Raw genomic sequence first — 114,790 nt, 5'->3', positions numbered from 1 at the left:
CGTGGTCGGCTGGACCCTCGACTTCATGCGCCGCTCCGACGACTCGATGCCCGGCATCATGGAGTTCCTCATCGCCTCCGCGGCGCTGCGCGTCAAGGAGGAGGGCGCCGAGTTCCTCTCGCTCTCGGGCGCACCGCTCGCCACCGCACCGGTCGAGGAGGGGGAGGAGCCTCCGGAGCCGACGGTCCTCTCGCGCCTGCTCGAGTTCCTCTCGCGGACGCTCGAGCCGGCCTACGGCTTCACGTCGCTGTTCCGCTTCAAGGCCAAGTTCCACCCGCGCTACGCGGGCCTCTGGATGACCTACCCCGACGCGCTGCAGCTGCCCCGGATCGGAGCCGCGCTGGGTCGCGCCTATCTGCCCGACCTCTCCGCCGCGCAGGCGCTGGCGTTCGCGCGGGTGGTCGGGGCGAAGCCGGAGGAGAAGCCGTCCGAGGCGTCCGCGGCGAAGCCGGATGCTCCGGCCGCCAGGGCAGGCGCTCCTGCGGCGAAGGCGGGTGCTCCGACTGCCGAGCCGGACGGTCCTGGGGTGAAGGCGGGTGGTCCTGCGGTGAAGGCGGGTGCTCCGGCTGCGAGGGCGGATGCCCGGGAAGCGGAGCCCGATTCCGCGACAGGGGAGCCGGGTGCTCCGGCCGCGGAGCCGGCCGCTCCCGTCGTGCGGCCCGATGCTCCCGCGGAGTCCGCTGCCCGACGGACCGGCCCCGGCTCCTCCGACTGATCGTTCCGCCCCTCCGCCCCGTGAGGAGGTGGGCGCAGCGGAACGCCGCGGCACGGACGGTCTCCCGTCTCCTGCCGCGGCGTCCGAGCGAGCCGGGTCAGAGCGGGATGTTGCCGTGCTTCTTCGCGGGCAGGTTGGCGCGCTTGGTGCGCAGCGCACGCAGCGCCTTGATGACGGAGACACGCGTCGCCGAGGGCTCGATCACGCCGTCGAGCTCGCCGCGCTCGGCCGCGAGGAACGGGCTCGCGACGTTGTAGGTGTACTCGTTCGCCAGGCGCGTCCGGACAGCTGCGACGTCCTCGCCGGCCTCCTCCGCCTTGCGGATCTCGTTGCGGTAGAGGATGTTCACCGCGCCCTGGCCGCCCATGACGGCGATCTCGGCGGTCGGCCACGCGAGGTTGATGTCGGCTCCCAGCTGCTTGGACCCCATCACGATGTACGCGCCGCCGTACGCCTTGCGCAGGATGACCGTGACCAGCGGCACGGTCGCCTCGGCGTAGGCGTAGAGCAGCTTCGCGCCGCGGCGGATGACGCCGGTCCACTCCTGGTCGGTGCCGGGCAGGTAGCCCGGGACGTCGACCAGGGTCAGGATCGGCAGCGAGAACGCGTCGCAGAAGCGGACGAAGCGGGACGCCTTCTCGCCCGCCTCGATGTTCAGCGTGCCCGCCATGGCGCTCGGCTGGTTCGCGATGATGCCGACGGAGCGGCCCTCGACGCGGCCGAAGCCGATCACGATGTTCGGCGCGAACAGCGGCTGCACCTCGAGGAAGTCGCCCTCGTCGACGATGTGCTCGATGACGGCGCGCATGTCGTACGGCTGGTTCGGGCTGTCCGGGATGACCGTGTCGAGGAAGCGGTCCGCGTCGGTCGTCTCGAGGTCGACCTCGGTCTCGAAGACGGGGACAGGCGACAGGTTGTTGTCCGGGAGGAAGGAGAGGAGCGTCCGCGCGTAGTCGAGCGCGTCGTTCTCGTCGCTCGCGAGGTAGTGCGAGACGCCCGAGATCTTGTTGTGGGTCAGCGCGCCGCCGAGCTCCTCCATGCCGACGTCCTCGCCGGTGACGGTCTTGATCACGTCGGGCCCGGTGACGAACATCTGGCTGGTCTTGTCGACCATGATCACGAAGTCGGTCAGGGCGGGGGAGTAGACCGCGCCTCCCGCGGCAGGGCCGCAGATGATCGAGATCTGGGGGATCACGCCGCTCGCCGCGGTGTTGCGGCGGAAGATCTCGCCGTACTTGCCGAGGGCGACCACGCCCTCCTGGATCCGTGCTCCGCCGGAGTCGAGGATGCCGATGATCGGGACGCCGGTCTTCAGGGCGAGGTCCATCACCTTGATGATCTTCTCGCCGGCCACCTCGCCGAGCGAGCCGCCGAAGATCGTGAAGTCCTGCGAGTACACGGCGACCTGGCGGCCGTGGATGGTGCCGGTCCCGGTGACGACGGCGTCGCCGTAGGGGCGCTTCTTCTCCATGCCGAAGGCGTGGGTGCGGTGGCGCACGAACTCGTCCAGCTCGACGAACGAGCCCGGGTCGAGGAGGGTGTCGATCCGCTCCCGTGCGGTCATCTTGCCCTTGGCGTGCTGCTTCTCGATCGCCGCCTCGCCACTGGCCGTGACGGCCTCGTGGTAGCGGTTCCTGAGGTCCGCGATCTTCCCCGCGGTCGTGTACAGATCGGGCGCGGGACGTTCGGTGTTCGCGGTCACCCGCTCACCCTACCGGCGGGGCGGACGCCTCCTCTTGTCGCACTCGCACAGGGAGGGCCGCTCCCGACGGGAGGATCCGGACAAGGGCGGGCCGTCGCGCGCGGCGCTCGGAGCGGCCTCGCGGGAGCCGCCGCTACCGTGGCGGCATGCTCCTCCCGCTCTCCTCCGCCGTCTCCCCCCGCGTCCTCGCGCTCGAGTCGGCGGGGTCGACGAACGACGAGCTCCGCGAGCGGGCGGCCGCCGACCCCGCCGCGTGGCCGCACCTCTCCGTCGTCGCCACCGGCGACCAGCGAGCCGGGCGCGGCCGGCTGGGGCGCGTCTGGCAGGCGCCCGCGGGCCGCACGCTCGCGGCCTCGACTCTGGTCGACGCCTCCGCCCTCGGCGCCGAGGCCTCCGGCTGGCTGCCGCTCGTGGCCGGCGCCGCTCTCGCCCGGGCCCTCGCACCCCTCGTCGACGGGGACGTCGCCGTCAAGTGGCCCAACGACGTCCTGATCGACGGCCGGAAGGTCGCGGGGATCCTCGCCGAGCGACTGCCGGACGGACGGGTCGTCGTCGGCACCGGCGTGAACCTGCTGCTGACGGAGGCGGAGCTGCCGGTCCCGACCGCCACCTCGCTCGCCCTCGCCGGAGCGCGGACGACGAGCGCCGACGAGGTGCTCGCCGCGTTCCTGACCGGGTTCCAGGGCCTGCTGGCTCCGCTGCTCGCCCAGGGCGACCCCGAGGCCTCCGGAGCGGCCGCCGCCGTCCGCGCCTCCTGCGGCACCCTCGGAACGCGCGTCCGGCTCGAGCTGCCCGACGGCACGCAGGAGGAGGGGACCGCCGCCGCACTCGCCCCGGACGGCTCGCTCCTGCTCGAGCAGGGCGGTGCGCTGCGCTCGTTCCCGGCCGGCGACGTCACGCACCTGCGCTCCTGATGGCCAGGACCGACCCCGCCGACCGCGAGCTGGCGCGGCTGACCCCGCGCGCCCGCCGGGCGGTCGCACCGGTCGTCGGCCTCCTCCTGCTCACCTGGACGGGCTTCTACTTCGCCGCGCAGTTCGAGCTCGCCCTGCAGCGCTGGATCATCGGGCTCGGCACCGCACTTCTGGTGCTTCTCCTCTGCGCTCCCGGGATCGCGGGCTGGGCGAGCGTGCGTTACCGCGTCACCGCCTCCGGCCTCAGCGCGCGCCGGGGCGTGGCGTCGATCCGGCGGGCCGAGGTGGTCTTCGATCGGAGGATGGAGGTCGCGGTCGAGCGCTCCCTCGGCCAGCGCCTCGCCCGGTGCGGCGACGTCCGGATCCTGCAGGCGGGAGCCGAGGTGTTCGTGCTGCGGGACCTGCCGGATCCGGAGCTCACGGCCGACCTGCTGCGGGAGGCGATCGGCGCGGCTCCCGCTCTCGAGCAGGAGTGGCCGCCGCCCGCGTGAGCGCGCCGGGCCTCGGTAGCATGGAGCCGCCCCGCGCCAGCGGGCGGAGACGGAGGAGCGCCATGCGCGTCGGCGTGATCGGGGGCGGCCAGCTCGCTCGGATGATGATCCCCGCGGCGGTGGAGCTCGGCATCGAGATCGCCGTGCTCGCCGAGAGCGAGGGCGCCCCGGCGGGGCTCGCCGCGACACGGGTCGGCGACCACCGCGACGAGGCCACCGTGCTCGCCTTCGCCGAGACCGTGGACGTGGTGACGTTCGACCACGAGCACGTTCCCCAGCCGATCCTCCGCGAGCTCGTCGCCCGCGGCGTCGCCGTGCACCCCGGCCCCGACGCCCTGCTGTTCGCCCAGGACAAGCTGATGATGCGGCGCCGCCTGACCGAGCTCGGCGTGCCCGTGCCCGAGTGGGCCGAGGTCTCCTCCGCCGAGGAGCTGGGGGCGTTCCTGGCCGAGCACGGCGGCAGCGCCGTGGTGAAGACCGCGCGCGGCGGCTACGACGGCAAGGGCGTTCGCGTGGTGCGCGGCGCCCACGAGGCGGACGACTGGTTCACCGCCCTCGCCGAGGACGGCCGGGGCGGCTCGCTCCTGGTCGAGGAGCTGGTGGGCTTCCGCCGCGAGCTCGCGCAGCTCGTCGCCCGGCGTCCCTCCGGCGAGAGCATCCTCTGGCCGGTGGTGGAGTCGGTGCAGCGCGACGGCGTCTGCGCCGAGGTGATCGCTCCGGCCCCCGCGTCCGCCGGCCGGCTCGCATCAGCCGCGGCCGAGATCGCGCAGACGATCGCCGACAGCCTCGGGGTCACCGGCGTCCTGGCCGTCGAGCTGTTCGAGACGACGGACGACCGGATCCTGGTCAACGAGCTGGCCATGCGCCCGCACAACAGCGGCCACTGGACGATGGACGGATCGACCACGTCGCAGTTCGAGCAGCACCTGCGCGCGGTCCTCGACCTGCCGCTCGGCGCGACGGGCTGCCGCGATCCGTGGACCGTGATGGTCAACGTGCTCGGCGGCCCGGTGGGGGAGTCGCTGACCGACCGCTATCCGCGGGTGCTCGCCGATCACCCGGGTGTGAAGGTGCACAACTACGGCAAGGAGCCGCGACCGGGCCGCAAGGTCGGGCACGTGAACGCCACCGGCGACGACCTCGACCTCGTGGTCTACGAGGCTCGCGCGGCGGCGGCCGTTCTCACGGACTGACCCGTACGATGGTCGCCGTGACGAGCCTGCCGACCTCCCCGACCCCTGCCGGAGCCCTCTCGTGAGCGCGGACGCGCTCGTGAACGGGCCCGCGCCGCTCGTCGGCGTCGTGATGGGGTCGGACTCGGACTGGTCCGTCATGCAGGCGGCGTCCACCGTCCTCGCCGAGTTCGGCGTGGCGCACGAGGTCCGGGTCGTCTCCGCGCACCGCACCCCGGAGGCGATGATCGCGTACGGCCGCGAGGCCCGCGGCCGCGGCCTGAAGGTCGTCATCGCCGGGGCGGGCGGAGCCGCCCACCTCCCCGGCATGCTCGCCGCCGTGACCTCGCTCCCCGTCGTCGGAGTGCCGGTCCCGCTCGCCCGACTCGACGGGCTCGACTCCCTCCTCTCGATCGTGCAGATGCCCGCGGGCGTCCCCGTCGCCACCGTCTCCATCGGCGGAGCGCGGAACGCCGGACTGCTCGCGGTGAAGATCCTCGCGACCGCGGACGACGCCCTCTCCGCAGCGCTCGACGCCTTCGCCGCCGACCTCGAGGTGCAGGTCGCCGCGAAGAACGACGCCCTGGTGGCGGGTCTGTGACGGCCGTCGCCCTGCCGCTGCGGCACCCGGACGTCGCCTCCCGCGCCTTCATGACGCGGCGGGCGTGGTGGCTGCTGATCGTCAACCTCCTGGTGCCCGGGTCCGCTCAGGTCCTGGCGGGCAACCGCCGGCTCGGGCGCCTGGGGCTCGGCTTCACCCTCGGGCTCTGGGTCGCCCTCCTGGTCGCGGTGCTCCTCTACTTCGTCTTCCCGACCGGCCTCTACACGCTCGCGACCTTCGACCTCTCGATGCTCGCGCTCCAGGCCGCGCTCGTCGTCTACGGGGTGGTCTGGGCCGTGCTGACGCTCGACACCCTCCGCCTGATCCGCGTCGTCCGGGTGCGCCCGCGGATGCGCGGCGTGCTCGCTTTCGCGACGATCGCGCTGATGGCGGTCTCGGTCGGCACCACCGCCTACGGCACCTACCTGCTCGGCGTGACCCGGGGGACGCTGTCGTCGATCTTCGGCGGCGGAGCGATCGAGCAGCCGATCGACGGCCGCTACAACGTGATGCTCCTCGGCGGCGACGCGGGGGAGGACCGCGACGGTCTGCGCCCCGACAGCATCTCGGTGGTCAGCATCGACGCGTCGAGCGGCAAGGCCTCGATCATCGGCGTCTCGCGCGAGTTCGTCGACTTCCCGTTCCCCGAGACCAGCCCGATGCACGAGCTCTACCCCGACGGCTACGACACCGACAACTGCGCCGTCGACGTCTGCAAGCTCAACTCGGTCTACACCGAGGTCGAGCTGAAGCACCCGGAGCTCTACCCCGACGCCGTCGACCACGGCAGCGAGCCCGGCATCGAGGCGATGCGCGACGCGGTCGAGGGCATCCTCGACCTGAGGATCCAGTACTACGCGCTGATCGACATGGAGGGCTTCGCCCAGCTGATCGACGCGCTCGGCGGCATCGACATCGACTACGTGGCCGACGAGCCGCTGCCCCTGGGCGGGCTGCCCGACTCCGACGGCGTGATGCAGGGCGTGAACCAGTGGATCGATCCCGGGCACTGGCACTTCAACGGCGAGCAGGCGCTCGCCTACGCCCGCTCGCGCTACACCACGAGCGACTACGACCGGATGGCGCGCCAGCGGCAGGTGCAGGAGGCGCTGCTCGCCCAGTTCGAGCCGGGCAACATCCTCGCCAAGTTCCAGGACGTCGCGTCCGCCGGGTCCCAGGTCATCAAGACGGACGTCCCGCAGGGGATGCTCGGCTACTTCGTGCAGCTGGGGCTCAAGACGAAGTCGCAGCCAGTGGATCCGATCGAGCTGGTCCCGCCGGCCGTCGACCCGGAGGACCCGGACTACGACGTCGTGCACTCGCTGGTGAGTGCCGGACTGTCGGGCGACTCCGCGCCGTAGACGGCCGGGTGCCGCACGCCTCAGAGGTCGGAGTGCAGCGCCCAGACGCGCTCCGCGGAGTCGCGCCAGCTGAAGGCGCGGGAGCGGTCGCGGCCGGCCACCGACATCCGCTCGCGCAGACCGGTGTCGGCGAGCACGCTGCTCATGGCGAGGGCGAGGCGGTCCGGGTAGTCCTTCGCGTCGACGCGCTCGACGGCGACGCCGGCGTCCGCGGCGACCTCCATCAGCGCGGGGTCGTCGGAGTGCACCACCGGCACTCCGAAGTGCATCGCCTCGAGCACGGGCAGGCCGAAGCCCTCGGCGATGCTCGGGTAGACGAAGAGGGTGGCCCGGGAGAGGACGACGGCGAGGTCGGCGTCGCTGAGGACTCCCAGGGCGCGCACGCGCGTCTCGTCGAGGCCCTGCTCGTCGGCGACGGAGGCCACGTCCAGGTCGCCCCAGCCGGTCGGGCCGACCAGGAGCAGCGGGATCGCCGGCGCGGACGCTCCTCCGAAGGCCGCGATCAGCGAGACCAGGCCCTTGCGCGGCTCCAGCGTGCCGACGCTCAGCACGTACTCCGGGGGGAGGCCCAGCGCCGTGGCGCGCTCGTCGGCGTCCTCCGGGACGACCAGGCCGGAGCCGACGGCTCCGCCGATCACGCGCAGTCGATCGCCGAAGTCCATCAGCTGGGAGAGCTGGTGGGCGACGGCGTGGGTGGGGACGACGACGGCGTCCGCGTGCTTGCGGGCGCGCTTCGCCATCGCCCGGTGCCACTTCGCGCCGTGCGGGGTGAGGGTCTCGGGATGCGTCCACGGCACCGTGTCGTGGATCGTGACGGCGATCTGCTCGCCCTCGCTCCCGTCGTGGCTGCGCAGCGGGGCGAAGAGGCTCGGGGCGTGGATCATGCCGCCGCCGGCCGGGATGGCGATCCCGTACTGCCAGGCGCGCGAGAGCTCGCGGCGCCCGAGCGGCAGCCGGTGGATGCGCGCGAGGCCGGGCAGGCGCAGGCGCAGCTCCTCCTCCTTCTCGGGCGGGTGGGCGGAGACGACGGCCTCCACCTCGCAGTCGCGGGGAGCCGTCGCGATCAGCTCGCGGGTGAGCTCCTCGGTGTAGCGGCCGATGCCGCCGGGCACGCGGGCGAGCATCTGGTCGACGACGACGCGGAGAGTGGTGGTCACGGGGTCACCGCCTCGAGGGGTGCGGCGGCGAGCGCGTCCTGCCAGGAGCGCAGCGGCGGCAGGCCCGCCCGGCTCCAGCCGTCGTGTCCGAGGACCGAGTAGGCCGGACGCGGAGCGGGGCGGACGAACGAGCCGCTGTCGGTCGGGCGCAGGCGCTCGGGATCCAGGCCCGCCTTGGCGAAGACGGCACGGGCGAAGCCGAGCCAGGTCGTCTCGCCGGAGCTGGTGCCGTGGTAGACGCCGGCCGGGGCCTCCGCGTCGACCAGCTCGATCAGGCGCGCGGCGAGGTCGGCGGTCCAGGTGGGCTGGCCGTGCTGGTCGTCGACCACGGTCAGCGTCTCGTGCGCGCCCGCCAGTCGCACCATCGTCTTAGCGAAGTTGCCGCCGTGCTCGCCGTAGAGCCAGGCCGTGCGGACGACGTACCCGCGCTCCGGGTTGGCCTCGAGCACCAGGCGCTCGCCCTCGGCCTTCGTGCGGCCGTAGGCCGAGATCGGATTCCGGGGGTGGTCCTCCGAGTACGGGGTCGTCGCGGAGCCGTCGAAGACGTAGTCGGTGGAGACCTGCACGAGTGCGGCTCCCGTCTCTGCGGTGGCGAGGGCGAGGTTGCGCGCTCCGACGGCGTTGACGCGGGACGCCTCCTCCTCGTCGGTCTCGGCGTCGTCGACGCGGGTGTACGCGGCGCAGTTCACCACGGCGTCGTGTCCCGCGACGGCGGCGCGCACGGCGTCGAGGTCGGTCACGTCGAGGTCGGAGCGGCCGAGGGCGGTGCTGGGGCGGGAGCCGAGGGCCGCGCGCAGGTCGGTGCCGAGCATGCCGGAGGCGCCCGTGAGGAGGAAGGTCACCTCCTCATCATGCCCGAGCGGTCCGTCGGCCGACGGTCGGCGCTCCGGTACGCCGCCGGGTGGCGCAGAGAGGCGTCGCGGGCCCGTGACACGCCGTCGTTACACTGGCGACCGTGCAGATCCGAGAGCTCGACATCCCCGACGTCTACGAAGTGACTCCGCGCCAGTTCCCCGACGATCGCGGGGTCTTCTACGAGTTCTACCGCTTCGACCGCCTGGCCGAGAAGGTCGGGCACCCGCTCTCGCTCCGGCAGGGCAACACCTCCGTCTCACGGCGCGGCACCGTCCGCGGCATCCACTTCGCGCAGATCCCGCCGTCGCAGGCCAAGTACGTCTCGTGCTTCTCCGGCGCGGTCCTCGACTACGTGATCGACGTGCGCGTCGGGTCGCCGACCTTCGGGCGCTGGGAGTCGATCCTGCTCGACGACGTCGACCGCCGCTCCGTCTACATCGCCGAGGGGGTCGCGCACGCCTTCGTGGCGCTGACCGAGGGCGCCGTGGTCTCGTACCTCGTGAACGCCACCTTCGACCCGGTGCGGGAGAAGGGGATCGACCCGCTCGACGAGCAGATCGGCCTGCGCTTCCCGGAGGAGGCCGGCGAGCTGCTCCTCTCGCCGAAGGACACCGACGCACCGACGCTGGCCGAGGCCGAGGCGCAGGGCCTGCTGCCGACCTGGGACGAGGCGCGGGCCTTCTACACGGAGCTCGACTCCGCGTCCTGACCGCCGATCCGGTGGGCGGGCCGCCCGGCGCCGGCCAGGCGGCCCGCCCGATCGGAGCGGATCAGCTCTTCGAGCGCAGGCGCATCAGCGCGACCCGGGCGCCCAGCCCGGCGCGGACCGCCGCGCGGATCGGCGCCTGATACCAGGCCCCGTACTTCTGCGCGAGGTAGAGGTAGGCGCTGCGGTGGTGGACCGCGAGCATCCGCGCCGAGGCCAGGCGGGTGGAGTGCCCGCCGAGGTGGGAGACGACCGCGTCGGCGAGGTAGACGTTGGTCCAGCCGCGCTGTCCGAGCGAGTCGCCCAGCTGGACGTCCTCGAAGTACATGAAGTAGCGGTCGTCGAACCCGCCGATCTCCTCGAAGGCCGTGCGGCGCACCATCACGCAGGCGCCGGAGAGCCAGCCCGCCTCCATCCGGCCGTGGCGGAGGGTCTCGACCGCGCGCGAGCGCCGGTAGGTCGCCGACCACGGGTTGCCGGGCCAGACGTGGGCGAAGACGGCGTGCCCGACGCCCGTGCCGAGCGAGGGCAGAGCGCGGGCGGAGGGGTAGATCGTGCCGTCGGAGTCGAGGATCCGCGGCCCGATCGAGCCGATCCGGTCGTCCGCCGTCGCGGCGGCGTAGAGGGCGTCGATCGAGCCGGGGAGGAAGACCGTGTCCGGGTTGGTCACCAGGATCCACTCGACCTCGGGCCCGAGGCGGTCGACCGCGTAGTTGACGGCCCGGCCGTAGCCGAGGTTCTGCCCGGTCTCGTGGAACTCGACCTGCGGCAGGCGCTCGACGACGCTGCGGACGGAGTCGTCCGTGGTCAGGTTGTCGACCACCAGGATGCGCACGTCGTGCTCCGTCGCCTCCGGCACGGACTCGAGGCACGCGCGGAGGACCTCACCCGAGAAGTGGGTGACGACGACGACCGCGATGGGCAACGTCGAGCGGGCGATGGGAGCCTCCGGGTGGTGCGGCGTCGACGGGAGGAGTGCCCCGTCGGAAGAACTCGACGAGGCTAGCACGCGGCTCGAGCGGGGCCCGGGAGCCTGCGGCCCTCAGCGGACGATGTCGACGGGCTCGGTGCTGACGGCCACGGCGGCGGGGGAGACCGTCTCGATCGCGGGCAGCGCATCGTGCGCCGGACGGCGGAAGACGACGAACTTGTACATGCAGAAGTTCCACACCAGTCCCACGAGGACGGCGACGGCCTTGGCGATGTTGATCGCGAGGAAGGCGTTCTCGCCGGAGCTGGGGAGGAAGAGCAGCGAGTTGCCGAAGCGGGTGTCGAAGAAGACCTCGAAGCCGTAGATGATCGCCGACTGCAGGACCAGCGAGCTGAACCCGGTGACGAGGAAGAACTTCGCGAACGTGGCGACCGAGACCCTGCCCGGGTGGCGGAAGACGAAGAAGTGGTTCAGCGCGTACGAGATCGTGATGCCGACCAGGACGGAGAAGACGTTGGCGACGAGGGTCGGCAGACCGAGCAGGAGCACGAGCGTGTTGAGGATGAGGAAGTCGATCGCCGTGTTGGTGCAGCCCGCGATGAGGAAGCGGACCTTCTGCGATTCGAGGAGTCTCTTCATCTGCGGCGCTCTTTCCCGTCCCCCTCTGGCGTCGATGCCCGACCGTCGGGCTCCGACGGGCGTCCATCGGGGCAGGCGAACAAGGGGTGAACCGCCGTGCACTGTCGTCCATCGTAACCGCGGACCCCTGCCGGGCGGTCGAACAGCCGGTGCCATGTTCCTGAGAGAGTGCGCGGACGGGGCGGCGGGCCGCGGGCGCGCTCGGAGGCTCGCGAGCACCGCCTCGTTATACTCGCAGGGCTCTCACCGGTCAGCCGGTGCACCGGAAGAACGGATCCTCCCCGCCTCATGCGCTCCCTCGCCGTCGTCGTCCCCACCTACAACGAAGTCGCGAACATCGCGACGGCGCTGCCGCGGGTCGCGCTCGCGGCGTCCCGCAACCCCGACTTCCACGTGACCGTCGCCGTCATCGACGACAGCTCCCCCGACGGCACCGCGGACCGCGCGCGCGAGCTCGCGGCCGAGCTCGGGTCCGACACCTTCGAGGTCCTCGTGCTCTCGCGCGAGAAGAAGGAGGGGCTCGGCGCGGCGTACATCTGGGCCTTCCAGCACCTCCTCGCGGCCGAGCGCCGCTACGACTACCTGCTGCAGATGGACGCCGACCTCTCGCACGACCCGGACTACATCGACGCCTTCCTCCGCGAGGTTCGCGCGGGCGCCGACTTCGTGGTCGCCTCCCGCTACATCGCGGGCGGGGGCACTCCCGACTGGACGCTCGATCGCAAGCTGCTGAGCGGTGGCGGCAACCTCTACACGCGCCTCTTCCTCGGCTCGAAGATCACCGACTGGACCGGCGGCTTCAACCTCTTCAGCGCGGACCTCCTGCGCACCCTCCACCTCGAGACGATCCGCGCAGCCGGCTACGGCTTCCAGATCGTGCTCAAGTACCGGGCGCTGCGCCGGGCCCGCGGAGTGAAGGAGATCCCGATCGTCTTCCTCGACCGCACGGTCGGCAACTCCAAGATCCCGAGCGACACCCTCCTGAAGAACCTCCTGCTCGTCCTGGCCATCCGGTTCGGCGGGAAGCACCGGTGACGGCGGGTCCGACGGGATCCCCTCGGACCCGGAGGGCCCTCCTCGAGCTCGCCGCCCTCGCCGTCGTCGTCAGCGGGACCCTGCTCGTGCTCGGATTCATGGTCGGCACGCCGTGGCGGCCGCTGCTCTTCCGCGACGGCGACTCGCTGGCGCTGCCGCTGATCCTGCAGTCCTTCGCCGAGGGCCGCCCGGCGGCGTGGGTGATGACGAGCCAGCTCTTCCTCTTCCCCGAGCTCCCCGTCTTCGGCGTCGCGTGGCTGCTGACCGGTGGCGATCCCGCGGCGGCGCTCGCGGTCAACGCCGTGCTCAACGTCGTCCTCCTCTACGGCGTGCTCCGGATACTCGCGCGACGGCTCGTCGCGGACCGGCACCGCCGGCTGCGGCCCGCGGCCGCGCTCGCCGGCATCGCCGTGCTGCTGGTGCTCTGCCTGACGGAGGGCCGCGCGCTCAACAACGAGGGGGCCCTGGCGACCACCTTCCTCCTCACGACCTACTACTACGGCGCGGTGCTCACAGGCCTCGCCGGGCTCGCCGTCGCTCTGGGCGCACTGCGCGAGCGCCGTCCGGCCGCGCGTCCGCTGCTCCTGGTCGGGGCGGCCGTCGCCGCGACGACCCTCTCCGATCCGCTCCTCCTGGTGCAGTTCGTCGGCCCCCTGCTGGTGGTCCTCGTCGTGCTGCTGGTGCTCGCTCTCGCTGCTCCCCGAGCGGTGCTGATCGTCGCGGGCACGGTCCTCGGGGCCGCCGCGCTCGGAGCCGCGCTGCGGGTCCCGCTCGGCTTCCTGATCGGGACCGACGCCGGCGGGTACCTCCGGCTGCCGCTCGCCGGGACGGCCCTGGACGACCTGATCGTGCAGTTCCTGGTGCTGAAGGCGCCGCTGATCGGCAAGCTCGAGGTGGCGCTGCTGGGTCTGCTGCTGCTGGCGGCCCTCGCCGTCGTCGTGGCCGGTGCCGCCCGACTGGCGCGGGGAGCCGCCCTCGACGAGGCGGCCCGTGCGCGCTTCGCGGTGTGCGCGTTCCTGCCGGCGCAGACGGCGGTGCTCCTGGTGGTGCAGGTCTTCACCGGCAGCTCGGTCAGCCGCTACCTGATGCCGATCCCGGTGACCGCGACCGTGGTCGTGATCGCCCTGATCGGCGCCGCGGCGGCGCACCGGCGTGCTGCGGGCGCGCGGCTGGCGCCGGTCGTCCGCGTCGTCGCTCCGCTGGCCGCCGCAGGCCTCGTCGTGGCCGCCGTGCCGGCCACAACGGCGGTCGCCTCGGCGGCGGCCGAGGCGCGATCGGACCCGGACGCCGACTGCCTGGAGCGCTGGATCGACGGCCGCGAGCTCGCGGGCGTCGGCTCGTTCTGGTCCACGCGGCCGCTGGACCTCTACGGGCCGGCCTCGCTGCACGTCCAGCAGGTCAACTTCGACTTCACGGTGCAGCTGTGGATGAACAACCTGAGCGACTACCGCGACCGGCAGTACAGCTTCGTCCTGGCCGACCGCTCGCCCGACTGGGCGGGGCTCGCGCGCGGGACGCTCGGCGCTCCCTCCGATATCGTCGCCTGCGGGGGGTTCGACATCTACGACTACGCGGGCACCGACGGCGAGACCGAGCTGAACCGGATCGTCCAGACCAGCGTGGAGGAGCAGCGCCGTGAGCGCGGCTACTGACGTGCGCGGCCCGCGGACGGCGAGTCGGCGGCGCCGGACGCTCGTCGAGCTCGGATGGGCCCTCGTCGCCGCCCTCGTCTCGGTCGTTGCCGCCGTGCTCGCGCTCGGGATCGGGCCGCAGGACCTGACAGCCCGCTGGACCGTGGGCGGCGACGACCAGATCCTGCACTACACGCTCTTCACCAGCGCCACGCAGGCGTTCCCGTTCGACGGCAACGCGGCGCTCGGCTTCCCCGACGGGTTCAACGCCTTCTTCAGCGCGCAGTTCGACGTCGCCTCCGCCCTCGCCGTGTCGGTCCTGGCCCTCTTGGTGCGCGACGGGACGACGCTCCTGAACGTCTTCTACCTGGGCACGTTCGCGACGGTCGCCGTCACCGGCTACGTGTTCTTCCGCGCTCTCCGCACGCGGCCCTGGGTCGCGGCGTTCTCCGCGGTCCTGCTGTCGCTGCTGCCGTACCACTTCCTCCGGATCGGATTCGGCCACGCGTTCCTCGCCAACTACTGGGCGATCCCGCTCCTGGGCGTGATGGTGCTGATGGTCGCCGGACCGCGCACCGATCCTCTCCGAGCCTGGTCCGAGCGGGGCGCGACGCGGAGGAGCCGCGTACTGCGCTCCGTCGTCCCGGGAGTCGTGCTCGGGCTCCTGGTGGCGAGCACGGGCGGCTACTACTACGTCTTCGCGGTCCTGGTCCTCGGAGCGACCTGGGCGGTGAGCACGGCCGCCGGGCTCCTCTCCCGCGAGCGGCTGCGCGTGCTCGCGGTCTCGTCGGTGCCGATCCTCGCGCTCGGCGTGTTCGTCGGGCTCTCGCTGCTGCTGCTCTCGCTCGACTTCGGGGAGCGCTACAGCCCGTACTTCACGTCGCGGACCGTGGGGGAGTCGGAGGCCTACGCCGGCAAGCTGGTGCTGCTGGGCCTGCCCTGGTCGGGGACCGGGCTGCCGCAGGGGTACGGCCTGCTGAACACCTACGCGGGCCAGTCCGGCGTGGCGCCGACGACGGAGCCGCCCGGGTTCTCGATCCTCGCCAGCGTCGCGCTCCTGATCACGCTCGTTGCGCTCCCGATCACCGCGCTCGGCGGCGGACGGGCGCTCCGTGCGACCGCGGTCGGCCGGTTCTTCTCGGACGCCCGCGTGCGCGTCCTCGCCGTGGCGACGCTGGCCGCGCTCCTCTTCTACACGGTGACGGGCCTGGGCGTCGTGGTCTCGCTGGTGGCGGGGCCGACGATCCGCGCGTGGGCGCGGATGTCGATCGTCATCGCGGTCCTCGTCCTCGGCGTGCTCGCGCTTCTGCTCGATCGGGTCACGGCCCGTGGCGGTGTCCGGATCCTCGTGGCGGCGCTCCTCGCCGCCGTCGCCGTGGTCGATCAGCTGGCCGGAGTATCGGCCGCGGTGCCGATCGCTCCCACCGACGACTCCGAGATGCGCTCGTTCGTGTCGGAGGCCGACGCGCAGCTGGACGACGGCTGCGGTGTGGTGGAGCTCCCCCTGAAGAGCTTCCCCGACAGCGGGCGGATCGGAGCGCTCTCCGACTACGACGAGGCGCTGCCCTACCTCGCGACCGAGGAGGGACGCCTCCGCTGGAGCTACGGGGCGGTGGAGGGCACCTACGGCTGGGACGTCTGGGGCGACGTCGACGACTCCGCGGAGTTCGCCGACGCCGTGGCGGGCAGCGGCGCCTGCGCCGTCTACGTGGACACCGCCGGCTACACCGACGACCCCGACGGCTGGCGGGCCTACGTCGAGGCGGCGACGGGGGACGTCGAGCCCGAGGTCGCCTCCGCCTCCGGGCGCTGGCTGCTGTTCACGACCCGGCGCTGATCAGCGGTCGTCGAAGGCCAGCTCGAGCAGGCGCCGGGCGGTGCGGTCCCACCCCGGGATGGGCTCCGGTGCGAGTCGCCGGGGACGGCGCAGCGCCTCTCCGATCGCGGCCGACCACCCGGTGCGGTCCGCCGGGTCGATGAAGACGGCGGCGGACTCCCGCCCGGCGAGCGCGTCGCGGAGGCCGGGGATGTCTGCCGCGAGCACCGGAGTGCCGCAGGCGACGGCCTCGAGGGCGGGCAGGCCGAAGCCCTCGTGCCAGGAGGGCATGGCGACGGCGTCGGCGCCCGTGAGCAGGGCCGGCAGATCCTCGTCGGCGACGTAGGAGGAGGCGAAGCGCACGTCGGCTCCTGCGGCGACCGCGCGGGCGACGGCGGAGTGGACGTCCTCGTTGTCCCAGCCGTCCCCGCCGACCAGGAGCAGGGTGTGGTTCTCCGGCCGCTCGGCCTGCCGGTACGCGTTCACCAGGGTGACGAGGTTCTTGCGGCGCTCGATCGATCCGACGAAGAGCAGGTAGGACCCGAGCCCGTGCTCCGCGCGGACCCGCGCCACCTCCTCCTCGCCGCGGGCATGGAAGAGGTCGGCGTCGATCGTGGTCGGCAGCACGCGGACGCGCGCCGGATCGACGCCCAGAGCGCTCTCGACCTCGGCCGCGGAGGACGGGGTGCCGGTCAGGACCAGGTCGCTGCGCCGGATCCACCGGGGCACGGACCGCGACAGCAGCTCTCGGCGCTCGCGCGGAACGAGCTCGGGCATCACAGCGAAGCAGACGTCGTGCACGAAGGTGATCGAGCGGGAGCGGGCGAGCGGCCAGCTCCGGAAGTTCGGGAAGAAGTAGGCGCCGCGGCCGAGCAGGAGGTCGATCCCCGGCGCGGGCACTCGGGTCAGTGCGCTCCACACCGGCCGGGGCAGCGGCACCGGTCGGACGCGCAGCGTACGGAAGCCGAAGCGCCCGAGCGAGCCCGCCTCACTCGCCGGGACGACGAGGAGCACCTCGACCTCTGCGGCGGTCGCGTCGGTGTCCAGCGCGTGCAGCAGGCCGAGCAGGACGCGGCCGACCCCGGTCAGGCGCGGCGCCGCGAGGGCGGTCGCGTCGACCAGGAGGCGGCGGCGCCGCGCGGTCACGGCCTGCTGAGGCGGACGGTGGAGTCGATGTCGACGACGCCGTCGTGCACGGAGGCCCGCTCGACCGTGAAGGTCGCGGCGACCGGGATCCGCATGGTCTCGCCCTGCGAGAAGGTGGCCGAGGAGGCGTGCACGGCGTAGTTGCCGGCGCCGAGGTGCAGGTCGGGGAGGGTGAACGTGACCGTCATCTCTCCGTCGACCGCGCTCAGCGGCGTGCCGATGCGCTCGGTGTTCGTCCCGAAGACGCGCTGGCCGAGGGGGGTGTCGATGCCCATGCCGATGTTCCAGTCGTCGACCGGGCGGCTGGTGCGCACCGTGACGTCGAACTCGAGGGTCTCGCCGCTGCGGACGACCGTGCCGCCGTGCTCGATCGATCCGCCGCGCAGTCGGCAGCCCAGGATCTCGATGAGCTGGGGGGCGGGCTCGTCCGCGGCCTCGGCGGCCTCGGCCTCGCGCTCCTGGCGGGCGGCCCGACGGTCCTCGAAGCTCTCGCGGAGGACCTGGAGTCCCTCGGAGGTCTCGCCGTCGAAGACGACGGTGCCCTTCTCGAGGACGATGGTGCGGTCGCAGAGCTCGCCGACCTGCTCGAGCGAGTGGGTGACCAGCACGATGGTCTTCCCCGCGCGCTGGAAGGCGCGGATGCGGTCCATGCACTTGCGCTGGAACGGCTCGTCGCCGACGGCGAGCACCTCGTCGACCAGCAGCAGGTCGGGATCGGTGTGGATCGCGATAGCGAAGGCGAGCCGCACGTACATGCCCGACGAGTAGAACTTGACCTGGGTGTCGATGAACTCGGCGATCTCGGAGAAGTCGACGATCGAGTCGAACTTGCTGTCCAGCTCGCTGCGCGAGAGTCCGAGGATCGCGCCGTTGAGGTAGACGTTCTCGCGCCCGGTGAGGTCGGGGTGGAAGCCCGCTCCGAGCTCGAGGAGCGCGGCGAGGCGTCCGCGGCGCTCCACGGTGCCGGTCGTCGGCTGGACAATGCCGCCGATGAGCTTGAGGAGCGTGCTCTTGCCCGATCCGTTCGCGCCGATGAGGCCGACGGTCGAGCCCAGTGGGATCTCGAGGTCGACGTCGCGGAGTGCCCAGAACTCGTCGCGGTGCTTGCGCCCGCGGCCGAAGTTGACGATCCGCTCCTTGAACGACTTGTCCTTGCGGATGACGAAGCGCTTGGAGGCGTTGCGCACCCGGACGACGGTCGGGGTGCCGGAGGAGGCGGGCACGGACTCCTGCTTGCTGGTGAGGGTCACGATCAGATCTCCTGGGCGAAGTTGCCCTCGAGGCGGCGGAAGATCCGGTGGCCGATCCACACGAACACCAGCCCGACGACGAGGACGATGAGAAGGCGCAGCTCCATGTCCGGCGGCCACACCTGGGGGGCGATCTCGTTGCCGTCGATGATGCTGACGCGCGAGCCGTCTCCCCAGATCGCGCGCTGGAAGGCGAGGATCGCGTTCGAGATCGGGTTGATCAGGTAGAGCTGCTCGGCCCAGCCGTGGCCCGCTCCGGTGGAGGCGGCGACGACGAAGTTCCACGCGTAGACGATGGGGGAGAGCCAGAAGAAGATCTGCAGCCCGACCTCGACGAGGAACTGGACGTCGCGGAGGTAGACGTTGAGGGCCGAGAGGGCCAGGGCCAGCGCGAGGCCGTACACGAGCACGATCGCCAGCGCGGGCACGATGTAGAGGAGCTGGACGCCGAAGATCAGCGAGCCCGTGAGGACGGCTCCCGCGATCAGGACGACGAACTGCACACCGAAGTTGAAGAGGGCCGAGCCGATGGCCGCCACCGGGAAGATCTCCCGCGGCAGGTACACCTTCTTGATCAGTCCGCCGTTGCCGAGGATCGACGTGGTGCCCGCGGTCACGATCTCGCTGAACAGGCCCCAGAGGGTGAGCCCCGAGAAGACGAAGATCGCGAAGTTCGGGACGCCGCGAGAGGCCCCGAGGATCTGGCCGATCGCCACGTAGTAGATGAGGAGCATGATCAGCGGCCGGACGAGGCTCCAGACGAAGCCCAGGCTGCTGTCCTTGTAGCGCGACTTCAGCTCGCGCCCCACGAGCAGGCGGAGCAGCTCGCGGTGCCGCAGGATCTCGGCGAGGGAGGCGACGAAGCCGCCCGAGCCGCCGCCGACGGCCGACGTGGTGCCGGCGATCTGGAACGGCTCGTCGGCGATCGCGCGCGCGCGATCCACAGCTTTGCTGGGCATGGAACTCCAAGCTCTCGGCCTCCGCCGGGCGACGGACCGCATCATTATACGTGCGGCCCACCCTGGAGCCCCCTGGCTGGCGTGCCGGTGCGCGGCGCATGGCGGGTAGTCTTGCTCCCGCTCGCCGACTGAACGACACGAACGAGGTGTTCGCCATGCCCACGCAGCCTTCCGACGTCCCCCTGGACCCGGCGCCGCAGAGCGCTGGGGACCCCGCCCCCGTCCTCGGCGGCACGGGCGAGGACGCTCCTCCCGCTCCCGACCCGAGCCTCGAATCGGCCGTCGGCGACGCCGCTCCCGCCGCCGTCCCGGCCGAGCCCGCCCGCACGTTCGGGGCTCCCATCGAGCCCCGTCTCGCCGAGCCCGAGTCCCCGGACGAGGAGCTCGCCCGCCTGCGCGCGCAGGTCGACTCCCTCCTCAACGACCCCTTCGACGAGTGGGTCGAGCGGATCCAGGTGGGCGGAGTGACCGCCTCCGGCTTCGAACGCACCCTCTCCTGGCGGGTGACGAAGCCGCTCCGCCTGGTGCGCACCTTCCAGATCCGCGTCGAGCAGCTCGGGCTGTCGGGCGCCGTCGGCCACAGCGCGCGCTTCGTGAAGCGCCGCCTGTCCGGTCGGGCGCGATGAGCGACCGGTCGCAGGTCTCGGCCGCCGGCGCGGCCGCCGCGCGCGCCCACCGCACGGAGGCGATGCTGCAACGCCTGGAGCAGATCGGCGCGCTCCTCTTCGACGAGGAGCGCCGCGCCTCGCTGCGCACCCGCGGGCCCGGCCCGTACCTCGACGAGGTGGCCCGCGAGATCCGCTCGCGCCAGGACGACGAGCTGACCTGGGTCGCGCTGGTGTCGTTCACGGCCGCGTACCCGACGAGCGAGCTGTTCGACTGGTTCCGCCGCGCCCTCGAGCTCGCCCCCGAGGAGGCGGCGCTGCGCATCTTCCTCGAGGCGGGCTCCCGCACCGCGACCGGGTTCGCCGATCTGGACGCCCGTGTCGAGGTCGTCACCGGGGCCGTCCTGATCGACGTCGACTTCCCCGCCCGCCACGGTCACAACACCGGCGTCCAGCGGGTCGTGCGCCAGACCGTGTCCCGCTGGGATGCCGAGCACGAGATCGTCCCGGTCGCCTGGGTCCACGGATCGATGTCCTTCCGGCGCCTGAGCGCGATCGAGCACGAGCGCGTCGTCGACTGGTCCTCCGCCGGGCGGCGCGACTGGGAGCATGGCGATCCGGAGCGCATCGAGTTCGTCGTGCCCTACCGCAGCGTCGTCGTCATCCCCTCGGTGCCCGACTACAACCAGTGCGGGCCGCTCGCGGCCCTCGCCGAGTACTCCGGCAACGAGGTCGTCGTCCTCGGCCACGACGCCATCCCCGTCGTCAGCGCCGACACGGTGCCGCCGGAGGAGACGGTGCGCTTCGTCAACTTCCTCTCCGTGGTCAAGCACGCCGAGCGCGTCGCCACGGTGAGCGCCGCGGCCGCGCTGGAGTTCGAGGGCTTCGTGCGAGCGCTCCCCGCTCAGGGCCTCACCGGCCCGACCGTCGTCCCGGTCCCGCTGCCCGTGGAGCTCCCGGACGGCCTGCGCTCCGAGGGCCGGAGCGCGTCCGGCCTGCCGCTCGTGCTCTGCGTCGGCAGCCAGGAGCCCCGCAAGAACCATCTCGCGGTGCTGCACGCCGCCGAGGTCCTCTGGCGCGAGGGCCTGCGGTTCCGCGTCCGCTTCATCGGCGGGGCCAACCCGTGGGCGCACCAGGTCTTCGATCCCCGCGTGCGCGAGCTGGTCGCCGCCGGGCGCCCGGTCGAGGTGCTCCGCGGAGCCGACGACGACGTCCTGATCGCGAGCTACCGGGAGGCGCTGTTCCTGGCGTTCCCGTCGCTGCACGAGGGGTACGGCCTGCCGGTCGCCGAGGCGCTGTCGATCGGGCTGCCCGTGCTGACCTCGCGCTACGGCAGCACGGCGCAGATCGCCGAGCACGGCGGATGCGTCCTGATCGACCCGGAGTCCGACGAGGAGATCACCGACGGCATGCGCCGCCTGCTGACGTCGCCGGAGCTCGTCGACGAGCTCCGCCTCGAGGCGGCAGAGCGGCCCGAGCGCACCTGGGACGACTACGCCCGGGAGCTGTGGGCCGCCCTGATCGGCCCCTCGGCCCTCATCGAGCACGAGGAGGCGCCCCGTGCGCTCTAAGCAGTACCTGGTCGACCGTCTCGCCACCCTGGTGCGCACCCTGGCCCCCACTGTGGAGCCGCTGGGCAGCGTCGACGCCCTTACCGGACAGCTGAGCGTTCTGCTGCCCGCCCCCACCGACCGCGAGGTCTGGCTGGTGCTCGCCGTCCTCCGCGGCACGCTCCCGCGCCGGGAGGACGTCGTCGACGGCCGCCGCCGGGCCCGGCTGGACGGCACCGCCGGTCTGCTCACCCACGCCGCGTCCACTATCGCCTCGAACCGGGTCTTCGCCCGCTTCCACCACCCCGAGGTCGAGGTGGTCGTCGGCGCGGTCGTCGTCGACGTGCACCACACCGCGCGCACGGGGCTGGCCACGGGCATCCAGCGCGTGGTGCGCCAGAGCCTCGTCCGTTGGACGCGCGACCACGAGATCCTGCTCGCCGGCTGGGACTCGACCCACGAGTCGCTCGTCATGCTCACCCCGGAGCAGAGCCGGAACGCCGTCTCGGGCGACGTGCCCGACGCCGCCGAGGACCGCTCCCGCGTGATCGTCCCGTGGCAGGGCACCTACCTCCTGCCCGAGCTCGCCGTGGAGGACGAGCGGACGTCGCGCGTCTCCGCCCTCGCCGAGTTCAGCGGCAACCGCACGGGCACCATCGGCTTCGACTGCGTGCCGGTCACCACCGCCGAGACGGCGAGCACGGGCATCAGCGCCGCGTTCTCGCGCACGCTCGTCGCTGTGTCGCACATGGACCGCATCGCGACCATCTCCGAGGCGGCCGCGACCGAGTACTCCGGCTGGCGCCACATGCTCGGCAGCGTCGGGATGCAGGGGCCGGACATCCGCCCGATCCTGCTGCCCTCGCAGCCGGAGAGCGTCTCGGACGAGGAGCTGGCCACCGCCGCGCGCTCGCTGGTGACCGGTGACCTCCCGCTCGTCGTCTGCGTCGGCAGCCACGAGCCGCGGAAGAACCACCTGGCGGTGCTCCAGGCCGCCGAGCTGCTCTGGCGCCGGGGCGTTCGCTTCAGCCTGGTCTTCATCGGCGGCAACGCCTGGAGCAGCGCCGAGTTCGAGTACCGACTCGAGGTCCTCGAGGGCCAGGGCCGTCCGGTCCGCTCGCTCTCCAAGATCACCGACGCGCTGCTCTGGAGCGCCTACCGCCTGGCCCGGTGCACCGTGTTCCCCTCGATCAACGAGGGCTACGGTCTCCCGATCGTGGAGTCGATCTCGGTCGGCACCCCGGTCGTGACCTCCGGATTCGGCAGCATGCACGAGGTCTCCGCCTCGGGCGGCGCGCTGTTCGTCGATCCGCACGACGACCACGACATCGCCGCGGCCCTCGAGCGGCTGCTGACCGACGACGAGCTGCACGCGCGGCTCTCGGCGGAGGCGCTCGCGATCGACGGCGGCACCTGGGACGAGTACGCCGCCCGCGTCTGGTCTTACCTCGTCGAGGGAGACGGCGTCGACGAGCGGGCCCGGGCCGAGCAGTCGGACGCGACCGCCTAGGCGTCCTCGACCCACCGCGTGCAGAAGGCCCCCGCTCCAGGAGCGGGGGCCTTCTGCACGCGGTGGGCGCGGCTCAGTCGGAGCGGCGCGCCAGCTCGAGGTCGTTCTCGACCATGCGGGCGACGATCTCCTCGAAGCCGACGGTCGGCGCCCAGCCGAGCACTTCGCGGGCCCGGGAGGCGTCCCCGCGCATCTCGGGGGCGTCCACGGGGCGCGCGAACCGCGGGTCGATCGTGACCCGCTGCTCCCAGTCGTCGATGCCGGCCGCGGTGAAGGCGGCACGGACGAAGTCGCGGACCGAGTGCGCGACTCCGGTCGCCACGACGTAGTCGCTCGCCTCCTCGGCGCGCGAGGCGCGCACGAGGGCGTCCACGTAGTCGGGAGCCCAGCCCCAGTCGCGGCGCGCGTCGAGATTGCCGAGCGAGAGCTCCGACTCGGCGCCCGTCGCGATCGCCGCGACTCCGGCGGTGATCTTGCGGGTGACGAAGCCGAGCGGCCGACGCGGCGACTCGTGGTTGTAGAGGATGCCGGACGAGGCGTGGAGCCCTCGGCCGCGGTAGACCGCGACGAGGTGGTGCGCGAACGCCTTCGCGGCTCCGTAAGGCGAGACCGGGCGGATCGGGGTCCGCTCGGTCTGCGGGTTCTCGGTCGCGGCCCCGAAGATCTCGGAGGAGGAGGCCTGGACGAAGCGGACCTCCCGGCCCGCCGACTCCTGGAGCGCCAGCGAGGCCTCCAGGAGCGCGGCGACCGCGGTGCCGGTCACCTCGGCCGTGAGCACGGGCTCCTTCCACGAGAGCGCGACGGAGGAGAGGCCGGCGAGGTGGAAGACCGTGTCCGGCTGCGCCTCCGCGACGATACGGCCGAGGCCGGAGGCGTCGCGGAGATCGCCCTCGAAGGCGCGGACGGCGGCGGGAAGAGCGGCGTCGTCGGTCCCGCGCACGAGCGCGGAGACCTCCCAGCCGTCGGCGAGCAGGCGCTCGACGAGGTAGCCCCCGTCCTGACCGCTCGCTCCGGTGACGAGAGCGGCAGGCATGACTACTTGATCAGCGCGGACTGCTCGGCGAGGTCGTTCTCGACCATCATCGCCACGAGCTCGGGGAACGAGACCTTCGGCTCCCAGCCGAGGACGTCGCGCGCCTTCGCCGGGTCGCCGATCAGCAGGTCCACCTCGGCGGGACGCATGAACGCGGGGTTCTGGGTCACGTACGGGGTCCAGTCCTCGATGCCGACGTGGTTGAAGGCGATGTCGAGGTACTCGCGGATCTCGTGGGTCTCGCCGGTCGCGACCACGTAGTCGTCGCCCTCGGGCTGCTGCAGCATGCGCCACATCGCGTCGACGTAGTCGCCGGCGAAGCCCCAGTCGCGCTTCGCGTCGAGGTTGCCGAGCTCCAGCGTCTCCTGGAGGCCGAGCTTGATGCGGGCGACCGCGAGGCTGATCTTGCGGGTGACGAACTCCGGGCCGCGGCGGGGCGACTCGTGGTTGAAGAGGATGCCGGAGGAGGCGTGCATGCCGTACGACTCGCGGTAGTTGATGGTCATGTAGTGGCCGAAGACCTTGGCCACTCCGTAGGGCGAGCGCGGCCAGAGCAGCGTCTCCTCGCTCTGCGGGACCTGCTGGACCTTGCCGAACATCTCGGAGGAGGAGGCCTGGTAGAACTTCACGCGCGACATGTCGGAGCCGGCGTAGAGGCGGGTCGCCTCGAGGATGTTGAGCACGCCCTTGCCGGTCACATCGGTGGTGAGCGACGCGTTCTCCCACGAGTAGGCGACGAACGAGATCGCACCGAGGTTGTAGACCTCGTCGGGCTGGGCGGCGGCGAGCACGCGCACCAGGCTCGACACGTCGGTCAGGTCGCCGGTGAGCAGGGTCACCTCGGGCACGGTGCGGCGGACCAGCTCGTACTTGGGGTTGTTCTGCCCGCGGACGAGCCCGAAGACCTCGTAGCCCTTCGAGAGGAGGAGCTCGGCGAGGTAGAGGCCGTCCTGGCCGGTGATTCCGGTGATCAAAGCGCGGGGCACGTGGTGGTCCAATTCGTCGGGGTCGATGACAGCGGGACACATACTACCCACGGGCACGGCCGGGCGCCGGGAGCGGTGCGGCCCGCCGGTATCCTGGCCGGGCTTCGGACCGATTGGACGCCATGCCGGAACTCCGCCCCGTCACGCTCGCCGTGCTCACCGTCGACCCGGGCGGGATGGGCGGCGGCGAGACCTACGCGCGCGCGCTCACGCGCCTCCTTGCGCCGCGGCCGGGGGAGGAGGGGCCCGCCGTGCAGGTGCTCGTCCCCGAGAACGCGCGCGGCTTCAGCGAGGGCGTGCCCGAGGTCGTGGCCGAGGGGGTCGTCAGCGGGGCGGGCCACCGCCGCCGGGCCGTGGGGATGCTCCAGGCGCTCCTGCGCACGCCGCAGCTGCGTCGGCGCCTCGGCCGGGACGCAGTGCTCTACTTCCCGTTCACGGTCCCGCTCCCGTGGCCGTCGCGGCGGCAGGGGCACGTGCAGATGCTGTTCGATCTGCAGCACCGCGACCTCCCGCACCTCTTCCCCCGCGTCGAGCGCGTCTTCCGCCGGCTCGCCTACGAGGCGACCGCTCGCCGCGCCGACGCGGTCATCACCATCAGCGCCTTCACCAAGGGGCGGATCGTCGAGCTGCTGGGCATCCCGGAGGAGCGGATCCACGTGTCGCATCTCGGCGTGGACACCCGGCGCTTCGTCGCGAATCTGAGCACACGCGAGGACTTCGTCTTCTACCCGGCGCGCGCCTGGCCGCACAAGAACCACGCCCGCCTGTTCGAGGCGGTGCGCCTGCTGCGGGAGGAGGGGCACGCCCTCCGCCTCGTGCTGACGGGAGGGGATCTGGACCGCCTCGGCCCGCTGCCGGACTTCGTCGAGTGGCGCGGCCACGTCACTCCGGAGGAGCTCGCCGACCTCTACCGCCGAGCCGCGGTGCTGGCGTTCCCGAGCCTCTACGAGGGCTTCGGCCTCCCTCCCATCGAGGCGATGGCGTCGGGATGCCCGGTCGCCGCGTCCGACGCGGGCTCGCTCCCGGAGATCTGCGGGGACGCCGCGGTCTACGTCGATCCGCTCGAGCCGCGCTCGATCGCGGACGGGATCCTCGAGGCGATCGAGCGGACAGGCGAGCTCGGCCCGCTCGGCGTCGAGCGCGCCCGGTCCTTCAGCTGGGAGCGCTGCCGGGAGGAGCACCTCGCCGTGCTCCGCCAGGTGGCGCGGCGGCGCGGGCGCTGAGGAGTCCGGTCAGTCCCGCGGGTGCAGGAGCCGGCGCCAGCTCAGTCCCTGGGCCGCGCGCATCGCGCAGAGCACCACGAGCAGCCAGCCGGCGTCGAGCAGGATCGAGCTCTCGGCCAGCGCGGTGACCATCAGCACGGCCAGCACCAGCACCGGCCAGACGTGCACGACCGCCTTGCGCTCGGAGGCGATCAGCCAGGAGCGCCAGAGCGCGAGGCCGATCAGCACGACGAAGAGGACCACCCCGACCGCGCCGACCTGCAGGGCCACGTCGAAGAGCGCGTTGAGGCTCGACGAGTGCGGGCGGCCCGAGAGGTAGTCGATGGCGGTGAAGGGGTAGAGGTCGGGCCGCCAGTAGCCCACCCAGCCCCAGCCGACGATCGGAGCGAGGTCCGTGAAGCGCCAGACCTGCTGCCAGAGCCGCAGCCGGAACTCGAACTCGCTGCCCGCGTTCAGCAGCTCGATCACCCGGTAGCGCAGGAGCCACACGGTGAGGGAGGCCGCGGCGGCGACGCCGAGCACCGCGAACTGCCGCCGACGGCGGTGGGTGCCGTCGCCGTGGCGCACCCAGCGCAGAGCGAGGGCGACGACGACGGCCACGGCGAGCACGCCCGCGCTCACGGCGGAGCGCGTGAAGAGGAGGGTGACCGCCGCGAGGGCGATCGAGGCGACGGCCGGCCCGCGGGCGACGGAGCGGGTCATCAGCTCCACCGAGAACGTCACGATCGCCAGCAGGCAGACCAGCCCGAGCTGGTTGCGCGTGCCGACGAGTCCCTGGATCGGCCCGCCGACCGCGAGCAGGCCCTCCACGCCGAGGAAGCGCAGCGGCTGGTCGATCAGCACCCCCGAGAGCACCTCCACGGCCAGCGAGGCGATCAGCACGACCCGCAGCACGTCGCCGACTGAGCGGATGATCTGGATGATGTCGCGCGTGAGGCCGATCGCGATCGCCAGGAACGCCAGGGCGAACTGGTAGACGACGCTCGAGACCGTGGCCCAGGTGTAGTCGCTCCACAGCACGCTGAGCGCGATCCAGCCGAGGAACACCAGGATGCTCGTGGGCAGCAGGCCCTCCCAGTCGAGCCGCCCGCGCCGCAGGACGAGCATGACCGCGGCGAGGGCGGTGAGCGTGGCGACGGCGGCGATGTAGCCGGGCCAGCCGATGAGCCCGCGGACCGCCGGGGCGCAGAGGACGGTGACGAGAGTGGTCTGCGCGAGGGCCGCCGCGAACTGCGGGGACGCCGTCGCGTCGGCGACGGAGGCGGGGAGCGAGGGGCGGCGGCGCCTCATCGCCTCGGGGAGGCGTCGGCGAGGGGGAGCGGGGTCGCGGCGAGGACCTCGGGCGTCTCGGTCGCCGGTCGCTTGGTCTGCACCGCGAAGAGGACGAGGAGCAGCCAGCCTCCCTCGATCAGGATCCGGCTCTCGAACAGCGACTGCGCCAGGAGGGCGACCACGATCAGCAGCGGAGCGAGGCTGACGGCCGTGTAGGGGAGGGTCGAGGTCGCGTCGCGCCGCGGGCGGTCGACCGCGCGGAACCAGGAGCGCCACAGCGTCGAGACGGCGAGCGCCGCGAAGAGGACGAGGCCGACCGCTCCCAGCTGGAGGGCGACGTCGAGCCAGGCGTCGTGGGCCTGCAGGTAGAGCACGCCCTTGCGCTCGGCGAGGGTGTCGAACGGGGCGGCCCAGGGAGCCCAGTAGCTGACCCAGCCCCAGCCGAGGACCGGACGCTGCAGCGTGAGCGCGATCACCGAGTCCCAGATGTCGAGGCGGCCCGTGGCGTCCTCGCTCTTGCCGAGCAGGCCGAGGAGGGCGCCCCAGCCCGCGGCGCCTCCGGCGACGGCCGCCACCGCCAGCCCCGCGGCGGTCAGGTAGACGGGACGCCGGCGGGACTCGCCCCTCCGGCGAGCCCAGAGCGCGAACGCGGCCGCGAGGACGACGGCGACGAGGCAGAGGAGAACGGTCGCCGAGCGGGTGAGCAGGAGGGTCGCGACGAACAGGGCGACCCAGACCGCTCCCCACCGGCGCCGGATCGAGTGGGCCGCCAGCTCGATCGCGATCACGATCAGGCCGAGTAGGGCGAGGAAGCCGAGGAGGTTGCGGTTGCCGACGATCCCCTGGACGGGCTCGCCGGTGAAGAGGGCTGCCTGCGACCAGTAGAAGGCGTCGGGCGTCGGTCCGTCGGCGGGAGGCTCGACGCCGAACGGCAGGACGGGCTGCCGCACGACGACCGCGATCACGAGCTCGAAGAGGAGCGACAGGCCGACGGAGAGGCGCAGGGCCCGTCCGAGAGCCGTGAGCAGCTCCCGGCTGCTCAGCGTGACGGCGAGGACGACGCCGCCGAGCGTCGTCGCGAGCTGCGCCGTGACTCCGATCGCGCTCGCTCCCGGATAGGCGGACCACAGCAGCGAGAGCACCGCGAGCCCGAGGAAGAGGACCAGCGACTTCGGCGTGCGGGCCCAGCGCAGGCGGGGGCGGGCGCGGACGAGCACGGCGATCGAGGCGCCCAGGAGCACCGCGACGACGACGCCCCAGCCCCACCATCCGGCGAGGTTCCGCAGCGACTGGCCGGCCAGCAGCACGGCCAGCACCGCCACCGCGAGCGCTCGGGGAGCGGCGGGGGCGGCGCGTCGGATCATGGCGACCAGTCTAGGGAGCGGGGGCGGCGCGGCGGCGTGCCGGGCGCGCCGCCGCTCGCTCCCCGGCCTGGCCGCCCCCTCGGGGAAGACGGCTTGGACGGGAGGCTCAGACGAACGCAGCGGTGCCGGTGATCGAGCGGCCGACGATCAGCGTGTTCATCTCGCGGGTGCCCTCGTAGGAGTAGAGGGCCTCCGCGTCGGCGAAGAAGCGGGCGACGCCGTAGTCGAGGACGATACCGTTGCCGCCCATCACCTCGCGGCACCAGGCGACGGTCTCGCGCATCCGGGCCGTCGCGAAGGCCTTCGCGAGGGCGGAGTGCTCGTCGCGCTGCTCGCCGGCGTCGAGCATCTCGGACACGCGGGTCGCCAGGGCGATGCTGGCCGTGATGTTGCCGATGCTCTTGACCAGGAGGTCCTGCACCAGCTGGTGCCCGACGAGCGGCTTGCCGAACTGCACGCGCTCCTTCGCGTAGCGCAGCGCCGCGTCGTAGGCGCCGATCGCGACGCCGATGGCCTGCCAGGCGACCTCGGCGCGGGTGAGCCGGAGCACCTTCGCGGTGTCGCGGAACGAGTTCGCGCGCTGCAGGCGCAGCGACTCCGGGACGCGGACGCCCTCGAGCACGATGTCGGCGTTCTGCACCGTGCGCAGGCTCTGCTTGCGCGCGATGGCGGTGGCGCGGTAGCCCGGCGTCGAGGTGGGGACGAGGAAGCCCTTCACCTGGCCGTCCTCCGCGTCCTTCGCCCAGATCACGGTCACGTCGCTGAAGGTCGCGTTGCCGATCCAGCGCTTCTCGCCGTCGAGGATCCAGTCGTCGCCGTCCCGGCGGGCGGTGGTGCGCAGGCCCTGGGCGGAGTCGGAGCCGGAGTGCGGCTCGGTGAGCCCGAAGGCGCCGATGACCTCGCCCGAGGCGAGCTTCGGCAGCCACTCGGCGCGCTGCTCCTCGGAGCCGGCGACGCCGACCGTTCCCATCACCAGGCCGTTCTGCACGCCCACGTAGGTCGCGATGCCCGCGTCCACCCGGCCCAGCTCGAGCGCCACCCAGCCGCGGAACACGGCGGAGTTCTCGATCGCGCGGGTCTCGGGCCAGGAGAGGCCGATGACGCCGGTGGCGTGGATCGCGGGGATCAGCTGCCGCGGGAACTCCGCGCGCTCCCAGTACTCGTCGGCGATCGGCCGCACCTGCTCCTCGAGGAACGCGCGGACGCCGACCAGCAGCTCCTTCTCGGCGGGCGTGAGCGCCGCCTCGAACCCGTAGAAGTCGGCCCCCAGGGTCTCGAAGGTCGTGCTGTCCATGCTCTGTGCTCCCTCGCTCGTCGGATGCGGCACGGCGACCGCTCCGACGGCGACAGTGCTGCGACTCCCAGCGTACGAAGCGCGCCTGCGAGTGCCGCGTCCTCTGGCGGAGAGCACCAACAGGCGGGCCCTCCTCCCGGGCCCGCGTTGTGGATCCTGCTAGCGTCGCAGCGGAGCGGCCCCGGCGCGTCCGGCTGAGCGGCTCGGACCCACCCCTCGGACGGAAGGCCAGCGCTCCCGTGTTCATCCCGATCGGCAACACCCCCCGCGACTACGCCTGGGGCTCGCTCACCGGCATCTCGGAGGCCCTCGGCACCGCGCCCTCCGGCGCCCCCGAGGCCGAGCTCTGGCTCGGCGCGCACCCGGGCTCGCCCGCGCGCATCCTCGACCCCGCCTCGGTCGGCGCCGGCACGCTCGCCGAGTGGATCGGCGAGCACGCCGAGGCGGCGCTCGCCGGAGTGGAGGGGGCGGTCGATCCGGTCTCGGGCGCTCCCCGTCTGCCGTTCCTGCTCAAGATCCTCGCCGCGGGCGGGCCGCTGTCGCTCCAGGCCCACCCCTCGTCCGAGCGGGCCCGGCGCCGGTTCGTCGAGGAGGAGGAGGCCGGCATCCCGCGGGACGCCGCCGATCGCAACTACAAGGACCCGTTCCACAAGCCCGAGCTGATCTACGCGCTCAGCGAGAGCTTCGACGCGCTCTGCGGCTTCCGCGAGCCGGCGGACGCCCGGGCGCTGCTCGCCGAGCTGGCCGGGCGCGCCCCGGCGGAGGAGGCGGCCGCGATCGCGCGGTTCGCCCGGACGCTCGAGGGCGAGCCCTCGGAGGTCCTCCGCGGCGCCCTGTCGTGGCTGCTCGCCGACGGCGACCGCGCCGAGGTCGCCGCGCTGGTGTCCGCGGTCGTCGCGGCGTCCGCGGGCGACGACCGCCTCGAGACGACCACGGTCCGGGACCTGGACGAGAGCTACCCGGGCGACCCCGGCATCGTGCTCTCGCTCCTGCTCAACCGCGTCCGCCTCGCCCGCGGCGAGGTGCTCTACCTGCCCGCAGGCAACATCCACGCCTACCTCGCGGGCACGGGCGTGGAGCTGATGGCCGCCTCCGACAACGTGCTGCGCGGGGGCCTCACGCCCAAGCACATCGACGTGCCCGAGCTGGTGAGCGTGCTCGAGTTCTCGCCGCTGCCCGTGCCCTACCTCCCGGCCGAGCAGGCCGGACCGGGCGTGCGCGTCTACCGTCCGGACGTCCCCGACTTCGTGCTCGCCGTCGTGGAGCCGGAGTCGGAGACGCCGGCCCGCGTCGCCCTGCACGGACCCGCCATCGCGATCGCGACCGAGGGCTCGTTCTCGCTCGAGGGCGCCGAGGGCTCGGTCCGCGTCGAGCGCGGCGGCAGCGTGTTCGTGACCCCGTCGGAGGGCGCTCTCGCCGTCACCGGACGGGGCAGGCTCTTCGTCGCGACGGTCTGATCCCTCCAGCGATCCCGGTGCCGGCCGCTCAGGCGGCGAACGTGCGGCGGTAGGCCGCCGGCGTGGTCCGCAGGACGCGCGTGAAGTGGTGGCGCATCACCGCGGCCGTGCCGAAGCCGACCCGCGCGGCGACCGCCTCGAGGGTCAGCTCCGTCTCCTCCAGCAGCACCTGCGCCCGGAGGAGGCGCTGGCGGGTGAGCCAGGCGAGCGGAGTCGTGCCGAGGTCGGCCCGGAAGCGGCGCGCGAAGGTGCGGGGGGCCATCAGGGCCCGACGGGCCAGCGCCTCGATCGAGAGGTCCTCGTCGAGGTGCTCCAGCATCCACTCGGTGACCTCGGCCAGCGAGTCCGCGCGCGCCTCGGGAACGGGGGTCCGCAGGTACTGCGCCTGCCCGCCGTGGCGCTGCGGGGGCACGACCATCCGCCGGGCGACGACGCTCGCCGCCGTCGCGCCCAGCTCCTCGCGCACCACGTGCAGCGCCGCGTCGATGCCGGCCGCGGTGCCCGCGCTCGTCACGATGCGCCCCTCCTGCACGTAGAGGACCTCCGGGTCCACCGTGACGGAGGGGAAGCGCCGGGCGAGCTCCGCGGCGTGCATCCAGTGGGTGGTCGCGCGCCGGCCGTCGAGCAGGCCCGCCTGCGCCAGGGTGAAGGCCCCGCTGCAGACGCTGAGGATCCACGCGCCGCGCTCGTGAGCCTCGCGGAGGAGGTCGAGGACCCGCTCGTCGGCGGGCCCGCGGCCGTGGGCGGGGACGGCGATCAGGTCCGCGTCCCGGGCCGCGTCGAGACCATCGGCGATCAGCAGGTCGAATCCGAGGCTCGTCCGGACGCGGCCCGGATCGGGAGTGGCGATCCGGAAGTCGAGGGCGGGCCCTCCGTCGACGCCGCGGTCGATCCCGAACACCTCGCAGACGACCCCGAACTCGAACGGCGCGAGGCCGGGCAGGGCGAGGAGGGCGACGGAGCGGAGCACGACGGCAGGATATCGCCACCCGGCGTCATCCGGCCGATCCGCGCCGTCGATCCCCGCCGCTAGGGTGTCTTCCGGCGCGCGGAGTCGCGGGCCCGCACCGAGGAGGATCCACATGGCATGGCTGGTCACCGGGGGAGCCGGGTACATCGGGGCGCACGTGGTGCGCGCGTTCTCGGAGCAGGGCATCGACCCCGTCGTCCTCGACGACCTCTCCTCGGGGCACGCGTCGTTCGTGCCCGAGGGCGTCCCGTTCCACCAGGGCTCGATCCTCGACGAGGCCCTGCTCGACCGCGTGCTCGCCGAGCACGACATCGAGGGCGTCGTCCACGTCGCCGGGTTCAAGTACGCCGGAGTCTCGGTGCAGCGCCCCCTGCACACCTACGAGCAGAACGTCACCGGCACCATGCGCGTGCTGGCGGCGATGGAGCGCGCCGGGGTCTCCTCGATCGTCTTCTCCTCGAGCGCTGCCGTCTACGGCGCAGTCGACGTCGAGATCGTCACCGAGGACACCCCCAAGAGCCCGGAATCGCCCTACGGCGAGTCGAAGCTGATCGGCGAGTGGCTGCTCGCGGACGCGGGGCGGGCGCACGGCGTCCGGCACGCCTCCCTGCGCTACTTCAACGTCGTCGGATCCGGCTACCCGGACGTCTACGACACCAGCCCCCACAACCTCTTCCCCCTCGTCTTCGAGGCGCTGCTGGACGGCCGCACGCCCCGGATCAACGGCGACGACTACCCGACGCCGGACGGCACCTGCGTCCGCGACTACATCCACGTCGCCGACCTGGCGCTCGCGCACGTCGCCGCGGCGCGCCGCCTGGCCGCCGGCGAGCCGATCGACCCGGTCTACAACCTGGGCAGCGGATCCGGGGCCTCCGTCGGCGAGATCATGCGCGCGATCGCCGACAGCACCGGCATCGCCTTCACGCCCGAGGTCGCCCCACGGCGGCCGGGCGATCCGCCCCGCATCGTCGCCTCCGGCGCGACAGCGGCCCGCGACCTGGGCTGGGAGATGCGGCACACGGTCGCCGAGATGGTGGAGAGCGCCTGGCGCGCACGGAGCGCCGCGACCGCCTGATCGGATCTCACGTTCGCGACACGCCGGTGTGTCGTGAACCCTCCACGGCGGGTTGAGGGTTTATGGTCCGCGACTTGACCTGAGCGAATGACACCGCTGTAATTACCTAGGCAGCGGCTCCGGGAGGAGTGGCCGCCGATCATCGGTTCGCAGGCGGGGTAGGAGACGGCATGACGCTTCCGGAACAGCACTCCGGAGTCCCCGAGGACTGGTTCGTCGATCCGGTCCGTCTGGGCGTGCCCGGGGTCCGACCCGGGATCGACACCGCGACCGAGGCGCCGGGGGGCGCGCTCTCCTGGCAGGTCGACTCGCTGTGCGCGCAGACCGATCCCGAGGCCTTCTTCCCCGAGAAGGGCGGCTCGACCCGCGACGCCAAGAAGATCTGCACCTCGTGCGAGGTCCGGGCCCAGTGCCTCGAGTACGCGCTCGAGAACGACGAGCGCTTCGGCATCTGGGGCGGCCTCTCCGAGCGCGAGCGCCGGAAGCTGCGCCGCCGGGCCTAGTCCCCTCCTCGCCGCGACCCGACCGACGGGGCGGCGAGCCGCAGGCTGGCGGCGCGGCGGCATCGCTTAGGGTGGTCCGCGATGTATCCACGAGTCACCGCCGTCCTCGTCGCGCGCAACGGCGCGGCCTATCTGGAACGAACCCTCGCGGCCCTGCGGGCGCAGACCCGTCAGCCCGACGCGACGGTGTTCGTCGACGGAGGCTCGAAGGACACGACCGACGAGCTCCTCGCGTCCTGGGGTCCGACGCAGCTCGTGCAGGTCGCCGAGCACCTCCCCTTCGGCCAGGCCGTGGCCCGCGCTGTCCGCGTGATGCAGCCGCCGGCCGGAGAGGACGAGTGGCTGTGGCTGCTCGCGCAGGACTCCGCCCCCGAGCCCGGCGCCCTCGCGGCGCTGCTGGGAGCCGTCGAGGTCGCCCCCTCCGTCGCCGTCGCCGGTCCCAAGATCATGGACTGGACGCGCTCCGGCTACATCCGCAGCTACGGCGAGTCGATCACCAAGCACGGCACGACCGTCCACCTCGTCGAGGACGAGCTCGACCAGGGCCAGCACGACTCCACGCCCGACGTCCTGGCCGTCGCCGCCGGCGGCATGCTCGTGCGCCACTCCCTCTGGGAGGAGCTCGGCGGCTTCGACCCCGGCCTGCCGGTCGTCGACGACGCGCTCGACTTCTCGATCCGCACCCGGCTCGCCGGGCACCGGGTCAGCCGCGTGCCGGACGCCCGCGTCACCACCGCCCGCATCGGGCTGCAGCGCCCCGACGGCCGCCGCATCGACAGCGGCGAACGGCGCCGGGCGCGTCAGCACCGCACCGCGCAGCTGCACCGCCGGCTCGCCTACGCGCCCGTCGCGCTCCTCCTCCTGCACTGGCTCTCGCTCGTCCCGCTGGCGATCGGCCGCGCGGTCGTGCGCCTGCTGCGCAAGCAGCCCGGGCTGGTCGGAGGGGAGCTGCTGGCGGCCCTCGTCGTCGCCTTCGGGGGGACGAAGGTGCTGCGGGCCCGCACCGTTCTCCGCTCGTCGAAGAACGTGGGCTGGAAGGCCGTTGCGCCGCTGCGCATCCCGCTGGACGTGGTGCGGCAGCTGCGCTCGGTGCGCCACGACGCCGTGCGCGTGCAGGCCGGGCGGGACCGCCATCCGCTGCACTTCTTCCAGGGCGGGGGAGTGTGGGTCGTCCTCATCGCCGCGCTCGCCGGCCTGGTGGTCTACACGCCGCTCCTCGCTGCTCCCGCGCTCAGCGGCGGCGGTCTGCTGACGCTCTCGCCGACCGTCGGCGAGCTGTGGCGCAACGCGGCCTACGGCTGGCGCGACCTCGGCTCGGGGTTCATCGGCGCGGCAGACCCGTTCGCCGCTGTCCTCGCCGTGCTCGGCTCGCTGACCTTCTGGTCGCCCAGCTACTCGATGGTGCTGCTCTACCTCGTCGCGCTCCCCGCTGCCGCCCTCGGTGCCTGGCTGATGATCGCGCGGCTCACCCCGCGCGCGACCGCCCGCGCCGCCGGAGCCCTCGTCTACATCCTCGCTCCCGCCTTCTTCGCCGCGCAGGCCGACGGGCGCCCCGCCCCGCTGCTGGTGCACGTGCTGCTTCCCTGGCTCTTCTTCGCCGGGTTCGGCGCGTACCGCTCCTGGTCCGCCTCCGCGAGCGCCTCGATCCTGGCTGCGGCCGTCGTCGCGTGCGCGCCGGTGCTGGCCGTGCCGCTCCTGGTGATCTGGCTCGTCGTCGTCGCCACCTCGGGGCGGCGGATCGGCCGCTTCATCGGCCTGCCGATCCCCGCGGCCGTCCTCCTCTTCCCGCTGGTGGTCGCCCGCGCACCGCGGGGCGACTGGCTCGGCGTCCTCGCGGATCCGGGCGTCCCGCTGCCCTCCGCGCAGTCGGACCTCGTCGCGCTGCTCGCCGGCTTCCCGGCCGGTCTGCCCGACGGATGGCTCGCGTTCCTCGGCGGTCTGGGGATCGGCACCTCCGCCGCCCCGCTGGTCACGGCCGTGCTCGTCGTGCCGCTGATCGTCGCGGCGCTGGCCGCCCTCCTCCTCCCGAACAACCTCTCGGCCCTCGGCGGCGTCGGCGTCTCGGCGGCGGGTCTCGTGACCGCCTCGCTCGCCCAGGGCGTGCAGGTCGCGACCACCGGCTCCGAGGCGGTCTCCGTCTGGAGCGGCACCGGTCTCAGCCTCTACTGGCTCGGCCTGGTGATCGGCGCGTCGCTCTCGCTCGCCGCCGTGCGCTCGGTGCGCGTGGTGCCGGCGCTCGTCGTCACGGCCGCGGCGGCAGCACTGGTCGGTCCGCTCGCGGTGGCCTTCCCGACCGGCGCCGGCACGTCCGTGTCGACCACGTCGGACCGCTCGCTCCCCGCCTACGTGGCGGCCGAGGCCCGGAACGACCCGCGGGTGGGCACGATCGTGCTCGTCCCGCAGGCGGACGGCGGCGTCCTCGCCCGGCTGGAGCGCGGAGCGGGCGCGACCCTCGACCAGCAGTCGACCCTCGCGAACACCGGCGCCGAGAGCACGGACGCGATCGACGAGCTGGCGGGCAACCTCGTCTCGCGGACGGGCTACGACGTCCCCTCCGCGCTCGAGAGCCTCGGCGTGCGCTTCGTCGTGCTGACCGTGCCGGCCGGCACCCAGGTCGGCGACGCGGCCGCCGCCGTGCGCGCGCGGGCGGCCGTCTCCCTCGACGGCAACGCGGCGTTCTCGGCCGTCGGCGACACCCGCTACGGGCTCCTCTGGACGGCCGTCGACACCGAGGGGACCCGCACCGAGGCCGCTCCGTCCGGCGTGGTCGGGCCCTTCGGGATCGCCTACACGATCGCCCTCCTCCTCGTCTTCGTCGTCGCCCTCCTGCTGGCGGTGCCCACCGGGCTCTCGCTCGAGCGGGGCCGCTCCAGCGGCGCGGTCGCCGGGATCGACGACGAGCCGGGCGAGGCCACCGGCCAGTTCGACGACGGGAACGACGATGTCTGACCCCGCCGACCAGGAGAAGCAGATGCCCGAGTCCTCCGCCCGCCGCTCCCGCGCGGAGCGCCGCGCCGATCGCGCCGCGGCCTCGACGCCCGATCGCGCACCCTCGGCCGCCCGTCGGCGCCGGACGGCCCTGCGCGGTGCGGTGGGCGCGGCCGGAGTCGTGATCGCCGCGGCCGCCGTGGTCGTGCCCCAGCTCCTCCCGTCCCCCCTGGTCTCGAGCGCCGCGGAGGGCGTCGTCGTGACGCCCGTCGCGGCCGACAGTTCGCTGGTCTGCGGCGGCGATCTGATCGACGCCGGAGAGCCGGAGCAGCTGCGCGCCCTCGACGGCGCGGCGACCGCGGTCCGGCCCGAGGGCTCCACCTCGGACCCCACGGTCCTCGACGAGGACGATGTCGCCGCACCGGGCACCGGCATCACCGGTCTGAGCGTGCCCGCGGGCTCCGACCCCGCTCCCGGTGGAGCCACCGTCCAGGCCATCGGCACGGACACCCTCTCCGGACTGTCCGCCCGCGCCTGCGCCGAGCCCTCGGCCGACAGCTGGCTCGTGGCCGGCTCGACCGACGTCGGGCGCACCTCCGTGCTGATCCTGGCGAACCCGAGCGAGGTCGCCTCCACCGTCGACCTCACGCTCTTCTCCGAGACCGGCACCGTCCAGGCCACCGGCGCCACGGGCATCGTCGTTCCGGCCGGAGCGGTCCGCGCGCTCCCGCTCGCGGGGCTCGCCCCCGGGGTCGTCCAGCCCGTCGTGCATGTGACCGCTCGCGGCGGCGAGGTCGCCGCGAGCATGCAGAGCAGCGCCATCTCCGGGCTCACCCCGGAGGGCGTCGAGACCACCGGCCCCTCCGCCGGCCCGGACACGCTCGCCGTGATCGCCGGCTTCACCGTCACGTCGCCTCCGGCCGAGACCGCGAGCGACGACGGCAGCGGCGGCGCGGGCAGCCCCGTGCTGCGCATCCTCACCCCCGGCGACGCCGACAGCACGGTCTCGGTCGAGGTCACCAACGAGGACCCGAGCGGGTCGGGCACCTCCACCCAGGTCGTCGTCCCCGCCGGCCTCGTCGGCGAGGTCCCGCTCACGGGCCTGGCGGACGGCTCCTACCGCATCGTCCTGCGGGCCGATCAGCCGATCGTCGCGGCGGGGCGGACGACCTCGACCGGCTCGGCCGGCACGGACTTCGCCTGGTTCGCCTCCGGCACCGCGACCACGACGCCCTTCGGCGTCGCCGGCACGGGCGAGGGCGACGCGCGGCTGCACCTGGTCAACGGCAGCGACTCGACCGCCTCGGTCGAGATCGAGGCCCCGGGCGGCACCCGCACGCTCGAGCTCGGCCCGTTCGCGGCTCTCGCGACCCCGCTGGACGGCGACGGCGTGGTCGTCAGCAGCACCCAGCCGGTGCAGGCCTCGGTCTCGATCGCGCGCGACGGGCGGATCGCCTCGTACACGATCGTCCCGCCGGGACCGCTCTCCTCGCCGATCACGGTCTACTCGCACTGAGACGCGGGGCGGCGGCGCCTCGGCGGTGCCGGCGCCTCAGAGCTGCCGGCGCCTCAGGGGTGCCGGTAGCGGTCCGGGGAGATGTCCCACGGGTCGCGGCCGAGCAGCTCCGCGACGGCGCGGAACACGTAGCTCTCGATCAGCATGCGCTGGTGCCACTCGTCGCGGCGGTGCAGCTTCGCCAGGCGCTCGATCGGCACGCGGTAGAGCGTGATGCGGCGCGCGGCGTGGTCGACGCGCCACCGCGCGATGCCCGTGCCCTGCAGCCGGTCGGGGTCGACGTCGGGAGTCGCCGCGACGTCGACGCGGATGCCGGCGAGCTCCTCCGGCCAGGTGCCGCGCAGGTAGTCGAAGGCCGAGCCGATCGTCGCCTCGAAGAAGTCGGAGCGGGTCTGCAGCAGGGGGAGGTGCGGACCGGTGATCGGCCCTCGTGCGCCGCGGCCGTGCCGGTCGCGGGAGCCTCCGCGCGACCCGCTCGTCGGGCGAGCGGCGGAACGACGAGCACGGGGCATGGCTCCAGCCTATTGCTACTGTGGGCGGCGATGACCGGACGGCACTGCTCGCGGACGGGCTGCCGTGCGCAGGCCGTCGTCACGCTGACCTACGACTACCGCGACTCGCTGGTGGCGGTCGGGCCGCTGAGTCCTGCGCCGGATCCGCACGGCTACGACCTCTGCGCCGAGCACGACCGGCGGCTCCTCGTCCCGCGCGGCTGGGAGACCGTCCGCTACGGCGCGGGGCCCGCCTAGGCCGCTGCCGCGCGCGTCAGGGCCGCTCGGGGAAGCCGCGCGGCGTGCTCGAGAGCACGGGGGCCAGCCGCTCGAGGCGCTGGTCGGACAGGAGCAGGGCGCGCTCCTCCCGCGCCCGGCGGAGTGCGGCCACGGCGAGGAGGAAGTCCTCCGCGGGCGCGGCGGGCAGCGGGGAGACGTGGACCGCGGTCTCGTCGGCCAGCGCGGCGGCGAGCTGCGAGCGCGACGGCTCCGTCATGCCGTGGCGCTGACGGAGGAACTGCGCCAGTCGGCGCGCCAGGGCGTCGGGGAGGCGCGCGGTGTCCGCTGTGACGGCCCAGCCCCGCAGCGGCTCCGGGATCTCGACGACCAGCGGCTCCGCGCGGGGAACGCGCTCGAGCTGGCTGTGCGTGCCCGCGAGGACGTCGCCGAGACGGCGCGATCGGCGCGAGAGGAGGCCGACGACCGCGGCGAGCCCGCCGAAGGTCATCAGGATCTCGAGGACGCCGGTGAGGCCGCGCACGAGGGCGTGCCGGAAGCCGATGGAACCGCCGTCGTCGCGGACGACGCGAGCGCCGACGGTGAGCTTCCCGAGCGAGCGGCCGCGACTGGCCGTCTCGACGGTGACCGGCACGATCACCACGGCGATGACGAGGGCCGCGATCGCCACGGCGGCCGAGGCGGCGGGGTCCAGGCCGCCGTCCCCGGAGAGGGAGGAGACCAGCAGGAACAGGCCCAGCGCGAGCAGGAGCTCCGCGATCAGGTCGATGATCGCGCCGACCGCGCGGAGCACGAAGGAGGTGACGGGCACCTCGAGCGCGATCGCCTCGCCGGTGACCAGGTCGGCGTCGTCGAACTCGGTGCGCTGCTCCTCCACGGTGCTCCTCCCGGATGCTCGGCCTCGGCGGCGTGCCTGGCTATCCTGTCAGGAGATGGACATCGACGCTCTCTCGGCCGCCCGCGCTGCGCAGTGGACCCGCCTCGACGAGCTCTCGCGCAGGCGCCGCCTGACCGGAGCCGAGGCGGACGAGCTGATCGAGCGCTACCAGGCGGCATCCGCGGACCTCGCCACGATCTCCTCCACCGCCGGATCGACAGCCGTCGGCACTCGGCTCGCCGTCTCGCTCTCGCGGGCTCGGGGACGCCTGACCGGCACGCGAGACGAGCCGCTCGCCGCGGTCTCCCGCTTCGTCGTCCTCTCGCTCCCGGCCGCTCTGCACCGGCTGCGCTGGCTGACGCTCGCCGTCGCCCTCGCGACCGCGGTGGTGGCGACGCTCTACGCGCTCTGGATCCTCGGCGACCCGCGCCTGCTCGCCGCGCTGGGCGACGACGAGGAGCTGCGGCGCTTCGCCCGAGGCGACTTCATCGACTACTACTCCGAGAACCCCGCCGCCTCGTTCGCCGGGCAGGTCTGGACCAACAACGCCTGGATCGCGGCGCAGTGCGTGGCCTTCGGGATCGTCGGCGTCTACGTGCCGTACATCCTGCTGCAGAACGCGCAGAACCTCGGCACATCGATCGCGGTGATGTTCCACGTGGGGGAGGGCGACACGTTCTTCCTCTACATCGCGCCGCACGGCCAGCTCGAGCTGACGGCCGTGTTCGTCGCCGCGGCTGCGGGCCTGCGGATCTTCTGGGCCTGGATCGCTCCCGGCGCGCGCACCCGCGGCCAGGCGCTCGCCGAGGACGCGCGGAGCCTGTTCACGGTGGCGATCGGCCTGGTCTTCGTGCTGCTCGTCTCGGGCGTGATCGAGGGGTTCGTCACTCCGGCACCCTGGCCCTGGTGGCTCAAGATCGGGATCGGGGCGCTCGCCCTCGGCGCGTTCCTCTTCTACATGATCGTCGTCGGCGGGCGCGCGGTGCGGGCGGGGGAGACGGGCGACCTCGACCGGTTCGAGGCCGGGTCGCGGAGCATCGCGGCCGGCTGAGCCGAGCCGGACGAGCGCGGCCGTCGGAGCGGGGCCGTCGATCAGCGCTCCCGGGACCGACGACGGCCCCTCTCGCAGGTCAGAGCCGTCCGGCCGCCTTGAGCGCGAGGTAGCGGTCCGCGAGCGCCGGCGGGAGCGCGGAGGGGCTGCCGAGCACGACGTCCCCGCCGAGACGGCGGACGGCGGCCGAGAGCCGGTCCACGTCCGCGAGCGAGCGCTCCGCGGCGGCGGCGGAGTAGACCGCGGCCCGGTCGCTCCGGTCCTCCGCCATCCGCTGCAGCTCGGGGTCGAGCGCGCAGGCGACCACGACCGTGTGCACGCGGGTGAGCTGCGGGAGCACCGCGAGGAGCCCCTCCGCCGAGCCGACCGAGTCGAGCGCGGTGAGGAGGACCACCAGCGAGCGCTGGGAGGCCAGGGTGCGCACCTGCGCGGGGACCGCCGCCCAGTCGGTCTCGATGAGCTGGGGCTGCACGGGGGCGAGGGCGTCCACGACGCGGGTCAGCACCTCCGTGCCGGTCGCGCCGTGCACGCGGGCTCGCCGGGTGCGGTCGAACGCGAGCACGTCGACCCGGTCGCCGGCCGAGGCCGCGAGGGCCGCCAGGAGGAGCGACGCCTCGATCGCCGTGTCCAGGCGCGGCTCGTCCTCGATCCGAGCGGCGGACGTGCGGCCCGTGTCGAGCACGACGATCACGCGCCGGTCGCGCTCCGGGCGCCAGGTGCGGACGACCGGCTCCCGGCGCCGCGCGGTCGCCCGCCAGTCGAGCGAGCGGACGTCGTCGCCGCGGACGTACTCGCGCAGGCTGTCGAACTCCGTTCCCTGCCCGCGGATCATCACGCTGGTCCGCCCCTCCAGCTCGCGCAGCCGCGCCAGGCGCGAGGGCAGGTGGCGACGGGAGCGGAAGGCGGGCAGCACCCGGACGACGGCCGGCGCGGCCCGCGTCGCCTGGCGGCCGGCCAGCCCGAGCGGCCCGCGGGAGCGGATGGTGACGTGGAGTGCCCGGCGCTCGCCGCGGCGGAGCGGCTCCAGGACCGTGGTCACCGCGCGGCGCTCGCCCGGCGGCAGACGCAGGGACGACCGGGTCTCGAGGGCGCCGGCCGAGGGCTCCCAGGCGTCGCGGAGGACCCCCGTGATCCTCCTGCGGCCGGTGCTCGTGACCAGGAGGGTCGCCTCGGCCCGCTCGCCGAGCCGCACCCGGTCCGGCACCCGCCGCTCGAGCACGACGGCCCGGGGCGAGCCCGCGACCGCGACGTCGATCCCGACGAGGACCGCCCAGGCCAGGAGCCAGAGGCCGAGCACGGCGAAGGCGACCTCGGGGCGGCCGCCCAGGAGGACGACCGGCACCAGGCCGACGAGGAGGACGAGGACGCTGCGTCCGGTGAGGTGCACGGCTCAGACCGGGACGCGGACCTGCTGCAGGATCCCGCCCAGGACGGCCTCGGTGCGGACGCCCTCGAGCTCCGCCTCCGGCTCCAGCTGGATGCGGTGGCGCAGCACGGGCAGGACCATCGCCTGCACGTGGTCGGGGGTGATCGAGCCGTAGCCGTTGAGCCAGGCCCAGGCGCGGGACGCCGCGAGCAGGGCGGTCGAGCCGCGGGGGCTGGTGCCGAGCTTGACGCTCGGGCTCTCGCGGGTGGCTCGGGCGAGGTCGACGATGTAGCCGAGGACGTCGGGGCCGGCTCCGACGCGCCGGGCCGACGCCTGGGCGGCGCGCAGACGAGCGGCGTCGAGCACGGGGCGCACGCCCGCGGCGTCGAGATCGCGCGGGTCGAAGCCCGCGGCGTGGCGCGAGAGCACCTCCACCTCGACGTCGCGCGGCGGGATGTCGAGCACGAGCTTGAGCAGGAACCGGTCCAGCTGGGCCTCCGGGAGCACGTAGGTCCCCTCGTACTCGACCGGGTTCTGGGTGGCGGCGACGAGGAACGGGTCCGGCAGAGGCAGGGTGCGCCCGTCGACGCTGACCTGGCGCTCCTCCATCGCCTCGAGGAGCGCGGCCTGGGTCTTCGGCGGCGTGCGGTTGATCTCGTCCGCCAGCAGGAGGTTCGTGAAGACCGGGCCCTCGCGGAAGGCGAAGCCGGAGGTGGAGGCGTCGTAGACGAGGGAGCCGGTGATGTCGCCGGGCATCAGGTCCGGCGTGAACTGCACCCGGCGGGTGTCGAGGCCGAGCGAGACGGACAGGGCGCGCACGAGCAGCGTCTTCGCGACTCCGGGGACGCCCTCGAGCAGGACGTGGCCGCCCGCGAGGAGGGCGATCAGGAGCCCGGAGACGGCGCCGTCCTGGCCGACGACCGCGCGGCCGACCTCGGAGCGGACCCGGTCGAGCTCGGCGCGCAGGTCGTCGTCGGAGACCGGCGCTCCGTCGCGGGCGGAGGGGGTGGTGTCGCTCATCGGGAGTGGCCTTCCGGTCGTCGGGCGGTCGTCGGGGAGAGGGCGGCGCGGAGCGCGCTCTCGAAGCGGAGGAGCTCGTCGGAGGCGGCGACGAGGGCGGCGTCGTCGCCCGGCAGGTCGTCGACGAGCAGACGGCGCAGCGCGGCCTGATCGCGGCCGAGGCGCTCGGCGGCGACGGCGACGATCTCGTCGACCCCGGTCGCCGGAGCGAGTCCCAGGAGCGCGGCCGTCCGCCGGAGGGTGCCGATGCGCAGTGCGTCGAGGGCGCGGGGCCGGAGGGCTCCGCGCGCGTAGAGCCGCGCGCGGCCGCGGGCCGTCTCGCTCGCATGCACGACGACCGGCAGCGGCTCGACCGCGAGCGGGCCGAGCCGGCGGCCGCGCCAGACGGCGGAGGCGACGAACACGGCCACCAGCAGCAGGAGAGCCGGAGTCACCCAGCCGGGGGCGAGGTCGGCGGGTGCAGGGGTGGTGCTCGCCGAGTCGGCGGCTCCGGCGCGGTACCAGACCAGCCGGTCCTCACCGCCGAGCAGTCCGAGTGCGAGAGCGGCGCGGCCGTCCTGGCCGATGGTGCCGTTGCGGAGGAGGTCGGCGTCGCCGATCGCGGTGACCTCGGCGCCCTGCGGGAACCCGGTGCTCACGAGCAGGAAGCCGTCGTCGCCCGAGGGGAAGCAGCCGACGGCGTCGCCGTCGTCGAGGATCCGGTACGTGCTCCCTCCGGCGGGGAGCGTCCCGGCGCGCTCGGCCGCGGGGAGCGGGCACTCGGCGCGGAAGGGGCCGTCGCCGGCCGGGGAGCCGGCGAAGCGGACGTCCGGCAGCAGGGCGTCGAGCGCGGCTCCTCCCGGGGTCACCAGGACGAGCGAGGCCGAGGCGCGGGCGAGCCGGCGGTACTGGGCCTCGTCGAGGGCCACGTCCGGGTCGTCGACGAGCAGTGTAGCGTCGGGGGAGGAGGCGGCGAGAGCGGAGTCCAGGTCGTCGGCGCGGACGACCTCGACGCCCTGATCGCGCAGCACCTGGGCGAGCGCGCGGGCGCCGTCCGGGGTCGCGCTGTCGACGTCGAGGTCCGGGGCGGCCACCCGGGTCCCGGTCGCGACGGTGAGCAGCAGAGTGCCGACCGCGACGATCACGAGCAGGAGCACCCACACCCGTCCGCGGCGCAGCAGCGCGCCGAGGGTCGGGCTGGAGACCGTGTCGGCGCTCACCGGGGCGCCGCCAGGGCGTCCAGGACCGGCGAGGCCGCGGCGAGCTCGCGGTCCAGAGCCGCGACCCGCTCGTACTCGGCCGGGCCGCAGGGCTGCCCGAGGTAGCGCACGCGGTCGAAGTCGTCGGCCGTGCGGCGCAGCGCGGCGGCGGAGGAGGGGAAGGCCGCAGAGGCGCGCGACGCCAGGCCGAGCGCGGTCGTGCCGGGCGAGACCCGCAGGACGGTCCGCTCGTCGAGGGAGCGCACCAGGGCGCGGAAGCGCTCGACGAGCGCCTCGTCCCAGTCCCCGCGGGCGGCCGCGGCCTCGGCGAGCGAGCGGAGGATCGCGGCCGAGCGGGTGTCGTCGTCGGCGAGCACCGCTCCCGTGACGGTGCTGCGGCGACCGGCGCGGGGCCGTCCCGCGATGACGAGCGCGGCGACCACGAGCGCCACCAGCACCAGCACGCCGATCACGGCGGCGATCGGCACCGGCGGGCCGTCGCCCTGCAGCGTGAGGGAGGCGAACCAGTCGCGCACCGCCTGCACCACCCGGTCGAAGAGGGTCGGCTCGGCCGCCCGGTAGCGCGGGTCGGCGAGCTCCTCGAGGAGGAGTCGGCGCGCCTGCTCCGCGTCGGGCTCGAGAGGGGCCGCGGCGAGGATCACGGGCGCTCCGGCACGGGGAAGGGATCGGGGGAGGGGCGGCCCGCCGCGCGCTCCTCGACGTGGCGCATCAGCACCAGGTCGAAGCCCTCGCGGCGCATCCGTCGGTCGAGGTAGACCAGGCCCGTCACGGCCGACTGGAGCACGGTGCCGACGGCGCCGATCACGAAGCCCACGGCGACGGAGGCGATCGTCACCACGAGCGAGGTGACGAGCTGCGCGTCCGGGTCGGTCGGGGCGATCAGGGCGCCGGCGATCGGGATGAGCAGGCTGAACGGCGTGGCCACGATCTGGCCGGCGACCTGGATGATCACGGTCATCAGCGCGAGCGCGCCGAAGGTGCGCCAGAAGCCGCCCGCCACCAGCCGCCAGGAGCGCGCCACCGCACGGCGCAGCGGCAGCCGCTCGACGACGATCAGGCTCGGAACCAGGGCGAGCTTCGTCGACAGCCAGACCCCCAGCGCGAGGGCGACCAGGCCGGAGCCGACGAGTACCAGGATCCCGCCGACGATCGCGCTCGACGTCCCGTCCATCGCTCCGATGACGAACAGCGGCACGGCGAGCGCCACGGCGAGGAGCACCAGGAGGAGGTAGCCGACGCCCTGCAGGACCGTCCAGCCGATCAGCGCCCAGAAGCGGCCCCGCAGCCGGGCGAGCAGCTGTCGGAAGGTCGCCCGCTCGCCGAGGACGCCGCGGGTGACCTCGAGCACGACCACGCCCTGCACGAGGGCACCGCTGGCGAGCGAGACGGCGAGGGGGATGAGGGCGGCCAGGACCACGACCGCGAGGGAGCCCGCGCCGACGGCGTCGCGGTCGGCGGACTCCGCCTGCGCGATGCGCCCGACGGCGAGCACCGCGATCAAGCCGTAGACCGCCAGGGCGAGCACCGACCCGAGGCCCTGCACCAGCAGGGCGACGCCCAGGGTCGTGCGGGGGCTGCGGCGGAGGACCTGGAACGGGGCGCCGAGCAGGGTGCCGAAGCCGAGCGGGCGCAGCGGCACGAGACCGGGCTTGGGCGGGGGAGTCCAGCCGGGCGCTGGGCGTCCGGGCGACCAGGGGCCGGCGCCGGCGGGCGACCAGGAGCCCCCGGCGGGACCGGGTGGTACGGGGCCTGCGCTCGGCGGCGCGGGCGACCAGGCCGGGGCGACGGGAGCGGGCAGCGGCCTGCGCCGGTCGCCGTCCTGCGCCGGGACGGCCGCGTCGTCCGGACGCCCTGCGGGCGGGGGCCACTGAGCTGCGTCGGTCATCCCCTCCATGCTGTCACAGGCGTGCGGGCGGGGTCCTCCCCCGAGCGGACCCCCTTCGCCCGCAGAGCCCGCTCCCCGCCCACGGAGAGGTGCGTCGGTTAGCCTGGGTCGGGTCACCGTGCGCGCCGTGGGCGGGCGCGACCCGAGACGAGGAAGAGCAGACCGATGAGCGCGCGCATTCTGGTGGTCGACGACGACGCCGCCCTGGCCGAGATGATCGGCATCGTCCTGCGCGCCGACGGGTACGACGTCTCCTTCTGCGCGGACGGCTCAGGCGCCCTCGAGGCCTTCCGGCGGGCCCGGCCGGACCTGGTCCTGCTCGACCTGATGCTGCCCGGGATCGACGGGATCGAGGTGTGCCGCGCGATCCGCGCCGAGTCCGGCGTCCCCGTCATCATGCTGACGGCCAAGTCCGACACTTCCGACGTCGTGCAGGGCCTCGAGTCCGGCGCCGACGACTACATGGTCAAGCCGTTCGACCCCAAGGAGCTCGTCGCGCGGATCAGGACGCGCCTGCGTCCCGCCACCGCCGCCGCGAACGCGGTGCTGCAGGTCGGGGACCTGAGCCTCGACGTCGCCGGCCACGAGGTCCGCCGCGGCGAGACGCGCATCGGCCTGACCCCGCTCGAGTTCGACCTCCTCCTCGCCCTCGCCTCCAAGCCCCAGCAGGTCTTCACCCGCGAGATGCTGCTCGAGCAGGTCTGGGGCTACCACTACAAGGCCGACACCCGCCTCGTGAACGTGCACGTCCAGCGCCTGCGCGCCAAGGTCGAGAAGGACCCGGACGACCCCCGCATCGTGATGACCGTGCGCGGCGTCGGCTACCGCGCCGGCGCCGTCCTCCTGGGCTGACCGTGCCCCGCCTCGCCGCTCCCGACGTGCGCCGGTGGCCCCGCCGCGTGCTCGGGGTGTGGCGCACGTCGCTGCAGTTCCGCGCGGTCGCGATCACGGTCCTGCTCAGCGGCATCGCCATCGGCTCGACCGGCGTCTACCTCTCGTACAGCATCAGCGACAACCTGTTCCAGTCACGGCTGACGCAGGTCACGGGCGACACGTCGCGCGCGACCCGGGCCGCGCAGGGATACCTCGACGCCGCCACCGTCTCCACCCGCCAGGACATGGAGGAGGTGATGAGCTCGGTGCGCACCGCCGTCCGGGACGCCTCCTCCTCCGCGCTGATCGCCGTCGTGCGCTCGCCCGACCAGGAGGCGTCCTCGCTGGCGCCTCAGGACATCTACAACCGCGAGCTGCAGAACGGCGTGATCAGCGACGCGCTGCGCGAGCGGGTGCAGGCGGGCTCCGACGGGCAGTACTGGCAGTCGGTGACGCTCGACGCCTCCGGTCAGCAGCAGCCCGGCATCCTCGTCGGCTCGACCCTCGAGCTGCCGAGCTCGGCCGGGCGCTACGAGCTGTACATCGGCTACTCCCTCGCGGACGCGGAGCGCACGCTCCAGTTCGTGCAGCAGGTGCTCAACGTGGCGGGGATCCTGCTCATCCTGCTGATCGGAGCGGTCAGCTGGGTCGTCGTGCGGATCGTCGTCGCCCCGGTCCGGGTCGCGGCCGAGACGAGCCAGCGCCTCGCCGCCGGCGACTTCGACGTGCGGATACCCGAGCGGGGCCAGGACGTGATCGCGACCCTCGCCCGGTCCTTCAACGGCATGGCCGACAGCCTGCAGGACCGGATCAGCGAGCTCGCGACGCTCAGCCAGGTCCAGCAGCGCTTCGTCTCGGACGTCTCGCACGAGCTCCGGACGCCGCTGACGACGATGAAGCTGGCCGGGGACGTGCTGTACGACCAGCGCGAGGACTTCGCCCCGGTCGCCGAGCGCACGGTCGAGCTGCTGCACAGCCAGATCGACCGCTTCGAGAGCCTCCTCGCCGACCTGCTCGAGATCTCCCGCCACGACGCGGGATCGGCCGAGCTCGAGCTCGAGCCGGTCAACCTGGTGAAGCTGGCCGGCGACGAGATCGAGGCGATGCGCGGGATCGCGGAGGCGAACGGTTCCCGGCTCACTCTCTCCGCCCCGGGCGGCTACTTCGACGCCGACCTCGATCCGCGCCGCATCCGCCGGATCGTCCGCAACCTGCTGGGCAACGCGATCGAGCACGGCGACGGCCGCGAGGTCGTCGTCACCGTCGACAGCAACGCCAGCGCGGTCGCCCTCGCGGTGCGCGACTACGGGCACGGCATGAGCAGCGAGGAGGTGGTGCGCGTCTTCGACCGCTTCTGGCGCGCCGACCCGTCCCGCCGCCGCACGCTCGGCGGCACCGGCCTCGGCCTCTCCATCGCGCAGGAGGACACCGCCCTGCACCACGGCTGGCTGCAGGTCTGGTCCGTGCCCGATCGCGGCGCCTGCTTCCGCCTGACCGTGCCCCGGCACCGCGGCGAGCGGATCGAGGCCTCGCCGCTCCCGCTGCCCCCGGTCGACGCGGGCGAGCAGGCCTACAGCGGCCCGATCGTCCTCCCGCCGCTGCAGGCTCCTCCGGTCGGGGCCGCGGGGGTGCTCCCGTGAGGCGCGGCGTCCTCCGCGCCGTCGCGGCCGCCGCGCTGCTCGCGTTCGGGCTGGCCGGGTGCGCCGGCATCCCGCGGGACGGCGACGTCGGAGTCGGACGGCCCGACACCGCGCCGCAGGACCTCCAGTACGACTTCCTCCCGTCGGGACCCGCCGTCGGTGCGTCGCAGCGCGACATCCTGACCGGCTTCATCGACGCCGCGTCGAGCCCGCAGAACAACTACAAGATCGCCCGCGAGTTCCTCTCCACCGGAGCCGACTGGACGCCGGGCGAGCACGTGACGGTCGACGAGGGCCAGCGCTCCGCCTCGCCGCAGTCGGGATCCACGCTCTCGCTGACGATCACGCCCGTCGCCGAGGTCGACGCGACCGGCGTCTACACCGACGTCGCCACCACGGCCGGCCTGACCCTCGACTACGGCTTCGTCCAGGAGAACGGCGAGTGGCGCATCAGCGCGCCGCCGAGCGGCGTGGTGATCGACCGCACCACCTTCGAGCAGGTCTTCTCGACGCACGCGCTCTACTTCTTCGACCCCGGATACCAGTACCTCGTGCCGGACCTGCGCTGGTTCGCCTCGCGCGCCGACAGCTCCACCAGCACCACGATCGTCACCGAGCTGCTGCGCGGCCCCACGCCGTGGCTGCGGGACTCCGCCGCCGTCGTGTCGGCCTTCCCGACCGGGACGACGCTGGCGGCCGAGACCGTCCCGGTCGAGTCGCAGCGCGCCGTGGTGGACCTGAACCCGGCCGCTCTCGAGGCCGATCCGGCGCAGTGGCGGCTGATGGCCCTGCAGCTGAACCGGAGCCTCGCGAACGTCTCGAACGTCACCGGAGTCGCGCTCTCGGTCGAGCAGAACCCGATCGACGTCCCCTCCGAGGTCACCGGCCTGCCGACCTCGCCCCGCGTCGACACCCGGCCGCTCGTGCTGACCGACGACGCTTTCGGATTCCTCGGCTCCTCCGGGCTGGCCGGCCTCGGGATCTCGGATCGGATCGAGGCGCTGCAGCCGCGGGCCGCGGTCCTCGGCGAGCAGCGCGGGGCCGACTCGGACGCATCGGCGGCCGTGCTCACCGCCGCGGGCGTGAGCCTCGTGGAGCCCGACGGTGCCGACGTCCTCCTCGACGCGAGGTCGGGCCTCGTCGCGCCGACGATCGATCCGCTCGGGTACGTGTGGTCCGTGCCGTCGGCCTCGCCCGGGCAGCTGGTGGCGTACTCCGCGGACGGCTCGCGCTCGATGCAGGTCGCGACGGCCTGGAGCGAGGTCGAGTCGCTCGCCTCGATCGCCGTGTCGCGCGACGGCACCCGGATGCTGGCGCTCGCCCAGGACGGGCAGCAGGCCACGGTGCTGGTGGCCGGCATCACCCGCTCACGGGACGGCGACCCGGTGGCGGTCGGCGAGCCGGTCGTCCTCCGCTCGACCCTGGGGACCGCGGTCGCCGCGGCCTGGACGGACGAGCTCGACGTGGTGTCGGTCGTGCGCGGCTCGACGGGGGAGGACGCCGTCACGATGAACCTGCTCGGCGGAGGCGCCACGGCGCTCGGCACGACGACGGGCACGGTCCAGATCGCCGCGGGCAACACCTCGACCCAGGTCCGCATCCTCGCCGAGGGCGGGGAGCTCCGGCAGCAGCGGGGCTCGGCCTGGCAGACGACCGCGACGGACATCCGGCTGCTCGCGGCGCAGACCGGCATGGGGTCCTGACGGGTCCTGTCGGCGACGACGAGCCCTGTCGACGACGGCGCTCCCCGGATGATCCTCCCCAGGCGCGTCGGGCGGGCGGATCGTCCCGATCCGACGTATCAGCCCTCCGCGCCGAGGCCCGGACGGCGAGCGTGGAAGGCATGCTCTCCGATCACCTGCTCGACGCCCTCGCCGTCCTCCTCCCGCTGGAGTGCCCCGCCTGCGGAGAGCCGACGAGCCGGGCGCCCTGTCCGGACTGCTCGGCCGACGCGGCCGCCTCGGCCTGCCTGCTGACCCGCGTCGTCGGCCCGCCGGACGATCCGCTCCTCGTCATCACCGGTGCCCCGTACGAGGGCACGGTGCGCCGCCTCGTCGTCGCGCTGAAGGAGGAGGGCCGCACGGCCTGCCTCGCCCCGCTCGGCGCGCTGTTGCGTCCGGCCCTCGGCGCGGCGCTCGCCGGCAGCCCCGCGATCCTGGTCGTCCCGCCCGGCTCCTGGCTCGGCCGCGTGCGGCGGGGCGCCGATCCCGTCGCGCAGCTGGTCGCCGCGGCGGGAGGGCGGGCGGCGCGTCCTCTCCGGCGGTCGCGGATGGTCCGCGACCAGGTCGGGCTCGGCCGCGTCGAGCGGCGCGGCAACCTCGACGGGGCGTTCCGCGCCCGCCGTCCGCTCTCGTCGTGGCCGCCGGTGGTCCTCGTCGACGACGTGGTCACCTCCGGCGCGACCCTGCTCGAGCTCCGGCGCGCCGTGCGTGCGGCCGGCGGGACGGTCCGGGCCGCGGCGGCCCTGGCCGGCACCGCGCAACGAGGAGGGAACGTAGCAGCAGAATCCGGACGAACTCCCGGTGACGATCCGGTGGCCGGGGTCTACGGTGGGGGCACGGCGTGAACGGTCCGCCCCGGAGAAAGGCGGCACGCCGTACTCGACTGGGAGGTTGTCATGGACATCGACATCACAGGACGCAACATCGACATCACCGATCGCTTCCGCGCGTACGCGACGGAGAAGTCGGACAAGGTGGCGCACCTCGCCGATCGTGCTCTCGCACTCGAGATCAAGGCGAGCAGGCACGCCGAGGGCAAGGGCTCGGCCGGCGGCGACCGCGTGGAGCTGACGCTGATCGGCAAGGGGCCCGTGGTCCGGGCCGAGGCGAGCGGAGCCGACAAGTACGCGGCGTTCGACGTCGCCATCGGCCGGCTGCTCGAACGGGTGAGACGCGCCAAGGACCGGAAGAAGGTCCATCGGGGCCAGCATCGGCCGACCTCGCTCCGCGACGCGGCCGCCGACGACTTCAGCGTCGTCGCCATCCAGCCGGCCGACGCGGCGGTGCTGGAGCAGCTGAGCACAGGCGTCATCCCCGTGCAGGAGGCGCCGGAGCCGGTCGAGGACGAGGTCGAGGAGCCGTACTGCCCCGTCGTCATCCGCAAGAAGGTCTTCGCCTCCGTCTCGATGACCGTCGACGACGCCGTCGACTACATGGAGCTGGTCGGACACGACTTCTACCTCTTCATCGACTCCGACACGAACCGCCCGAGCGTGGTCTACCGCCGCAAGGGCTGGGACTACGGCGTGATCGGCCTCGGCGACGAGGCCGACGAGCTCGCCGAGCAGGCCGCCGGCTGAGATCCGACCCCGGGCCCCGGAGCATCCGCTCCGGGGCCCTCCCCGTGCCCAGGCAGGGAGTCCGCCCAGGGCGGACGCGTCGCCCCGACCGCTCGCCGCCCGCCCCGGCTAGGCTGGTCGCGGTCCGCGCTCCGGCGCGCGACTCCTGTCTTCTACTTTTTTGGAGTACCCCGTGGCCTCTGTCCTCGAAAAGGTCCTTCGCGTCGGGGAGGGGCGGGTCATCCGCCGCCTCGAGAACTACGCGAAGGCCGTCAACGCCCTCGAAGAGGACTTCACGCACCTCAGCGACGAGGAGCTGAAGAACGAGACCGTCGAGCTGCGCGAGCGCTACTCGAACGGCGAGTCCCTCGACGACCTACTGCCGGAGGCGTTCGCCGCCGTCCGCGAGGCCTCGCGCCGGACGCTCGGCCTCCGCCACTTCGACGTGCAGCTCATGGGCGGCGCCGCCCTGCACCTGGGCAACATCGCCGAGATGAAGACCGGAGAGGGCAAGACGCTCGTCGCGACCCTCCCGGCCTACCTCAACGCGATCGCCAGCCGCGGCGTGCACATCGTCACGGTCAACGACTTCCTCGCGTCGTACCAGTCCGAGCTGATGGGGCGCGTGTTCCGCGCCCTCGGCATGACGACCGGAGTGATCCTCTCGGGCCAGACCCCGGAGCAGCGCCGCGAGCAGTACTCGGCCGACATCACCTACGGCACGAACAACGAGTTCGGCTTCGACTACCTCCGCGACAACATGGCGTGGCAGGCGCAGGACATGGTCCAGCGCGGCCACTTCTACGCCATCGTCGACGAGGTCGACTCGATCCTCATCGACGAGGCCCGCACCCCGCTGATCATCTCCGGACCGGCGTCGGGCGAGGCGAACCGCTGGTTCGCGGAGTTCGCCAACCTCGCCAAGCGCCTCGACGAGGGCGAGGACTTCGAGGTCGACGAGAAGAAGCGCACCGTCGGCGTCCTCGAGCCCGGCATCGAGAAGGTCGAGGACTACCTCGGCATCGACAACCTCTACGAGTCGGCGAACACCCCGCTGATCTCGTTCCTCAACAACGCCATCAAGGCGCGCGCGCTGTTCAAGAAGGACAAGGACTACGTCGTGCTGAACGGCGAGGTCCTGATCGTCGACGAGCACACCGGCCGCATCCTGGCCGGACGCCGCTACAACGAGGGCATCCACCAGGCCATCGAGGCGAAGGAGGGCGTGCAGGTCAAGGCCGAGAACCAGACACTGGCCACCGTCACGCTCCAGAACTACTTCCGCCTCTACGCGAAGCTCTCCGGCATGACCGGAACGGCCGAGACCGAGGCCGCCGAGTTCATGTCGACCTACAAGCTCGGCGTCGTCCCGATCCCGACGAACCGCAAGATGCAGCGGATCGACAACGCCGACCTCGTCTACAAGAACGAGCAGGTCAAGTTCGCCCAGGTCGTCGAGGACATCGCGGAGCGCCACGCGGCCGGGCAGCCGGTCCTCGTCGGCACGACCAGCGTCGAGAAGAGCGAGTACCTCTCGCGCCTGCTCGCCAAGAAGGGCGTGCGCCACGAGGTCCTGAACGCCAAGAACCACGCGCGGGAGGCGGCCATCGTCGCCCAGGCCGGCCGCCTCGGCGCCGTCACCGTCGCGACCAACATGGCCGGTCGAGGCACCGACATCATGCTCGGCGGCAACGCCGAGTTCCTCGCGGTCTCCGAGATGACGGCCAAGGGCCTGAACCCCTCCGAGACCCCGGAGGAGTACGAGGCAGAGTGGGACGAGGTCTTCGCCGCCGTCAAGGAGAAGGTGGGCGAGGAGGCCGAGAAGGTCCAGGCCGCCGGCGGCCTCTACGTGCTCGGCACCGAGCGCCACGAGTCGCGCCGCATCGACAACCAGCTCCGCGGACGCTCGGGCCGCCAGGGCGACCCGGGGGAGAGCCGCTTCTACCTCTCGCTCACCGACGACCTCATGCGCCTGTTCAACTCCGGCGCCGCCGAGGCGCTCATGGGCCGCGGCAACGTCCCGGACGACATCGCCATCGAGTCGAAGGTCGTCTCGCGCGCCATCCGCAGCGCCCAGTCGCAGGTCGAGGCCCGCAACGCCGAGATCCGCAAGAACGTCCTCAAGTACGACGACGTCCTCAACCGCCAGCGCGAGGCGATCTACTCGGACCGCCGCCACATCCTCGAGGGCGACGACCTGCACGAGCGCACCCAGAAGTTCCTCGTCGACGTGATCGACGAGATCCTCGAGGTGCACACCGGCGACGGCAACGGCGACGACTGGGACTTCGACGCCCTCTGGACCGAGCTGAAGACGCTGTACCCGATCAGCCTCACCATCGACGAGGTGGTGCAGGAGGCGGGCAGCCGCGGCCGCATCAACAAGGAGTTCATGCGCCGCGAGATCCTCTCGGACGCGCAGCTCGCCTACCAGCGCCGCGAGGAGCAGCTGGGCTCTCCCGCCATGCGAGAGCTCGAGCGCCGTGTCGTGCTCTCGGTGATCGACCGCCGCTGGCGCGACCACCTCTACGAGATGGACTACCTCAAGGACGGCATCGGCCTGCGCGCGATGGCCCAGCGCGATCCGCTGGTCGAGTACCAGCGCGAGGGCTTCGCTCTGTTCCAGCAGATGATGGGGCAGATCCGCGAGGAGACCGTCGGCTTCCTCTTCAACCTCGAGGTCGAGGTGACCCAGAAGCAGGGCGAGGTCGCCGGAGTCGCGGCCAAGGGCCTCGCTCAGCCGGTCGCTCCGGCCGAGAAGCTCAGCTACTCGGCCCCGAGCGACACCGGCGGCGTCGAGGTCCGCGACCAGCGCGGACAGGTGCAGCAGGCGGCCACCGCGAAGGCCCGCGCCGAGGAGGCCCGCAAGGCGCTCCCCGAGGGCGAGGCGGAGGAGACTCCGACGACCGGCGCCTTCGGCCAGAAGCCGGGCGGCTCGGACGCCCCCGCCAACCGTGAGGAGCGGCGCGCGCAGTCCAAGCGCCGCTGAGTCCTCCCCGGACGACGCCGACGGCCCCGGTCCCGCAGCAGCGGGTGTCCGGGGCCGTCGGCGTTCCTGCGGAGGCTCGGAGCCCGCCTCGCCCGCCGTCAGGACTCGCCGCGCGCGAGGGCCGAGACGAAGCCGCCGGCGAAGGTGTCGCCGAGGCCGATCGTCGTCGGCCGGTCCGTCTCGAGGACGAGCCCGGGGACGCAGCTGGCCTCGAGCGCCGACTCCACCGCTGCGCACACCGCTTGCGAGCAGGGCTGGGGAGGGAGTCCGCCGACGCGGTCGTAGTCGGCGGCGGTGAAGCCGTCCCCGAGGAGGTCGCGGAGCTCGGTCGCGCGGATCATCTCGTCACCGACGCCCCGCCGCCCCCGGAGCTCGAGGAGGCCCTGCGCGACAGGGGAGTGGAGATCGTGCTCCCGGCCGGTGCGGCCGCCCCGGAGCGCTGACCCGCTCCTCACAGCACGTTGATCGCGGTGGCACGCCAGCGCGCGTCCGTGCCTTCGAGCCGGATCGCGACGGCCCGGCTCCGTGCGCGGTGATGCACCAGCACGACTCCCTCGACGACACCGTCCCGCGGCTCCGTGACGATCACCCGTCCGACCGTGAACGGGACGCGCTGCGCCGTCCGCTTCCGCAGGCTGCGGGCGCGGGCCGCGAGCACGACCCGCTTCTGCAGGTGGTGGTAGACCTCGTCGCTCAGCCACCGCGCGATCTGGTCGATCTCGCGCGAGCCCTCGAGGATCTCGATCACGAGGTGCGTGAGCCGGGCGAGCAGGGGCTCCGGTTCGGGCAGCTCCGCGCGGGTCGCAGGCTGCGGGGCGAAGAACTCCGCGAGGGTGAGCCGCTCCACGGCCGCCTCGGGGTCGAGGGGGAGGGTGCGGTAGTCGAAGGCGTGGAGGGGAAGGCTCATGCGGCGATCTCCTGGGGCAGGACGAGCTGTTCACGGGTCCGGGTCACCTCTCTGCTCGACGGGCGGGGCGCGCTGGGTCGGCACGCGAGGACGACCTCATCGAAGCAGTCGAGGGATGCTCATGGAAGGCAGAGGCGCAGACTGTGGATAATCGTCGGCCGTCCCGAGCTGTGGACAGCGAGCCCGGCGTGCGCCGCCCGGCCGCGCCCTAGGCTTGTCGGGTGTCGACCCTCAGTGACCTCGTCCTCTCCCACGGCCGATCCGACGAAGCGGACGTCGAATGGCTGCACCTGCTCGTCGGCGACCTGCAGCTGCTCGCCGACCTGGCCTTCGCCGACATCGTGCTCTGGGTGCCCACGGCCGACGACAGCTTCGTCGCCGTCGCCCACGCGCGCCCCAGCAGTGCGGCGACGCTCTTCTACCGCGACTTCGTCGGGCAGAGGATCAAGTCGGAGTGGCGCGCCCAGGTCGTCGAGGCGTTCGAGACGGCGCGGATCGTCGACACCTCCGCCCCGGACTGGTTCGAGGAGACGCCCACCCGCGTGCGCGCGGTGCCCGTCCTGCGCCGCCTGGGAGCCTCCGACGGCGGGACGACGGACCGCCCCATCGCGGTCGTCACACGCCACACCAACCTCAGCGAGACGCGCACGCCGAGCCGGCAGGAGTTGACGTTCAACGACTGCGCGAACGACCTCTTCTCGATGATCGCCTCGGGCGACTTCCCCGATCTGGGCGCGCCGACCGGTCCTCGCCGCGGGGCGCCGCGCGCGTCCGACGGCCTGATCCGCCTGGACGTCGACGGCGTCACCACGTTCGCGAGCCCCAACGCCCTCTCGGCGTTCAACCGCATCGGCTTCGCCGACGAGCTCGAGGGGGAGTCGCTCGCCGAGGTCACGACGAAGCTGATCGCGGGGAAGGTCGTCATCGACGAGTCGCTCCCGCTGGTCGTGACCGGCCGGGCGCCGTGGCGCACCGACATCGAGGCCCGCGGAGTGACGGTGTCGCTGCGCGCGATCCCGATCCGCGACCGCGGCGAGCGGGTCGGCGCCGTCGTCCTGTGCCGCGACGTGACGGAGCTGCGCCACCAGGAGCGGGAGCTCATCACCAAGGACGCGACGATCCGCGAGATCCACCACCGCGTGAAGAACAACCTGCAGACCGTGGCCTCGCTGCTGCGGATCCAGGCCAGGCGCACCCACTCCGACCTCGCCCGGGAGGCGCTCACGCAGGCGATGCGCCGCGTCGCCGCCATCGCGGTCGTGCACGACACGCTCTCGGAGGGGCTGAACCAGAACGTCGACTTCGACGCGGTCTTCGACCGGGTGCTGCTGCTGATCGCCGAGGTCGCCTCGACCCACAACACCACGGTGCACCCGAAGCTGACGGGGAGCTTCGGCAACCTGCCCAGCGAGTACGCGACTCCGCTCGCCCTCGCCCTGACCGAGCTGGTCACCAACGCCGTCGAGCACGGCCTGGCCGGACGGGAGGGCGACGTGGAGATCGTCGCCTCGCGCAGCGACGACGAGCTCACAGTGAAGGTGCGCGACACGGGCGTCGGGCTGCCGGAGGGCAAGGTCGGATCGGGCCTGGGCACGCAGATCGTGCGCACGCTCATCCAGGGCGAGCTCGGCGGCACCATCGACTGGCACACGCTGGTCGGGCGCGGCACCGAGGTCACCATCGAGGTGCCGCTGCGGTGGCTGGAGCGCGCCCGCTCCTGAGCCCGGAGACGACGCGACCCCCGCTGCCGAGAGGCGACGGGGGTCGGGGTCGTTCGTGCCGCCGAGCGGCTCGTGCGCCTAGGAGGCGCGGCGTGCGCGGGCGGCGCGGCGCTTCAGGGCGCGACGCTCGTCCTCGCTGAGGCCGCCCCACACGCCCGAGTCCTGGCCGGTCTCGAGGGCGTACTGGAGGCAGACCTCGGTGACGGTGCAGCGTGCGCACACCGACTTCGCCTTCTCGATCTGGTCCACGGCCGGGCCGGTGTTGCCGACCGGGAAGAAAAGCTCGGGGTCTGCGGTGAGGCAAGCGGCCTTGTCGCGCCAGTCCATGCGGGTGCTCCTTGTGTGAAGGCGTGCGTGGAGGAACCACGCAGTGTTCGGGTGGGATGATCGATCCACGCCGACGATCCCGACCAGTACTCGACCTCCGCGCCCTCACCGGCGCACGCCACGAGGCCCCGTGCTGGAGCGCGGGGTGGATCGGGGTGGTGGACGGGAGAACGCTCGGTTCTTGCCGGTGCACTCGACGCGATGCGCGAGCACTGCGTCGGCCACCCGGCTCCAGTGCTGGTCATCCGGCTCGCCCCCGTGCCTGACGGCGCGGCGGGATCGGATGTTCACATCGGCGGAAACCCACGACCCTGTGAGCGGTGAAACGAACTGGACTAGCCTGTCACGGGGATGAGCCCGAATCAAGAGTCCTGGATGGGATGTGCCTGTGACCGCTGACGCGAACGGGTCCCGCGGACCCCGCCCGACCGCCTCCCGGCCGCTCGGTCTGGTGGTGCTGATCGCGGTCCTGGCACTCGAGGCGCTCGCCGTCGCCGGGGTCGCGGCGTGGCTCGTGCTCGAGCTGCTGACGACCCGGGCCGACACGGTCGGCGGAGGGATCGCCATCGTCGTCCTCGCGCTGATCGCCGTGTGCTGGGCCGCCGCGACGACGCTCGGCGCCGTGCGACGGCGCGGCTGGATGCGCGCGTCGGCGCTGACGATCCAGCTGGTGATGACGGCCGTGGCGCTCGGCGCCTTCCAGGGCCAGTACGCCGTGCCCGACATCGGCTGGGCGCTGCTGGCGCCGGCCGTGGTGGCCGTCGTCGCGCTGTTCCTCCCGAGCGTGGTCGCCGCCACTCGTCGCGATCCGGCCGTGTAGCCGGACGGCTGGCGCGCCGCCGCTCGCGGGTGCGACGCTGGAGGGACCCCCTCCTCGACACGGAAGCGACGCGCATGGACTCCACCCGACTCGGCTCCAGCGGCCTGCAGATCTCCTCGATCGTCCTCGGCTGCATGAGCTTCGGCGCTCCCGACCGCGGGGCCCACGGCTGGAGCATGGGCGAGGAGGAGTCGCGGACCTTCCTCCGGCGGGCGCTGGAGCTCGGCATCACCACGTTCGACACGGCGGACGTCTACTCCGACGGCACGAGCGAGGAGTTCGTCGGCCGTGCGCTCGCGGACTTCGCGGTCCGCGAGGAGGTCGTGATCGCCACGAAGGTCCACGGGCGGATGCGCCCCGGCCCCAACGGCGGCGGCCTCTCGCGGCGGCACATCCTCAGCGCTATCGACGACAGCCTCCGGCGTCTCGGCACGGACTACGTCGACCTCTACCAGATCCACCGCTGGGACCCCGAGACGCCGATCGAGGAGACGATGGAGACCCTCCACGACGTCGTCCGCTCGGGCAGGGCGCGCTACATCGGCGCCTCGAGCATGTGGGCGTGGCAGTTCGCGAAGGCGCAGTACACCGCGGATCTGGGCGGCTGGACGCGGTTCGTCTCGATGCAGGACCAGTACAACCTGATCCATCGCGAGGACGAGCGCGAGCTGCACCCCTTCTGCGTCGACCAGGGAGTCGGCGTGATCCCGTGGTCGCCGCTCGCCCGGGGCCGGCTCACCCGCGACTGGGACGAGACCACGGCGCGCACCGAGACCGACGTCTTCGGCGGCACCCTCTACCGCCAGCAGGAGGAGGCCGACCGGCGGACCGTCGCGACCGTCGCACGCATCGCCGAGCAGCGCGGCGTGCCCCGTGCGCAGGTGGCGCTCGCCTGGGTCCGGCAGCAGGAGGCTGTCACCGCTCCGATCGTCGGAGCCACGAAGCTCCACCACCTCGACGACGCGGTCGCGTCGCTGGACGTGGAGCTGACCACCGACGAGCTGGAGGCGCTGGGCGCCGACTACGCGCCGCGCGCCAACGAGGGGTTCTGATCCGGCCGATGCGCCACCGCTGATCCGCCCGAGCGGTCTCCGCTATTCTTCCCCTCGAAGATGACGGAAGCTCGGATCGGGAGGCGGCATGGCGAGGAGTGCCGGGGATCCGTTGGGGGCGCGCTACCGCCTGCTCGAGCGGATCGGCTCGGGTGCCGCGGGCGAGGTGTGGCGCGTCGCCGACGCGCAGGGGCCGGACCGCGCGGCGAAGCTCCTCCGCGGTGAGCACGTGCACGACGCGGGCCTGGTCGAGCGGTTCGTCCGTGAGAGGTCGGTGCTCACCCGTCTGCGGCACCCGCACGTCGTGGAGGTGCTCGACCTCGTCGTGGAGGGGGAGACGCTCGGGATCGTGATGGAGCTCGTCGGCGGCGGATCGCTGCGGGAGCTGCTGCGGGACGAGGGCACCCTCCCGGCGGTCGATGCGCTGCCCGTGGCGGCCTCGATCCTCGACGCTCTCGCCGCCGCGCATGCGATCGGCACGGTCCACCGGGACGTGAAGCCCGACAACGTCCTGCTCGCGGAGGGTGCGGACGATGCGGGCTCCGCCGTCCGCGTCTCCGACTTCGGCATCGCTCACGTGGTCGCCGAGGGGCCGCGCGCGACGACGGGTGTCATCGGGACGCCGGAGTACCTCTCGCCCGAGATGCTCGCCACCGGAGCGGCCGGCCCGCCGAGCGACGTCTACTCGACGGGGATCCTGCTCTACGAGCTGCTGTGCGGCCGGACCCCGTTCGCCGGCCCCGGCGCCGACGTCGCGGTCGCCTACCGGCACGTCGCGATGCTCCCGCCGCCGCTGGATCTGCCGCCGCGGCTCGCGTCGCTCCTGGACCGGATGCTCGCGAAGGATCCGGCGTCGCGGCCGACGGCTGCGGAGGCGGCGGGGATCCTGCGACGCCTCTCCCCGGCGCTGGCCGGGCTGCCGGCGCTGCCGCTCGCGGCGGGCGCGGCGGAGTTCGAGGAGGCCGAGCGCCCGGGCACGGTCCTCCGCGGGATGGCGGTGGAGATGTCGTCGGAGCCGGTGGAGGAGGGGCCCGCTCCCGAGCTCGGCCCGTCGTCGCAGGCGACCGTGCTCCGCCCGGTGCCGCGCCGCGAGCTGCGCCTGGCGGAACGGCCGTTCGAGGCTCCTGCTCGGCGGGGGCGCGGCGGACGTCTGCGGATGATTCTCGCCGCCGTCGGCGCCGGCGTCCTGCTCATCGGGGCGGTGCTCCTCGCCGTCCAGCCGCGCGGCGGCGGAGCACGGGCCTCGGCACCGGATGCCGACCTGTCGGCCCGGCAGCAGGACCGGCCGCTGCCGACGGGCCTCGGAGTGACGCGATCGGCCACCTGGGACGCGGAGCGACGGGCCGTGGTCGTCGAGATCTCCTACTCCGCCCAGAGCGCGCCCCTCTCGGGGTCCTTCCTCGAGGTGCTGCCGGGCCCGGACGCCGCGGCGGCGTGCCCCGCGGCCAGCTGGTCCGGAGTGACGGCGGTGCGCAACCGGCCGAGCGTCACCGGAGTCGGGGTCGGCTGCGGTTGGAGCCTGACGGACCTGCACGTCCCGGCGCAGGGGATCGTCGACGTCACGGCGACCGTGCCGATCGCGGTGGCCGAGCAGAGCGCCCTGGACGGGTGGCTGGCGGCGGCAGCGTCTGCGACGGCACAGGCCGTGGCCGACCCTGCGGTCACCGGGACGGCGTATCCCGTGCAGCGGCTGCGGGATGTGCGCATCGAGACTCCCGCGCGGACGGTCGGCCGGACCCCGCTGCCGGTGACGCTGGTGCCGGTCTGGCCGAGCGGGGCCGACCCCGTGAACCCCCTGCTCGCGACGCCGTCGTCCGCGCCGGCGAGCAGCATGCTCGACGCGATCGCGGGCGGAGTGGAGGGCGTGCGGTTCAGCGACGGCTGCGGCGGCGCGGTCGCCGTGTCGTCCGACGGGCTGACGGTGACCGCCCTCACGGTGACTCCGTCCTGCGAGCTGCGCGCCCGAGTGGGCGCGTTCTCGGACCTCTCGAGCAGTCCCTTCGCGATCACCACTCGCGAGTGAGTCGACCTCCCGCGCCAGTGTCGAGCCGTCGACGCCACGCGAGCCGTCTGTGCTGTCTTGCCTTCTACCATGACGAGACATCCTCATGAGACGTTGGTGGAGTGGGGAGCGGTCGGGACGGTCCCGTCCGCAGGGGTAGAAAGGTGTGATCCATGTCACGTGTTCTCTCGACCGACGAGGCGAAGTCCGCGATCCAGCAGATCCAGTCGATCGTCAACGGCGGCCTCGCCGATCAGATCAGCCGGCTCGACGCACAGGGGCGGACACTGTCCGATCCGAACGTCTGGGACGGTCCGCTGGCCTCGCAGTTCCGCTCGTCGACCTGGCCGGAGACGAAGTCGGCCCTCGAGAAGGCCAAGCAGGAGCTCGAGGAGCTGCGCAGCCAGCTGGCGACGATCTCGCAGAACATCTTCGCCGCCGGCGGAGGGAGCTGACCGGCCGTCCCGCCCCTGCGTGCTCCGGCGAGCGGGGGCGGGACGTGCTCGTCGTCGCCGCGCTCCTTCCTCCGCGCACCTCCATCGGAGCGTCTCGGAGTGATCGGAGCGCTCTCGAGGAGGACGCGCCGATCGACTCGGTGGCGGAGGCGCGATCACCCGCCCGAGGGCGCTGATCAGCCGCCGTCCGCCGGCGTCGGCGAGACCGACTGCACGAAGTGGATCTCGCCGTCGAGGCTGACGAAGCCCCGGCCCACCGTGGGCGGGACGGGGAAGCGCCGCGGGATCTGCGCGCCGAGGAGAGTGCCGTCGTTGTCGATGTCGGGCTGGAGCAGCAGCACGGAGCGGGAGGCCGCCGCCTTCTTCGTCCAGTTCCCGAAATGGCTGCGGAGCTCGCTCGACCGGCCGGCCAGCACGACGCAGAGTCCCGGGCGACCCGACGAGACCAGCCTCATCAGCGCCTGGTCGGTGTCGTCCCAGCGTTCGGCGTCGTCGAGGAGGAGCAGCACGGGGCCCTCCTCCGTCGACAGCGACGCGAGGAGGGTGCAGAGCTCCTCCGCGCCCACGGCGAGTCGGTCGAGGTCGGCGCCCCTGAGCGGGGAGCGTCGATCGCACACTCCCCAGACGGCGACCGAGCCGGCGGCCCGCGCCGCCTCGGCCAGGGCGAGCAGCACGGTCGACTTGCCCGATCGAGCGGGTCCGGCGATGACGACGTGCTCGCCCTCGAAGACCTGGAACGCCAGCGGGGCGAGGTCCGACTCGCCGAGGCCGATCGGGAGCAGCCACGGCTCGCGATCGAAGCGGGCCTCGATCCCGAGTGCGCCCACAGCGACCCTGTCGGGAAGCGTGCCGACCGTGCTCGTCCTGCCGCGCGCATCCGGCCAGGCGGCCGCGAGCTCGGCGATCGCGTCGTCGAGACCGGCCCTCGGAGTCGCGACCTGCGTCTGCAGGAGCGACGAGGCGATGACGCAGCGCCCCGGCACCGCTGGCGGCGCCTGCACCGGCTTCACCCCGGCGGCGGCGTAGTCCTGCGGGTCGGCGAGGCGGAACAGCCACTTCTGCGTCGTGACCTCCTCCATCACCGAGGGGATCGCCCTCGCCCGGGTGCTCGTCACCGCGAAGTGCAGGCCGAGCTCCGGTCCGTCGGCGTAGGCGCGGGTGAACGCCTCCATCAGAGCCAGGCCCTCCCAGTCCTGGAACTCGTCCTTCAGAGTCGCGAGACCGTCGACGAGCACCAGCGCACGACGGTGGCCCCCGGGCGATGCTCGGCGCCGGCGCACCTCGTCGCGCAGGTGACGGAGGAACCGGGTCTGCTTCTCGTGGGATCCGGCACCTGCGCCGACGTAGGAGACGGTGTGCGGGAGTCGCGCGAGCGGGGCGGAGTCGCGGGAACCGGCAGCGAGGACGTAGAGGTCGAGCTCGTCCGGGGGGAAGTGGCGGGCGGCCGTCAGCGCGATCGACGCGAGCGCCGTGCTGGTGCCGCTGCCGGGGATGCCGATGAGGAGCAGGTTCCCCTCGCCCAGATCCCAGCCGGTCGGCGTCCGGCGCTGCCGGTCGGGGTCGTCCGAGAGTGCGACGTGCAGGACGTCGCCGACGACGCGACCGAGGTCGGACTCCTCCGCACCGAACCCGCTGAGGGCCATGGTGTCCTCGAGCGGCTCCGGCCAGATCGGGCGGGGAGGGCCGAAGCCCGAAGCGGCGTCCGCCTCGACCACCGCGTCGATCAGGAGGTCGAGATCGGTCGGGGCCGTCTCGTCGGCGGCGACCGGGGAGGGGCCCTCGACGGGGACGCCCGTGGGTCCGACCGGGCGGACCTCGATCGCCTCGACGGCCGACGCCTCCGCGCGACCGGTGACCAGCGCCGTCTGGACGGGCGAGATGTCGTTCTGGCCCCGCTTCACGTACGCTCGGCCGGTCTGGGAGCGGGAGATCCCGGCCGCGCTCGCGACTCCGATCACGTCGGCGGAGTCGTCCCGGCTCTGCACCCGGAGGGCGACGCGGAGGTTGGTGTTGGCGAGGATGTCGTCGTTCACCACTCCGGCCGGACGCTGGGTGGCGAGGATCATGTGCACGCCGAGCGTCCGGCCGACCGCGGCGACGCTCACGAGGGACGTCAGGACGTCGGGATGCTCCTTCGCGAGAACGGCGAACTCGTCGACGACGAGCAGGAGCCGCGGCATCGGCTCCGGCGGCGAGGTGGCCCAGTACGCGTCGAGGTCGTCGACACCCTCGCCGGCGGCGGCGAAGAGCCGCTGACGACGCCGCATCTCGGCCTGGAGCGAGCGCAGCGCGCGGTCGGCGAGCTGGGCGTCGAGGTTGCTGATGGTGCCGATCGTGTGCGGGAGCCGCTCGCAGGACGCGAACGCTGCACCCCCCTTGAAGTCGATGAGCACGAAGGTGAGGCGCGTCGGATCGTTCCAGGCCGCGAGGCCGGCCACGAAGGAGCGCAGGAACTCGCTCTTGCCCGAGCCCGTGGTGCCGCCGACCAGGCCGTGCGGGCCGTCGGCGACGAGATCGAGCACGAGCGGACCGTGCTCGGACGAGCCGACGGGCGCGCGCACGCCCCGGGCGCTCGACCACCACCCCCGGACGTCCGCGGCGGTCGGACGATCGGCGCCCAGGAGCGGCGGCAGCCGCACGAGCGCGGAGAGGGCCGCCCCCGCGGTGACGAGCTCCGGGTCCTCGAAGCGCGCCAGGTCGCGCGCACAGCGCTCGGCCGTGGAGGAGGCGAGACCGGCGAGCACCACGTCCTCGACGGTGATCCGCTCGTCGGGCCGGGAGAGGACCGCCGAGGCGTCCGCTCCGACCCGGACGACGACCGTGCAGGAGGCGGGGAGCTGCTCCTCCGACGCCGCGAGCACGAGGCCGGAGATCCGGGTCGCCGCCTCGCGCTCGCCGCGGCCGAGTCCGAGGAGTTCGCGCGCCGGAGCGGCGCGTCCCTCGGTCAGCACGTCGGAGTCGAGCACCAGGAGCACGCGCGGCGAGTCCTCCTCGCGGAGGGCGCGGAGGAGCTCGGAGCTGCGGTCGCGCCGGTCGGAGAGTCGGCGTCCGCCCCCGGGCAGACGCGTGTGGGGGAGCCAGGAGGCCCAGCTCCAGTCGGAGTCGCGTCGCCGGTCGCAGAACACCCCGATCGCCAGGTCGGCCGGACCGCAGTGGACCGCCGCCTGGCAGAGCAGGCTCCTCGCCAGAGCGAGGCCGCCCTCGCGGTCGCCGACGATCCCGACGACGCCCGAGTCCGCGAGATCGATGGACACGGGCGCGCTCGGGACGACGCTCACCGCCAGGATCGCGCGCACCTCCTCCTCGAGCCGCGGCACTCCGCGCTGATCGAGCGGGGGAGACCACGGGACGTCGCCGACGCCGATGTGCAGGCGGAGCACATCGGCGGAGGTCGCGCGCCGCTGCCACAGCGACGTGGCGGGCAGCGCCGCCCGGCGGATCGTCGTCGCCGGGTCGGGCGCGTCCTCCTCGAGGCGGGCCCGTTCGACACGCGCGGAACGGGCGATGTCGTCGCGGAGCGTCTGCAGCGCCTCGCCGTAGCGCTGCTCCTCGGACCGGGTCGCTCGGGCGTGCCGGTGCCGCTGCTCGAACCACAGGCCCACTCCGGCCACGGGGCTGAGCGCGGCGAAGAGGGCGTAGCGCGCATCGCCCATGATGAGGACCATCGCGAAGGCGAGGACGAGCGGCGCGGCGACGGTGATCACGCTGAAGGTCGTGGCGGAGGCGATCTCGAGGCGGGCCGGCGGGACGACCGCCTCGCCGGCCGCCGGACGTCCCGGTCGCGGCGGCCGGTTGAAGGGCACAGTCGCCGTCGCGGTGACGTTGTCCGTGCTCCCCGGCTCGGGCGCGAGGAGCTCGGGAGGCGCGGGGCGCAGTCGGAGAGCCGCCCCACCGGCGATCACGACCGCGGCGTCGGAGACGAGGACCCCGTCCCCCGTCGCGGAGACGCCGTCGACCAGAGTGCCGTTGGTGCTGTCGGCGTCGCGCACCCGCAGGCCGTCGCCCTCGCGGGTCACCGAGAAGTGCTCCCAGGAGGCGCTCGCCGTGTCGAGGACGACGTCGGCGTGCGGGGAGCGGCCCACGATCAGCGCACGGCCCCGAGGGATCTCGACCACGGCTCCCGCGCCGAGACCGCCCGACAGCACGGCCGTCCACCCGCGGGCCGCGGCAGGTCGGGGCAGGGGGGAGCGGGCGATCCGCGTCCCCTCGAGCAGCAGCAGATCGGCCAGCCGGGTCTCCACAGGGTGCAGGGCGGTGTCGACGGCGAGGGCCGTCCCGGGCGGGAGGCGGTGCCCGGTGGCGGTGGCGATCAGCTCGCCGAGTGTCGCGGAGTCGCGGTGGCGGCCGAGGTCGATGTCGGAGCGGGTGCCGTCGAGGTCGAGGAGGAGTCGCACCGGGGGCTCACGGTCGGGGCTGTCCGGCGAACCAGAGCAGCGGCGGGTCGGCGGGCCGCAGGCCGAGGCGCTGCGGCGAGGAGTGGAGGGGGAGTGCCGGGACGTCCAGAGCGTGCGCGGCGCCGAAGTCGAGCGGCGGACCGGCGAGCCCGTCCGCCGGTCCGATCGTGGATCCCCGGAGTGCGGCGGCGACCGCCGCGGGTTCTCTGCTGCCTGCGACGGCCGCGGCTCGCACCAGCGCCACGACGGCGTCGTGGCTGGGGGCGTCCGCGACCGCGGCGAGATCGCGGAACGCGCGGTCGCCGAGGAGGGTCGTCCGCGCGGCATCGTCGGCGGTCATCCGCACAGCCCCCAGGAACGCAGAGGCCGCGCGCCCGCGCTCGTCGCCGCGGAGAGCGACCGCGTCGCCGGAATCCGTGCCGATCGTCGTCAGATCTCCCGAGAGGGTGCCTCCGGCCGCGGCCAGGGCGGGAGCGAAGGCGGGGCTCAGCGCGTCGGGCGTGAGCAGGATCGGGACGGACGCCCCCGCCGCCTGCAGAGCGGCGACCGCCGTCGCCTGCGCCGCGGCGGGGCCGGACACGACGACGCGCTCGACCGCCAGCTCGCCCTCGAGGTGCGGGCGGGCGGCGGTGATGATCACGTCCGCGGTGGCGCCGGGATCGGCGGTCACCGTCGCGGCGGGCGAGAGACCGGTCGGGGTGCCTCCACCGGTGTCGACGAGGAGTACCCGGGCGCCTCCGCCGGCCTCCTCCACGAGTGCCGCGTCGGCCGAGGCGGTGTCGGGTCCGAGGGACCAGACGCCGTCGTCGGGCAGGGCGGGGCCGCCTCCGTACGGGAGGACGGCCGCTATCCCCGCGGCCCGAGCGGCGTCCACGGCCGCAGCGGTGTGGGTGCCGTGGGTCGCGAGGACGAGGCCGGACACGCCCTGCCCCGTCAGCTCCTCGACGGCGGCGCGGGCACCCTCGGGCGTCCCGTGGTCGTCGACGGCGACGAGACCGATCTCGCAGCCGCCCATCGCTGACCGGTGCGCGGCGACGACGGCGCCGTTCGCCGCGTCCTTCCATTCCGCGCCCTCGCCCGGAGCCGAGCTGAGCGAGACCACCACCCCGAGCGTCATCCGCTCGGGCACCCGGGCGCACGAGAAGCCGACCGGGAGAGCGGCGACCTCCGTCATCGGGGCGGACTGCGGGGGCAGGAGGGAGACGAGGGCACCGCTGACGCCGAGGAGGGCGACGGCGCCGCCGATCAGCATCGGGCTCCGTCGGGCGGTGCGGGGGTGCTGCGCCGCGCGCCTGCCCAGGCGGGTCATCGCTCGTCCCCGATCCGGAAGGAGTAGACCGTCCGGGTCCGCGTGCCCTCGGGCAGGTCGAGGTGGAACGCGGGAAGCTCATCCCCGGCGCGGAGGGAGGCCCGCTCCTGGGCCTGCGCCAGCAGGATGCCCGAGACGTCCTCGGATCGCACCGCGGCGTAGCCCCGTGCGCTCTGCGAGGCGAGGGCGAGCTGCACGTCGGCGGTGCCGACCTTCGCGGCACTCGTGGTCATCGATCCGAGCAGGCCGGAGCCGCCGACCGTCCGGTCGCCGAGGTCCAGGAGCACCTTGTGCAGATCGGCTGCGAGGAGCGCGGCGGCCGCGTCGGTGTCGCGGGTCGAGGCGTCGATCGTCGTCGCGATGCCGGCCAGGGAGGCGCGCGTCCGCTCGGAGACGGCCCCGCCGATCCGGGCCTCCGCGGTGCGGAGAGCCCGGTGCCCGGCGTCCACCGTCGCTGCACCGTCGGAGCGGATGCCGGAGGAGGCCGTGCGCAGGCTCGAGACCGACCGGTCGAACATCGCGACGACCGCGTCGGCGTCGGCGCCGGAGCGCGTCGAGATCCGCCGCACCTGCTCGTCGAGGAGTGCGGTGACCGCGGAGGCGGCGGCCGTGTCCGTCTCGGCGAACGCCTTCTGGATCGCCGGTGCGAGAGCGTCCTGCTGGGCGCCGAGAGCGTCGATGCGGGTGCCGAGGGCGTCGCGCTGAGCGGTCAGCGCGTCGACGCCGGTGCGGAGGGAGGCGAGCAGGCCGGTGAGGCGTGCGTCGTCCGAGCCGGCCGTCGCGCCGGCCTCGGCCATGCCGCTGCGGACCGTGGCGAGCGCGGCGCGCAGGGCGGCGAGGTCGGCACTCGCGCCGGTGCTGCCGACGGTGGAGGCGACGGCGGTCCACGCGTGGACCTGGTCGCTCAGCCGGTCGGCCAGGGGGGCCGGATAGCCGTCGGGGGCGTCGAGGCGGCCCGCGCCGGAGCAGGGCGTCGCGGTCAGGTAGGCGCGGAGCTCCTCGACGGAGCCCCGGGTCACCTCCACGGGTGCGCGCGTCGGGCGCCCGGTCGGCGTGGGTGCGGCAGCAGGGGACTGTGTCGCCGGCGACAGCTCGCAGAGCCGATCGGCCAGCTCCTGGTTCTGCGCCGACAGCGACCCCGTGCTGGTCGGCGTGCCGAGCTCGTCCAGGGCGGTCGTGGCGGCGGCGCCGACCGAGGCGACCGTCGTCTCCAGGCCCGCGGTGTCCGCGTCGAGCTCGTCCAGCGTCGCCGACAGGGCGGCGAGCGCCCGGGTGACGGATCCCTCCGGGTCGGCCAGGGTGTCCACCGAGGCCGACGCGGCGTCCACCCTGCTCGCGAGGGCGGCGAACCCGGCCTGCACGCCGTCCATCAGCTCCGGCTGCAGGGAGTCGACGAGGTCCTGCCCGCGATCGAGCATCCCGAGCAGCACGGTGTCGACGGCGGCTGCGGAGGCGGCGAGGGAGCAGGTCATCGAGGGTGCCGTGCAGGTCTCGGCGGAGGGCTGTGCCGGCCCCGCGGCAGCACGGAGAGCCGCGACGACCTCGTCGCGGCAGGACTCGGCCGCGGTCCCGTACGCGTCGAGCTCGGCCGTGAGCCGTAGCAGCTCCGAGTGGATCGAGCCGGTGCGGCCGCCGTCGACGGCGAGTCCGCATCCGCTGCCCGAGACCGTCGGCGGCGGCACCGCGGCCGATGTGTCGCCCAGCATGGCGTCCACCGCGTCGATCGCCTCGGACAGCTGCGCCAGCAGGCCGGACTCGGTGCCCGAGACCGTCGACGACAGCTGCGCCCGGAGCGCGCCGAGCTGCCCGGAGAGGCTCTGCATCGAGGCCGCCGTCGAGGCGGCGCCGGCCCGCAGCTCCTCGGCCGTGCGGACACCGAGAGTCTCGGAGGTCGCGTCGAGCGAGGCCCGCACCTCGGCGACGGTGGTGCCGGCCTGCGTCAGCAGGTCGTCCACCGCGGTGACGACCTCGATCGTGCGGCGCTCGAGGGCGAGCGGCGAGGCGTCGGAGGAGTCGAACGCGGCGCCCAGCGCCCCCTCGGTGGTCGGGTCGGTGCTCAGGCCGGGCTGGACCGCCAGGTCGAAGGCGGGGACGGCGAAGTCGGCGACGTCGGCGACGAGGGTCAGCGTCGCCGTCGCGCCACCGCCCGGGGGAGCGAGGAGAGCGGCCCACTGCACGACGGCGTCTCCGTGCTCGTCACGGCTGAGCACGCCGTTGGTGACGGCACCCGACTCGCTCTCAGTGACGACGCGACTCGGCGAGACGCCCGGCAGGACCGCGGAGGCTGCGATCGTCAGCGGAGCGCCGACGAGTGCACTGCGGCGGGCTGCACGACCGGCCGCGTCGAACGCGACCTCCTCGGGCCGGACCGTCAGGTTCTCCACCGCGAGCGAGATCTCGATCCGACCCGAGCGCCCGGCGAGGTCGGCCGGATCGGTGCCCGAGGCGTCGGCGGTGCGCCACGAGGGCCGGACACGGACCGGCAGGTCGGCGGCGACCTCGGGGGGATCGTAGACGGTGGTGGTCGCCGAGGTGTCGGACGGGTCGTCGCCGACGGCGAGGGCCGTCCCCTCGATCGCACGTACACCCCCGTCGGACGAGACGGCGACGGACACCGCCTGCAGCACCCTGGCGGCGGTGAGCGCCGGCTCCGGTGGCGTGCAGCCCGCCAGTACAGCGGCCACGACCGCGATCGCCGCTGCGGCCGTCGTCCTGCGAGCATTCGAGCGCACCCTGACCACCCCTCGTCCCGACGGGGCACCGGGCAGTGCCGCTCACGTCGACATGAGAGATGCTCGCAGATGAGCGGAACCCCGAGAGCCGGTGGCGCACGATGACCTGCACCGCGCGCCCCGGTGTCAGACGAGCTTCAGCTTCTTGCGGAGCGCCTGCACGTGCCCGGTCGCCCGGACGCCGTACTGCGCGAACTCGAGCGCTCCCTCGGCTCCGACGACGAACGTCGAGCGCAGCACGCCGACGACGGTCTTGCCGTAGAGGCTCTTCTCGCCCCACACCGCGTACGCGCGGTGCACGGTCATGTCGGGGTCGCTCAGCAGCGGGTACGCGATGCCCTGGGCGTCGGCCCAGCGGCGCAGCGCCTCCGGGGCGTCCCGCGAGATCCCGAGGACCTCGTAGCCGGAGTCGCGGAGGGACGCCGCGTTGTCGCGGAAGTCGCAGGCCTCCGTGGTGCAGCCGGGGGTGTCGGCCTCGGGGTAGAAGAACAGGATGACGCGCCGTCCGCGGTAGTCCGCGAGCGAGACGGGCTCGCCGTCCTGGTTCGGCAGCGTGAACTCCGGAGCGGAGTCGCCGGCGGCGAGGCGCGCCTCGGCGGGGAGGGGGGAGAGGTCGGTCATCGTCTGCTTCCGTCGGTCGTGGCGAAGGTGGTCAGGAGGCGCTGGAGCGAGTCGAGGCGCTCCGGTCCGCTGGCGCCCAGCAGTCCGCCCTCGACCGCCTCGATGATGGCGCAGTCGGGGGAGTCGGGCAGGTGCGTGCAGCCGCGCGGGCAGTCCCGGGCGATCACGGCGAGGGTCGTGAACGCACCGAGGATGTTGTCGGTGTTCACGTGGCCGAGTCCGAACGAGCGGACGCCGGGGGTGTCGATGACCCAGCCGTGCCGGTCGCCGCGCTCCACGCGGAGCGAGACGGTGGAGGACGAGGTGTGCCGACCGCGGCCCGTCACGGTGTTCACGCGCCCGATGGCCCGGTGCGCGTCCGGGACGAGCTTGTTCACGAGGGTGGACTTGCCGACTCCGGAGTGCCCGACGACCACGGTCTCGTGGCCGAGGAGGGCGTCGGCGATCTCGTCGACCGGCGGCTCGTCCTGGCTCGAGAGGAACACGCGGAGGTCGAGCCCCTCGAAGTTGCGGAGGAACGGTGCCGGGTCCGCGAGGTCGGTCTTGGTGATGCAGAGCATCGGAGTGATCCCGGCGTCGAAGGCGGCGACCAGGTAGCGGTCGACCAGCCGGGTCCGGGGCTCGGGGTCGGCGGCGGCCACCACGCAGAGCATCTGGTCGGCGTTGGCGACGATCACGCGCTCGATCGCGTCGGTGTCGTCGGCGCTGCGGCGGAGGAGGGTCGACCGCTCGCGGATGCGGACGATGCGGGCGAGCGTCCCCTCGTCGCCGCTGGAGTCCCCGACCACGTCGACGCGGTCGCCGGCCACGATCGCCTGGCGCCGCAGCTCGCGGGCCCGGGCCGCCGTGAACTCGTGCTCCTCGGGCGTCCCGTCGCCGATCATCACCGTGTAGCGACCCCGGTCGACGCCGAGCACCATCGCGATCTCGGCGTCCTCGTAGGCGGGCCTGTTCTTGGTCCGGGGCTTCGTGCCCTTCGGGTTCGGGCGCACCCGCGCGTCCGACTCGTCGTACCCGTCGAAGTCGTCGAGAGCACCGTCGGCGTCGAGGCCGCTGTCCGTCCACCACGACACGGGTCAGACCGATCCGGCGAGGGTCGTCCACAGCTCCGGGAACTGCGGGAGGGTCTTCGCTGTCGTCGCGACGTCCTCGATCACCACGCCGGGGACCACGAGGCCGATCAGAGCGCCGGCGTGGGCCATGCGGTGGTCGGAGTAGGTGCGCCAGCGGCCGCCGTGGAGCTCGGCCGGCTCGATGCGCAGACCGTCCTCGAGCTCCGTGACCCGGCCGCCGAGGCCGGTGATCTCGGCGGCGAGGGCGGCGAGGCGGTCCGTCTCGTGGTGGCGGATGTGGCCGATCCCGGTCAGGGTGCTGGGAGTGGAGGCCAGCGCGGCGAGGGCGGCGAGGGCGGGGGCGAGCTCGCCTCCCTCCGACAGGTCGAGGTCCACGCCCAGGATCTCGTCGCCGCCGGTGACCACGAGGTCCTCGCCGTCGCGCTCGACGCGGGCGCCGAACAGCGGCAGGATCCGCTCGAGGTGCGCCCCGACCTGCGTGGTGACGGCCGGCCAGTGGCGAAGCCGGACGCGGCCGCCCGTGACGAGGGCCGCAGCGAGGAACGGCGCGGCGTTCGAGAGGTCGGGCTCGATCAGCACGTCGGCGCCGGCGATGGGCTGCGGCGCGACGGTCCACTCGCCGTCGGCGGGCGTGCCGACCTCGACGCCCCGTGCCGCCAGTGCGGCGACGGTCATGTCGATGTGGGGCCGGGAGGGGACGGCGCTGCCCTCGTGGCGCAGGTGCAGTCCCTCCTCGAAGCGGGCGCCGGCCAGCAGGAGCGCCGAGACGAACTGGCTCGACCGCGAGGCGTCGACGACGACGTCGCCGCCCCGGACGGCCCCGGAGCCGTGGACGGTGAAGGGGAGCGCGCCGCGGCCGTCATCGGCGACGTCCACGCCGAGCGCGCGGAGGGAGGCGATCGTCGCCCCCATCGGCCGCTTCGCCGCGTACGCGTCGCCGTCGAAGGTGGTGGGGCCGAGCGCGAGGCCGGCCAGCGGCGGGACGAAGCGCATCACGGTGCCCGCGAGCCCGCAGTCGATCGTCGTCGAGCCGAGCAGCTCCTCCGCGGGCTCCACGACCAGGTCGGCGCCGAAGCCGCCGGTCGAGCCGGACTCCCGGATCGTGGTGCCGAGCGAGCGCAGCGCCTCGACCATCAGGGCGCTGTCGCGGGAGTGCAGCGGCGCCCGCAGCGTGGAGGGCCCGTCGGCCAGAGCAGCGAGCACCAGCTCCCGGTTGGTCAGCGACTTGGAGCCGGGCAGGCCGACCTCGGCGTCGAGAGCGCCGGCCGCGAGGGGTGCGGGCCAGGCGTCGTCGCCGGGGAGCGCACGGGCGTCGCCGTACGGATCGAACTCGGGGGCGGAATAACGCGAGAAGACCATCGGTTGTCAGGATAGTCGGCGCGCAGGGCGTCGTCAGGAGCGTGACGGAGGCGGAGCATGACGGCAGCACCCCCGGTCCTCCGGAGCAGCAGGCCCGTCGCCCGGAGGCGCCCTCGCGCCGCAACCCCGGTCGTCCGCCGCGCCGCCGCTCTAGAATCGCTCGTGATGACTCGCGACGACGAACCCCGCACCACCCCCGCCGACGAGGCTCCCGAGCCCGCCGACGCGGAGCAGACGATCGTGGAGACCGTCGAGGAGTCGCTGGACGACGCCCCGGTCGAGGCTCCCGTCGATCTCCGCTCCCTCTTCGAGCAGCAGGCGCTGCCCTTCATCGACCAGCTCTACGCGGCCGGTCTGCGGATGACGAAGAACCCCTCCGACGCGCAGGACCTCGTACAGGAGACGTTCGCGAAGGCGTTCGGCGCGTTCCGCCAGTTCGAGCAGGGCACCAACCTGAAGGCCTGGCTCTACCGCATCCTCACGAACACGTTCATCAACTCGTACCGAAAGAAGCAGCGCGAGCCCTACCAGAGCGCGATCGACGAGCTCGAGGACTGGCAGCTGGGCGGCGCCGAGTCGACCACGGCCACCTCCAGCCGCTCGGCCGAGGCGGAGGCGATCGACCACCTCCCCGACACCGCGGTGAAGGAGGCGCTCCAGGCGATCCCGGAGGACTTCCGGCTCGCCGTCTACTTCGCCGATGTCGAAGGCTTCTCCTACCAGGAGATCGCGGACATCATGAAGACCCCCGTCGGGACCGTCATGAGCCGGCTGCACCGCGGCCGGCGCATGCTGCGCGAACGACTCACCGACTACGCACGCGAGCGCGGATTCCGCGCCGCATTCACTTCCGGGAGCACGAAATGACCGACAGCGGCTGCACGAAGGCGAAGGCCGAGCTCGAGGAGTACCTCCACAACGAGCTGTGCAAGGAGGACGCCGCCGACATCCGCGAGCACATGGCGGGATGCGTCGACTGCGCCGACGAGGCGAAGGTCGGCGTGGTTCTGACGGTCGCCGTGCAGCGTGCGTGCAAGGAGACGGCGCCGGAGGACCTCCGCGCCCAGGTGCTCGGCATGCTCCGCGACGAGCACGCCGCGCACTCCCAGGCGCCCGCCCGCCTCTAGGCGCCGCACGACCCGGGGAGCCCCGGCCGTTCGAGACCTCCCGCGCACCGCGGGCCCTCGAAGGGCCGGGGCTCCGTCGTGTCCGGCGGCCTCCGGTCGCCGCGGCACCCGCACGTCGCGAGCGCTCCTGCCGGTCTCTGCGGGCCTGCGGTCAGGCACGGTCCGCCCGCAACGCGACGGGCCCGCCGGAACACGAGGTTCCGACGGGCCCGACCGCGTCGTGCGGACTGCGGGTCAGCGGGTGAGCGCCCGCGACAGCAGGTCGGCCTGCTCGGAGGCGTGCCGCTTGGCCGAGCCGGCCGCGGGGGAGGCCGCGGACGGGCGCGAGACCACGCGCATGGACCGGCCCAGCTTCGGAGCGACCTCGAGGGCCATGAACGGCCAGGCGCCCTGGTTCTCGGGCTCGTCCTGCACCCAGACGAGCTCCGCGTCCGGGTATCGCTCGGCGATGCCGCGCAGCTCCTCGATCGGCGCCGGGTAGTACTGCTCGACCCGCACCAGCGCGATGCCGTCGTCGGGCTTCTTCTCGAGCTCCGCCTTGAGGTCGTAGTGGACCTTGCCGGCGTGGAGCAGGACGCGCTTCACGGCGGAGGCGTCCTGGATCCGCGCGTCGTCGATCACCGGCTGGAAGCGGCCCGAGGTGAAGTCCTCGACCGGGCTCGAGGCTCCGCGCAGGCGCAGCATCGCCTTCGGGGTGAAGACGATCAGCGGTCGGCGGGGCCGGGAGTAGGCCTGGCGGCGCAGCAGGTGGAAGTAGGACGCCGGCGTCGACGGGCGCGCGACGGTCATGTTCCGCTCCGCGCACATCTGCAGGTAGCGCTCGATCCGAGCCGACGAGTGGTCGGGGCCCTGGCCCTCGTAGCCGTGCGGGAGCAGGAGAACGAGCGACGAGCGCTGCCCCCACTTCTGCTCGGCGGAGGAGATGAACTCGTCGATCACGATCTGGGCGCCGTTCGCGAAGTCGCCGAACTGCGCCTCCCACAGCACGAGCGAGTCGGGCCGCTCCACCGAGTAGCCGTACTCGAACGCCATCGCCGCGTACTCCGAGAGCAGCGAGTCGTAGATCCAGAGCCGGGCCTGCTGCTCGGACAGGTTCATCAGCGGCAGCCACTCCTGGCCGTTCTCGCGGTCGTGGAGGACAGCGTGGCGCTGGACGAAGGTCCCGCGGCGCGTGTCCTGGCCGACGAGGCGCACCGGGGTGTCCTCGAGCAGCAGCGAGCCGAGCGCGAGCAGCTCGCCGAAGGCCCAGTCGATGGAGCCGGAGCGGCTCATCTCCTGGCGCTTCGCCAGCAGCTGCTGGAGCTTGGGGTGCACGGTGAAGCCCTCGGGCGGCGTCGTGAACGCGTCGCCGATGCGGGTGACGACCTCGGTCTTCACGCCGGTCACCTCGGGCTCGCCCGGGTAGTCCTCGCCCTGCTGCGCGTCGGGCAGCTCGAGGTCGGCCACGGAGTCGCCGTCGGCGGTGATCACGGGGATCGCGCCGGTCTGCGCGGCGTGGGTCTCGGCGAACGCGCGCTCCAGGCGGTCCTGGAAGTCCTGGTGGGCGCGGTCGTACTCCTCCTCGGTGATGTCGCCGCGGCCGACGAGCGCCTCGGTGTACAGCTTGCGGACCGAGCGCTTGGCCTCGATCAGGCTGTACATCAGCGGCTGGGTCATCGAGGGGTCGTCGCCCTCGTTGTGCCCGCGCCGGCGGTAGCAGATCAGGTCGATGACCACGTCGCGGTGGAACCGCTGGCGGTACTCGAACGCGAGCTGCCCGACGTGGACGACCGCCTCGGGGTCGTCGCCGTTCACGTGGAAGATCGGCGCCTGGATCGTCTTCGCGCCGTCGGTCGAGTAGATCGAGGTGCGGGCCTCGTGAGGGGGAGTCGTGAACCCGACCTGGTTGTTGATGTTGATGTGGATCGTGCCGCCGGTGCGGTACGCGCGCAGCTGCGACATCTGCAGGGTCTCGACCACCACGCCCTGGCCCGCCATCGCGGCGTCGCCGTGCACGAGGATCGGCAGCGTGGTGAAGGTGCCGATGGGCTTGCGGTCCTGCTTGGCGCGGACGATGCCCTCGAGCACGCCGTTCACGGCCTCGAGGTGCGAGGGGTTCGCCGCCAGGTAGACCGGGATCTCCTCGCCCGCGGCGCCGCGGAAGGTGCCCTCGGTGCCGAGGTGGTACTTCACGTCTCCGGAGCCCTGGACCGTGCGCGGGTCCTGGGTGCCCTCGAACTCGCGGAAGATCTGGCCGTAGGTCTTGCCGGCGATGTTGGTCAGCACGTTCAGGCGGCCGCGGTGGGCCATGCCGATCGCGACCTCGTCGAGGTGCTCGTCGGCCGCGCCCTGCAGGACGGCGTCGAGCAGCGCGATGAGCGACTCCCCGCCCTCGAGCGAGAAGCGCTTCTGGCCCACGTACTTGGTCTGCAGGAAGGTCTCGAAGGCCTCGGCCTCGTTGAGCTTGCCCAGGATGCGCAGCTGCTCGTCGTGGCCCGGCTTCTCGTAGCCGCGCTCGAGCTTCTGCTGCATCCAGGCGCGCTGCTCCGGGTCCTGGATGTGCATGTACTCGACGCCGACGGTGCGGCAGTACGAGTCGCGGAGGATCCCGAGGATGTCGCGCAGCTTGAGCTGGCGCTTGCCGCCGAAGCCGTCCGTGACGAACTCGCGGTCGAGGTCCCAGAAGGTGAGGCCGTGGCTCTCGATGGCGAGGTCGGGGTGCGAGCGCTGCACGTACTCCAGCGGGTCGACGTCGGCCATCAGGTGCCCGCGGACGCGGAACGAGTTGATGAGCTCCTGCACGCGGGCGGTCTTGGAGACGCGCTCGGCGAGGTCGACGGCGATGTCCGTCGACCAGTGGATCGGGTCGTAGGGGATGCGCAGCGCGGCGAAGATGTCCTCGTAGAAGCCGCGGCCGCCGAGCAGGAGCTCGTGCACGATCTTGAGGAACTCGCCCGATCCGGCGCCCTGGATGACGCGGTGGTCGTAGGTCGAGGTCAGGGTGATGGTCTTGCCGATGCCCAGCTCGACCAGCGTCTTCTCGGACGCGCCCTGGAACTCCGCCGGGTACTCGAGGGCGCCGGCTCCGATGATGCAGCCCTGGCCCTTCATCAGGCGGGGGACGGAGTGCACCGTGCCGATGCCGCCGGGGTTCGTCAGCGAGAGCGTGGTGCCCGCGAAGTCGCCGGCGACGAGCTTGTTGCCGCGCGCACGCTTGACCAGGTCCTCGTAGGCCGAGAGGTAGGCCGTGAAGCTCAGCGTGTCGGCGCGCTTGATGCTCGGCACGAGCAGGGCGCGCGTGCCGTCGGGCTTGGGCATGTCGATCGCGATGCCGAGGTTGACGTGCGCCGGGGCGACGACCGCGGGCTTGCCGTCGACCTCGTCGTAGAACACGTTCTGGCTCGGGAAGTCCTTGAGCGCGCGGATGAGCGCCCAGCCGATCAGGTGCGTGAACGAGACCTTGCCACCGCGGGTGCGGCGCAGGTGGTTGTTGATGACGATGCGGTTGTCGATCATCAGCTTCGCCGGGATCGTGCGGACGCTCGTCGCGGTGGGGATGGTGAGGCTGGCGTCCATGTTGGTCGCGAGGCTCTTCGCCATGCCGCGGAGCGGGGTGACGACGTCCTCGTCCGGCGTCGAGTCCTCGGCGGAGGGCTTGCTCACCGGAGCGTCGGCCGGGATCGGCTGCGCCTTCGGCTGCTTCGACGTGGTGCGGGAGGCGGGGGTCGACTCGGAGGAGGAGGCCGCGGCGGGATGGGTCACGGCGCCTCCGCCGCTCGACGAGACGCGCTCGGCGGCAGCGGCGGGCTTCGAGGCGGCGGGCGCGGGGGTCGCGGCGGGAGCCGGAGCCGGAGCGTCCTTGCCGGAGTTCGCGAGCTGGGCGCCGTAGCGCTCCAGGATGGGCCACCAGGACTCGTCCACCGAGGCGCGGTCGGCGCTGTACTGCTCGTACAGCTCCTCCACGAGCCACTCGTTGGCTCCGAAGTCCTCCGCGCCCTGCTCTGTTCCTGCTCCGGTCAACTGGCTCGACACAGCCGATCGCCCACTCTCTCCGTTGATTCGTCCTCGATCATCCGGACGGGCCCGTCGCATCCCTCGGCGCCTGCCACCGCGGCGGAGGAGGTCGTCCTCGCACCAGCGGGAACCGGTGCCGTCGCCTGGTCCCGTCCCGGTCGCCAAGCCTAGCCCCGTTCCCTGCACGGCCGACCCGGGGCCGCGCCGGAGTAGCGTTTCCCCCATGCGTTTCTCCGGCGGAACACCCTCAGGCGACCTCACCTACTCGGACGTCTTCCTCGTCCCCGGCCGCTCGTCGGTGACGAGCCGCCTCGACGTCTCGCTCGCCCCGGGCGACGGCACCGGGGCGACGATCCCCGTCGTCTCCTCCAACATGAACTCGGTCACCGGTCAGCGCCTCGCAGCGACGCTCGCGCGCCGGGGCGGGCTCGGCGTCCTCCCGCAGGACATGCCCCTGCAGGCGCTGGACGCCGCGATCCGCTGGGTGAAGCGCCAGCCGGTCGCCTTCTCCGGCGCCCTCACCGCCTCGCCGGCGACGACCGTGGAGGAGGCGCTGCGCATCCTGCCGGCCGTCGCCGGCCACGGCTTCGTGGTGCAGGAGGAGGGCGGCGCGATCCTCGGCTGCGTCCCGGCCTCGCGCCTGGCGACCGCGCTGCCGGACGCGCGCCTGGGCGACCTGGTCCACTCCGCCACGCCCTCGATCGACGCCGACGACGTGCCCACCGCGCGGGCCGCCTTCGACCTCATGGTGGCCGCCGACCTCGACTTCGCCCCGGTGCTGCACCACGGCGCCCTGGTCGGCACGCTGTCGCGCACCGGCGCCCTCCGCTCCACCGTCTACGACCCGGCGCTCGACGCGGACGGGCGTCTGCGCGTCGCGGCGGCGATCGGCATCAACGGCGACGTCGAGGCGAAGGCGCGCGCGCTCGTCTCCGCGGGCGTCGACGTCCTCGTCCTCGACACCGCGCACGGCCACCAGGAGGGGATGCTCCGGGCGCTCCGGACGGTCTCCGCGCTCGATCTCGGAGTGCCGATCGCGGCGGGCAACGTCGTCACGGCCGACGCGGTGCACGACCTCGTCGACGCGGGAGCGGACATCCTCAAGGTCGGCGTCGGCCCCGGCGCGATGTGCACCACCCGGATGATGACCGCGGTCGGCCGCCCGCAGTTCTCGGCCGTCCTCGAGACGGCCGAGCGCGCGCACGAGCTGGGCGCCCACGTCTGGGCGGACGGCGGGGTGCGCTACCCGCGCGACGTCGCCCTCGCGCTGGCCGCGGGCGCCGCCTCCGTGATGATCGGCTCCTGGTTCGCCGGCACGATCGAGGCTCCGGGGGAGCTGCGCAGCGACGCGGCCGGCCGGGTCTACAAGGAGAGCTGGGGCATGGCCTCGGCGAAGGCGGTGCAGGAGCGCTTCGACCGCCTCGACGCGTACGAGCTCGCCCGCAAGCGCCTCTTCGCCGAGGGCATCTCCTCCTCCACCATCTACCTCGATCCGCTGCGGCCCTCGGTCGAGGACCTGCTCGACATGATCACCTCGGGGGTCCGCTCGTCCTTCACCTACGCCGGCGCCCGGAGCGTGGCCGACTTCCACGAGCGGGCGCACGTGGGCCTGCAGTCGGCCGCGGGCTACGAGGAGGGCAAGGCGCTGCCGGTCAGCTGGTGAGCGGGCGCCGCGTGCTAGAACCGAGCCCATGACCATCGTCGACAACGCCGTGTACGTCGACGGCCGCCGCATCCGGAACCCTGACTCGCTCGAGGACACCTTCGAGCTGATGCGCGACGAGCACGGCATGGCCTGGATCGGCCTCTACCGCCCGACGCGCGAGGAGGTCGAGGCGGTCGCCGAGGAGTTCGGGCTGCACCCGCTCGCCGTCGAGGACGCGCTGAGCGGGCACCAGCGGGCCAAGCTCGAGCGCTACGACGACGGGCTCTTCGTCGTGCTGCGGCCGGCGCGCTACGCGGACGCCGCCGAGACGGTCGTCTTCGGCGAGCTGCACGTCTTCGTCGGCCCCGACTTCGTGGTGACCATCCGGCACGCCGACTCCCCGGACCTCGCCCGCGTGCGCCGCCGCCTGGAGGAGGATCCGGCCCTCCTCGCCCGCGGGCCCGAAGCGGTGCTCTACGCGATCCTCGACCAGGTAGTCGACGAGTACGCGCCGGTGGTGTTCGGCGTCCAGGGCGACGTGGACGAGATCGAGGACCAGCTCTTCGGCGACGACTCGGACGACGGGCTCTCCGAGCGCATCTACCGGCTCTCGCGCGAGGTCATCCACTTCCAGCGCTCGGTGCAGCCGTTGACCGCCCTGCTGCACGAGCTGCTGCAGGAGTCGACGCCCGTGGAGGGGGAGCCCTCGCCCTCGCCGGAGCGGATCGAGCTGCGCCGCTCCCTCCGCGACGTGCTCGACCACACCATCCGCGTGACGGAGGCGGTCGACTCCCTGCGCGCGATCCTCGACAAGGCGCTCACGGTGCACTCGACGCTCGTCTCGCGCCGGCAGACCGAGACCGGGCTCGCCCAGAACGACGTGGTCCGCAAGATCTCCTCGTGGGCGGCGATCCTCTTCGCCCCGACGCTCGTGGCCGGCATCTACGGGATGAACTTCGACGACATGCCGGAGCTGCACTGGCGGCTCGGCTACCCCTGGGCGCTGGGCCTGATGGTGCTGTTCGGCTTCGCGCTCTACGCGGTGTTCAAGCGGAAGAAGTGGCTCTGAGCCGCCGCGTCGGAGCACGCCCGGCGGCGCTCCGCGGCGGGTAGACTCGGCGCCACAATGGACGACCCTCCCTCTGCGCATCCGGCCTGTTCCGCTCACTGCCGTGCTCCTCGGACTCCTGCTCGACGCTCCGGTGCCGCCGCTCCGCCGGCCCGCACCGTCCGGCCCTCCTCGCACCTCCCTCTCGTGACCGGGGGCGACCAGCGTGGGAACTGAGTGGCTCCTCCTCGGCGTCGGCCTGCTGCTGACCCTGGGCACCGGCGTCTTCGTCGCCAGCGAGTTCGCGCTGGTGAACCTCGACCGGGCCGACCTCGAGGCCCGTCGCGACCGCGGCGAGACGCGCCTGGGCATGACCATCGCGGCCCTGCGCGTCACCTCCACGCACCTCTCGAGCGCGCAGCTGGGCATCACCCTCACGACGCTGCTCACCGGCTACACGATGGAGCCCGCCCTCTCGACGCTGCTCCAGGAGCCGTTCAGCGGACTCGGCATCCCGGAGGAGGCGCTCGCGCCGGTCATGACGGTGGTCGCCATCGTCATCGCGACCCTGCTGTCGATGATCCTCGGCGAGCTGGTCCCCAAGAACTTCGCCCTCGCTCTGCCGCGGGCGACCGCGAAGCTCGTCGTGCCGCTGCAGACCGCGTTCACGACGGTGTTCCGCCCGGCCGTCGCCCTGCTGAACGGCAGCGCGAACGCCCTGCTGCGCCTGGTCGGCATCGAGCCGAAGGAGGAGCTCTCGGGCGCCCGCAGCGCCGAGGAGCTCTCGAGCCTCGTGCGCCACTCCGCCAGCGCCGGACTGCTCGAGGAGGACACGGCCGACCTGCTCGGGCGCACCCTCCGCTTCTCCGCCCTCACCGCGGGCGACGTGATGACGCCGCGCCTGCGCCTGTCGACGGTCGAGCGCGCGAGCACCGCGCAGGACGTGCTCGACCTCGCCCGCACCACCGGGTTCTCGCGCTTCCCGATCACGGACGACGACATCGACGACATCGTCGGAGTCGTGCACGTCAAGCAGGCCGTCGCCGTGCCCCGCGGCAAGAGGTCCGACGTGCCGGTCACGGCGCTGCGCTCCGAGCCGCTCCGCGTCCCCGAGACCATGAAGCTCGACGTGCTGCTCACGGAGCTGCGCGGACGCGGCTTCCAGCTCGCGGTCGTCGTCGACGAGTACGGCGGGACGGCGGGCGTCGCCACGCTCGAGGACCTGGTCGAGGAGCTGGTCGGCGAGGTCGCCGACGAGCACGACCGCTCCCGGGCCGACGTCGTCAAGCTCCCCGGCTCCACCACCTTCCCCGGCATGCTCCGCCCCGACGAGGTCCTCGACCGCGCCGGCGTGCACATCCCCGAGGAGGGGCCCTACGAGACGGTCGCCGGATTCGTGATGAGCGAGCTCGGCCGCCTCCCCGCCGTCGGCGACAGGGTCGACGTCGAGGGCGGGTCTCTGCGCGTCGAGCGCCTGGACGGCCGCCGCATCGACCGCCTCCGCTTCACGCCCGATCCCGACGCGGATCCCGACGGGATCCCCGACCCGCTCGCCGACGTCGCCCGCGGACACCGCGGACGGAAGGAGTCCGACGATGAGTGACTGGGCCGGAATCGCCTGGCTCGTGGTGCTCCTCGCCGCGAACGCCTTCTTCGTCGGAGCGGAGTTCGCGGTCATCTCCGCGCGCCGCTCTCAGATCGAGCCCCTCGCGGAGAGCGGACGCCGCAGCGCGATCACCGCGCTCGCCGCGATGGAGCACGCCACACTGATGCTCGCGACCACGCAGCTGGGCATCACCGTCTGCTCGCTGCTGATCCTCAACGTGAGCGAGCCGGCGATCCACCACCTGCTCGAGGTGCCGCTGCACGCCGTCGGCATCCCCGACGAGCTCTCCGGCACCGTCGCCTTCGTCATCACGCTGCTGATCGTGTCGTTCCTGCACGTGGTGCTCGGCGAGATGGTCCCCAAGAACATCTCGTTCTCGATGCCCGACCGCGCCGTGCTCCTCCTGGCGCCGCCGCTCGTCGCCATCGCCCGGGTCCTCCGCCCGATCATCGTCGCCCTCAACGCGGTCTCGAACGGAGTGCTCCGCCTCTTCAAGGTGGAGCCCAAGGACGAGGCGAACAGCACGTTCACGCTCGAGGAGGTGCAGACGATCGTCGACCAGTCCACCCGCGAGGGCACACTCCGCGACTCGACCGGGACCCTCCTCGCCGCGTTCGAGTTCACCGAGAAGAAGGTCCACGACGTCGCCCTGCCCCTCGACGGAATCGTCAGCCTCCCCAGCGGAGCGACCCCCGCCGACGTCGAGCGCGCCGTCGCCAAGCACGGCTTCTCGCGCTACGTGATCCTCGGGGAGGACGGCACCCCCGAGGGCTACATCCACCTCAAGGACGTCCTCGACCTCGACGGCGACACGGAGGGCGCCAAGTTCCGCCTCCCCGTCCCCGCCAAGCGCATCCGCCAGCTCGCCTCTATCTTCGAGGCCACCGACCTCGAGGACGCCCTCGCGATCATGCGGCGCACCGGCGCCCACCTCGCCCGCGCGTTCGACGAGCAGGGCCGCGCCACCGGAGTGCTGTTCCTCGAGGACATCATCGAGGAGCTCGTCGGCGAAGTCGACGACGCCACCCGCCGCTAGGCGCGGGCCGCGGAGGGGCCGTCTGCGGCGTTGTCGTCGGGCGCGATACCGCCGGTATCGCTTCCTCCTCCGCCTTGCATCCGACCCCTCCTCGGCCCGCGCCCGCGGGTGCTGGAGGGGGCGTTGTCGTCGGGCGCGATACCGCCGCTACCGCTTCCTCCTCCGCCTTGCGACTGCCCCCTCCAGCACCCGCGCCCCTCTGGAGCAAGGGGAGAGGGGCGCGGCTGCGCCGGCACCAGTGCGCCAGCGCCGGCACCAGTGCGCCAGCGGCGGCACCGGGCGGCTCCGTCGCAGGGCGACGTAGGGTGGCGGGATGGGTGAGCGGGTCGGGACGGCGGAGGCGGCGCGGAGCATCAGGGTGCCGCGGGAGGACGACGACAAGTACACGCGCGGGGTGCTGGGGATCGCGACCGGGTCGGAGCGGTACCCGGGAGCGGCGGTGCTCGGCGTCGAGGCGGCGGTGCGGACGGGAGTCGGCATGGTCCGCTACCTCGGACCGGAGCGGCCCGCGGGACTGGTGCTCGCCCGGCGGCCGGAGGTCGTGACGACGGTGGGACGCGTGCAGGCCTGGCTCGTCGGCTCCGGCACCAGCGCCGAGGACCGCAGCGACGAGGAGCGGCGCACCCTGATCGAGCAGCTGCACTCGGGAGTCCCGGTGGTGCTCGACGCGGGCGCGCTCGACCTGATCGACGAGGCCGCAGGCCCGGTCGTCATCACGCCGCACTACCGCGAGCTCGCCGGAGTGCTCGGCCGAGCGGGTCTGGACGCGGACGCCGCGACGATCGCCGAGGCCCCGGGGGAGTGGGCGCGCCGGGCGGCGGACCGCCTCGGAGTCTGCGTGCTCCTCAAGGGCGGCACCACCCACGTCGTCGCGGGCGGCGTCGAGCTCGAGGTCTCCGGATCGACGCCCTGGCTGGCGACCGCGGGCAGCGGCGACGTCCTCGGCGGCGTGCTCGGCGCACTCCTCGCCGGTCGGGCCGCGGACGCCGAGGCGGCCGGGGCGACTCTGACCGCGGAGGACCTCGCCCCCGTGGCCGCCGCGGCCGCCGTCTTGCAGGCGGAGGCCGGACGGAGCGCCTCCGCCGGCGGCCCGATCGCCGCGCTCGACATCGCGGAGCACCTGCCCGGAGTGGTCGCCGCACTCCTGCGCTGACACGCCCGTCGGACGAGCGCTGAACCGAACCGGGACCGCCGCCGTTGTCCTGGGGGAAGCGACGCCCGCGGCCCGGCTCACCGGCTCCGCACCGCCGCCTCATCGGGTGCTCGAAGCGAGCACCTCTACCGTCGGATCCGCCGCGTCCGCCTTGACCAGGAGAACAGACATGACCGCGAAGACCACGACTCCCGCCCGCTACGCCCTGACCCTCCTCGCCGGCGCCGGCACCCTCGCCGCGCTCGCCGCCTGCTCCAGCACCACCACGACCGGGAGCGACGCCGCCGACGCGGCGACCACCACCGCTCCGAGCACCGCCACCAGCTCCGCCCCCGAGGCCACCGGCGCCGCGTCCTCCGCCGCGAGCGGCAGCAGCTACGCCGACGGCACCTACGAGGCCGAGGGCGCCTACACCTCGCCCGGAGGGAACGAGAAGGTGGGCGTCTCGCTGACCCTCGCCGACGGCGTCGTCACCGACGTGACCGTGACCCCGGAGTCGGAGAACCCCACCGGCCAGCAGTACCAGTCGCGCTTCGCGGGTGGCATCGCGGGCGAGGTCGTCGGCAAGCAGCTCGACGAGCTGAAGGTCTCCAAGGTGTCGGGGTCCTCCCTCACCTCCGGCGGCTTCAACGACGCCGTCGAGACCATCAAGGCCGATGCCACGGCCTGACGCCCCGACGGTCCTCGGCCACGCGTGGCGGTTCGACGCGATCGGCACCGGCTGGCAGATCGACACCGCCGAGCCGCTCGAGCCCTTCCACCGCTCGCGGGTCGAGGCGCGCATCGCGGAGTACGACCGCACCTGGTCGCGGTTCCGTGACGACTCCGCCGTCTCGCAGCTGCGGGTCGGAGGCGAGCACGTCTTCCCCGACGAGGCGGCCGACCTCTTCGCACTGTACGACGTGCTCGACGAGCTGACCGGCGGGGCGGTCACCCCCTTCGTCGGCGGCTCTCTCGAGCAGCTCGGCTACGACTCCGCGTACACCCTCGTCCCGCGCGGACCCGCCGTCCCCGCTCCCTCCTGGGCCGCCGCCCGACGCGGGGCGGCGGGACTGCGGGTCGAGCCCGGGACCGTCGTCGACGTCGGCGCCGCGGGCAAGGGCCAGCTCGTCGACCTCGTCCTCGAGGAGCTCGACGGAGCCGGGCCCGCCGTCGTCGACGCGAGCGGCGACCTCCGGGGCATCGGAGCCGGACCCGTCCGGGTCGGCCTCGAGCACCCGTGGGACCCGAGCAGCGCACTGGGAGTGGCGGTGCCCGGCGACCGCGCGCTCTGCGGCTCGGCGAGCAACCGCCGCGCCTGGGGCAGCGGCCTCCACCACGTCCTCGACGGGCGGACCGGAGCTCCTGTCGAGAGCATCGTCGCCGCCTGGGCGGTGGCCGACACGGCCCTCGTCGCCGACGGGCTCGCGACCGCGCTGTTCGTCTGTCCGCCCGAGGCCCTCGCCGAGCGCTTCGACTTCGAGTTCGTCCGCGTCCGCAGCGACGGCACCCTCCACTACTCGCCTTCCTTCCCCGGAGAGGTCTTCCGATGATCGGCACCTTCGACCGCGCCCTCGGCCGCGTCACCACCTACCGGCTGGTCTGGATGACGCTCGCCGCGCTCCTGCTCGTCGCCGTCGGCTACGCCGCAGCCGGCCTGATCTTCTCGACGCCGCTCGAGATCCTCGGCACGACGCTCGTCGCCGTCGCCTCGACGGCCCTGGTCAGCGCGGTCCTCGCGCGGCTGTTCCGCAGCCGCGCGCACCTGGAGTCCTCGCTCGTCACCGGTCTGCTGATCGCCTGCCTGCTCTTCCCGACGGCCGACCCCCGCGGGCTCGCCGTGATCGCGCTCGTCGGCGCGATCGCCGCCGCGTCCAAGTACGTCCTGGCCTGGCGGGGCCGCCACCTCTTCAACCCGGCCGCGGTCGCCGTGCTGATCATCGGCTTCACCGGGCTCAACGCCGGAGCCTGGTGGATCGCCAGTGGCGCGATCTGGCCGTTCGTCGTCGTGGGTTCCCTCCTGATCGTCGCGCGGGTCCGCCGCTGGGCCGTCTTCGCCGTCTTCGTCGTCGTCGCCGGCGGGGTGTCCGTGCAGCAGGCGGTGCAGAACGGCCAGGACCTCGGCGCCGCGGCGGCTCTGGTCCTCACGGCCTACCCCTTCGTCTTCGCCGGCGCCTTCATGCTGACGGAGCCGCTCACGCTCGCGCCGCGCCGCTCGCAGCAGCTGATCATCGCGGTCGTCGCAGCGCTCGTGGCGAGCGTCCCCTTCCACATCGGCGTCGTCTCCGCCACTCCGGAGCTGGGCCTCGTGGTCGGCAACGCCCTCGCGTTCGCCTTCGCATTCCGCCAGCGTCGGCGGCACACGCTCGAGCTCGCCTCGACCCGCGTGCTGGCGCCGGGCATCGCGGAGTACCGCTTCCGCTCCCGCTCGCCGCTGACCTTCGAGCCGGGCCAGTGGCTCGAGCTCGACCTGCCGCACCGCGCCGACAGCCGGGGCAGCCGGCGCACCTTCTCGGTCTCCTCCGCTCCGTCCGACGGCGAGATCGCGATCGCCCTGCGGATGCCGGAGAAGGCGAGCAGCTTCAAGCGCGCCCTCGCCGCTCTGGAGCCCGGCGACTCGCTCCGGGCGACGAGCGTCGGCGGTGACTTCGTCCTGCCTGCCGATCCCGCCGTGCCACTGCTGCTGGTGGCGGGCGGCATCGGGATCACCCCGTTCGCCAGTCAGCTCCGCTCGCTCGCGGACGGTCCGCGGCGCGACGTCGTCGTCGTGGTCGCCGCGCCGAGCCTCGCCGAGGTCGCGTACCGCGACCTGCTGCAGGAGTCGGGGGCCCGGGTCGTGCTCTGCTCGAAGGAGGCGCCGACCGACCTGCCCGCACGGTGGTCGCACGTCACAGGCCGACTGACCGCCGAGCTGCTCGCGGACGCGGTGCCGGACGCCGGCCGCCGCGTGGGCTACGTCTCCGGGTCGCCGTCGTTCGTCGACTCGGTTCGCGGCGCCCTGCGCGGTGCCGGGGCGAAGCGGATCCGCACCGACGCGTTCGCCGGCTACTGAGTTCATCGGGTCGTGATGCCGGCTGCTGACGCCCGGCGGCGACCGACGCCGCCGGGGGACCGATGCCCGGCGGGAGCGGCGCTCTCAGGCGGGCTCAGGTGCTGCCAGGGTCCCGTTCAGCGGCCCCTCTACAATGACGCGGTGCCGTCCTCCCCTCCTCGAGCGTCCTCCCGCCCCCTCGCCCGGCTGCGCGAGAACCGCGACTCCGTCGCCGTGCTCTGGGGCGCCTTCGCGCTGGTGCACGTGGTGCTCTCCCTCCTGGCGCTGTTCGCTCCGGGTCTGCCGATGGGCGACGTCAGCATCGTCTACAAGGAGTGGATGAGGACCGCCGTCGAGGGCGGCGGCATCGCCGGGATCGACACGGGCTGGGTCTACCCGATCCTCGCCTGGGGCCCGATCGCCGCCTCCTGGCTCTTCGGCTCGGCGGGCTACGACCTGATGTGGCTCGTCCTCGTCGCGCTCGCCGATGCCGCCGCCTTCGCCCTGCTGCTGCGCGGCCGGTCGGCACCGCGCCTCGCGGCGGCGCGCTGGTGGCTGCTGTTCCTCGTCCTCCTCGGGCCGATCGCCATCGGCCGCATCGACGCCTTCACCGCGCCGCCGGCCATCGCCGGGATGCTCTGGGCTGCGACCCGTCCGGGCGTCGCGGCGCTGCTGCTGACCGTGGCCACCTGGATCAAGGTGTGGCCGGCCGCGATCCTCGCCGCTGCCGTGCTGGTCCTGCGCGGACGGCTGCGGATGGTCCTCGTCCCCGCGGTCGCCTCCGTGATCATCGTGCTCGCGGTCGTCCTCGTCGGTGGCGGGGACCAGGTCTTCAGCTTCGTCACCGATCAGACCGATCGGGGCCTCCAGATCGAGGCCGTCGTGAGCACTCCCTGGATGTGGCTGTCGGTCCTCCCGGGATCGGGGAGCTACGTCTACTACGCCGCCGACATCAACACCTTCGAGATGCACGGGCCCGGCACCGAGTTCGCGGCGAGCCTGATGACCCCGCTGCTCGCTCTGGCCATGCTCGGCGTGGCCCTGCTGGGTGCCCGTGCTCTCGCCCGCCGGGCGGACCCCGCGAGGCTGTTCCCGCTGCTCGCGCTGACCTTCGTGGTCGTGTTCATCGACACCAACAAGGTGCTCTCGCCGCAGTACATCGTCTGGCTCGCGCCGCCGGTGATCGCCGGGCTGATCGCGTGCCGCGACGGCGCGTTCGACCGGCCCGCGAAGCTGACCCTCGTCACTGCGGCTCTGACCCAGGTGGTCTACCCGTACCTCTACCTCTTCCTCCTCTGGTCGCACTGGTGGATGGTGCTCGTGCTGACCGTGCGGAACATCCTCCTCGTGGTGCTGCTCGGCTGGCTGCTGCGCGAGCTGTGGAGGATGGGGACGGCGCGGGTCGTCGCACCCGGCGCCACGACTTCCGCGTCGTCGCTGACCGGCGAGACCCGCCTGGCGCCCCAGGGCTCGTAGGCTCGGAGGGCGCGGGGCCGGCACGCGGTGCGCGCAGTCAAGGAGGCTCCCATGCTCGTCGCATTCTCGGTCGCACCGTCCGGGGGCGAGGCGCCCGACGCGTCCGTCCACGACGCCGTCGCCGCCGCCGTCCGCATCGTCCGCGAGAGCGGCCTGCCGTCGCGGACGACCTCGATGTTCACCGAGATCGAGGGGGAGTGGGACGAGGTCTTCGACGTCGTCAAGCGCGCGACGGAGGCCGTCGGAGCGTTCGGGACGCGCGTGTCGCTCGTCCTGAAGGCGGACATCCGCCCCGGCTACTCGGGCGAGATCGACGGCAAGATCGCCCGGCTGAACGACGCGCTGGGGGAGTAGCGGGTCCGCGCCGAGACCTCTCGTGTCCGGGCTTTCTCGAATCGATTCGACATCCGCCCGATCCTGAGTAGCCTTGACCGGTGACGCTCTCGCCCGCTCGGACCCGCCTCGCCCTGCTCGCCCTCGCGATGGGGGGCTTCGGCATCGGCTCGACCGAGTTCGTCGCGATGGGGCTCCTCCCGCAGCTCGCCGCCGACCTCCTCCCCGGGGTCTGGGCCGTGAGCCAGGAGCAGGCCGTCTCGCAGGCCGGGATGCTGATCTCGGCCTACGCACTCGGCGTCGTGGTCGGCGCCCCCACCATCGCCGCCGCAGCGGCGCGCTGGCCGCGCAAGAGGCTCCTCCTGACCCTCCTCGTCGCCTTCACCGTCGGGACGATCGGCTCGGCGCTGCTCCCGAGCTTCCCGCTCGTCCTCGCCGCGCGCTTCGTCGCCGCGCTCCCGCACGGCGCCTACTTCGGCATCGCCTCCCTGGTCGCCGCCGACCTGATGGGTCCCGGCAAGCGCGGCAAGGGAGTCGCGTTCGTCCTCTCCGGGCTCACGATCGCGAACGTCGTCGGCGTGCCCGCGATCACCTGGGTCGGGCAGGTGGCCGGCTGGCGCACCGCCTACCTCGTGGTCGCAGTGCTCTTCGCGCTGACCGTCGTGGCCGTCCAGCTTCTGGTGCCCGCGCAGCCCGGGAATCCGGCGGCGACCGTCCGCAACGAGCTGCGGGCGTTCGGGCGCCTGCAGGTCTGGATGACCCTGCTCGTCGGCGCCATCGGCTTCGGCGGACTCTTCGCGATGTACAGCTACATCTCGCCGCTCGCGACCGAGGTGACGGGCCTGCCGCTCGGCGCTGTCCCGTGGATCCTGGTCGTCATCGGCCTCGGGATGACCGTCGGCAACCTCGTCGGCGGCTGGGCCGCCGACCGCGACGTGCGGCGGGCGCTGGTGGTGTTCTTCGCCGGCGTCGGCGTCTCGCTGATCGGACTCGCGCTGTCGGCCTCGTCGGTCGTCGGCCTGGTGGTGTTCGCGTTCCTCTCGGCGGGCTTCTCGGCGGCCGCGTCGCCCGCGATCCAGACCCGGCTGATGGACGTGGCGCGCGACAGCCAGACGATCGCGGCCGCGCTCAACCACTCCGCCCTCAACATCGGCAACTCGGTGGGTGCCGCGCTCGGCGGCCTGACGATCGCCGCCGGACTGGGCTACCTGTCTCCCATCTGGGTCGGCGTGGGCCTGACCGCGGCCGGAATCGTGCTCGCCGTCGGCAGCATCGCGATCGACCGCACCCGGGGCACGGTCTACCCGGTCCACCGCGAGCCCGCCCAGCCGGGCACCGGCGGCATCCCGGTCGACGCGCTGTAAGCAGAGCGCGGCCCGGGCCTCTGGAAGACTCTCGGCATGCGCGCCGTGAGCTACTCGTCCTTCTCCGCCCTCCCCGCGATCGTCGAGGTCCCGGAGCCCGTCTGCCCCGTCGACGGCGTCGTCGTCCGCGTCGCGGCGACCGGGGTGTGCCGGAGCGACTGGCACGCGTGGAAGGGGCACGACGACTCGGTCGTCCTGCCGCAGATCCCCGGGCACGAGTTCGCTGGGACGGTGATCGCGACGGGAGCCGAGGTGTCGCTCTTCGCGGTCGGCGACCGGGTCACGGCGCCGTTCGTGTTCGCCTGCGGCGACTGCGAGCAGTGCCGGGAGGGGGCGACGCAGGTGTGCCTCCGGCAGCAGCAGCCGGGATTCACCCTCGACGGGTCGTTCGCCGAGGCGGTGGCCGTGCCGGGTGCGGATCTCAACCTGGTGCGACTGCCCGACTCCGTCGGCTTCGTCGAGGCGGCCGGTCTCGGCTGCCGCTTCGGGACCGCGTACCACGCCCTGCACGAGCGCGGCCGGGTCGCCCCGGGGGAGTGGGTCGCGGTGCTGGGCTGCGGCGGAGTCGGCCTCTCCGCGGTGATCGTCGCGCTCGCGGCCGGGGCCCGCGTGGTGGCGTCGGACGTCTCCGCCCCGGCGCGGGAGGCCGCGGCCGCGCTCGGGGCGGTGACCGTCCCCGGAAGCGAGGGTGCCGCCGAGGCGATCCGGGCGGCGACCGGAGGAGGGGCGCATCTGGCGGTCGACGCCGTGGGCAGCAGGGTCACCGCGGAGGCGTCGATCGCCGCCCTGCGTCCGCGCGGCCGGCACGTGCAGGTGGGTCTGCTGCTCGGGCCCGACGCCGCACCGGCGATCCCGCTCGGCCGGGTCATCGCCCAGGAGCTGGAGCTGCTGGGCAGCCACGGCATCGCCCGGAGCGGCTACACGGCCCTCCTCGACGACGTCGTCGCCGGCCGTCTGCGCCCCGCCGACTCCGTCGGCCGCACCATCGCCTTCGAGGACCTGCCCGCCGCCCTCGTCGCGATGGACGCCCCCGCCGCCACGCCCGGCATGACGGTCGCCGTCCTGGCCCCCTGACGCGGGCCCGCAGGAGCACTCGCAGTCCCGGTCCGGTGGGTCTCGATGCCCAGCGTCCCGCGGCATCTCGACCAGCATCGACCCGTTGTCCGTGCCTGGCGGGTCTCGATACGCCGCGTCCCGCGGCGACTCGACCGGCACGACTCGGGCACGCCCTTCCGGCTCGACTGCAGGAGCAGGTGGCCGCCGCTCGACGAGGTGGAGTCCGCCGACAGCGATCCGCGTGTCAGCGGATCGATGCCGGGCGACGCACCCCGCTCCGCGGAACGCACCACGTCGTGAAGCCGACCGCGCCGCGGCGGGCGGGGACCGCCGCCCCCCTGGAGTCCGCCGACAGTGATCCGCGTGTCAGCGGATCGATGCCGGGCGACGCACCTCGCTCCGCGGAACGCACCACGTCGTGAAGCCGACCGCGCCGTGTCGGGCGGGGACCGCAGCGCCCTCGTGGAGTCCGCCGACAGTGATCCGCGTGTCAGCGGATCGATGCCGGGCGACGCGCCCCGCTCTGCGGAACGCACCCCGTCGTGAAGCCGACCGCGCCGTGTCGGGCGGCGACCGCAGCGCCCTCGTGGAGCCCGCCGACAGCGATCCGCGTGCCGGCGGATCGATGCCGGGCGACGCGCCCCGCTCTGCGGAACGCACCCCGTCGTGAAGCCGACCGCGCCGCGGCGGGCGGCGACCGCAGCGCCCTCGTGGAGCCCGCCGACAGCGATCCGCGTGCCAGCGGATCGATGCCGGGCGACGCGCCCCGCTCTGCGGAACGCACCACGTCGTGAAGCCGACCGCGCCGCGGCGGGCGGGGCTGCCGCCCCCCTGGAGCCCGACGACAGCGATCCGCGTGCCAGCGGATCGATGCCGGGCGACGCACCTCGCTCCGCGGAACGCACCACGTCGTGAAGCCGACCGCGCCGTGGCGGGCAGGGACCGCCACGGAAGAGGACTCAGTCCGTCTCGATGAGGATCCCGTCGTGGATGGCGCGCTTGCGGAGCGCCACCTTCGTGCCGACGTCGATGCCGACGACGCGGTACTTCTCGCGGATCCGCTTGAGGTACGACTTCGCCGTCTCCTCCGAGATGCCCAGCTCGAACGCGACCGACTTCACCGGCTCGCCGCCGCCGTAGAGGGCCATCACTCGGCGCTCCTGCGCGCTGAGCTTCGGCGCTCCGTCGGAGTCGCCGGTGGAGAGCGCCATGTCGAGCTCGTGCGAGATGTAGGAGTGGCCGTCCTTGGCCGCGCGGATCGCCTCGACGATCATGTCCGCGTCCTCGGTCTTCACCAGGTAGCCGAGGGCTCCGGAGGCGAGCGCCTCGCGGACCACGGCGGGCTCGGAGTAGGTGCTCATCAGCACGGTCTTCACCCCGGTGGTCTTGAGGGTCGAGAGCTTCACCGAGATCGGGATGTTGTCCTTGAGGTCGAGGTCGAGGAGGACGACGTCGACGGGGAACTCGGGGTGCGTGAGCAGCTCGGGCCAGGAGGCGACCGCGGCCACCAGCTGGATGTCGGAGGCGGCTCCGCGGATCCACTCCGTGAGCGCTCCGAGGAGCATCTTGTGGTCGTCCACGACCGCGAGAGTGATCTTCGCGTCAGCGGTGAGTGTCATCGGTGTCCTTCGGTCGGCGGTCTCTCGGCGGCTGCTCACCGGTCGGCGGGATTCTCGACCAGGCAGTCGATCTCGATCCGGAGCTCCCCGTCGCGCGAGGTGTCGCGGAAGACGCCGACCTGAGCGATAGCCTCCCACGTCGCAGGATCGACGCCGCGCAAGGGCGCGCCTGAGGAGCGGAGCGTGATCGGCACGAGCAGTCCTCGGGCGGCCGTCCCGGCTCCGGGATCGCGGGGGCTGCCCGACTCGACGTGGAGGACCACGGCGAGCCCGGTCGCGCTGTCGGCCATCAGCCAGATCGCCGAGAGGAGCCCGTCGCGCTGCTGGTGCCCGAGGAGTCCGGCGGTGCCGTCCGGGTCGTCGAGCTCGACGAGCGGCGCGAGCAGCTCGGACTCGAGCACGGCGTGGTGCAGCCAGGTCTCGCGCCGCCCCTCGATGAGGTGGAGGCGGAGCTGGGTGGCGAGCGAGGTCGCGTGGGCGGCGCGCTGGGCGTCGAGGGGCAGGCGGACCGAGCCGTCGCCCACCTCGGCGAGGAGGCGCTCGGCGGCGAGGTCGAGCCGTGCGAGCTCTTCCGAGGCGAGCATCCCGACCGCGTAGCGCGGGCCGAGCGTGGTGCTCTGCACGAGGGCGCGGTCGATCTCGAGCTGGACCATCCGGCGGAATCCGCGCATCATCACGACCACGACGACGGCCGGCGCGATCGTCACCACGAGGGCGCTGATGCGCACCGAGAGCGCGCCCGCGCCGCCCGACTCCATCGAGAGGAACGCGATCACCTCGGCGATCGCGACGAGGGCGCTCACCGCGAGGATCTCGATCCCGCGCCGGTGGACGATCAGCGCGGCGTGCGCGACGGCGCCCGCGACCGCGGCGGTGGGGACGGTGCGGGCCGCGCCGGAGTCGGTCACGGCCACCAGGTCGAGCACGACGGCCGCTCCGACGGCGACGAGGAAGCAGAGGTAGACCGGGAGCGGCAGGCGGCGTCCGCCGAGGTGGATCGCGAGGACGGTGGATCCGAAGGCCAGGACGACGAGGACCCAGGCGATCGCCGCGGGTGCGAGGTCGCTGTAGCGGGCGGAGGTCGAGAGGAAGATCAGCAGCTCGTAGGCGAGGATCGCGGCGGCGATGCCGTTGAGGCCGCTGCCGAGGTAGTTGGTGCCGAGCCCCTCCTGTTGGCGACGGACCGAGCGGGCGGACCGGGAGGAGCGGCCGTGCGTCGCGGGCACGCGTCCCAGCAGCGGGGCCCGCGACTCCGGTGCGGGGCTCACTTCGGGACCTCCAGCACCACGGTCGTCCCCGATCCGGGGGCGCTGAACAGTCTGGTGCGGCCGCCGACGTCGCCGAGCCGGGCGATCACCGACTCCTTGAAGCCGAGCTTCGTGTCGGGGACGGTCGCGATGTCGAAGCCCGCGCCCGCGTCCGTGACCATCGCGCGGACGGTCGTCTCGTCCTCGGTGATCGTCACGTCGGCCGAGGCGACACCGGAGTGGCGGCGCACGTTCTCGAGGCACTCCGCCAGGGCGAGGACGAAGGAGTCGAGGGCCGCGCCGGTGAGCGCCACCTGGCCGGAGCCGTGCCAGATCACGTCGAGCCCCATCCGGCCGAAGCGGTTGCGGACGGTCTCGAGGGTGTTGGCCGCGGGGGCGGAGGTGACGCTGGTCAGCTGGTAGGAGCCGGACGCGCTCGGGGTGGGGGTCCCGCCGAGCCGGAGCTGGCGCAGGAGCTGCGCGTCCTGCGCCGCCTGCTGCCGGAGCGCGTCGACCGACACTCCGCGGCCCGAGTGCGCGAGGAGCGTGAGGGTGGCCAGCACCGTGTCGTGCAGGAGCCGCGCACCCTGCCGGCGCTGCGCCTCCGTCTCGCTGGCGAGGCGCTCCACACGGTGCGCGTTGCCGATGCTGTCGATCCGCCGCACCACCCGAGGGACCGCTGTGCCGATCCAGAGGGCGAATCCGCAGAGCGTGCCCCAGGGCAGCAGGCTCTGGACGACCACGGTGGGGATCATGGTGCCGCTCGAGACGAGCACCGACGGGATCAGGCTCGGGAGGAGCACCGGCAGCAGCAGGAGCAGTCGGCGCGCGGACGTCGTCACGACCACGGCGATGCTCGCGGTCACGGCGTTCGCGGTGTTGACCAGGACGAACCCGGCGAAGTCGGCGCCCGGAGCGAGCCCCAGGGCGAGGCCCCAGCCCAGCAGCAGGCCGCCGACGGCGACCGTGATCACGCGGCTGCGGCGCCCCGTCCGGGCGAGCTCGACGTGGGCGGCCATCATGCCCAGGAGCAGCGCGACGGCGAACGGCACGGCGGCGGGCTGGAGCGTCCCGGGGATGAGGGCCATGCCGAGCCCCCCCGCCTCCGTGAGCAGGCCGATCCCGCAGGCGGAGTGGCGCAGCAGCCGATCGCGCTCGCGGGCGCTGCGGATCATCGGCACGCTCTGGCCCCCTCCGGTCGTGGCGCGGGGCTGGCCCCCGTCTCACGATAGCCACTGGCCGGGCCGGTCGGCGCGGTTCGGGGCGTCGAACCGCGCCGGAGTCGGGCGGGTCAGGCCGTCGCGGGATGCGCCAGCAGCCGGGCGAGGTGCGCGCCGACCGCGTCGTCCTCGATGAGGAACCCGTCGTGGCCGAACGTCGAGGTGATCACCGCGACCTCTCCGCCGTCGAGAGCGCCGGGAGCGTGCGCCGCGATGATCCGCTGGCCCTCGACCGGGAAGAGCCGGTCGCTGTCGATGCCGAGGACGAGGGTCGGGCTGGTGATCCGGGAGAGGGCGGCCGCCTCGCCGCCCCGGCCGCGGCCGACGTCGTGCGAGTTCATCGCCTCGACCAGCGTGATGTAGCTGTTCGCGTCGAAGCGGCGGGTGAACTTGTTGCCGTGGAAGTCGAGGTACGACTCCACGGCGAAGCGGCCGCCGCCGCCGAGCGGGCTGAGCCCCGACTGCCAGCTGCGCTCGAAGCGGTCGTTGAGCTCGGAGGGGCTGCGGTAGTTGAGCAGTGCCATCCGGCGGGCGAGCGCGAGGCCGTGGTACGGGCCCTGGCCGTCGCCCGCGTCGTAGTAGGAGCCGCCCGCGAAGGCCGCGTCGTTGCGGATCGCCTCGAGCTGCACGAAGTTGAGGGCGATCTGGTCGGCCGTGGCCCGCGGGGGAGCTGCGAGGACCGCGAGGCGCGCGACCCGCTCCGCGTGGTCGATCCCCCACTCCAGCGCTTGCATCCCGCCCATCGAGCCGCCGATGACGGTGTGCCAGCGCTCGACGCCGAGCAGGTCGCTGAACTGCACCTGCGCCCGCACCTGGTCGCGGATGCTCGTGTACGGGAACCGTGCGCCCCACTCGTGGCCGTCCGGGGCGAGGGACGCGGGACCGCTGGAGCCCTGGCACCCGCCGAGCATGTTCGGGGCGACCACGAAGAAGCGGTCGGTGTCGATCACGAGGCCGGGGCCGACGAGTCCCGACCACCAGCCGTCCGTCGCGTGGCCGGGATCGCCGCGGCCGAGCAGGTGGGAGTCGCCGGTCAGCGCGTGCAGGACGAGGACGGCGTTGTCGCGGCGCTCGTTCAGAGCGCCCCAGCTCTCGTAGGCGATGCGGGCGTGGGGGAGGCGGCCGCCCGCCTCGAAGTCGAACGGGCCGAGGTCGACGAAGCGGCGTCCGCCCGGGTGGTCGCCGTCGCGCCAGGCTCCGGTGGCGGGCGGCTTGCCGATGACCGAGAGGAGCTGGCGCTCGGTGACGAACGCCGACGGGACCGTGTCCTCGAGTGTCTGCTGCCAGTCCATAGCGCTGTCCATCGTGTCAGAGCGCCGCGGGGCGGAGCCGTTTGTTACGCCCTGCTCCCGCGCTCCTCCGCCCGCGCGCGGAGCGCCCTGACGCGATCCCCGAGGACGGGGACCCCGTCAGGGCGCCGAGGGGCCTCAGGCGTTCGCGCGGGAGGCCTCGACGACGGCGCGCGCGGCGCGGAGGGCCTGGTCGAGGTCGGCGCGGAGGTCGTCGACGTTCTCGAGTCCCACCGACAGGCGCACCAGGCCCGGAGTGACGCCGGCGGTCAGCTGCTGCTCGGGCGAGAGCTGCGAGTGCGTGGTCGACGCGGGGTGGATGACGAGCGAGCGGACGTCGCCGATGTTGGCCAGGTGCGAGAACAGCTCCAGCGAGTCGACGAAGGCCCGGCCGGCGTCCACTCCGCCCTTGAGCTCGAACGAGAGCACCGCGCCCACGCCCTTCGGCGCGTAGCGGTTGGCCGCGGCGTACCAGGGCGAGGTGGGCAGGCCCGAGTAGTTCACCGAGGCGATGTCGGAGTGGTTCTCGAGGTACTCCGCGATCTCCTGCGCGTTCTGCACGTGGCGCTCGATCCGGAGCGAGAGGGTCTCGATGCCCTGGATGAGCTGCCAGGCGCTCGCCGGGGCGATCGAGGCGCCGAGGTCGCGCAGCAGCTGCACGCGGGCCTTGATGATGTAGGCGAGGGAGTCGCCGACCGCGTCGGTGTAGACGGCACCGTGGTAGGACTCGTCCGGCGTGGTGAGGCCGGGGAAGCGCTCGGCGTTCGCGGTCCACGAGAAGCGGCCGCCGTCGACGATCGCTCCGCCGATGACCGTGCCGTGGCCGCCGAGGAACTTCGTCGCCGAGTGCACGATGATGTCCGCGCCGTGCTCGAAGGGGCGGATCAGGTAGGGCGTCGCGATGGTGTTGTCCACGATCAGGGGCACGCCGGCGTCGTGCGCGACATCGGCCACGGAGCGGATGTCGAGGATGTTGATCTTGGGGTTGCCGACGGTCTCGGCGAAGAACAGCTTCGTGTTCGGACGGACGGCGCGGCGCCACTCCTCGCGGTCGTCCTGGTTCTCGACGAAGGTCGTCTCGATGCCGAGCTTGGCGAGGGTGTACTTGAAGAGGTTGTAGGTGCCGCCGTAGATCGAGGACGACGAGACGATGTGGTCGCCGGCCTGGGCGATGTTCAGCACGGCCGCGGTCTCGGCGGCCTGGCCCGAGGCGAGCAGCAGGGCGCCGGAGCCGCCCTCGAGGGCGGTGAGCCGCTCCTCCACGACCGCCTGGGTCGGGTTCTGGATGCGGGTGTAGATGTTCCCGAACTCGGCCAGCGCGAACAGGTTCTGGGCGTGCTCCGCGTTGTCGAAGACGTAGGAGGTGGTCTGGTAGATCGGCGTCGCGCGGGCCTTGGTCACCGGGTCCGGCGCGGCGCCCGAGTGGATCTGCTTGGTCTCGAACTGCCACTTCTCGGAGTCGGTCATGGTGCTTCCCATCGGATCGTCGGGGTCGGTGACGGGGCCGTTCTCCGTCGCGACGAGCGTACGCGGGGGCCCGCCGGGCGGCCAGGACCGCCGACACACGGGGTAACGGCCGTCAGCGCCGCTCGGGCTGCCGGTCGCGCTTGGCGCCCGTGGGGTCTGCGCGGTCCGGGCGCGGAGGCCTCTCGTCGGCCGCCGGGGCGAAGAGCCAGGCCGCGCGGGGCTCGACCAGCCGGTGGAAGACGGTGCGGGTCCAGCCCAGTGAGAGCGCGACCGAGACCGCGATGCAGAACACGATCATCAGCGCGAGGGCGAGCGTGCTCTCCGTCCGCGAGAGGATCCCGGACTCCCGCAGCGGATAGAGGACGAAGCTGTGGAGGAGGTAGACGTACATCGTCGACTGCCCCCAGGCGGTGAGCGGGGTGCGGCGGCGCGGAACCAGCGCGAAGAGCGCGAGCGAGAGCACGACCGCTCCGGCCATCAGGGCCAGCCGCACCAGCCCGGCCCACCACTGGGTCTCGCCGAGGGCGTCGTAGGGGCGGTCGTAGAAGAACCAGTAGCGCAGGTCCGCCGCTCGGAACGCCTCGATGTTGACGGTCATGACGACCGCCGTGACCGCGAAGAGGACGACGGCGAGGATCCGGGCGAGGAGGACCCGCGACGGCGGCTGATCGAGCCAGCGCTCGACGGCGGAGCGGCCGCCGGGGGCGAAGCCGCGCAGGCGCCAGCCGAACACGAAGAACGGCAGGATCCCGATCGCGCGTGCGAGCGAGAAGGTCGAGTCGATGTTGTCGTAGTAGCTGACCCCGACCGCGAGCACCACGCTGATCAGCAGCGGCCAGCGCAGCAGCGCCAGGTAGGGGAGGACGAGGCGGAAGATACCCAGCGCGAGCAGGAACCACAGCGTCCAGCTCGGCTTCGTCGGGTTGAACTCCTGCTTCCCCTCGACCAGGAACTGCACCAGGGTCCAGATCGTCTCCATGATCAGGTAGGGCAGGAGGATGTCGGTCAGCACCCGCCGCATCGCGCGCCCGCTCGGTGCGCCGCTCTTGGAGAAGTAGCCCGAGATGATCGCGAACGCCGGCATGTGGAAGGCGTAGATCGTCAGGTAGACGATGAGCGAGGTGTCGGAGTTGGCCGTCAGCCTCTGGACGCCGTGCCCGATCACGACGAGGGTCACGCAGACGAAGCGCGCGTTGTCCCAGAGGGGCACGCGGCGCTTCGGGGTGACGGCTGTCCCGGCGGTCGCGGGAACCGGGTCGGCGGGCGGCACGCGGCCAGACTAGCGTTGGGCTGCGACGACGGAGTCGAGGGTGTCCGAGGCTTGACGGAAGGGGACGGGCGTGGATCGACGCGTTGTCGTGACAGGAGCGAGTTCAGGGATCGGGGCGGCCACGGTCCGCCTGTTCCGCGAGCACGGCTGGGAGGTCGTCGCCGTCGCGCGCCGGCGCGACCGGCTGGAGGCGCTCGCCGCCGAGACCGGCGCCGGGTACTTCGCCGCCGACCTCACCGACGCCGCCCAGGTCGACGCTCTGCGCGACCACCTCGCCTCCTCCGGGCCCGTGCACGCGCTCGTGAACAACGCGGGCGGTGCGCTCGGACTCGACTCGGTCGAGAAGTCCGACCCCGAGGACTGGCGCCGCATGTTCGAGATCAACGTGCTCTCGGTGAAGCTCGTGACCAGCGCGCTGCTCCCGCTGCTGCGCGCCGGGATCCGGGGGAGCGGCACCTCCGCGGACATCGTGACGGTCACCTCGATCGCCGGCCACGTCGCCTACGAGGGCGGAGGCGGGTACAACGCCGCCAAGCACGCCGCGCACGCGCTGGTCGCCGTGCTGCGGCTCGAGCTGGCCGGCGAGCCGATCCGCGTGATCGAGATCGCGCCGGGCATGGTGCACACGGACGAGTTCTCGCTGGTCCGCTTCGGCGGCGACCGGGAGCGCGCCGACGCGGTCTACGCCGAGGTCCCCGACCCGCTCGTCGCGGAGGACGTCGCCGCTGCGATCGTCTCCTCGGTGGAGCTCCCCGCCCACGTCAACCTCGACCTGGTGACCATCAAGCCGGTCGCGCAGGCGGCCCCGCACAAGGTCGCGAAGGGACCCCTGGCCCCGCGCGCCTGACCGATGTGACGCGGAGGCCCGCGACGGCCTAGCCTGTCCCTCATGGTTTCCGACGCCGACGACTCCGCCGCCCTCCTCGCCGCCACGGAGAAGGAGGTGCTCGGCTGGCTCGAGTTCGGCGACGCCGCTCGGCACCTGGCCGACGACGTGGTCGCGTCGGGCTACCGGCCGGAGCTGGTCGTCGCCATCGCGCGCGGCGGTCTGCTCCTCGCGGGCGCCGTGGCCTACGCGCTCGGCATCAAGAGCTGCGGCGCGCTGAACGTCGAGTTCTACACCGGCGTCGAGGCGCGCCTGGCGGAGCCCGTGGTGCTGCCGCCGCTGCTCGACGAGGCGTCCGTGCGCGGCAAGCGCATCCTCCTGGTCGACGACGTCTCCGACTCCGGCCACACCCTCGCCCTCTCGGTGAAGCTCATCCGCGCGATGGGTGCCGAGGTGCGCACCGTGACCCTCTACACGAAGCCGCGCACGGTGCTCGAGCCCGATTTCTTCTGGCGCCGCACCCCGCGCTGGATCGTCTTCCCCTGGTCGGCTCTGCCCCCGGTGGACGGAGCCCTCGCCGAGGACGACGAGTGAGCGTCCACCTGATCGGCGGCGGAGGCGGCGTCGAGCACGACCAGCAGCTGTACGGGGCGTTCCTCGCGGAGGCGCGCGCCCACGCGGTCGACGCCGGCCGGATCGAGGGCCCGCGCATCGCGATCGTCGTCGTCCACGACGGGCTCGGCCCGGAGGCCTACGCCGGCTACGCGGCACTGCTCGCGACGGTCGGCCCGCTCGACGCGTTCGCCGTGATGAAGCCGGAGGGCGGCCGGATCGATCCCGCGGTCTTCGACGACGTCGACGGGATCTTCGTCGGCGGAGGGCTGACACCGGCCTACCGCGACGCGCTCGAGGCCTGCTTCCCGCGGCTGCGCGATCTCGTCTCCTCCGGAGTGCCGTACGCCGGCTACTCGGCGGGAGCCGCCGTCGCGGCCGACCGCGCCCTCGTCGGCGGCCACCGGATCGGCGGCGTCGCCGTCGTCCCGGAGGGCGCGGCGGAGGAGCTCGACGAGGTCACGGTGCTCGAGGGCATCGGCCTCATCGATGTGACGGTCGACGTGCACGCGGCGCAATGGGGGACCCTCGGCCGCCTGGTCGCGGCCGTCGAGGCGGGCCTGGTCGACGGCGGCGTCGCGCTCGACGAGTCCACCGTGCTGATCGTCGGCACCGGCGCGCTCCGCGTCGGCGGCGCCGGCTCGGTGTGGCGCGTGAGCGGCAGCGACGCCGGAGTCGTCGTCGCGACGCTCGCGGCGGGCTGACCCGGTGGACCTCGCTGAGCTCGCGGCCTCGGGACTGATCGACAGGGGCTGGGCGGAGGCCCTCGCCCCCGTCGCCGGGGACATCGCCGCGATGGGCGACTTCCTCCGCGGCGAGGTCGCGGCCGGTCGGCCCTACCTCCCCGCGGGCCGCGACGTGCTCCGCGCCTTCGCCGCACCGCTCGCGGACGTGCGCGTCCTCATCGTCGGACAGGACCCGTACCCGACGCCCGGGCACCCGATCGGGCTGTCCTTCGCGGTCGAGCGCCACGTGCGCCCGCTGCCGAGGAGCCTGCAGAACATCCACCGCGAGCTCCGGGACGACCTCGGCGTCGAGCCGCCCGAGCACGGCGACCTCAGCGGCTGGACCTCGAGCGGCGTGATGCTGCTCAACCGGGTCCTCACCGTCGCCCCCGGCTCTCCCGCCTCGCACCGCGGGAAGGGCTGGGAGGCGGTCACCGAGCACGCGATCCGCACGCTGGCCGCCCGGGACGCGCCTCTCGTCGCGATCCTCTGGGGCCGCGACGCCGCGTCGCTCCGCCCGATGCTGGGGGAGGCCGGAGTGATCGAGAGCGCGCACCCCAGCCCGCTGTCGGCCTCGCGCGGCTTCTTCGGCTCCCGGCCGTTCAGCCGCGCCAACGCCCTTCTGGAGGAGCGCGGCGCGGAGCCGGTCGACTGGAGCGCTCTCGCGTGACCGGGCGCTCGCCCGCGGGGCGGCTACGCTGGCCCGGATCGATGGGCGGAGCCGAAGGGGAGCCGGATGCTTGAGGAAGAGTACGAGAGCCGGCGCGTCCTGCCGCCGCACCTGCGGAAGGCACCGCCTCCCGAGCCCGGCTTCTCGTTCGAGATCCGCGACGCCCGCGACGCCGACCTCCCGGACATCCGCGAGATCTACAACCACTACGTGCGCAACACGGTGGTGACCTTCGACGAGGACGACTCGACGCTGAAGGAGTGGCGGACGAAGTTCACCCGCAACCAGAAGCTCGGGCTGCCCTTCATCGTGGCCGTCTCGCCGTCGGGCCAGATCCTCGGCTACGCGATGGTGTCGCCGTGGTCCTCCAAGCGGGCGTACCGCTTCACCGTGGAGAACTCGATCTACCTGCGGGCGGCCTCCACCGGCAAGGGCCTCGGCCGGGCGCTGATGGCCGAGCTCCTCGAGCGCGCGAAGGCCGTGGGGATCCGTCAGATCATGGCCGTCATCGCTGACAGGGGCGCGGAGGCGTCGCTGGCGATGCACGCGCAGTTCGGATTCGTCGAGGTCGGCCGGATGGGCCGCGTCGGCTTCAAGTTCGAGCGCTGGCTCAGCACCGTCCTGCTGCAGAAGACCCTCAAGTAGGGCCGACCCGCCCCTGCGAATGCGCCTCATCGACAGGTGCCGGGGAGCGCGCCGTCCCTACACTGGACGGCATGGAATGGCTCGTCCCGCTCATCGTCGTCGTCGCGCTCGTCGTCATCCTCGGGGTCTACCTCTGGGCGACGTACAACTCGCTGGTCACCCTCAACGTCCGCGTGGACGAGGCGTGGAGCGACATCACCGTCCAGCTGAAGCGCCGTGCGGATCTGATCCCCAACGTGATCGACTCCGTGAAGGGCTACGCCTCGCACGAGCGCCAGGTCTTCGAGTCGGTGACGCAGGCTCGCGCCGAGACGCTCCAGGCCCAGGGCCCGGCGGAGGCGTCGGTCGCCGAGGACCACATGCAGAGTGCGCTGAAGTCGATCTTCGCGGTCGCGGAGGCGTACCCCCAGCTGCAGGCGAGCCAGAACTTCCTCCAGCTGCAGGGCGAGCTGGTCGACACCGAGGACAAGATCCAGTCGGCCCGGCGCTTCTACAACGGCGGCGTGCGCGAGATGAACACCAAGGTGAAGGTCTTCCCGAACACGCTCTTCTCGCGCCGGCTCGGCTTCTCGGAGCGCGAGTTCTTCGAGGTCGGCGATCTCGCCGCGATCTCGGAGCCCCCGCGCGTCCAGTTCTAGGCAGCCGCCGTGTACAGCGCGATCGCCCGCAACAAGCGCAACACGGTCCTGATCCTCGTCCTGTTCCTGGCGATCATCGGCGGCCTGGGCGCCCTGGCGGCAGCGGTCTACCGCAGCACGACGATCGTCGTGGTGGTGCTCGTGATCGCCGCCGGGTACGCGTTCGTCCAGTACTTCTTCGCCGCTCGCCAGGCGGTCGCGCTCAGCGGCGGCGTGGCGGTGGAGAGGGCGGACGAGCCGAGGCTCTACCGCATCGTCGAGAACCTCTCGATCGCGACGGGCACGCCGATGCCGAAGGTGTACCTGATCGACGACCCGGCGCCGAACGCGTTCGCGACCGGCCGTGATCCCGAGCACGCCGTCGTGGCTACGACGACGGGCCTGCTCGCGATCATGGACGACGCCGAGCTGGAGGGCGTGATGGCCCACGAGCTGGGCCACGTCCGCAACTACGACATCCGCGTCTCGATGATCGTCTTCGGTCTCGTCGTCGCGGTGGGCTTCCTCTCGGACGCCTTCCTCCGCCTGGCCTTCTTCGGGCGGGGCGGCAACGGCAACGGCGGGGGCAACCCGGCGCTCCTGATCGTCGGGCTGGTGTCGATGGTCCTCGCGCCGATCGTCGCCTCGGTCGTGCAGCTCTCGATCTCCCGTCAGCGCGAGTACCTCGCCGATGCGACCAGCGCGCTGACGACCCGCCACCCCGACGCCCTCGCCCGCGCCCTGCTCAAGCTCGAGTCCGCGGGCCGGCCGATGCAGCGGCAGAACAGTTCGATGGCGCACCTCTGGATCGCCGACCCGTCGAAGCCGGGAGTGGTCGCGCGCCTCTTCGCGACCCACCCGCCGATCGCGGACCGCGTCGCCCGCCTCTCCGAGATGGGCTCGCGCTTCTAGCAGGCCGATCCGGCGGCCGCCCCGTCGCCGATCGCCGCCCGCCCGGATCTCACCCCGGGCAGCGGGGCACGCGTCACCGCGCCGGACGGGACGTCATCCGGTCGGAGCCGCGAGCGGACCGCCGTCGACGGTCGTCAGGTACTCGGCGAAGACCGGCGCCGGGTCGATGCCGCTCGCGGCCGCGTCGACCAGCGCCCGCCGGACCAGGGCGAGGACGACGGTGGCCAGGACGGCCGCCCGGTGCGGGGACGTGCGGCCGAGCCCCATCCGCTCCGCGAGGAACGGCGTCAGCGCCTCCTCGCCGTCGTGCAGCGACTGCGCCCAGACGGCGCGCATCGCCGAGGTCTCGGTGAGCAGGGGGATCAGCCGGAGGGTGCGGTCGAGCTGGGGACCGGAGGCCGCCGCGGCGAAGGCGTGACCGAGCGCCGCGTTCAGCGGCTCGGCGGCCGGTCGTTCGAGGAGGGCGCGTCCCATCGCGGCGATCGCGGCGGCGAGCACCGGGCGCACGCAGTCCTCCTTCCCGCCGAGGTACCGGTGGAAGGTCCGGAGGGAGACGCCGGCCGCATGGGCGAGCTCGCCCGTGCCGACCCCGACGACGCTCCCGCGCTCGAGCAGACGGGCGACGCAGCGCTCCGAGAGCGCAAGCGCCAGGACGCCGCCGGGCGCGCTCACGCGATCCTCCTCAGTGCTGCGGCGAGGGCGGCCGCGAGGTCGCCGCGACCGACGACCTCGACGGCGTCGAGGCCCTGCCAGGCCGCCGCCTCGACCAGCAGTGCGGCGAGCCGCTCCGGCGTGTCGGCCAGGGCCCCCGGCTCGAGCCAGGCGGCCTGCACGAGGAGGACCCGGCACTTGCGCTCGCTCTTGAGGTCGACCCGTGCAGCGATCACGTCGTCGAGGAGCACGGGGAGGACGTAGTAGCCGTGGACCCGCTGCTCGGCCGGGGTGTAGATCTCGATCCGGTAGTGGAAGCCGAAGAACAGCTCGGCTCTCGGCCGGTGCCAGACCACGGGGTCGAACGGCGAGAGGAGCGCGTCCGCCCGGAGCGTGCGGGGGCGTCGGGCATCGACGTGCCGCCAGAGCGGCACGGGTCGCCCGCCCCGCTCCCAGCCGCGCACCTCGACGCGCTCGAGCTCGCCCGCCTCGACCAGCTCGTCGATCGCGACGCGCGTGGGGGACTGGAGCAGCCGGTGGTAATCGGCCAGGTCGCCGAGGGTGCCGATCCCATGGGCCCGGGCCGCCCGGCGCACGAGCTCGCGGACGGCGTCGGGGAGGGGCACGACGGCATCGAGCACCGCGCTCGGGAGGAGCCGCTCGGCGAGACCGTAGGAGCGCTCGAAGCGCGTGCGCCCCGCCGTCACCACCTCGCCCCAGCGGAACAGGACCTCGAGGCCGCGCTTGATGTCGGACCAGCCCCACCAGGGGCCCGTGCGGACGTTGGCCTCGTGCTCGATCTCGGAGGCGCGGAGGGGACCGTCGGCGAGCGCGGCGCGGAGCCAGTCGAGGGTGGCGCGGTTCTCGTGGGCCCAGCCCTCGTGCTCGGGCAGGCGGACCCGGCGGTAGTGCTCCATCCGCCAGCGGTAGAGCGGGAGGTCCTCGCGGCGGACGAGGGCGGCCTCGTGGGCCCAGTACTCGACGTAGGGGCCGTCGGGGGAGAAGGCCGCTGCGTCGAGGAGGGAGCGATCGTACGGGCCGAGCCGCGCGAGCAGCGGCAGGTAGTGGCTCCGCTCGAAGACGTTCACCGAGTCGAGCTGGAGCGGGCGGATCCGGTCTACGGCGGCGCGCACCCGGCGCGCGTCGACCCGGGAGGGACGGGGGACGCCGAACCCCTGCGCCGCCAGGGCGATGCGGCGCGCGAGCGCGGGGGAGAGCTGCTCGGTCATGGTCCGCCCACGCTAGCGAACGCCCCCGACATCGCCGTCCCCGATTCGGCCCCCGGCGTTCGCCCGGCATTCACCGCCGCGCTCCCTCGCCGTCTCGCGGCGCTCCTACCGTGCCCGAGGCCGTCCCACCGGGGCGGCCCACCCGACTCCTGGAGGACCCCTGACCATTCAGCGCCTGTCGCGCACCGCCGCGGTCGCCGCCGCCGGCACCGCCCTCGTCTTCACGCTCTCGGCCTGCTCCGGCGGCGCCACCGCCTCGTCCTACGGCGGCGGCGCGGACGCGGCGTCCGCCACGTCCGCCGCGGACCTCGGCGGGCTGGACGCCCTGGTCGAGGCGGCGAAGGCCGAGGGCGAGCTCAACGTCATCGCCCTGCCCGACACCTGGGCGAACTACGGCGAGCTGATCAGCGGCTTCGAGGACGAGTACGGCATCACCGTGAACTCCGCCGACCCCGACGTCTCCTCCGCGGAGGAGATCAGCACGGCGGAGAACCTCGCCGGGCAGGACACCGCTCCCGACGTGTTCGACCTCGGGCCGGCCGTCGCTCTGGCGAACACGGACGTGTTCGCGCCGTACAAGGTCGAGTCCTGGGACGACATCCCCGAGGGGAACAAAGAGGAGTCGGGCCTCTGGGTGAACGACTACACCGGCCTGATGTCGATCGGGTTCGACGCGGCCGCGGTGCCTGCGCCCACGTCGCTCGAGGACCTCCTCGGCGCCGACTACCGCGGCTCGGTCGCGATCAACGGCGACCCGACCCAGGCGGGAGCCGCCGCGGCCGCAGTGCAGCTCGCGGCTCTCCAGTCCGGCGGCTCCGCCGACGACGTCCAGGCGGGGATCGACTTCTTCGAGAAGCTGAACGACGCCGGCAACTTCCTGCCGCTGGACCCGACCGACGCCACCATCGCCTCGGGCGAGACCCCGGTCGTCTTCGACTGGAGCTACAACAACCTCGCCGCCGGGAAGGCGAACGAGGGCACCCGCGAGTGGACGACGACCGTCCTCCCGGGCTCCGCCGTCGGCAGCTACTACAACCAGGCGGTCAACGCCGACGCTCCGCACCCCGCGGCCGCGCGGCTCTGGCAGGAGTACCTCTACTCCGACGCCGCGCAGAACCTCTACCTCGCCGCCGGCGCCTACCCGGTGCGCCTGGCCGCGATGACCGAGGCCGGCACGGTCGACCAGGACGCGCTCGACGCCGTCGGCGCCGCTCCCTCCGACCTCGTCCAGTTCACGGAGGAGCAGACCGAGGCGGCCTCGTCGCTCCTCGCCGAGAAGTGGGCCGCGGCGATCCAGTGACCACCGCTCCCGCCGAGGCCGTCTCCGGGGCGTCCGCGCCCCGGGGACGGCGCGGCACCCCGGCCGTGCTGGGCGTCGCCCCCTTCGCGCTCTACGTCCTGCTGTTCCTTGCCGTCCCCACGGTCCTCGCCGTGGCGACCGGATTCACGGACGGAGACGGCCGCTTCACCACGGCGAACGTGCTCGCGCTCGGGGATCCCGTCGTGCTGTCCGCCTTCGGCGCGTCGCTCGGGCTCTCGGCCGTGACCGCCGTCGTCGGCGCGGTGCTGGGCGCGGTCGTGTGCCTGGCCCTGCTCGGCTCCGATCCGCGCGGGGCGCTCCGGACCGTCGTCGATGCGGCGGCGAGCGTCCTTGCGCAGTTCGGCGGTGTGATGCTCGCGTTCGCCTTCATCGCGACGATCGGCGTGCAGGGGCTGGTGACCACCCTCCTCGCGGGAGCGGGCGTCGACCTCTACGCCGACGGCGTGTGGCTCTACCAGCTTCCCGGGCTCGTCCTGCCCTACCTCTACTTCCAGGTGCCCCTGATGGTGCTCACGTTCCTGCCCGCGCTAGAGGGTCTGCGCCCGGAGTGGGCCGAGGCGAACGCGGTGCTCGGCGGGGGCCGGCTCGGCTACTGGCTGCACGTGGCCCTCCCGGTGCTGGCGCCGTCGTTCCTCGGCTGCGTGCTGCTGCTGTTCGCGAACGCGTTCTCCTCCTTCGCCACCGCGGCGGCGCTGATCAGCCAGGGCGCGCAGATCGTCCCGCTTCAGATCCGCGCCGCGCTGGTCAGCGAGACGGTGCTGGGCCGCGAGAACCTCGCGGGCGCCCTCGCGCTCGGGATGCTCGCGATGATGGTGGTCCTGATGTCCGGGTACGCGCTGCTGCAGCGCCGGGCCCGGCGGTGGCAGCGATGAGGCCCGCGCGGCTCCTGTCCGGGGCGGTGCTCGTGATCACCGGGCTGGTGTTCGCCGTCCCGATCGTCGCGATGGCGGAGTTCACGCTCCGCGGCGCCGGCGGCCACGACCTCTCGCACTGGACGGCGATCCTCGACCCGGAGAACGAGCGCGCCTACCGCTCGCTGTTCCAGGGGATCGGCAACTCGCTGGTCCTCGCCGTCGTCACCGCCCTCATCGTCCTGGTCCTGCTGGTGCCGACGATGCTGCTCGTCGAGATCCGGCTCCCACGCCTGCGCCGGGCTCTGGAGCTGGTCTGCCTGCTCCCGCTGACCGTGCCCGCCATCGTCCTCGTCGTCGGCCTCGCGCCGGTCTACTCCGTGGTCACCGAGCTCGCCGGCTCCGCGCCGTGGACGCTCGCTCTCGCCTACGGGGTGCTGGTCCTGCCCTACTCCTACCGCGCCGTGGCGGCGGACCTCGCCGGTCTCGACGCCGTGACGCTCTCGGAGACGGCCCGCTCGCTCGGCGCGGGCCCGCTCGCGGTGCTCGGGAGGGTCCTCCTGCCGAACCTGCGCCGGGGCCTGGTCGCGGCCGCGCTGATCACCGTCGCAGTCGTTCTCGGCGAGTACACGCTCGCCTCGCTCCTCAGCCGCACCACCCTCCAGACCGGCCTGGTGCAGGTGTCGAAGTCCGACGCCTACGTCGCCGTGATCTTCTCGCTGCTCTCCCTCCTCTTCGCCTTCGCCCTCCTGATCGGGATCGGCCGCCTCGCGCGGATCGGCCTGCCGACGGGCCGGGCGCGCTCCTCGAAAGGCTCCTCGTGAACGCTCCCACCCTCCCCGGCGCCCGCGTGCTCTTCGTCGACGTGGAGCGGCACTACGGCTCCGCGCGAGCGCTCGACGGCGTCTCGTTCGACGTAACCCCGGGTGAGTTCATCGCGCTGCTCGGCCCCTCCGGCTGCGGCAAGACCACAGCCCTGCGCGCCCTCAGCGGTCTCGAGCGGATCGACGCGGGGCGGATCCTCGTCGACGAGGAGGACGTCGCCCACGTCCCCGTCGCGAAGCGCGACATGGGCATGGTCTTCCAGTCGTACTCGCTCTTCCCGCACCTGCGGGCGCGCGAGAACGTCGAGTTCGGGCTGCGCACCCGGGGAGTCGGGGCGCGCGAGCGCCGGGCGGCCGCGGGGGAGGCGCTGGAGGTCGCGGGCCTCGGCGCCCTCGGCGACCGCTACGCGCACGAGCTCTCCGGCGGCCAGCAGCAGCGGGTGGCGCTCGCGCGCGCCCTCGTCACGCGGCCGCGGGTGCTGCTGCTGGACGAGCCTCTGTCGGCACTGGACGCGAAGGTCCGCGTCCAGCTGCGCGACGAGATCAAGCGCCTGCAGTCCGAGATCGGCATCACCACGTTCTTCGTCACGCACGATCAGGAGGAGGCGCTCGCCGTCGCCGACCGCGTCGCGGTGATGAACGCCGGGCGGATCGAGCAGCTGGGTGCACCGGAGGACCTCTACGCGCGCCCGGCGACCGCCTTCACGGCCCGCTTCGTCGGCCTCTCGACGGTGGTCGCGGGGACGGTCTCGTCGGGATCGGTCCTCGCGCTCGGTGTGCGCCTGCCGCTCGTCGACGCGGCGGCGGCCGACGGACCCGTGTCGGTGTTCCTCCGCCCCGAGGACCTCGCCGTCGTGGCCGACGGCGCTCCCGACTCCCTGCCCGGAGTCGTCCTCGCCTCGAGCTTCCTGGGGCCGGTGCGGCGCTCGACCGTCCGGCTATCGACGGGCGAGGAGGTCACCGTCCAGCACGCGTCGGGGCACCGCCTCGAGCCGGGGGAGCGGGTCGGCGTGCTGCCCGCGCGGCGCCCGGTCGCGGTCGGTCCGGCACCGGAGCAGGCGGCGGTCGGCGACGCCGCATGAGCACTCCCCGGGGATACCGCGCGGGGTATGCGCCGGGGCCTAGTCTGGGCAGATGAGACTCGGCAGGTCCCGCCGCACCTCCGGCCCGCGCGCCGTCCAGCCCGCCGCGCCCGTCGCCCCGGCCGCCCCCTCCCGGCCCGCTCCCGTCGCCGATTCGGCCTTCGTGAGCGACGGGATGCGCATCGCCGGCGCCTGGGCCTGGCGCGTCCTCGTCGTGGTCGCGGCGCTCGCGGTGCTGGTGCTGCTCGTCATCGAGCTGCGGCTGATCGTCATCCCGCTCCTGCTCGCGATCGTGATCGCCGCCCTGCTCGTGCCGTTCTCGAGCTTCCTCCAGCGCCACCGCTGGCCCAAGTGGGCCGCCGTCGTCCTGGCGGAGCTGGGGATCGTCGTGGTGATCGGCGGGCTCCTCTTCCTCGTCGTCACCCAGGTCTACTCCGGCTTCGACGACCTCAGCCGGCAGACGGTGCAGTCCTACGACGACTTCAAGGCCTTCCTCCTCGAGTCGCCGCTCCACCTCACCGAGACCGACATCAACCAGTACGCGCAGCAGGCCCTCACGGCCCTGCAGCAGGACTCGGGGATGCTGGTCAGCGGCGCGCTCAGCGTCGGCTCGACCGTCGGCCACCTGCTGACGGGCGTGCTGCTCACCCTCTTCTCGACGCTGTTCATCCTGATCGACGGGCCGAACATCTGGAGCTGGGTCGTCCGCCTCTTCCCGCGCCGCGCCCGCGGAGCCGTCGACGGCGCCGGTCGCGCAGGGTGGGTGACGCTGACCAACTTCGTGAAGGTGCAGATCCTGGTCGCCTTCGTCGACGCGGTCGGCATCGGCCTCGGCTCCTTCCTCCTCGGCGTCCCGCTGGCCATCCCGATCGGCGTGCTCGTCTTCCTCGGCTCCTTCGTGCCGGTCATCGGCGCCGTGGTGACGGGGGCGCTGGCCGTCTTCATCGCGCTGGTCTACAACGGACCGCTGATCGCGCTCTTCCTGCTGATCGTCGTCCTCGCGGTGCAGCAGCTCGAGGGCCACATCCTCCAGCCGCTGATCATGGGGTCGGCGGTCAAGGTCCACCCGTTGGCCGTCGTGCTCGCTGTGGCCGGAGGCTCGATCATCGGCGGCATCGCCGGCGCCTTCTTCGCGGTGCCCGTCGTGGCCACACTCAACGTCATGGTCAAGTACGTCGCGAGCGGAGCCTGGCGCTCGCCGACCCGAACCCCCGAGAGAGTTGCCGCAGAGCATGCAGACTAGCCGCGTCGTCGGACCCGCCCTCCACGAGTTCGAGGCGGCCCGCGCCGTCCTCGCCCCCGTCATCGCCGCCACCCCCATGGAGACGAGCACCTTCCTCGCGCAGGTCCTCGGCTCGCCCGTGTTCCTCAAGTGCGAGAACCTCCAGCGCACCGGCTCCTACAAGATCCGCGGAGCGGTGTTCCGGATGTCGCGGCTCACCCCGGAGGAGCGGGCCCGCGGAGTCGTGGCGGCCTCGGCCGGCAACCACGCGCAGGGCGTCGCCTACGCGGCGCGGGAGCTGGGGATCAAGGCCACGATCTTCATGCCGATCGGCGTCGCGCTGCCCAAGCTCGCAGCCACCCGCGACTACGGCGCGGACGTGGTGCTGAGCGGCCACATCTTCAACGAGGCGCTCGCGGCGGCGGCGGAGTTCGCCGAGCGCACGGGCGCGGTCTTCGTTCCTCCCTACGACCACCCCGACGTGATCACCGGCCAGGGCACGGTCGGCCTCGAGATCCTCGAGCAGGCCCCCGCTGTCGAGACCATCGTGGTGCCCATCGGCGGCGGCGGCCTCATCGCCGGGGTCGCCTCGGCGGCCAAGCAGAAGGCGGCCGAGGAGGGGCGCACGCTCCGCGTCATCGGCGTGCAGGCGGCCAACGCGGCGCCGTACCCGCTCTCGCTCGCGAGCGGTGAGCCGACCGCGATCACGATCTCTCCGACGATCGCCGACGGCATCGCCGTGGCGAAGCCGGGGCAGCTGAACTTCGCGATCGTCCGCGAGATGGTGGACGAGGTCGTCACCGTCGAGGACGACGACATCGCCCGGGCTCTGCTGGTGCTGCTGGAGCGGGCGAAGCTCGTGGTGGAGCCCGCGGGCGCGGTGGGCATCGCGGCGATCCTGACGGGGAAGATCCGCGACGCCGGAGCGACCGCGGTCATCCTGTCGGGCGGCAACATCGATCCGCTGATGATGGAGCGGGTGATCAGCCGGGGCCTGGCCGCGTCGGAGCGCTACCTCAAGATGAGCATCGGTCTGCCGGATCGTCCGGGGCAGCTGTCGCGCATCGCGGAGCTCATCTCGGAGGCGAACGCGAACGTGGTCGAGGTGCTGCACACCCGGCACGGCCGGGGCCTGCAGATCAGCGAGGTCGAGATCGAGATCAGCGTCGAGACCCGCGGCCCCGAGCACGCCGACCGCGTCATCCAGGTCCTCACCGACGCCGGCTACGCCCCCCGCATCTCCCGCAACTGACCGCTCGAGGGCGCCGCAATGTTCTCCGCAAAGCGGAGGACAAAGCCGGTACCGGCGATCTCGCGCCCTCGCCGTCGCCGCGAAGCCTGCGCGGCGCTCCCGTTCGGAGAGGGCTGATCGTGCGTCACGGCGCTCTCCGCAAGGCGGAGGAGGAAGCGATACCGGCGGTATCGCGCCCGACGTCGTCGCCGCGAAGCCGGCGCCCCCCCCGTCTGGAGAGGGCTGATCGTGCGTCACGGCGTTCTCCGCAAGGCGGAGGAGGAAGCGATACCGGCGGTATCGCGCCCGACGTCGTCGCCGCGAAGCCGGCGCCCCCCCCGTCTGGAGAGGGCTGATCGTGCG

General features: G+C 73.3%; 98 protein-coding genes (1 of these 98 only partly in view). 59 read left to right on the top strand and 39 right to left on the bottom strand.

Annotation, left to right across the window (positions count from 1 at the left end; translation table 11 throughout):
- A protein-coding gene (locus C5C55_RS02780) for a DUF2156 domain-containing protein (protein WP_181067741.1) crosses the window boundary here: on the top strand, window positions 1–715 show its 3' portion. It extends 2,090 nt beyond the left edge of the window; the window shows 715 of its 2,805 coding nt (coding positions 2,091–2,805); its start codon lies beyond the left edge, outside the window; its stop codon occupies window positions 713–715.
- Window positions 716–812: 97 nt separating this feature from the next.
- Here C5C55_RS02780 and C5C55_RS02775 read toward each other — a convergent pair whose 3' ends face one another.
- Window positions 813–2,417: an acyl-CoA carboxylase subunit beta gene (locus tag C5C55_RS02775; RefSeq protein ID WP_104223164.1), complete on the bottom strand. Its 1,605-nt coding sequence runs from the start codon at window positions 2,415–2,417 to the stop codon at window positions 813–815.
- Between the two features lie 146 nt (window positions 2,418–2,563).
- On the opposite strand from C5C55_RS02775, the gene C5C55_RS02770 reads away from it, so the two are divergent.
- The 5 genes from C5C55_RS02770 to C5C55_RS02750 all read left to right on the top strand — a co-directional run bounded on the left by C5C55_RS02770 (window position 2,564) and on the right by C5C55_RS02750 (window position 6,956).
- Window positions 2,564–3,331: a biotin--[acetyl-CoA-carboxylase] ligase gene (locus tag C5C55_RS02770; RefSeq protein ID WP_104232825.1), complete on the top strand. Its 768-nt coding sequence runs from the start codon at window positions 2,564–2,566 to the stop codon at window positions 3,329–3,331.
- On the top strand, window positions 3,331–3,822 hold the full coding sequence (locus C5C55_RS02765) for a PH domain-containing protein (protein ID WP_104232824.1): 492 nt from the start codon (window positions 3,331–3,333) through the stop codon (window positions 3,820–3,822). The genes C5C55_RS02770 and C5C55_RS02765 overlap by 1 nt, the downstream gene beginning before the upstream one ends.
- Window positions 3,823–3,884: 62 nt before the next feature.
- Window positions 3,885–5,015: a 5-(carboxyamino)imidazole ribonucleotide synthase gene (locus C5C55_RS02760; RefSeq protein ID WP_104232823.1), complete on the top strand. Its 1,131-nt coding sequence runs from the start codon at window positions 3,885–3,887 to the stop codon at window positions 5,013–5,015.
- 112 nt (window positions 5,016–5,127) lie between these two features.
- On the top strand, window positions 5,128–5,595 hold the full coding sequence (gene purE, locus C5C55_RS02755) for a 5-(carboxyamino)imidazole ribonucleotide mutase (protein WP_104225651.1): 468 nt from the start codon (window positions 5,128–5,130) through the stop codon (window positions 5,593–5,595).
- Window positions 5,592–6,956, top strand: coding sequence for an LCP family protein (locus C5C55_RS02750; RefSeq protein WP_258067470.1), 1,365 nt, complete (start codon window positions 5,592–5,594; stop codon window positions 6,954–6,956). The genes purE and C5C55_RS02750 overlap by 4 nt, the downstream gene beginning before the upstream one ends.
- Window positions 6,957–6,976: 20 nt before the next feature.
- Here the strand turns inward: C5C55_RS02750 and C5C55_RS02745 are convergent, their stop codons facing one another.
- On the bottom strand, window positions 6,977–8,113 hold the full coding sequence (locus C5C55_RS02745; RefSeq protein ID WP_258067469.1) for a glycosyltransferase family 1 protein: 1,137 nt from the start codon (window positions 8,111–8,113) through the stop codon (window positions 6,977–6,979).
- Window positions 8,110–8,955 (bottom strand): dTDP-4-dehydrorhamnose reductase, encoded by an 846-nt coding sequence (gene rfbD / locus C5C55_RS02740; protein WP_104232822.1) that lies wholly within the window; start codon window positions 8,953–8,955, stop codon window positions 8,110–8,112. Before rfbD ends, C5C55_RS02745 begins: the two co-directional genes overlap by 4 nt.
- 113 nt (window positions 8,956–9,068) lie before the next feature.
- Here rfbD and C5C55_RS02735 point away from each other — a divergent pair, with 113 nt between their 5' ends.
- Window positions 9,069–9,677: a dTDP-4-dehydrorhamnose 3,5-epimerase family protein gene (locus tag C5C55_RS02735; RefSeq protein WP_104232821.1), complete on the top strand. Its 609-nt coding sequence runs from the start codon at window positions 9,069–9,071 to the stop codon at window positions 9,675–9,677.
- 61 nt (window positions 9,678–9,738) lie between these two features.
- Here C5C55_RS02735 and C5C55_RS02730 read toward each other — a convergent pair whose 3' ends face one another.
- Together C5C55_RS02730 and C5C55_RS02725 are read right to left on the bottom strand one after the other, a co-directional pair.
- On the bottom strand, window positions 9,739–10,599 hold the full coding sequence (locus C5C55_RS02730; RefSeq protein WP_258065203.1) for a glycosyltransferase family 2 protein: 861 nt from the start codon (window positions 10,597–10,599) through the stop codon (window positions 9,739–9,741).
- A 117-nt stretch (window positions 10,600–10,716) separates the two neighbouring features.
- Entirely contained in the window at window positions 10,717–11,244 is a 528-nt protein-coding gene (locus tag C5C55_RS02725; RefSeq protein ID WP_104223158.1) for a GtrA family protein, read from the bottom strand.
- Between the two features lie 288 nt (window positions 11,245–11,532).
- Here C5C55_RS02725 and C5C55_RS02720 point away from each other — a divergent pair, with 288 nt between their 5' ends.
- The 3 genes from C5C55_RS02720 to C5C55_RS02710 are packed head-to-tail and all read left to right on the top strand — an operon-like array spanning window position 11,533 to window position 15,747.
- Window positions 11,533–12,279, top strand: coding sequence for a polyprenol monophosphomannose synthase (locus C5C55_RS02720; RefSeq protein WP_104223157.1), 747 nt, complete (start codon window positions 11,533–11,535; stop codon window positions 12,277–12,279).
- Window positions 12,276–13,931: a hypothetical protein gene (locus C5C55_RS02715; protein ID WP_104232820.1), complete on the top strand. Its 1,656-nt coding sequence runs from the start codon at window positions 12,276–12,278 to the stop codon at window positions 13,929–13,931. The genes C5C55_RS02720 and C5C55_RS02715 overlap by 4 nt, the downstream gene beginning before the upstream one ends.
- Window positions 13,915–15,747, top strand: coding sequence for a hypothetical protein (locus tag C5C55_RS02710; RefSeq protein WP_146080876.1), 1,833 nt, complete (start codon window positions 13,915–13,917; stop codon window positions 15,745–15,747). The genes C5C55_RS02715 and C5C55_RS02710 overlap by 17 nt, the downstream gene beginning before the upstream one ends.
- Here the strand turns inward: C5C55_RS02710 and C5C55_RS02705 are convergent, their stop codons facing one another.
- The 3 genes from C5C55_RS02705 to C5C55_RS02695 are packed head-to-tail and all read right to left on the bottom strand — an operon-like array spanning window position 15,748 to window position 19,081.
- Window positions 15,748–16,872, bottom strand: coding sequence for a glycosyltransferase family 1 protein (locus tag C5C55_RS02705; RefSeq protein ID WP_104232818.1), 1,125 nt, complete (start codon window positions 16,870–16,872; stop codon window positions 15,748–15,750).
- Window positions 16,869–18,122 (bottom strand): ABC transporter ATP-binding protein, encoded by a 1,254-nt coding sequence (locus C5C55_RS02700; protein ID WP_244229465.1) that lies wholly within the window; start codon window positions 18,120–18,122, stop codon window positions 16,869–16,871. The genes C5C55_RS02705 and C5C55_RS02700 overlap by 4 nt, the downstream gene beginning before the upstream one ends.
- A 2-nt stretch (window positions 18,123–18,124) precedes the next feature.
- Window positions 18,125–19,081: an ABC transporter permease gene (locus C5C55_RS02695; RefSeq protein ID WP_104223153.1), complete on the bottom strand. Its 957-nt coding sequence runs from the start codon at window positions 19,079–19,081 to the stop codon at window positions 18,125–18,127.
- Window positions 19,082–19,236: 155 nt separating this feature from the next.
- On the opposite strand from C5C55_RS02695, the gene C5C55_RS02690 reads away from it, so the two are divergent.
- From C5C55_RS02690 to C5C55_RS02680, 3 genes are read left to right on the top strand one after another with little or no spacing between them, the layout of a single operon-like run.
- Window positions 19,237–19,707, top strand: a complete 471-nt coding sequence (locus C5C55_RS02690) for a hypothetical protein (RefSeq protein WP_104257099.1) — start codon at window positions 19,237–19,239, stop codon at window positions 19,705–19,707.
- Window positions 19,704–21,257 (top strand): glycosyltransferase, encoded by a 1,554-nt coding sequence (locus C5C55_RS02685; RefSeq protein WP_104232816.1) that lies wholly within the window; start codon window positions 19,704–19,706, stop codon window positions 21,255–21,257. The genes C5C55_RS02690 and C5C55_RS02685 overlap by 4 nt, the downstream gene beginning before the upstream one ends.
- Window positions 21,247–22,746 (top strand): glycosyltransferase family 1 protein, encoded by a 1,500-nt coding sequence (locus C5C55_RS02680; protein ID WP_104232815.1) that lies wholly within the window; start codon window positions 21,247–21,249, stop codon window positions 22,744–22,746. The genes C5C55_RS02685 and C5C55_RS02680 overlap by 11 nt, the downstream gene beginning before the upstream one ends.
- A gap of 73 nt (window positions 22,747–22,819) precedes the next feature.
- Here C5C55_RS02680 and C5C55_RS02675 read toward each other — a convergent pair whose 3' ends face one another.
- Both C5C55_RS02675 and C5C55_RS02670 read right to left on the bottom strand, forming a co-directional pair.
- Window positions 22,820–23,779, bottom strand: a complete 960-nt coding sequence (locus C5C55_RS02675; protein ID WP_104232814.1) for a GDP-mannose 4,6-dehydratase — start codon at window positions 23,777–23,779, stop codon at window positions 22,820–22,822.
- Between the two features lie 2 nt (window positions 23,780–23,781).
- Window positions 23,782–24,765, bottom strand: coding sequence for a GDP-mannose 4,6-dehydratase (locus tag C5C55_RS02670; protein WP_104275317.1), 984 nt, complete (start codon window positions 24,763–24,765; stop codon window positions 23,782–23,784).
- Between the two features lie 122 nt (window positions 24,766–24,887).
- Between C5C55_RS02670 and C5C55_RS02665 the strand changes: the two genes are divergently transcribed.
- Window positions 24,888–25,988, top strand: coding sequence for a glycosyltransferase family 1 protein (locus tag C5C55_RS02665; protein ID WP_104232812.1), 1,101 nt, complete (start codon window positions 24,888–24,890; stop codon window positions 25,986–25,988).
- 9 nt (window positions 25,989–25,997) lie between these two features.
- On the opposite strand, the gene C5C55_RS02660 is transcribed toward C5C55_RS02665, so the two are convergent.
- The 3 genes from C5C55_RS02660 to C5C55_RS02650 form a co-directional block, all read right to left on the bottom strand.
- Window positions 25,998–27,278 carry an O-antigen ligase gene (locus C5C55_RS02660; protein WP_104232811.1) on the bottom strand — a complete coding sequence of 427 codons (1,281 nt, stop codon included), beginning with the start codon at window positions 27,276–27,278 and terminating at the stop codon, window positions 25,998–26,000.
- Window positions 27,275–28,624, bottom strand: a complete 1,350-nt coding sequence (locus C5C55_RS02655; RefSeq protein WP_104232810.1) for an O-antigen ligase — start codon at window positions 28,622–28,624, stop codon at window positions 27,275–27,277. Before C5C55_RS02655 ends, C5C55_RS02660 begins: the two co-directional genes overlap by 4 nt.
- Before the next feature lie 106 nt (window positions 28,625–28,730).
- On the bottom strand, window positions 28,731–29,918 hold the full coding sequence (locus C5C55_RS02650; RefSeq protein ID WP_104232809.1) for an acyl-CoA dehydrogenase family protein: 1,188 nt from the start codon (window positions 29,916–29,918) through the stop codon (window positions 28,731–28,733).
- Window positions 29,919–30,157: 239 nt separating this feature from the next.
- Here C5C55_RS02650 and manA point away from each other — a divergent pair, with 239 nt between their 5' ends.
- Window positions 30,158–31,375, top strand: a complete 1,218-nt coding sequence (gene manA, locus C5C55_RS02645; RefSeq protein ID WP_104232808.1) for a mannose-6-phosphate isomerase, class I — start codon at window positions 30,158–30,160, stop codon at window positions 31,373–31,375.
- A gap of 28 nt (window positions 31,376–31,403) precedes the next feature.
- Here manA and C5C55_RS02640 read toward each other — a convergent pair whose 3' ends face one another.
- Complete coding sequence (locus C5C55_RS02640) at window positions 31,404–32,345, bottom strand: GlxA family transcriptional regulator (protein WP_104232807.1); 942 nt, start codon at window positions 32,343–32,345, stop codon at window positions 31,404–31,406.
- 112 nt (window positions 32,346–32,457) lie between these two features.
- Here C5C55_RS02640 and galE point away from each other — a divergent pair, with 112 nt between their 5' ends.
- The 4 genes from galE (at window position 32,458) to C5C55_RS02620 (ending at window position 38,370) form a co-directional block, all read left to right on the top strand.
- Window positions 32,458–33,423 (top strand): UDP-glucose 4-epimerase GalE, encoded by a 966-nt coding sequence (galE, locus tag C5C55_RS02635; protein ID WP_104232806.1) that lies wholly within the window; start codon window positions 32,458–32,460, stop codon window positions 33,421–33,423.
- 170 nt (window positions 33,424–33,593) lie between these two features.
- Window positions 33,594–33,926 carry a WhiB family transcriptional regulator gene (locus C5C55_RS02630; protein WP_104224145.1) on the top strand — a complete coding sequence of 111 codons (333 nt, stop codon included), beginning with the start codon at window positions 33,594–33,596 and terminating at the stop codon, window positions 33,924–33,926.
- Between the two features lie 81 nt (window positions 33,927–34,007).
- Window positions 34,008–36,875, top strand: coding sequence for a glycosyltransferase family 2 protein (locus tag C5C55_RS02625; protein ID WP_104232805.1), 2,868 nt, complete (start codon window positions 34,008–34,010; stop codon window positions 36,873–36,875).
- The gene (locus C5C55_RS02620) at window positions 36,868–38,370 is read left to right on the top strand and encodes a DUF5719 family protein (RefSeq protein ID WP_146079406.1); all 1,503 of its coding nucleotides are present in this window, start codon (window positions 36,868–36,870) and stop codon (window positions 38,368–38,370) included. Before C5C55_RS02625 ends, C5C55_RS02620 begins: the two co-directional genes overlap by 8 nt.
- A gap of 53 nt (window positions 38,371–38,423) precedes the next feature.
- Here C5C55_RS02620 and C5C55_RS02615 read toward each other — a convergent pair whose 3' ends face one another.
- A complete protein-coding gene (locus C5C55_RS02615; RefSeq protein WP_104224142.1) occupies window positions 38,424–38,882 on the bottom strand; it encodes a metallopeptidase family protein in 459 nt (152 codons plus the stop codon).
- A 30-nt stretch (window positions 38,883–38,912) separates the two neighbouring features.
- On the opposite strand from C5C55_RS02615, the gene C5C55_RS02610 reads away from it, so the two are divergent.
- Window positions 38,913–39,119 carry a DUF3499 family protein gene (locus C5C55_RS02610; RefSeq protein WP_104224141.1) on the top strand — a complete coding sequence of 69 codons (207 nt, stop codon included), beginning with the start codon at window positions 38,913–38,915 and terminating at the stop codon, window positions 39,117–39,119.
- A 16-nt stretch (window positions 39,120–39,135) separates the two neighbouring features.
- On the opposite strand, the gene C5C55_RS02605 is transcribed toward C5C55_RS02610, so the two are convergent.
- Window positions 39,136–39,975, bottom strand: a complete 840-nt coding sequence (locus C5C55_RS02605; protein WP_104224140.1) for an RDD family protein — start codon at window positions 39,973–39,975, stop codon at window positions 39,136–39,138.
- A 55-nt stretch (window positions 39,976–40,030) separates the two neighbouring features.
- On the opposite strand from C5C55_RS02605, the gene C5C55_RS02600 reads away from it, so the two are divergent.
- On the top strand, window positions 40,031–41,026 hold the full coding sequence (locus C5C55_RS02600; protein ID WP_104232803.1) for a stage II sporulation protein M: 996 nt from the start codon (window positions 40,031–40,033) through the stop codon (window positions 41,024–41,026).
- A 79-nt stretch (window positions 41,027–41,105) separates the two neighbouring features.
- On the opposite strand, the gene C5C55_RS02595 is transcribed toward C5C55_RS02600, so the two are convergent.
- From C5C55_RS02595 to C5C55_RS02575, 5 genes are read right to left on the bottom strand one after another with little or no spacing between them, the layout of a single operon-like run.
- Window positions 41,106–42,413, bottom strand: a complete 1,308-nt coding sequence (locus tag C5C55_RS02595; RefSeq protein ID WP_104232802.1) for a DUF58 domain-containing protein — start codon at window positions 42,411–42,413, stop codon at window positions 41,106–41,108.
- A 3-nt stretch (window positions 42,414–42,416) separates the two neighbouring features.
- Window positions 42,417–43,412, bottom strand: coding sequence for a MoxR family ATPase (locus tag C5C55_RS02590; RefSeq protein WP_104224137.1), 996 nt, complete (start codon window positions 43,410–43,412; stop codon window positions 42,417–42,419).
- Window positions 43,409–44,611 (bottom strand): DUF4350 domain-containing protein, encoded by a 1,203-nt coding sequence (locus tag C5C55_RS02585; RefSeq protein ID WP_104232801.1) that lies wholly within the window; start codon window positions 44,609–44,611, stop codon window positions 43,409–43,411. The genes C5C55_RS02590 and C5C55_RS02585 overlap by 4 nt, the downstream gene beginning before the upstream one ends.
- Window positions 44,608–45,252 carry a DUF4129 domain-containing protein gene (locus C5C55_RS02580; RefSeq protein WP_104232800.1) on the bottom strand — a complete coding sequence of 215 codons (645 nt, stop codon included), beginning with the start codon at window positions 45,250–45,252 and terminating at the stop codon, window positions 44,608–44,610. The genes C5C55_RS02585 and C5C55_RS02580 overlap by 4 nt, the downstream gene beginning before the upstream one ends.
- A complete protein-coding gene (locus C5C55_RS02575; RefSeq protein ID WP_146078410.1) occupies window positions 45,249–46,496 on the bottom strand; it encodes a hypothetical protein in 1,248 nt (415 codons plus the stop codon). The genes C5C55_RS02580 and C5C55_RS02575 overlap by 4 nt, the downstream gene beginning before the upstream one ends.
- A gap of 165 nt (window positions 46,497–46,661) precedes the next feature.
- Here C5C55_RS02575 and mtrA point away from each other — a divergent pair, with 165 nt between their 5' ends.
- From mtrA to secA, 6 genes are all read left to right on the top strand, one after another.
- A complete protein-coding gene (mtrA, locus tag C5C55_RS02570; protein ID WP_104232798.1) occupies window positions 46,662–47,348 on the top strand; it encodes an MtrAB system response regulator MtrA in 687 nt (228 codons plus the stop codon).
- 2 nt (window positions 47,349–47,350) lie between these two features.
- Window positions 47,351–49,009: an MtrAB system histidine kinase MtrB gene (gene mtrB / locus C5C55_RS02565; protein ID WP_244229464.1), complete on the top strand. Its 1,659-nt coding sequence runs from the start codon at window positions 47,351–47,353 to the stop codon at window positions 49,007–49,009.
- A complete protein-coding gene (locus tag C5C55_RS16440; protein ID WP_181067739.1) occupies window positions 49,006–50,712 on the top strand; it encodes an LpqB family beta-propeller domain-containing protein in 1,707 nt (568 codons plus the stop codon). Before mtrB ends, C5C55_RS16440 begins: the two co-directional genes overlap by 4 nt.
- A gap of 140 nt (window positions 50,713–50,852) precedes the next feature.
- A complete protein-coding gene (locus tag C5C55_RS02555; protein WP_104232797.1) occupies window positions 50,853–51,575 on the top strand; it encodes a ComF family protein in 723 nt (240 codons plus the stop codon).
- A gap of 51 nt (window positions 51,576–51,626) precedes the next feature.
- A complete protein-coding gene (gene hpf / locus C5C55_RS02550; protein WP_104224131.1) occupies window positions 51,627–52,310 on the top strand; it encodes a ribosome hibernation-promoting factor, HPF/YfiA family in 684 nt (227 codons plus the stop codon).
- Between the two features lie 172 nt (window positions 52,311–52,482).
- Window positions 52,483–55,278: a preprotein translocase subunit SecA gene (gene secA, locus C5C55_RS02545; protein ID WP_104232796.1), complete on the top strand. Its 2,796-nt coding sequence runs from the start codon at window positions 52,483–52,485 to the stop codon at window positions 55,276–55,278.
- Window positions 55,279–55,376: 98 nt separating this feature from the next.
- Here secA and C5C55_RS02540 read toward each other — a convergent pair whose 3' ends face one another.
- Window positions 55,377–55,619: a carbohydrate kinase family protein gene (locus C5C55_RS02540; RefSeq protein ID WP_146078409.1), complete on the bottom strand. Its 243-nt coding sequence runs from the start codon at window positions 55,617–55,619 to the stop codon at window positions 55,377–55,379.
- Window positions 55,620–55,729: 110 nt separating this feature from the next.
- Window positions 55,730–56,185, bottom strand: coding sequence for an Rv3235 family protein (locus tag C5C55_RS02535; RefSeq protein WP_219812255.1), 456 nt, complete (start codon window positions 56,183–56,185; stop codon window positions 55,730–55,732).
- Window positions 56,186–56,406: 221 nt separating this feature from the next.
- Here C5C55_RS02535 and C5C55_RS02530 point away from each other — a divergent pair, with 221 nt between their 5' ends.
- Window positions 56,407–57,906: a sensor histidine kinase gene (locus C5C55_RS02530; RefSeq protein WP_104224128.1), complete on the top strand. Its 1,500-nt coding sequence runs from the start codon at window positions 56,407–56,409 to the stop codon at window positions 57,904–57,906.
- 78 nt (window positions 57,907–57,984) lie between these two features.
- Here the strand turns inward: C5C55_RS02530 and C5C55_RS02525 are convergent, their stop codons facing one another.
- Complete coding sequence (locus C5C55_RS02525) at window positions 57,985–58,233, bottom strand: WhiB family transcriptional regulator (protein ID WP_055788231.1); 249 nt, start codon at window positions 58,231–58,233, stop codon at window positions 57,985–57,987.
- 388 nt (window positions 58,234–58,621) lie between these two features.
- Between C5C55_RS02525 and C5C55_RS02520 the strand changes: the two genes are divergently transcribed.
- From C5C55_RS02520 to C5C55_RS02505, 4 genes are all read left to right on the top strand, one after another.
- Window positions 58,622–59,053, top strand: a complete 432-nt coding sequence (locus C5C55_RS02520; RefSeq protein WP_104232794.1) for a hypothetical protein — start codon at window positions 58,622–58,624, stop codon at window positions 59,051–59,053.
- Between the two features lie 74 nt (window positions 59,054–59,127).
- A complete protein-coding gene (locus tag C5C55_RS02515; RefSeq protein ID WP_104232793.1) occupies window positions 59,128–60,105 on the top strand; it encodes an aldo/keto reductase in 978 nt (325 codons plus the stop codon).
- A gap of 88 nt (window positions 60,106–60,193) precedes the next feature.
- Window positions 60,194–62,128, top strand: a complete 1,935-nt coding sequence (locus C5C55_RS02510; protein ID WP_104232792.1) for a serine/threonine-protein kinase — start codon at window positions 60,194–60,196, stop codon at window positions 62,126–62,128.
- A 152-nt stretch (window positions 62,129–62,280) separates the two neighbouring features.
- Complete coding sequence (locus tag C5C55_RS02505; RefSeq protein WP_104224124.1) at window positions 62,281–62,562, top strand: pyrophosphorylase; 282 nt, start codon at window positions 62,281–62,283, stop codon at window positions 62,560–62,562.
- A gap of 176 nt (window positions 62,563–62,738) precedes the next feature.
- On the opposite strand, the gene C5C55_RS02500 is transcribed toward C5C55_RS02505, so the two are convergent.
- From C5C55_RS02500 to aroA, 6 genes are all read right to left on the bottom strand, one after another.
- The gene (locus C5C55_RS02500; protein WP_104232791.1) at window positions 62,739–66,956 is read right to left on the bottom strand and encodes an FtsK/SpoIIIE domain-containing protein; all 4,218 of its coding nucleotides are present in this window, start codon (window positions 66,954–66,956) and stop codon (window positions 62,739–62,741) included.
- A gap of 7 nt (window positions 66,957–66,963) precedes the next feature.
- Window positions 66,964–68,265 carry an ABC transporter substrate-binding protein gene (locus tag C5C55_RS02495; protein ID WP_104232790.1) on the bottom strand — a complete coding sequence of 434 codons (1,302 nt, stop codon included), beginning with the start codon at window positions 68,263–68,265 and terminating at the stop codon, window positions 66,964–66,966.
- Window positions 68,262–70,997 carry a hypothetical protein gene (locus tag C5C55_RS02490; RefSeq protein ID WP_146080875.1) on the bottom strand — a complete coding sequence of 912 codons (2,736 nt, stop codon included), beginning with the start codon at window positions 70,995–70,997 and terminating at the stop codon, window positions 68,262–68,264. The genes C5C55_RS02495 and C5C55_RS02490 overlap by 4 nt, the downstream gene beginning before the upstream one ends.
- A 126-nt stretch (window positions 70,998–71,123) precedes the next feature.
- Window positions 71,124–71,618 (bottom strand): thioredoxin-dependent thiol peroxidase, encoded by a 495-nt coding sequence (gene bcp / locus C5C55_RS02485; protein WP_104232788.1) that lies wholly within the window; start codon window positions 71,616–71,618, stop codon window positions 71,124–71,126.
- The gene (rsgA, locus tag C5C55_RS02480) at window positions 71,615–72,691 is read right to left on the bottom strand and encodes a ribosome small subunit-dependent GTPase A (protein ID WP_104224119.1); all 1,077 of its coding nucleotides are present in this window, start codon (window positions 72,689–72,691) and stop codon (window positions 71,615–71,617) included. The genes bcp and rsgA overlap by 4 nt, the downstream gene beginning before the upstream one ends.
- A gap of 3 nt (window positions 72,692–72,694) precedes the next feature.
- On the bottom strand, window positions 72,695–74,050 hold the full coding sequence (aroA, locus tag C5C55_RS02475; protein ID WP_104232787.1) for a 3-phosphoshikimate 1-carboxyvinyltransferase: 1,356 nt from the start codon (window positions 74,048–74,050) through the stop codon (window positions 72,695–72,697).
- Between the two features lie 165 nt (window positions 74,051–74,215).
- Here aroA and C5C55_RS02470 point away from each other — a divergent pair, with 165 nt between their 5' ends.
- Window positions 74,216–74,917, top strand: coding sequence for a sigma-70 family RNA polymerase sigma factor (locus C5C55_RS02470; RefSeq protein ID WP_104224117.1), 702 nt, complete (start codon window positions 74,216–74,218; stop codon window positions 74,915–74,917).
- On the top strand, window positions 74,914–75,177 hold the full coding sequence (locus tag C5C55_RS02465) for a zf-HC2 domain-containing protein (RefSeq protein ID WP_104224116.1): 264 nt from the start codon (window positions 74,914–74,916) through the stop codon (window positions 75,175–75,177). Before C5C55_RS02470 ends, C5C55_RS02465 begins: the two co-directional genes overlap by 4 nt.
- A 234-nt stretch (window positions 75,178–75,411) precedes the next feature.
- Here the strand turns inward: C5C55_RS02465 and C5C55_RS02460 are convergent, their stop codons facing one another.
- A complete protein-coding gene (locus tag C5C55_RS02460; RefSeq protein WP_181067737.1) occupies window positions 75,412–79,188 on the bottom strand; it encodes a multifunctional oxoglutarate decarboxylase/oxoglutarate dehydrogenase thiamine pyrophosphate-binding subunit/dihydrolipoyllysine-residue succinyltransferase subunit in 3,777 nt (1,258 codons plus the stop codon).
- 205 nt (window positions 79,189–79,393) lie between these two features.
- Between C5C55_RS02460 and C5C55_RS02455 the strand changes: the two genes are divergently transcribed.
- The 12 genes from C5C55_RS02455 to C5C55_RS02400 all read left to right on the top strand — a co-directional run bounded on the left by C5C55_RS02455 (window position 79,394) and on the right by C5C55_RS02400 (window position 92,915).
- Window positions 79,394–80,833, top strand: coding sequence for a GuaB1 family IMP dehydrogenase-related protein (locus tag C5C55_RS02455; protein ID WP_104232785.1), 1,440 nt, complete (start codon window positions 79,394–79,396; stop codon window positions 80,831–80,833).
- Between the two features lie 28 nt (window positions 80,834–80,861).
- Window positions 80,862–81,884: a magnesium/cobalt transporter CorA gene (gene corA / locus C5C55_RS02450; protein WP_104224113.1), complete on the top strand. Its 1,023-nt coding sequence runs from the start codon at window positions 80,862–80,864 to the stop codon at window positions 81,882–81,884.
- A 205-nt stretch (window positions 81,885–82,089) separates the two neighbouring features.
- The gene (locus C5C55_RS02445; protein ID WP_104225499.1) at window positions 82,090–83,466 is read left to right on the top strand and encodes a hemolysin family protein; all 1,377 of its coding nucleotides are present in this window, start codon (window positions 82,090–82,092) and stop codon (window positions 83,464–83,466) included.
- Window positions 83,459–84,505 (top strand): hemolysin family protein, encoded by a 1,047-nt coding sequence (locus tag C5C55_RS02440; RefSeq protein WP_104224111.1) that lies wholly within the window; start codon window positions 83,459–83,461, stop codon window positions 84,503–84,505. Before C5C55_RS02445 ends, C5C55_RS02440 begins: the two co-directional genes overlap by 8 nt.
- A gap of 313 nt (window positions 84,506–84,818) precedes the next feature.
- Entirely contained in the window at window positions 84,819–85,658 is an 840-nt protein-coding gene (locus C5C55_RS02435) for an ADP/ATP-dependent (S)-NAD(P)H-hydrate dehydratase (protein ID WP_104232784.1), read from the top strand.
- Window positions 85,659–85,827: 169 nt separating this feature from the next.
- The gene (locus C5C55_RS02430; RefSeq protein WP_104224453.1) at window positions 85,828–86,328 is read left to right on the top strand and encodes an FMN-binding protein; all 501 of its coding nucleotides are present in this window, start codon (window positions 85,828–85,830) and stop codon (window positions 86,326–86,328) included.
- Window positions 86,315–87,190 (top strand): FAD:protein FMN transferase, encoded by an 876-nt coding sequence (locus C5C55_RS02425; protein ID WP_104232783.1) that lies wholly within the window; start codon window positions 86,315–86,317, stop codon window positions 87,188–87,190. The genes C5C55_RS02430 and C5C55_RS02425 overlap by 14 nt, the downstream gene beginning before the upstream one ends.
- Window positions 87,187–88,689 (top strand): oxidoreductase, encoded by a 1,503-nt coding sequence (locus tag C5C55_RS02420; protein ID WP_104232782.1) that lies wholly within the window; start codon window positions 87,187–87,189, stop codon window positions 88,687–88,689. The genes C5C55_RS02425 and C5C55_RS02420 overlap by 4 nt, the downstream gene beginning before the upstream one ends.
- A 141-nt stretch (window positions 88,690–88,830) precedes the next feature.
- Window positions 88,831–90,144, top strand: coding sequence for a glycosyltransferase 87 family protein (locus C5C55_RS02415; protein ID WP_104329027.1), 1,314 nt, complete (start codon window positions 88,831–88,833; stop codon window positions 90,142–90,144).
- 51 nt (window positions 90,145–90,195) lie between these two features.
- Window positions 90,196–90,498: a thiamine-binding protein gene (locus C5C55_RS02410; protein WP_104224449.1), complete on the top strand. Its 303-nt coding sequence runs from the start codon at window positions 90,196–90,198 to the stop codon at window positions 90,496–90,498.
- 128 nt (window positions 90,499–90,626) lie between these two features.
- Window positions 90,627–91,841, top strand: coding sequence for an MFS transporter (locus C5C55_RS02405; RefSeq protein ID WP_104232885.1), 1,215 nt, complete (start codon window positions 90,627–90,629; stop codon window positions 91,839–91,841).
- Between the two features lie 36 nt (window positions 91,842–91,877).
- Window positions 91,878–92,915 carry an alcohol dehydrogenase catalytic domain-containing protein gene (locus tag C5C55_RS02400; protein WP_104232780.1) on the top strand — a complete coding sequence of 346 codons (1,038 nt, stop codon included), beginning with the start codon at window positions 91,878–91,880 and terminating at the stop codon, window positions 92,913–92,915.
- A 941-nt stretch (window positions 92,916–93,856) separates the two neighbouring features.
- On the opposite strand, the gene C5C55_RS02395 is transcribed toward C5C55_RS02400, so the two are convergent.
- From C5C55_RS02395 to C5C55_RS02370, 6 genes are all read right to left on the bottom strand, one after another.
- A complete protein-coding gene (locus C5C55_RS02395) occupies window positions 93,857–94,516 on the bottom strand; it encodes a response regulator (protein ID WP_104232779.1) in 660 nt (219 codons plus the stop codon).
- A gap of 35 nt (window positions 94,517–94,551) precedes the next feature.
- The gene (locus C5C55_RS02390) at window positions 94,552–95,784 is read right to left on the bottom strand and encodes a hypothetical protein (protein WP_104232778.1); all 1,233 of its coding nucleotides are present in this window, start codon (window positions 95,782–95,784) and stop codon (window positions 94,552–94,554) included.
- A complete protein-coding gene (locus C5C55_RS02385; protein ID WP_104232777.1) occupies window positions 95,781–96,938 on the bottom strand; it encodes a sensor histidine kinase in 1,158 nt (385 codons plus the stop codon). The genes C5C55_RS02390 and C5C55_RS02385 overlap by 4 nt, the downstream gene beginning before the upstream one ends.
- A 116-nt stretch (window positions 96,939–97,054) precedes the next feature.
- Window positions 97,055–98,275 (bottom strand): homoserine O-acetyltransferase, encoded by a 1,221-nt coding sequence (locus tag C5C55_RS02380; protein ID WP_104232776.1) that lies wholly within the window; start codon window positions 98,273–98,275, stop codon window positions 97,055–97,057.
- Between the two features lie 135 nt (window positions 98,276–98,410).
- Entirely contained in the window at window positions 98,411–99,739 is a 1,329-nt protein-coding gene (locus tag C5C55_RS02375; protein ID WP_104232884.1) for a bifunctional o-acetylhomoserine/o-acetylserine sulfhydrylase, read from the bottom strand.
- 112 nt (window positions 99,740–99,851) lie between these two features.
- Complete coding sequence (locus tag C5C55_RS02370; protein WP_258065157.1) at window positions 99,852–101,009, bottom strand: acyltransferase family protein; 1,158 nt, start codon at window positions 101,007–101,009, stop codon at window positions 99,852–99,854.
- Between the two features lie 70 nt (window positions 101,010–101,079).
- On the opposite strand from C5C55_RS02370, the gene C5C55_RS02365 reads away from it, so the two are divergent.
- The 7 genes from C5C55_RS02365 (at window position 101,080) to C5C55_RS02335 (ending at window position 106,016) form a co-directional block, all read left to right on the top strand.
- Window positions 101,080–101,856 (top strand): SDR family NAD(P)-dependent oxidoreductase, encoded by a 777-nt coding sequence (locus C5C55_RS02365; protein ID WP_258061205.1) that lies wholly within the window; start codon window positions 101,080–101,082, stop codon window positions 101,854–101,856.
- Between the two features lie 42 nt (window positions 101,857–101,898).
- Complete coding sequence (locus C5C55_RS02360) at window positions 101,899–102,429, top strand: phosphoribosyltransferase (RefSeq protein ID WP_104224441.1); 531 nt, start codon at window positions 101,899–101,901, stop codon at window positions 102,427–102,429.
- Window positions 102,426–103,151 (top strand): peptidase S51, encoded by a 726-nt coding sequence (locus C5C55_RS02355; RefSeq protein ID WP_104224440.1) that lies wholly within the window; start codon window positions 102,426–102,428, stop codon window positions 103,149–103,151. Before C5C55_RS02360 ends, C5C55_RS02355 begins: the two co-directional genes overlap by 4 nt.
- Before the next feature lie 4 nt (window positions 103,152–103,155).
- Complete coding sequence (locus C5C55_RS02350) at window positions 103,156–103,842, top strand: uracil-DNA glycosylase (RefSeq protein ID WP_104232774.1); 687 nt, start codon at window positions 103,156–103,158, stop codon at window positions 103,840–103,842.
- A 66-nt stretch (window positions 103,843–103,908) separates the two neighbouring features.
- A complete protein-coding gene (locus C5C55_RS02345; protein WP_104232773.1) occupies window positions 103,909–104,487 on the top strand; it encodes a GNAT family N-acetyltransferase in 579 nt (192 codons plus the stop codon).
- A 71-nt stretch (window positions 104,488–104,558) separates the two neighbouring features.
- Window positions 104,559–105,125, top strand: coding sequence for a LemA family protein (locus C5C55_RS02340; protein ID WP_104225511.1), 567 nt, complete (start codon window positions 104,559–104,561; stop codon window positions 105,123–105,125).
- A 9-nt stretch (window positions 105,126–105,134) separates the two neighbouring features.
- Window positions 105,135–106,016 (top strand): M48 family metalloprotease, encoded by an 882-nt coding sequence (locus tag C5C55_RS02335; protein ID WP_104232772.1) that lies wholly within the window; start codon window positions 105,135–105,137, stop codon window positions 106,014–106,016.
- Window positions 106,017–106,109: 93 nt separating this feature from the next.
- Here C5C55_RS02335 and C5C55_RS02330 read toward each other — a convergent pair whose 3' ends face one another.
- Both C5C55_RS02330 and C5C55_RS02325 read right to left on the bottom strand, forming a co-directional pair.
- Window positions 106,110–106,688, bottom strand: coding sequence for a TetR/AcrR family transcriptional regulator (locus C5C55_RS02330; protein ID WP_104224435.1), 579 nt, complete (start codon window positions 106,686–106,688; stop codon window positions 106,110–106,112).
- Window positions 106,685–107,896, bottom strand: coding sequence for a winged helix-turn-helix domain-containing protein (locus tag C5C55_RS02325; protein ID WP_104232771.1), 1,212 nt, complete (start codon window positions 107,894–107,896; stop codon window positions 106,685–106,687). The genes C5C55_RS02330 and C5C55_RS02325 overlap by 4 nt, the downstream gene beginning before the upstream one ends.
- A gap of 160 nt (window positions 107,897–108,056) precedes the next feature.
- Between C5C55_RS02325 and C5C55_RS02320 the strand changes: the two genes are divergently transcribed.
- The 6 genes from C5C55_RS02320 to ilvA are packed head-to-tail and all read left to right on the top strand — an operon-like array spanning window position 108,057 to window position 114,448.
- Window positions 108,057–109,196, top strand: coding sequence for an ABC transporter substrate-binding protein (locus C5C55_RS02320; protein WP_104232770.1), 1,140 nt, complete (start codon window positions 108,057–108,059; stop codon window positions 109,194–109,196).
- Window positions 109,193–110,089 carry an ABC transporter permease subunit gene (locus C5C55_RS02315; RefSeq protein WP_104232882.1) on the top strand — a complete coding sequence of 299 codons (897 nt, stop codon included), beginning with the start codon at window positions 109,193–109,195 and terminating at the stop codon, window positions 110,087–110,089. The genes C5C55_RS02320 and C5C55_RS02315 overlap by 4 nt, the downstream gene beginning before the upstream one ends.
- Entirely contained in the window at window positions 110,086–110,892 is an 807-nt protein-coding gene (locus tag C5C55_RS02310) for an ABC transporter permease (RefSeq protein ID WP_104232769.1), read from the top strand. Before C5C55_RS02315 ends, C5C55_RS02310 begins: the two co-directional genes overlap by 4 nt.
- Window positions 110,889–111,974 (top strand): ABC transporter ATP-binding protein, encoded by a 1,086-nt coding sequence (locus C5C55_RS02305; RefSeq protein WP_104232768.1) that lies wholly within the window; start codon window positions 110,889–110,891, stop codon window positions 111,972–111,974. The genes C5C55_RS02310 and C5C55_RS02305 overlap by 4 nt, the downstream gene beginning before the upstream one ends.
- Before the next feature lie 52 nt (window positions 111,975–112,026).
- Window positions 112,027–113,217, top strand: a complete 1,191-nt coding sequence (locus C5C55_RS02300; protein ID WP_104225517.1) for an AI-2E family transporter — start codon at window positions 112,027–112,029, stop codon at window positions 113,215–113,217.
- Complete coding sequence (gene ilvA, locus C5C55_RS02295) at window positions 113,207–114,448, top strand: threonine ammonia-lyase (RefSeq protein ID WP_104224429.1); 1,242 nt, start codon at window positions 113,207–113,209, stop codon at window positions 114,446–114,448. Before C5C55_RS02300 ends, ilvA begins: the two co-directional genes overlap by 11 nt.
- The last annotated feature ends 342 nt before the right edge of the window (window positions 114,449–114,790 follow it).

Source organism: Rathayibacter sp. AY1C2 (assembly GCF_002931195.1).
Lineage (GTDB): Bacteria > Actinomycetota > Actinomycetes > Actinomycetales > Microbacteriaceae > Rathayibacter.
This window is presented reverse-complemented; position numbering and strand designations above follow the sequence as displayed.

Excerpts from the sequence above, each read along its gene's own strand:
- aroA (WP_104232787.1), bottom strand. The coding sequence starts at position 74,050 with ATGGTCTTCTCGCGTTATTCCGCCCCCGAGTTCGATCCGTACGGCGAC.
- C5C55_RS02345 (WP_104232773.1), top strand. The coding sequence starts at position 103,909 with ATGCTTGAGGAAGAGTACGAGAGCCGGCGCGTCCTGCCGCCGCACCTG.
- C5C55_RS02610 (WP_104224141.1), top strand. The coding sequence starts at position 38,913 with ATGACCGGACGGCACTGCTCGCGGACGGGCTGCCGTGCGCAGGCCGTC.
- C5C55_RS02655 (WP_104232810.1), bottom strand. The coding sequence starts at position 28,624 with ATGATCCGACGCGCCGCCCCCGCCGCTCCCCGAGCGCTCGCGGTGGCG.
- C5C55_RS02395 (WP_104232779.1), bottom strand. The coding sequence starts at position 94,516 with ATGACACTCACCGCTGACGCGAAGATCACTCTCGCGGTCGTGGACGAC.
- purE (WP_104225651.1), top strand. The coding sequence starts at position 5,128 with ATGGGGTCGGACTCGGACTGGTCCGTCATGCAGGCGGCGTCCACCGTC.
- C5C55_RS02665 (WP_104232812.1), top strand. The coding sequence starts at position 24,888 with ATGCCGGAACTCCGCCCCGTCACGCTCGCCGTGCTCACCGTCGACCCG.
- C5C55_RS02690 (WP_104257099.1), top strand. The coding sequence starts at position 19,237 with ATGCCCACGCAGCCTTCCGACGTCCCCCTGGACCCGGCGCCGCAGAGC.
- C5C55_RS02675 (WP_104232814.1), bottom strand. The coding sequence starts at position 23,779 with ATGCCTGCCGCTCTCGTCACCGGAGCGAGCGGTCAGGACGGGGGCTAC.
- C5C55_RS02400 (WP_104232780.1), top strand. The coding sequence starts at position 91,878 with ATGCGCGCCGTGAGCTACTCGTCCTTCTCCGCCCTCCCCGCGATCGTC.
- C5C55_RS02360 (WP_104224441.1), top strand. The coding sequence starts at position 101,899 with ATGGTTTCCGACGCCGACGACTCCGCCGCCCTCCTCGCCGCCACGGAG.
- C5C55_RS02720 (WP_104223157.1), top strand. The coding sequence starts at position 11,533 with ATGCGCTCCCTCGCCGTCGTCGTCCCCACCTACAACGAAGTCGCGAAC.
- C5C55_RS02470 (WP_104224117.1), top strand. The coding sequence starts at position 74,216 with ATGACTCGCGACGACGAACCCCGCACCACCCCCGCCGACGAGGCTCCC.
- C5C55_RS02615 (WP_104224142.1), bottom strand. The coding sequence starts at position 38,882 with ATGCCCCGTGCTCGTCGTTCCGCCGCTCGCCCGACGAGCGGGTCGCGC.
- C5C55_RS02425 (WP_104232783.1), top strand. The coding sequence starts at position 86,315 with ATGCCACGGCCTGACGCCCCGACGGTCCTCGGCCACGCGTGGCGGTTC.
- C5C55_RS02380 (WP_104232776.1), bottom strand. The coding sequence starts at position 98,275 with ATGGACTGGCAGCAGACACTCGAGGACACGGTCCCGTCGGCGTTCGTC.
- C5C55_RS02300 (WP_104225517.1), top strand. The coding sequence starts at position 112,027 with ATGAGACTCGGCAGGTCCCGCCGCACCTCCGGCCCGCGCGCCGTCCAG.
- C5C55_RS02770 (WP_104232825.1), top strand. The coding sequence starts at position 2,564 with ATGCTCCTCCCGCTCTCCTCCGCCGTCTCCCCCCGCGTCCTCGCGCTC.
- ilvA (WP_104224429.1), top strand. The coding sequence starts at position 113,207 with ATGCAGACTAGCCGCGTCGTCGGACCCGCCCTCCACGAGTTCGAGGCG.
- C5C55_RS02685 (WP_104232816.1), top strand. The coding sequence starts at position 19,704 with ATGAGCGACCGGTCGCAGGTCTCGGCCGCCGGCGCGGCCGCCGCGCGC.
- C5C55_RS02325 (WP_104232771.1), bottom strand. The coding sequence starts at position 107,896 with ATGACCGAGCAGCTCTCCCCCGCGCTCGCGCGCCGCATCGCCCTGGCG.
- C5C55_RS02630 (WP_104224145.1), top strand. The coding sequence starts at position 33,594 with ATGACGCTTCCGGAACAGCACTCCGGAGTCCCCGAGGACTGGTTCGTC.
- C5C55_RS02510 (WP_104232792.1), top strand. The coding sequence starts at position 60,194 with ATGGCGAGGAGTGCCGGGGATCCGTTGGGGGCGCGCTACCGCCTGCTC.
- C5C55_RS02495 (WP_104232790.1), bottom strand. The coding sequence starts at position 68,265 with ATGACCCGCCTGGGCAGGCGCGCGGCGCAGCACCCCCGCACCGCCCGA.
- C5C55_RS02765 (WP_104232824.1), top strand. The coding sequence starts at position 3,331 with ATGGCCAGGACCGACCCCGCCGACCGCGAGCTGGCGCGGCTGACCCCG.
- C5C55_RS02525 (WP_055788231.1), bottom strand. The coding sequence starts at position 58,233 with ATGGACTGGCGCGACAAGGCCGCTTGCCTCACCGCAGACCCCGAGCTT.
- C5C55_RS02540 (WP_146078409.1), bottom strand. The coding sequence starts at position 55,619 with ATGATCCGCGCGACCGAGCTCCGCGACCTCCTCGGGGACGGCTTCACC.
- C5C55_RS02465 (WP_104224116.1), top strand. The coding sequence starts at position 74,914 with ATGACCGACAGCGGCTGCACGAAGGCGAAGGCCGAGCTCGAGGAGTAC.
- bcp (WP_104232788.1), bottom strand. The coding sequence starts at position 71,618 with ATGACCGACCTCTCCCCCCTCCCCGCCGAGGCGCGCCTCGCCGCCGGC.
- C5C55_RS02555 (WP_104232797.1), top strand. The coding sequence starts at position 50,853 with ATGCTCTCCGATCACCTGCTCGACGCCCTCGCCGTCCTCCTCCCGCTG.
- C5C55_RS02575 (WP_146078410.1), bottom strand. The coding sequence starts at position 46,496 with ATGACCGACGCAGCTCAGTGGCCCCCGCCCGCAGGGCGTCCGGACGAC.
- corA (WP_104224113.1), top strand. The coding sequence starts at position 80,862 with ATGACCATCGTCGACAACGCCGTGTACGTCGACGGCCGCCGCATCCGG.
- C5C55_RS02420 (WP_104232782.1), top strand. The coding sequence starts at position 87,187 with ATGATCGGCACCTTCGACCGCGCCCTCGGCCGCGTCACCACCTACCGG.
- mtrA (WP_104232798.1), top strand. The coding sequence starts at position 46,662 with ATGAGCGCGCGCATTCTGGTGGTCGACGACGACGCCGCCCTGGCCGAG.
- C5C55_RS02440 (WP_104224111.1), top strand. The coding sequence starts at position 83,459 with ATGAGTGACTGGGCCGGAATCGCCTGGCTCGTGGTGCTCCTCGCCGCG.
- C5C55_RS02310 (WP_104232769.1), top strand. The coding sequence starts at position 110,086 with ATGAGGCCCGCGCGGCTCCTGTCCGGGGCGGTGCTCGTGATCACCGGG.
- C5C55_RS02650 (WP_104232809.1), bottom strand. The coding sequence starts at position 29,918 with ATGGACAGCACGACCTTCGAGACCCTGGGGGCCGACTTCTACGGGTTC.
- C5C55_RS02600 (WP_104232803.1), top strand. The coding sequence starts at position 40,031 with ATGGACATCGACGCTCTCTCGGCCGCCCGCGCTGCGCAGTGGACCCGC.
- C5C55_RS02375 (WP_104232884.1), bottom strand. The coding sequence starts at position 99,739 with ATGACCGACTCCGAGAAGTGGCAGTTCGAGACCAAGCAGATCCACTCG.
- C5C55_RS02590 (WP_104224137.1), bottom strand. The coding sequence starts at position 43,412 with ATGAGCGACACCACCCCCTCCGCCCGCGACGGAGCGCCGGTCTCCGAC.
- C5C55_RS02515 (WP_104232793.1), top strand. The coding sequence starts at position 59,128 with ATGGACTCCACCCGACTCGGCTCCAGCGGCCTGCAGATCTCCTCGATC.
- C5C55_RS02410 (WP_104224449.1), top strand. The coding sequence starts at position 90,196 with ATGCTCGTCGCATTCTCGGTCGCACCGTCCGGGGGCGAGGCGCCCGAC.
- C5C55_RS02455 (WP_104232785.1), top strand. The coding sequence starts at position 79,394 with ATGCGTTTCTCCGGCGGAACACCCTCAGGCGACCTCACCTACTCGGAC.
- C5C55_RS02725 (WP_104223158.1), bottom strand. The coding sequence starts at position 11,244 with ATGAAGAGACTCCTCGAATCGCAGAAGGTCCGCTTCCTCATCGCGGGC.
- hpf (WP_104224131.1), top strand. The coding sequence starts at position 51,627 with ATGGACATCGACATCACAGGACGCAACATCGACATCACCGATCGCTTC.
- galE (WP_104232806.1), top strand. The coding sequence starts at position 32,458 with ATGGCATGGCTGGTCACCGGGGGAGCCGGGTACATCGGGGCGCACGTG.
- C5C55_RS02435 (WP_104232784.1), top strand. The coding sequence starts at position 84,819 with ATGGGTGAGCGGGTCGGGACGGCGGAGGCGGCGCGGAGCATCAGGGTG.
- C5C55_RS02385 (WP_104232777.1), bottom strand. The coding sequence starts at position 96,938 with ATGATCCGCAGCGCCCGCGAGCGCGATCGGCTGCTGCGCCACTCCGCC.
- C5C55_RS02535 (WP_219812255.1), bottom strand. The coding sequence starts at position 56,185 with ATGAGCCTTCCCCTCCACGCCTTCGACTACCGCACCCTCCCCCTCGAC.
- C5C55_RS02405 (WP_104232885.1), top strand. The coding sequence starts at position 90,627 with ATGGGGGGCTTCGGCATCGGCTCGACCGAGTTCGTCGCGATGGGGCTC.
- C5C55_RS02625 (WP_104232805.1), top strand. The coding sequence starts at position 34,008 with ATGTATCCACGAGTCACCGCCGTCCTCGTCGCGCGCAACGGCGCGGCC.
- C5C55_RS02660 (WP_104232811.1), bottom strand. The coding sequence starts at position 27,278 with ATGAGGCGCCGCCGCCCCTCGCTCCCCGCCTCCGTCGCCGACGCGACG.
- C5C55_RS02620 (WP_146079406.1), top strand. The coding sequence starts at position 36,868 with ATGTCTGACCCCGCCGACCAGGAGAAGCAGATGCCCGAGTCCTCCGCC.
- C5C55_RS02505 (WP_104224124.1), top strand. The coding sequence starts at position 62,281 with ATGTCACGTGTTCTCTCGACCGACGAGGCGAAGTCCGCGATCCAGCAG.
- C5C55_RS02340 (WP_104225511.1), top strand. The coding sequence starts at position 104,559 with ATGGAATGGCTCGTCCCGCTCATCGTCGTCGTCGCGCTCGTCGTCATC.
- C5C55_RS02760 (WP_104232823.1), top strand. The coding sequence starts at position 3,885 with ATGCGCGTCGGCGTGATCGGGGGCGGCCAGCTCGCTCGGATGATGATC.
- C5C55_RS02430 (WP_104224453.1), top strand. The coding sequence starts at position 85,828 with ATGACCGCGAAGACCACGACTCCCGCCCGCTACGCCCTGACCCTCCTC.
- C5C55_RS02695 (WP_104223153.1), bottom strand. The coding sequence starts at position 19,081 with ATGCCCAGCAAAGCTGTGGATCGCGCGCGCGCGATCGCCGACGAGCCG.